The sequence below is a fragment of the Massilia varians genome (assembly GCF_027923905.1).
GTDB lineage: Bacteria > Pseudomonadota > Gammaproteobacteria > Burkholderiales > Burkholderiaceae_D > Telluria > Telluria varians_B.
On record NZ_AP026966.1, the window covers coordinates 4,257,299 to 4,370,585 of the forward strand.

Genomic DNA, 113,287 nt, shown 5'->3' on the forward strand with positions numbered 1-113,287 from the left:
GAACGCCCTTTTCAAGGACGATCTCGCCTCCTACGACGTGCTGATGGATGCGGTCGAGGCCGTGAGCGAATCGGCCAGCATGGTCGAGCAGCAGGATGGCGGCGACGTCACTTGGCAGGCCCTGCTGGTGGCCGCGCCGGTGCTTGCCTGGACCCGTTTCAACATCGCCTCGGGCAATATCCCGGGCGAGATGCTGAGCACGCTGCAGGCGCACTTCTCGGCCCACCTGCTGGCCGAAGGCACCCGCATCGCGATGGCGCCCACGCTGTACTCGATCGACCAGTTGCCGCGCACCCACGCCGAAACCTATGCGCTGACGCACAAGCTGGCCGCCGCGGCGCACAAGGGCGGCACCGTGAAGCCGGCCGCGCGCGTGGAAGAAACCGCGCCCTTCCTGGCCGACACCCGCTACCTGCTGGTGGCGATCGTCGCGCCCCAGGGTGCGCCGATGTTCCGCTGGCAGGAGCCGCAGCACCATATCGGTTTCGCCGAGGAGCGCAACCGCGCGCTGGAGCAATGGCGCGCCCAGGGCACGTCCAACATCGCGCGCCTGCTGCCGGGCTGCGGCGTAGAGCTGCTGCTGCCGGAAGCGTATTACGTGGCCTGCCGCGAAGCCGACAAGCTGATCCGCCCGATCTCGATCCGCGCCGCCGTGCACTACCTGACCCATACGCTGGGCGTGGAGCCGTCGGACCTGCGCGCCGTGATCGCCGGCTTCGGCGAGGAATCCAGCGACATCCAGATCGACGAATACCGCGTCTCCTTCACCATGCGCCAGGACAGCGACGTCATGTACGGCATCGTCTGGCCGCTGTACGGCCAGGAGGACGAGAACGGCACGCCGATGGAAGGCCCGTTCGCCACCGGCCCCGCTCCCCTGACCCCGATCAACGAGATCGTGGCCCACCTGAACGAGGCCGGCATCGCCCACATCAAGCGCATCAACGAGCGCTACGTCGCCGAGTACTGCGATGACTGCGGCGGCCCGCTGTTCGCCGACCCGACGGGCGAGCTGGTGCATGCCGAGATGCCGGAAGATACGCCGCCGGGGAGCGAGCACTTCCACTGAGCGTACGGAACTGTCGGGTGGGCGGGTCTTCCCGCCCACGCGGTGATAGTTAGCGGCAAGATCATCCGGCGCGAAAGCGGGGCCGACAACCATCACCGCCTGGGCGAGGAACTCGCCCACCCGAATAATCATGGCCTGAAGGACGATGCGGTGCCGGAACAGGAATCGGCGCGCATGGTGGAGGCGTGGGTCTATGCCTATGGCGAGGCCGGGCTGTTCGCGTGGTTCGCGCAGCAGCGCCGGCCGTGATGGCGGCAAGGCCGGCCGGCCTGCGGGCGCAGGCCGGCGGCAGGTTCAGCGCGGCAGGCTGGCGATGACCTTGCTGGCGAAGTCGGCAGGATTGCCGGCATGCCAGCGCCACACGATCACCAGGTCATGGTCGGGCGAGACGACGATGGTATTGCTGCCCGCGCCCAGCGCGGCGTAGGCATTGGCGGGCAGGCCCGGCAGGTTCTTGCCCTGGGTATTGAGCCACCACAGGTAGCCGTAGTCCGGACCATGCGCGCTCGGCGTAAGCGCTTCCTTGACGTAGGACGGCGGCAGCACCGGCTTGCCGTTCCACTGCCCGCCGCGCAGCCACAGGTAGCCGAAGCGCGCCATGTCCCAGGAATTGATCCACATGCCGCCGCCCCAGCGCGTGCCGCCGCTGACCGACGGGACCTGCTTGCCGTTCAGTTCCACATAGCTGTTATGGTAGGGAACCCACTTCCAGCTGTTCGAGGCGCCGATCGGATCCATCACCTGCTGCTTGAACACCTGCGGCACCGGCTGGCCGAACACGCGCAGCAGCGACAAGGCGAAGCGGTTGATGCGCACGTCGTTGTACTCGTAGAAGCTGCCCGGGGCCTGCAAGGCGCGCGGCTTACGCTCGCCGGCGCCGAAGGCGTCCTTGCCGATGAAGTCGGCGTTCTTGCCCCACAGGCTGCCCTCCCACTCGGTTTCCTGCTGCAGGTGCTGCTTCCAGGTGACCTGGGCGTTACGGCCCACGGCATAGCCGCCGTCGACCACACGCTTGCCCACGGGCTCGTCGAGCGCGATGCGGCCGTCGCGCACGGCCACGCCGGCAACCGTGGCCAGCATGCTCTTGGCCACCGAATAGGTGGGGTCGACAAACGCCGTGTCGCCGAATTCGGCCACCACATAACCTTTGTAGATCACCAGGCCATTGGTGCGGGCGCGCTCGGTCGGCATCGAGCCCAGGCGGGCCCCGAAAGTGGCTTCCTGGTCCGAGAAATCCAGCGCGCGGGCGGTCTCGCGCGACTGCGCGAACTGCACGGCGGCGGCCAGGGCCTTGGCGTCGATGCCGAGCTCGGCCGGCGACTTGCGGGCCCACTCGCCGGCCGGCGGGAAATAGCTGGTGCTTGCGGCGTTGGTGGGACTTGCGGCGCAGCCGGCGAGCGCGGGCAGCAGCGTGGCCAGGCCCAGCGCCAGCACGCCGCGGCGTGAAACATGCATCATGAATCGGTCCACTGAGAATAGGGGAAACGGATCAGGCTGGAGTTGTAGTAGCGCTTGTCGCCGCTGACCTCCTGGCCGATCCAGTCGGGCCTGGCGAACACGGTGTCTTCCGAGGGCAGTTCGATCTCGGCCACCACCAGGCCGGCGTTCTCGCCCAGGAATTCGTCGACTTCCCAGGTGAAGCCGGCGTGCGCGATGCGGCGCCGGTATTTTTCGACCAGCGGGCGCTCGCACAGGGTGTCGAGCAGCTCCTGCGCCTCCAGCAGGGGAATCGGATATTCCCACTCGCCGCGGCTAACACCCGTGCCCTTGCTCTTGATGGTCAGCCGGCCCTGGTCACCCTCGATGCGCACGCGCACCGTGCGCTCCGGGTCGGAGCACAGGTAGCCCTGGCGCAGCAGCACGGGCTGGCCGAGCTGGCGCCAGGCGTCGCCGTTGAGCAGGAACTTGCGCTCGATCTCGACGCCCATGGCCTGCCTTCAGCCCAGCGTCTGCAGGATCGGCGTCAGGATCGCCGCGCCCAGCGCCGCGCTGCGCGCACCGTTCCAGCCGGTGTGCGGGTCGGGCAGGTTGGCGTTGTCCTTGAACGGCATCTCCAGGGTCAGCGACAGGCACTTGAAGGTGTGGCCGATGTACTTCGAGGCCAGGGTCAGCAGTTCTTCGTTGTACTTGCTGGCCGCGTAACCGTACACGTTCTGGAAGTCCGGGCTGGCCGCCATGTAGCGCCCGATGAAGGCATTCTGCTCCTCCAGGCGCTCCGGGGTGAAGTCGGCCAGCATCTCGCTGCCCGCCACGAAGTTGTACGGCAGCGCCTCGTCGCCGTGGATGTCGAAGAACATGTCGACACCGGTCTCGTGGATCTTGTTCTTCACGCACAGCACTTCCGGGCTGCGCTCGGGCGAAGGCGTCATCCATTCGCGGTTGAGGTTGGCGCCGGCGGCATTGGTGCGCAGGTTGCCGCGCACCGAGCCGTCCGGGTTCATGTTCGGCACGATGTAGAACACGGCGCGCTGCAGAAGCTTGCGCGAGACCGGATTGGCGTTGTCCAGCAGCGCATCCATCATGCCTTCCACGAACCACTCGGCCATGGTCTCGCCCGGGTGCTGGCGCGCGATCACCCAGATCTTCTTTTCCGCCTGCGGATTGCCGATCACGACCAGGTTCATGTCGCGGCCGTCGATGGTGGTGCCGATGTCGTGCACGCGCGCGACCGGATTCTCGGCCACTTCGCCCAGCAGGCGCAGGTGGCGCTCCCAGGTGTAGGGCTCGAAGTAGGCGTAGTAGATGCTGTCGAGTTCGGGCGTGTGGTTGATCGTCATCACCTGGCCGTCGAAACTGGTGGGGACGCGGAACCAGTTCTCGGTGTCGTAGCTGGCGGCGACCTGGTAGTCCTCGAAGCCCTTCGGATAGGTAGCCTGGCCGGCGTTCAGGAAGCGGATCGTGCAGGCCTGGCCGCGCGCGCCCTGCAGGCGGAAGTGGAACCACTGGTGGATGTCGGCGTGCGAGTCCGCGCGCAGGTTCAGGTCGATTGCCCTGGGGCCATCGGCGCGCACGACGTCGATGGCGCCGGAATCGAAGGCCTGGCTGATTTTGATGGGCATGGCGAATCCTTCTTTGTCCGTTCACGAGAAGCGCATGATACTCCTGCAGAGATGCGCCGCGTAAGCAAGGCAGGCGCACTGCCCTGCCTGCTGGTTGCCGGTGGTCCGGCCCGCGCGATTACTGCGCGTCGAGGTCGATCAGATCCTTGCTGTACATCAGCATGATCTGGCGCATCAGTTCGACGTTGCTGCGGTCCAGCACCACGGTCAGGTCTTCCTTGGCATTCGACGCGAAATTCATGCGCAGGGCGCCGGGCAGCTCCTTGCACTGGACGAACTCGGCGCGCGGCGTGTAGGGATGGTCCCAATCCTGCTGGGTCACCGGCGCGCAGGGCGGCGGCGGCACCAGGTTCGGGTCACGATTGACCGGCAGGTGCTTGAGCAGCCAGAACACGATGGTTGCCGGCACATAGAGCTGGACGTCGGCCGCGCCCTTGCAGGCAAACTTGACCAGCAACAGGTTGCCGACGCGATCGCAGGACATGGCCATGCTCTTGACTTGACGAATTACCGCAGGTTTCACGACGATATTCCTAGGGAAAAGGTTGAAAAAGGCGCAGCGATTCTACCGCATCCATTCGTCGTGTCAAAAAACAAAACGGGGAGCTCGCGCTCCCCGTGTCCGTTCAGCCACTGGCTCCCGCCTGACGGGAGCCGTTACGACGCGCAAGAACCTTCGGTTCTTACTCTTTCGAGCCGCGACCGCCGCCCTGCGAGTTGCGGCCGCCTTTTGCGGAGGCCGCACGCGAGGGGCCGCCCGAGCCGGCGTTGGCCGACTGACGGTTGCCGTGGCTCATGCTGCCGGCACGGCGGGCTTCTTCCGAGGTGAACTCGTGGGCCGTACCCTTGGCGTGGGCGGCCTTGCCGCCCTGGCTGGCGATCTCGCGCTGGCGGGCCGGATCCATCGAAGCGAAACCGCGGTTGCGGGTGCCGCTGCTCTGGCTGTTGCCGCCCTGATTGCTGCCTTGCTTGTTACCTTGATTGCTTGAGGCCATGATGATCTTCTCCCTTGTACGCTTATGAACCGCCGCTTCCTGCGGCAGGCTGTTGCCGGGCAAACCCGAAGCCCGATGAGTGACCGGCGAAATCATCTTAGGTAGCACTGATGAATGCTGGTATAGGACGCTTTCAGATGACTTTGTAGGACTTCACGCGACAGAAAATGCACTAGCGAAAATGTACTTCCAGTCGTCAACAAACCCTTCAGTATCCGTCCTACACAGACCCCCTACCCCTTCCTATACTGTATTCAAATGAATGCGCGCATCATGGCCCTGCAAGACGGCGTGCGTGCGCCGCACCGACACAGCGAAAGGAGTCGATATGGACGCGAACCAGCGTAGCGAGGTCAACAACCAGACCAATAACGGCGCGAACGAAAAGTGGACGCCCGGCGCCAAGGGCAACACCGGCAGCGGCCCCCTGGACCATACCTATCCGCAGGGTCCCGGCCGGCAGGACATGATCCGCGGCGAGAACGAAATGCATCCCGACCGCGATCCGGCGCACATGGAGCGCCAGGAAGTGGCCGCCGAAGACGGTGGCCGCGCCGACTACGAGACCACCCTGCCCGGTGCCGTCCCCGACGACCTGCCGGGCGGCTCGCTGCAGAGCCAGCAGACCGGCGGCTCGGGCCCGCAACAGGGCATCACCGACAGCCACCAGCGCCAGATGGAACAGCGATCCGGCGCCTGGGGCCTGTTGGAGCAGCCGGTCGGCCACCGCGACAGCCATTCGGGCACCGACCTGCGCGCCCACCCGGCCAACCAGCAGGGCCACAGCCAGGACGTGCATGCGATGAATCCACACGATGCGGCCCAGCCTGAGCTGCAGGGCGGCTCGCTCGGACGCCACCATGGCGCCGCGCCGGGAACCTACCAGTCCCAGGGCACGAGCGCCGAGGTCGGCTACGGCAACCGGCAGAGCGCGGCCGGCACCGGCGAAGGCACCGGCATGGCGATCGGCCCGCATCCCGTGAACCAGCAGAGGAGCAAGGAATGAACCAGCAAAACGACCAGAACCGGCAATCGAGCACCGAGCGCAACGGTTCGCAGACCGGACCAGCCGGCAGCGAAGGCAAGGCCGAGCCGCACAAGTCGAACGACGTGACCGGCGGCCTGCCGCGCAGCCCCGGCAACAGCGGTCCGCGCAGCGAGGACGAGGGCTGGAAGCCGGGCCAGAGCGTGAAGGCGGAAAAGAACCCGGTGCACGAGTCGAACGACGTCGCCGGCGGGTTGCCGAAAAGCCCGGCCGGCGCCAACCGCCTGGCGGGCGACCGCAAGATGGACGACGACACCGGCTTTTCGCGCCAGTAATTTTCCGTCCGGGGCGGCCGCGCCGCCCCTTTCCCTCCGCCGGCCCATCCGGGCCGAACATTGACGCAGCTCCAAGCCGCAAGATCCTGACGGAACCCGTCCGTTTCCACGCGACTCCAACCGCACTCAACACGTCTCGTTGTCCGCCGAACCAGGCCGACGGCGGTGACGGTGCAGGTGCTGGAGAAAACGCGGAGACGAATCATGACGCAAGACGCAACCCTCGCGGTCTCGGTGGTGGTGCCCGCCTGTGGCCGCATGGACCTGCTCGACCGCTGCCTGGACGCGCTGATGCGCCAGCAGTTCGATCCGCGCCAGGTCGAGATCATCGTCGTCGACGATGAGCCCAATCACAACACCCTGCACCTGGTCGCAGGCTGGCGCACCCGCATGCTCGAGCGCGGCCCGCGCCTGTCCTACGTCGCCAACCCGGGGCCGGTCGGGCCGGCATCGAGCCGCAACCGCGGCTGGCGCGCCGCTCGCGCGCCCATCGTCGCCTTCACCAGCGACGACGCGGTCCCGGAACCGGGCTGGCTGGCCGAAGGTCTGGCCGCCTTGCGCGACGACGCCGACGTGGTCTGCGGACGCATCCAGACCCCGGTCCCGGCCCGTCCCACCGAATACCAGCGCAGTGCCCACGGACACGAGGCCGCCGACTTCAGCAGCGCCAGCTGCTTCTTCCGCAAGACCGCGCTGGAGCGGCTCGACGGCTTCGACGAGCGCTTCAGCGTGCCGCGCGGCAGCGATGCGGACATGTATTTCCGCCTGCTGGAGCACGGCGTGGGCATCGTGCGCGCGCCGCGCGCGCTGGTGGTCCACCCGATCCGCCCCATGCCCTGGGGCGCCAGCCTGCTGCAGATCCGCCACGCGGTGTTCGACGCCCTGCTCTACAAGAAGCATCCGGCGCTGTACCGCCAGAAGGTCGAGGCGCGCCCGCGCTGGGATCACTATGTGATCGTCGGCGTGCTGCTGCTGGCCCTGGCCGGGCTGCTGGCCGGCCTGCCGCTGCTGGCCGGCCTGGCCTTCGCGGGCTGGCTGCTGCTCACCGGCCGCCTGTGCGCGCACCGGCTGCGCGGCGTCGCGCACACGCCCGCGCACGTGGCCGACATCGTCATCACCTCGGCGCTGCTGCCGCCGCTGGCCGTATTCTGGCGCCTGGCCGGCGCCGTGCGCTACCGCGTCCGTTTCGCCTGAGGCCGCCATGCGCAGACTGAAGGTCCTCACCTGGCACACCCACGGCAGCTACCTGCACTACCTGTCGCATGCGCCGCACGACTTTTACGTCCTGTCCAAGCCGGGCAGCCCGCCCGGCTACGGCGGCCGTTGCGGCAGCATGCCCTGGCGCGACAACGTGCACGATCTCCCCGTCGAGCACGCGCGCCACCACGAATTCGACTGCATCCTGTTCCAGGACGATTACCAGTGGGAGAAAGACCAGTACGAATTCCTGACGCCGGCCCAGCGGGCGCTGCCGCGCATCTACCTCGAACACGATCCGCCGCTTGCCCACCCCACCAACACGCCCCATCCGGTCGACGATCCGGGCGTGCTGCTGGTGCACGTTACCCCGTTCAACGCCCTCATGTGGGACAACGGCCGCACGCCCGTGCGCGTGATCGAACACGGCGTGCCGGCGCCGCACGGGGTGGGGTACAGCGGCGAGCTGGCGCGCGGCCTGGTGGTCACCAACCACCTGGCGCGGCGCGGCCGGCGCATGGGGCCCGACCTGTTCCTGGAGGCGCGCCGGGCGCTGCCGCTCGACCTGGTCGGCATGGGCGCGGAAGAACTCGGCGGCCTCGGCGAAATCGAGCACACCCGGCTGCCCGCCTTGATGGCGCGCTACCGCTTCCTGTTCAGCCCGATCCGCTACTCGAGCCTGGGACTGGGCGTGATCGAGGCCATGATGGCCGGGCTCCCGGTGGTCACGTTCGCCACCGCCGAAATGGCCACCGTCATCCAGAACGGCGTGTCCGGCTACACCGCGACGGATCTGGCGCCGCTGCTCGCGCACATGCAGGCCCTGCTCGACGAGCCGCAACTGGCCCGCCACCTCGGCGAAGGCGCCCGCCGTACCGCACGCGACCGCTTTTCGATCGGCCGCTTCAGCAGCGACTGGGATGCCGCGCTGCGCCACGTCACCGGCCTGGGCACGGCCCGGCAGGAGCATGTATGAAACTCGATGAAGTCCAGGCCGCGGCGAACGTGGCGGCAGTGGCGGCGGCGCACGCAGCGGCGCAGGCCGAGGCGGCGCCGGCGCCGCCCCTCCTGGTTGCCGGGAGCGCCGGAAGCGCGGGAATTCGCCGCCGCATCGCCATCATCAGCGAGCACGCCTCGCCGCTGGCCGCCCCCGGCAGCGTCGACTGCGGCGGCCAGAACGTCTACGTGGCACAGTTGGCGCGCGAGCTGGCGCGCGCCGGGCACCGGGTCGACGTGTTCACGCGCCGCGACACCCCCAAACAGCGCCAGGTCGCGCACTGGCATGACGGCATCCGCGTCATCCACGTGCCGGCCGGGCCGCCGCGCCACGTGCCGAAAGAACAGCTGCTGCCGCACGTCGATGCGTTCGCGCGCTACGTCACCCGCTTCGCGCGGCGCCAGCCGGCCGCCTACGACATCGCGCATGCCAACTTCTTCATGTCGGGCATGGTCGCCCAGCACCTGAAGGCGGCGCTCGGACTGCCCTTCGTCATTACCTTCCATGCGCTGGGCCGGGTCCGGCGCCTGGCGCAGGGCACGGCCGACACCTTTCCGACCGAGCGCATGCGCATCGAAGCCGCGCTGATGCGCGCGGCCGACCGCGTCATCGCCGAATGTCCGCAAGACCGCTACGACATGGAACGGCTCTACGGCGCGCCGCTCTCGCGCATCGCCATCGCGCCCTGCGGCTTCGCGCCCGACGAACTGTGGCCGGTGCCGATGCTTGAAGCGCGCGCCCGCCTGGGCCTCGATGCGGGCCGCTTCATCGTGCTCCAGTTAGGACGCATGGTGCCGCGCAAGGGCGTCGACACCGTCATCCAGGGGGTGGCCATGCTGCGCCACCGCCACGGCGTCGACGCCCAGCTGCTGGTGGTGGGCGGCGACGTCAAGGGCCAGGCCGGCGCCGGCGGCGGCGACCGCCTCGAGCTGGCGCGCCTGCGCAGTGTCGCGGCCGACCTCGGCATCGCGGCGCACGTGCGCTTCACCGGCCAGCAGCCGCGCGCCGTCCTGCGCGACTACTACGGCGCCGCCAACGTCTTCGCCAGCACGCCCTGGTACGAACCCTTCGGCATCACGCCGGTCGAGGCGATGGCCTGCGCGCGTCCCGTGATCGGCGCCGAGGTGGGCGGCATCAAGAGCACGGTCAACGACGGCGTGACCGGTTTCCTGGTCCCCTCGCGCGACCCGCTAGCGCTGGCCGAGCGGCTGGCGCGCCTGCACCGCCATCCCGAGCTGGCGCGCGCCATGGGCGAAGCCGGGCGCCGCCGCGCCTGCGAGCACTACACCTGGCGCAACGTTGCCTCCCAGCTGGCCGCCATCTACGCCGACGTGCTGGACGCCACCCGGTCCACGGCCCAGGCCGCGGCCTATCCCAACGCAATCACCCTGAGGAGCCCATGAGTAACTCGACGCAGCATCCTTCCCTGCAAGGCAAGGTCGTACTGGTGACCGGCGCCGCCAGCGGCCTGGGCGCCGCACTGGCACGCCGCCTGGCCGCCTCCGGCGCCAGCATCTTCGGGGTCGACCGGCAGGCCGCGCGCCTGGCCGACCACATGGCGCAGCTGCGCGAACAGGGCGCGCAGGCGCATGCCCTGGGCGTCGACATCGCCGACCCGACCGTGGCGCCGCGCGTGGTGGAGCACGCGGTCGACGTGCTGGGCCGCCTCGACATCCTCGTCAACAACGCCGGCACCGACGTTACCCTGCCGATCGCCGAGCTCACCGACCAGGACTGGCTGCGCGTGGTGGGCACCAACCTGACGGCGCCCTTCCTGCTGTCCAAGTACGCGGCCGGCGCCATGCGCCGCCATGGCGCCGGCCACATCGTCAACATCGCCTCCACCGCCGCCAAGCGCGCCTGGCCCAACGCCAGCGCCTATCACGCCAGCAAATGGGGCCTGCTGGGGCTGTCGCACGCCCTGCACGCCGAACTGCGGCCGGAAAACATCCGCGTCACCGCCGTGATCGCCGGCGGCATGCGCACGCCCTTCCTGCTCGAGCGCTTCCCCGACCTCGACGCCGACAGCCTGCAAGACCCCGCCGACGTCGCCGACGCCATCCATTCCGTGCTGGTGCTGCCGCCCACCACGGTGGTCGCCGAACTGACCGTCCTGCCGCTGCGCGAAACCTCCTGGCCATGAAAGCGATCTTCCTCGACAAGGACGGCACCCTGGTCGACGACCTGCCCTACAACGTCGAGCCGCGCCGGATCCAGCTGGTCAGCGGCGCCGGCGCCGCCCTGCGGCTGCTGGCCCGGCTCGACTACCGCTTCTTCGTCGTGACCAACCAGTCCGGCATCGCGCACGGCTGCTTCGGCGAAGACGCCATGGGGCCGGTCGCCGACCGCCTGGCCGACCTGCTGTTCCGCGAAAGCCTGTCGCTGGACGGCTTCTATTACTGCCCGCACCACCCGCTGGGCACGGTCGGCAGCTATGCCATGATCTGCGCCTGCCGCAAGCCCTCGCCCGGCATGCTCATCAAGGCAGCGCACGAGCACGGCATCAACCTGCGCGAGTCCTGGATGATCGGCGACATCCTGCACGACGTCGAAGCCGGCAACCGCGCCGGTTGCCGCACGCTGCTGATCGACAACGGCAACGAGACCGAATGGCGGCTCGGTCCGCGCCGCGTGCCCACCCGCATGGCGCCCGACCTGTATGCGGCGGCCGTGCTGATCGCCGCGCACGAGGAGGCGCGGCTGTGAGGCTGGCTCACCACGAGGCGCCGGTGGGCGTCCGCACCTCCAGGCCCTGGCAGGCCGCGCGGCGCATCCTGTGCGTCCGGCTCGATTCGCTCGGCGACGTCCTCATGTGCACCCCGGCGATCCGGGGCCTGCGCCAATCGCTGCCGGGCTGTCACCTGACCCTGCTCAGCTCCCCATCGGGTGCGGCGGCGGTGCCCTACCTCCCCGAGCTGGACGCCGCGATCGGCTTTCGCGCCCCCTGGATGAAGCACGAGGAAGCGGCGAGCGCCGCAGCGCTGCAGGAATGCGCCGCGCAGCTCGCCGCATTGCGCTTCGACGCCGCCGTCACCTTTACTTCCTACTCACAAAGCCCCCTGCCGGCCGCGCTGCTGTGCCAGCTGGCGGGCATTCCCTTGCGGCTGGCCTCCTGCCGCGAGAATCCCTACCAGCTGCTCACCCACTGGGTGCCCGAGCGCGAGCGCGAACGCGCGACCCGCCACGAAGTGCAGCGCCAGCTCGACCTGGTGGCCGACGTCGGCTGCGCGACGTCGGACACCGCGCTTTCTTTTGCCGTTCCGGCCGAGGACGCCGCACGCGTCAGTACCATGCTGGAAGAAGCAGCGGTCGATCCGGCGGCGCCCTACCTGGTGCTGCATGCAGGCGCGAGCGCTGCCTCGCGCCGCTATCCCATCCGCCACTGGCTGGTATTGATCGGCATGTTGCGCAGGCGGTTCAGCCACAATCTCATCCTCACCGGCGACGGCGACGACGCCGAGACGCTGCGCCCACTGACCGACGGCTGGCGCAGCCCGGCGCGCTCCCTGATCGGCAAGCTCGGGCTGGGAGAACTGGGCGCGCTGATCCGCGGCGCGCGCCTGCTCATCACCGGCAACACCGGGCCTGCCCATATCGCGGCAGCGGTCGGCACGCCGCTGGTCGACCTGTACGCGCTGACCAATCCCCAGCACACGCCCTGGCGCGTGGCGCACCGCCTGCTGTTTCACGACGTCAGTTGCCGCAACTGCCTGCGCAGCACTTGTCCGGAAGGCCACCATGCCTGCCTCGATCTACTTGCGCCACGCACCGTGCTGGAAGCCGCCGCCGAGCTGCTGGCCGCCGCCCCGCACAGGCCGGCGCGCACCGACGACACGGCCCTTGCCTTCGCCTGAATCGGACCGTATTGACGTGGCTTGTGTGCGCAAGCGCAAAAAACTAAGCACAAACCTATTACAAAAACTCAAGTATTTGGACGAGCTCTGATATAATTTCAGAGTTCGTCGGGGCGTAGCGCAGCCTGGTAGCGTACCTGCATGGGGTGCAGGGGGTCGGAGGTTCGAATCCTCTCGCCCCGACCAACAAAATCAAACACTTACGGCGAAAGCTGTACAGATCTCCAGCACTGAATATTAGATGTTCATCTAATATTTCGCAGCATGAACGGCCCGCGAAAACCAAATTGAGCGCCTGCCCCAAGGGCACAGAGATCTTTTCCCAGTAGGATGCACTAGGCCAGATAAGGTCAAGAGCTGTGCTATGTACTGGGGGAAACTTTGACTCAAAAACCAACGCCTGATATCACTAGAGTTTGGTCTCGAAAAGGAACTGGGCACATGCCAGAAGACGCAGGCGATCATTTTTTTGTAAGCGAGATCGCAACGCAGTGTTTTTTGTAGAAGCATCTTTCGCACAGATGAAATTGGTTTTGCTGAGGCGCCAACTGCCATTGGACTTCAGGCTATTGCACATAGCCTCTTAGTCTTTGCGAGCAACGTTGCCAAGCTTCTTACGGAACCCAAGAAGGGGACTGAAAAAAGAAAAAGGAGAGCTCTTCGACTCCAACGTCTTCTTGGTTGTGAGGGGTACGACTTCACCGCTATTGTCAATGCTCGGAACTATTTAGAACATTTTGATGAGCGCATGGATCGCCATTTAGAAGCGGCCCATGACGGCATCCTGCTGCATCGTATGGTAAGCGACGACACAGCAGAGTTTTTTACACTCGAAGGGGCTTTGTTGCACAAATCGGCCCATCAGCGGCCGAGGCGCAGCACGGGTAAACTGACGGCATGATTGCTCCCGTAAAGCTGAAGTACCGAACGACCAACTGGAAAGACTACAACGCGGCATTGAAAGCCCGCGGCTCGCTGCTGATCTGGCTGGACAAGGACATGTGCTGGCACGGCAGTGCGAGCGGCAAGCGGGGCCGCAGTCCGAAGTACAGCGAGGCGGCGGTCCAGTTCTGCCTGACCGTTAAGGGCCTGTTCAATCTGCCCTTGCGCCAGGCCATGGGTATGACGCAGAGTCTGCTCGGGTTGGCCGGACTGGACTGGCAAGTGCCCGACTTCAGCACGGTCAGCCGGCGCCAGAAGCGTCTTTCGGTGACGATCGGAGCGCAGCCGACGACGACGGGATTGCACCTGCTGGTCGACAGTACAGGCATCAAGATGCTGGGCGAAGGCGAGTGGAAGACGAAGAAACATGGTGCCGACTACCGTCGCCAATGGCGCAAGATCCACCTTGGCATTGACGCGGCCACGCTGGAAATCCGGGCGATCGAGGTGACCGACAATGCCACCGGCGATGCCCCAATGCTGCCGTGCTTGCTCGACCAGATACCCACCGAGGAGGTTGTCGCGAGCGTCAGTGGCGACGGCGCCTACGACACGAAAGGCTGCCACGAAGCGATTGCACAACGCGGAGCGCAGGCACTCATTCCGACACGCAAGAACGCCAAGCCATGGAAGGACCAGCGTCCCGGTGCCAAAGCGCGCAATGCCATCCTGGCGGCCACCCGCCGGCTTGGCCGGAAGATCTGGAAAAAGTGGAGCGGGTATCACCGGCGCAGCCTTGTCGAGACCAAAATGCGTTGCTTCAAGCTGCTTGGTGAACGCGTCATGGCGCGCGACTTCGACCGTCAGGTCGCCGAGTTGCAGGTCCGTGCCGCCATCCTCAATCGCTTCACGCGCTTGGGCACGCCCACGACCGTAGCGGTGACCATGCCGTAAATCCGTCTGGGGTTTGGGGTACTACGCGCTCAATTGATTTATGCAACAAAGCCACTCGAAGGTGGCAATAAGTTCAAAGCTCGTTACCTTCAGCATCTCAACACCAAAACACTTGAGCTGACTATGGCAGGTGAAACAATCCGAATTGGCCCGGTAGTCGAGCAAGTTATGGATATCGGTGCAAAAGCAACCGTTCTGATAAATTCTCGAAGCTAGCTTTCTTCTCTTAAGCTTGGAAGTTGCTTGGAGAACCGCTCAACCATGCGGGGGTGGAGGTCTGCTCCACAAAATCTACTGCTAAGCTCGCCTAAAGCCCAGTATCCATGCGATCCCATTTTGAGCATTGCGGGTCAGGTTGACATTTGAACACGAACTCGAGCATTACTTCCTTGTATTGCTCAGCTCGTGTCTGAATGTCAGACCTGACACTGCTAACTGCTGATACTGCTGAAGCGATTGAAGATCGAGGCGCTCGGTATTCCTTACGATGAAGACAGTTCAGCTGCTGGCAAATACGACGCCCTGCTAATCCAGTAATCGCTAACTGCGCTTGCCCTCGATCTGGTGCCCGGTTGCTGCTGCATCCTGGCGCCGATGGAACTCCCTTGATGTCGCCCCGGCCTGCCGTTGACGGTTAACAAGTTGCTGTAAACCTAACTCTGCAACCATTGCCTCATCACACAAGGAGGCAATATGGCAGCGGATTTTTACCTACAGATCGACGGCGTCAAGGGCGAGTCCACCGACGACAAGCACAAGGACTGGATCGAGTGCACTTCCGTGCACTGGTCCGTCGCGCAGCCGCGCAGCGCCACAGCGTCGACGGGCGGCGGCCACACGGCGGAGCGATGCGAGATCAGCGAGATCAACATCAGCAAGCTGGTCGACATGGCGTCGCCCTTGCTTGCGCAGCTGTGCGCGTGCGGCAAGACGATCCCGAAAGCGAAGCTGGAGATGCAGCGCGCGGACGGCGATGGCAACCCGGTCAAGTATTTTGAGGTCGAGCTCGAGAACGTGCTGATCGGGCACGTGGCCCCCAGCTTTGGCGATGGCGACTTCCCGAGCGAGAGCCTGGGTCTCAAGTTTTCGAAGATCCGGTGGAAGTACGCCAAGCAGAAGATCGGCGGCGGCGGTGGCGGCAACACGGCCGGCGGCTGGGACTTATCCTCGAACCGGATCGCAGCATGAAGCGCGCCGCCCTGTTTCTCGCCCTGGTAGTGGCCTGTGGCGCGGCGGCCCGGCCGCTGGGCGTGTTCCCCTGGCACCTGTCCGGCAACGACTTTGTGGCGCAGGTATCTGGCCAGGCCCAGCGCCCGGACGCCGCCTACACGCAGCGCTATGCGGAGGGCTACCAGGCCGGCGTGGTCGATGCAACCCAGGGGAAGCTCTGGTGCGCACCATCTGGCATGAAGCCGTCGGAGGTCGATGACCGGATCTGGGCCGAACTGCGCAAGCGGGCGGGCTCGATGCCGGGCAGTGCCGCCGACGAGCTGGTGCGCCTGTACATCGGGCGCTTTCCTTGCCCCGCAGGGAGGTAGCTATGCTGCAAATCCCTTTCAGCGCCCTCATGAAGAACTACCCACGCAAGCACGCCGTGGACCGCGAAACCTTGTTCCGGCAGATCGGATGGGACGACTTGATCGAAATCCGGCCTACGAAAACACCTGCGCGATCCGAGTCAGCTTAGCACTGATTCGATCGAGCGTCACGATCCCAGGTGGCCGCATTCCGATCAGGGCAGACCCGCACAAGGGTAAGAAGATCGAGCCAGGGCAGGCGAAGCTGTCGCAAATCCTGGCGCTGCCGTCCATGCTCGGCAAGCCCGAGAAATACAAGGGGCCGGGATCGATAACGAGGATCGGGAACCGCAGCGGTATCGTGTCGTTCTTCCGCCTGACGCCTGGTCTCTACGATGGAGGGCACATCGATATCGTGGGACCTCTACTCGGCGGCGTGAGCGCGTGCGGGACGAGCTGCTACTGGTCGAGCGCAGAGACTTGGTTCTGGCCGCTGAAGTAGCCGGCCAGTTCGGGTTACGAAGTTACCGGCGGCGCGGCAGTGTAGCGAGAGCCGCCAACAGCCGAACGCCCAGCCACATCGGCGCGCGGCGCCAGGGCGGTACGCCGCACGCCTTTGAGGCCTCGGCGAATACCTCGTCGTCCAGCTTGCGCGAGCAGGCATCGGTGCTGTACAGGTAGCGGCGGCCAGCTAGCTGGCTGAACGGCGTCAGAATATCACGCGATCCCCGATCCGTCCCGAACTCGTCTGTTCAATGGGCCATGCTTTGCTTTAGATCGACATGCCGGCCCCTCAAGAGCATCGGCAAGACCTCATTTCTACTCAACCCTGCATCCGAGGAAAAGATATGAAAGACGTCAAAGTAGACGTTCGCGTCAACGTCACCGTCGATCCTGCAAGCGTTCTCCTTGTGCTTGCGACGGCAACCATGGGTTTGTTCTTCTATCGGCAGAACAAGCAGCAGAAGTCGATATCGAACGCATCCTGACGATGTGACGGCTGCCCGCGCCCGGCGCGGCAGCCTGCGCTTATTTCCAATCGCCCCTGAGCGCCAGCACCTGCTGCTGCAGGTACTCCGGCGACGCCGCCTCCGGCGCCACCGGCTGGCCCACCGCCAGCGCCAGTTTCGAGCGAATCCCGCGCGCGAACGAACGCTCGAACACGTTCGACCGGTCGCGCGTGAACACGCTGCCCCACAGTCCGCGTAGCGCCATCGGAATCACCGGCACCTTGCTGCGCTCGACGATCTTCGCGATCCCGCTGCGGAACGCGTTGATCTCGCCGGTATGGGTCAGTTTGCCTTCCGGGAAGATGCACACCAGCTCCCCCTGGTGCAGCGCTTCCGCGATGTCGACGAACGCGCGCTCCATCATGAACGGGTCTTCCTTGCCCGGTGCGATCGGGATCGCCTTGGCGGCGCGGAAGATCCAGCGCAGGAAAGGCGTCTTGAAGATGCGGTGGTCCATCACGAAGCGGATCGGGCGCGGGCTGGCGGCGCCGATGACGAGCGCGTCGACATAGCTCACGTGGTTGCAGACCAGCACCGCCGCGCCCTGCGCGGGGATGCGGTCGGCGTCGATGGTGCGTACCCGGTAGCCGGTATGAATCAGGAGCCAGGCCAGGAAGCGCATCAGGAATTCCGGCACCAGCGAGAAGATGTACACCGCCACGCAGGCGTTGAGCAGCGCCGTCACCAGGAACATCTCGGGAATCGTGAAGCCCTGCCCCAGCAGCACGATGGCCAGGCCGGCGGCCGCCACCATGAACAGCGCATTCAGGATGTTCATGCCGGCGATGGTGCGCGAGACGTGCTTCTGGTCGCAGCGGGTCTGGATCAGGGCGAACAGCGGTACGATGAACAGACCGCCGAATATGCCGATCAGGACCAGGTCGAGCATGATGCGCCACGCGCCCGGCAGGCCGAGCAGCGTCAGGGCGCCGACAGTCGCAGCGCCGTTGAGCTCGGCATAGGCCACGCTGGCGAAATACAGGTCGATGCCGAACACCGACAGGCCGATCGCGCCGAAGGGCACCAGGCCGATCTCCACCTTGCGGCCCGACAGCTTTTCGCACAGCAGCGAGCCGGCGCCGATCCCGAGCGAGAACACGGTCAGGAGCAGCATGATCACGCTGTGGTCGCCGTGCAGGTAATCCTTGGCGTACAGGGGGAACTGCGACAGCATCAGCGCGCCGTAGAACCAGAACCAGGAATTGCCCAGCATCGACAGGAACACGGTGCGGTTCTGGCTCGAGAACTTCAGGTTGCGGATCGATTCGGCGAAGGGGTTGCGGCTGATTGTCAGGTCCGGCACCGGCGCCGGCGACGGCGGAATGCGCCAGCTGGCGACCAGGCCCAGCACCGCGCACACGAGCGTCCCGCCGGCGACCAGCTCGATGCCCCAGGGCTTGACGCCGACCAGCAGCGTGCCCGCGACCTCGCCCAGCAGGATGCCGACGAAAGTGCCCATCTCGATCACGCCATTGCCGCCCACCAGCTCGTCGGATTTCAGGTGCTGCGGCAGGTAGGCATACTTGACCGGCCCGAACAGGGTCGAGTGCAGGCCCATGCCGACCACGGCCGCGACCAGGACCCACAAGGTATGGGTCAGCCAGCCGATGCCCGCCACCAGCATGATGGCGATTTCCAGCAGCTTGACGAACCTGGCCATGCGCGCCTTGTCGAACTTGTCGGCGATCTGGCCGGAGGTCGCCGAGAACAGCACGAAGGGCAGGATGAACAGGCCGGCGATCAGGTTGTTCAGCATGCCCGGATCCTGCGTGGTCCAGTTCGCCGTATCGAAGGTCAGCGCCACCAGCAACGCGGTCTTGAACAGGTTGTCGTTGAATGCACCAAAGAACTGGGTCCAGAAAAAGGGGCCGAAGCGGCGCTGGGTCAGCAGGGAAAACTGGCTCGGTTGGCTCATGCGGGTGGCTCGTGAACGGTGGAAGGCGTAATCTACAACAGCGCAGCGGCTGGTTTGCCCGGTTTTATTGTTGCGTCGCCGATACTAAACCCTAAAGTGTCGGCTGGCGATACCGCATGGGTAAAAAGCATAGACCGCCAAACGGTTCAAGCGGCGCGCCATGTCAACCGGAGGCATTGATAAACTTGATTGAAACGTCTCAAGCACCCGTGCATACAACACGATTGTGCAGCGCAGCGCAGGTAGAATCCGCGGATGACTTCTTCCGACTTCCTCCTCCGCTACGCCAGCGTGACAACCGCGCTGTTCGACCACATCGAACACGACATGCTGGCCCTGTCCTGTGCCTTCATCGACGATGAGGACACCGCGCCACCAGCCTGGCAGGATGCCCTGCCCCCGCATGCGATGCAGCAGCTCGGCCTGCCCCAGGCTTGATGCGCGTCCGGGCAAAAAAAATGATTCAATTTTGCGAACATGGCCGCAAAATTGAATCATGTCATGCCCGGCCCTCCGGCCCGGCGGCGCGTCCTCAGGCCAGGGTTTCCAGACGGATGCGGGTGACCTTGCCGATCACCGCCGGCAGCTTCTCGATCTTCTCGATCGCCGCGATGATGTTCTTCTCGCGGGTCTGGTGGGTCAGCAGGATGATGTCGAGGTTGACCTGGTCGCCCGGCTCCTTCTGCAGCACCGCGTCGATCGAGATGCCGGCGTCGGCCAGGATGCGGGTCAGGTCGGCCATCACGCCGAGCTGGTCCTTCACATAGACGCGCAGATAATAACTGGTGGTGATTTCGGCCATCGGCACGATCGCCACGTCGGTCATTTCGTTCGGCTGGAAGGCCAGGTGCGGCACGCGGCAGTACGGGTCGACGGTGGCCAGGCGGGTCACGTCGACCAGGTCGGCGATCACGGCGGAGGCGGTCGGCTCGGAGCCTGCGCCCTTGCCGTAGTACAGCGACGCGCCGACCGCATCGGCCTGCACCAGCACCGCGTTCATCGCGCCTTCCACGTTGGCGATCAGCCTTCCCGCCGGGATCAGGGTCGGGTGCACGCGCAGCTCGATGCCCTCGCCGCTCTCCGTATGGGTGCGGCGCGTGATGCCCAGCAGCTTGATGCGGTAGCCGAGCTGCTCGGCATACGAGATGTCGCGCGCCTGCAGCTGGCTGATGCCCTCGATGTAGGCCTTGTCGAACTGCACCGGGATGCCGAAGGCGATCGCCGACATGATGGTGAGCTTGTGCGCCGCGTCCACGCCCTCGATGTCGAAGGTCGGGTCGGCCTCGGCATAGCCCAGCTCCTGGGCTTGCTGGAGCGCGGTGGCGAAGTCCAGGCCCTTCTCGCGCATTTCCGAGAGGATGAAGTTGGTGGTGCCGTTGATGATGCCGGCCACGGATTCGATACGGTTGGCGGTCAGGCCTTCGCGCAGCGCCTTGATGATCGGCACCCCGCCGGCAACGGCCGCCTCGAAGGCCACCATCACGCCCTTTTCCTGGGCCGCGGCGAAGATCTCGTTGCCGTGCAGCGCCAGCAGGGCCTTGTTCGCGGTCACCACGTGCTTGCCGTTGGCAATCGCCTTGAGCACCAATGCGTGCGGCAACTCGTAGCCGCCGATCAATTCAACGACGATGTCGATGTCCGGATGATCCACCACCGCGAAGGGGTCGCCGACGACTTCCACGCCGGCGCCGACGATCCCGCGCGCCTTCTCCAGGTTGCGCGCCGCCACCATCGTAATCTCGATCCCGCGGCCGGCGCGGCGACGGATGTCCTCCTGGTTGCGTTGAAGAACGTTGAAGGTGCCGGCACCGACGGTGCCGATGCCCAGGAGGCCTACTTTGATGGGTTTCATGATCTCGTATCTCGTTAGTGACCGTCAGGTCCGTCAGCGCGCGTGGCGTCGTCGGTAGCCGTCGAGGAAGCGCGCAATGCGTCCGCAGGCATCCGTCAGGTCGTCGGAATTGGGCAGGAACACCAGCCGGAAATGGTCCGGGGCGATCCAGTTGAAGCCGGTGCCTTGCACCAGCAGCACTTTTTCCTCGGATAGCAGTTCACAGATGAACTGCTGGTCGTCCGCGATCGGGTACATCTTCGGGTCGAGGCGTGGGAACATGTACAGCGCCGCTTGTGGCTTGACGCAGGACACGCCCGGAATATCGGTGAGCAGCTTGTGCGCGAGGTCGCGCTGTTTCAGGAGGCGCCCGCCGGGGCCGACCAGGTCGGCGATGCTCTGGTAGCCCCCCAACGCGGTCTGGATCGCGAACTGGCCCGGCGCGTTGGCGCACAGGCGCATCGAGGCCAGCATGTTCAGGCCTTCGATGTAGCCCTTGGCGTGGCGCTTGTCTCCCGAGACCACCATCCAGCCGGCCCGGTAGCCGCAGGAGCGGTAGTTCTTCGACAGGCCGTTCAGGGTCAGGAACAGAACGTCGTCGGCCAGCGAGGCGATCGAGACGTGCTGCGCGCCGTCGTACAGGGTCTTGTCGTAGATCTCGTCGGCGTAGATGATCAGGCCGTGCTGGCGCGCCAGTTCGACGATCTCGAGCAGCACCTCGCGGTGGTACAGCGCGCCGGTCGGGTTGTTCGGATTGATGACCACGATCGCGCGCGTGTTCGGCGTGATCTTCCTGCGCATGTCCTCGATGTCCGGCAGCCAGCCGGCCCCCTCGTCGCACACGTAGTGCACCGGGTTGCCGCCGGCCAGGCTCACCGCCGCGGTCCACAGCGGATAATCGGGCGCCGGCACCAGCACTTCGTCGCCATTGTTCAGAAGGCCCTGCATGGCCATCACGATCAGCTCGGATGCGCCATTGCCCAGGTAGATGTCATCGATGCCCACGCCCTCGATGTTCTTGCTCTGGGTATAGTGCATGACCGCCTTGCGCGGCGCGAACATGCCCTTCGAGTCGGTGTAGCCGGCCGCGCCGTGCATGTTGCGGATCATGTCGTGCACGATCTCGTCGGGCGGATCGAAACCGAACACGGCCAGGTTGCCGATGTTGAGCTTGATGATCTTCTGGCCGTCGTCTTCCATCTCGCGGGCCTTTTCCATGGCCGGGCCGCGGATTTCGTAGCAAACGTCGTCCAGCTTGTTCGATTTCAGGATCGGTCGCAAAGTATCCCCTGTGAGCTTGGTCTCGCGCCTGCACATTTGTTGCAGTGCGAAAAATACCCATTCTGCCGAAAGCGCCCGATTTAAGGCCACCTCGAATAACCCGGCTTTTGGCATGATCGAGGCGATATGACGCGCGATCGAATGGCCCCGAGCTGTTGCGCGCGCCGGCAGCGTCATTTTGATAGCGAAGATCGCCCTCGAATCAGGCCAGTTTGGCAGCCGAAGGCTGCCAAACTGCTGGTTTAGAACGGTGCAACCCCGTGTTTCTTCAAGAAGACGAGACGCTTGAGGTTGTAACTGGCCGCTTTCAGGTGCAGGGCGAACGTCGTGCGCACGATCCCCAGGCAGCGCACCAATTTGCCGCCCATCTGCGCCAAGGCGCCAAACACATGCTCGACACGAGCGCGCGGCGTGGCGATCGCGCGATTGCGTCGCTTCTGCGTGTCGGAAATGCCTTTGGTTGCATGGCCGCGTCGCTGGATGTGCACGCGCCAGCCCGCCTGCTTCAATCTGGTTTCCCGTTCAAGGCTGGGGTAGCCCCGGTCGGCATACACATCGCGACTAGTATTGTTCAGGTCGAGCAACTCTTCAAAGACGTTGGTATCTGCCACCGCAGCGTGGGTGACGACGATCTTGCGGATCAGCTTGCAACGCTTGTCAACACTGGCATGCAACTTGTAGCCAAAGTGATTCTTGCCGTGCTTTTTGGTCCACTTGGCATCAACGTCTTTCTGTGCCCGCTTGTGCGGCTTCCAGCTCAGCGGCATCGTGCTTTCTTTGACCGTCTCGGCTTCTTCTCGCTTGTTGCGCTGAACCGGTGCCTGAACCAGCGAGGCGTCGACGATCTGGCCGCAGCGCGCCAGATAGCCTTGCGACAGCAATTGCTGCTGGACTTGTTCGAATACCTGATCGCCTACGCCCGCCTGCGCCAGACGGTCACGGAACAGCCAGATCGTTTTGGCGTCGGGGATACTGCTGCTTTCAGTCAGATCCAGAAAACGCAGGAAGCTGCGGCGGTCCAGCAACTGATACTCCAGCGCGTCATCGGCCAGGTTGTAGAGCTGTTGCAGCACCAGGATCTTGATCATCAGTACTGTCGGGTATGGCGGACGGCCGCCTTTGGCCCGCGACGGACGCGGCGCGACGGCATCGATACGTGCCGCCAGCGCCTCGAAATCCACATGCTCGGCCAGGCCCACCAACGGATCACCCAGTTTCGACCGCCGATCCTCACGCTCCTGCTCGGCAAATAGACTGATCCGGGGTTTCATCATCACGACACTCGCTGGCTTGGTTCGATGTCAGGATTTTACCCAGCTTGCGTCAGGTCAGCCGAGGTTTTTCGAGGTGCCCTTAAGCAACCTCACCCCCTGCCGGCCAAATAAAATCCTGCCGAATGGCCCGAAAATCAGCGCGGCTTGCCGGCCGGCGTGCCGGCGTGCGGGACGGCCCGCCTCTCCGGTTACAATGGCTGCTTCGATGTCACTGCCATCCGCTACGATGAAGCTCCATTCCGACAATACCCAGCAGTACCAGACCGTCACCGGCTATGACGCCAGCGGTGTCGAGATCAATGCCCAGCGTTTCAACTTCAGCCTGACCGTCATGCCGGAAGTGCCGCCGCGTCCCTGGAACGTGACCCGTTTCGAAGACCTGAGCGCGGCCCACTTCGAGGAAATCGCCAGGGATGCCCCGGATGTCGTGGTGCTCGGCACCGGCGAGCGCCAGCGTTTCGTCCACCCGAAACTGGTGGCCAGCCTGTCGAGCATGCACGTGGGCGTCGATTGCATGGACAACCAGGCCGCCTGCCGCACCTACAACGTGCTGATGGGCGAAGGCCGCAAGGTCACGCTGGCCCTGATCATCGGCAGCGGCGCCTGATTTTCCGCCCTGCCGCGTCCCGATCCGCGCTGCGCCCCGGCGCGGGCTCGTTTGCGCCCTTCCGAAGCTCCCGCCAAATAATCAATACAATGAACGCATCAGCTTTCGCCTTCATCATCACCGGCGTCATCCTGAACGCCGCCGCCCAGCTCCTGCTCAAGGCCGGCACCAACGCCCTCGGCGGCGCCATCCACCTCACCCGCGACAACTGGTTCATGACCGGCCTCAAGGTCGCCACCCAGTGGCCGATCGTGCTCGGCATGCTGTGCTACGGGGTGTCGCTGGTGGTCTGGATCCTGGGCCTGTCGCGCACCGACGTCACGGTCGCCTACCCGATGCTCTCGCTCGGCTACGTGATCGGCGCCGTGGGCGCCTGGATGTTCCTGGGCGAAGTGATCTCGCCCCAGCGCATGCTGGCGCTGGGCGTGATCGTGCTGGGCGTGGTCTTGCTGGCGCGTAGTTGACCCTACAATTATTTCCATTTCGCATCTTGAAGAAATGAAAACCCGCGCAATATTGCGGGGTGAAACCTGCATCGACGATGTCAATACGGACTAGCAAGCGGCGGCCACGCCGATTATCATTCCGGTATCCGCTGCCCTGCAGGGACCCGGCGCCAGTGCGCCATGACACCAGGAGAATCCCGTGGCCGAGAGCCAAACCGCCGCTACCATCGACAACTTCAGCGCCCCCATGACGGGAGGCCAGACCTTCGAACTGGCCGGCCGTCCGGCGAAGTACACCGTGCTGTACTTCTATCCCAAGGATAATACGCCGGGCTGCACCACCGAGAGCATCGCCTTCCGCGAAGCCTACCCGGCATTCCAGGCCGCGCAGGCCGAGATCTACGGCATCAGCCGCGACTCCCTGCGCTCGCACGAAAACTTCAAGGGCAAGCTGGGTCTGCCCTTCGAACTGATCTCCGATCCGGAAGAAGCGGTGTGCAGCCAGTTCGGTGTCATGAAGATGAAAAACATGTACGGCAAACAAGTGCGCGGCATTGAGCGCAGTACGTTTATCATTGACGCTCAAGGCCGATTGGTGAAAGAATGGCGTGGCGTGAAAGTCAACGACCACGTGGCCGAAGTGCTGGAATTTCTGAAGAGCCAGCCCTGAAAAACGGATGGCTCCAGCAACCCAGTGTCGATAACTTTGCTGGACGATTGCCACCTATTTTGAGTCAGCGCGTATTTCATCAGCATGTCCTCTTCCGCTGCTGCCGGACCGGCATCCTCCGGCCGCAGCCCTCAAGCTGGCATCGCCAGCCACCGCACCACCCCCAAGTAGCATCGTTTCCGTGCAGCGGCGCGCCCCGAGCTGCGCCCGCACGTCCCATTAAGTCCTTTTTCGAATCGAGAACCTGATGCCACTGCCAAAAATGCCAAGCAAGCCAGCGACCATGCTGCTGGCAAAAGATTATCCCAAAGCCGAACCGGGCAAGTCGCCCGTGCGCCCGGCCTCCGCGACCGCCGAGGCCGAACTTCAAGAACTGATCAGCGGCCAGGCCGTGCCGACGCCGAAGGCGACCCGCACACGCAAGGCCAAGGCCGCCGCGCCCGCTGCCAATGATGCGGCCACTGCCGGCAACGCCGCCGGCACGGTCGGCACCGCACCGGTCGATGTCGTCGGCGCCCCGAGCGCGGAAGCGCCTACCGGCACGGCGCCGCTGGCCAAGGGCCCGGCGCGCAAGTCGAAAGATGGCGCCGGCGCGCGCCTGCCGGTGGTCCGTACCCGCGAGCTCGATGTCGACCAGCCGCATCCGGCCAAGCACAAGCCGGTCGAGGTCACGGTCAAGTCCTCCACCAGCCGCAAGGCCGACAAGAGCGGCATCGCCAAGGTCTTCGTGCTCGATACCAACGTGTTGATGCACGACCCGACCTCGCTGTTCCGCTTCGAGGAACACGACGTCTACCTGCCGATGATGACGCTCGAGGAGCTCGACAACCACAAGAAGGGCATGTCGGAAGTCGCGCGCAACGCGCGCCAGGTGGCGCGCACCCTCGACGCCCTGATCGCCAACGTCGACGACGACGCCATCGAGGCCGGCATCCCGCTGGCCAAGCTCGGCAACAAGGATGCGCGCGGACGCCTGTATTTCCAGACCAACCTGGAATCGGCGCCGCTGCCGGAAGGCCTGCCCGAGGGCAAGGCCGACAACCAGATCCTGGGCGTCGTCCGTGCCCTCGAAGAGCGCATGTCCGGCCGCGCCATCGTGCTGGTGTCGAAAGACATCAACATGCGCATCAAGGCGCGCGCGCTGGGCTTGCCGGCTGAGGATTACTTCAACGACCATGTGCTGGAAGACACCGACCTGCTGTACTCGGGCATCGTCCAGTTGCCGGACGATTTCTGGAACAAGCACGGCAAGGACATGGAGTCCTGGCAGGAAAACAAGAACGGCAACGCGGCCACCTATTACCGCGTGACCGGGCCCTTGATCCCGACCTTGCTCGTGAATCAGTTTGTGTTCATCGAGCCGCGCGGCGGCGAAGCGCCCTTCTATGGCCAGGTAAAACAGATCAATGGCAAGACCGCGGTGTTCCAGACCCTGCGCGACTACAGCCACAACAAGAACAATGTGTGGGGCATCACGGCGCGCAACCGCGAGCAGAACTTCGCCCTGAACCTCCTGATGAATCCGGAGTGCGACTTCGTCACCCTGCTCGGCCAGGCCGGCACCGGTAAAACCCTGCTGGCGCTGGCCGCGGGCCTGGCGCAAGTGCTGGAGACCAAGCAGTACAACGAGATCATCGTCACCCGCGTCACCGTGCCGGTCGGCGAAGACATCGGCTTCCTGCCGGGCACCGAGGAAGAAAAGATGTCGCCGTGGATGGGCGCTTTCGACGACAACCTGGAAGTCCTGATGAAGTCGGACAGCGACGGCGGCGACTGGGGCCGCGCCGCGACCCAGGACCTGATCCGTTCGCGCATCAAGATCAAGTCGCTCAACTTCATGCGCGGCCGCACCTTCGTCAACAAGTTCCTCATCATCGACGAGGCGCAGAACCTGACGCCGAAGCAGATGAAGACCCTGGTCACGCGCGCCGGTCCCGGCACCAAGATCCTGTGCCTGGGTAACATCGCCCAGATCGACACGCCTTACCTCACCGAAGGCTCCAGCGGCCTGACCTACGTGGTCGACCGCTTCAAGGGCTGGAGCCACAGCGGCCACGTGACCCTGGCGCGCGGCGAACGCTCGCGCTTGGCGGACCACGCCAGCGAAGTGCTGTAAACGTTTCGTTTCCACGCCAAAAACGCTCGCCTGTCCAGGCGGGCGTTTTTCTTTTGTGCTTCTTATTCATCGCGCATGATCTTCCTGCTCAAACTGCTGCTCGTACCCGTCCTGATCGCCCTCGTCACCCTGGCCGGCCGCCGCTGGGGGCCGGGCGTGGCCGGCTGGCTGTCCGCCTTTCCCATCGTCTCCGGCCCGATCCTCCTGGTGATCTCGCTCGAACAGGGCGCCCAGTTCGCGGCCAGCGCCGCCGCCAATACCCTGCTGGCGGTGCTGGCCATCCTGGTCTTCAGCATCGCCTATGCGCGCTGCGCCCGGCTCGGCATGGCGCGCGCAATGTGCGCCGCCCTGCTGGCCTACGGCATGGCCGTGCTGGCGCTGCAGGCGCAGCCCGTCCTGCCGCCGCCGTGGGCCGGCTTCGCCATCGTCGTGGCCGCGCTCTTGGTGTCGCCCCGCCTGTTCGGTCCGGCCCCGGCGCCGGCTGCCACCGCCAAGCCGGCCGGGGACCTGCCATGGCGCATGCTGGCCGGCGCCCTGCTGACGCTGTGCGTGACCTATGCCGCCGCCGGTCTCGGGCCGCGCTTTGCCGGCCTGTTCGCGATGTTCCCGGTGATGAGCACGGTGCTGGTCGGCTTCTCGCACCGTGCGAACGGTCCGGGCTTCGCGGTGGCCCTGCTGCGCGGCATGGTTCAGGGCTATTACGCCTTCGCGGTGTTCTGCCTGGTGCTGTCGCTGCTGCTGCGCGCGCAGCCGATCGGCATGGCCTTCCTGCTGGCGACCGGCGCCGCACTCATGGTGCAGCTCGCGGTCAAATGGGGCATGCGGCGTTTTTACGCGCAGCAGCATGCCGGAGGAGAAAAGGCGGCATAGAATAGCCGCGTTCATCCACCGAGGAGAGTCCCATGCCGCACATGTTGTTGATCCATGAACCCGTCGGCCAGCGCGCCACCCGCACCGAGCTCGAAGGCCGCCATCTGTACGAGCGCATGCTGCGCTGGGGCGAGGACCTGCGCAGCCGCGGCCTGCTGCTGGCCGCGGAATCGCTAGCATCGACCGACCAGGCGGTGCGCGTCACGGCCGCGGCCGGAAAGGCGCGCATCGTCGACGGCCCGTTTGCCGAGGCCAAGGAAATGGTGGGCGGCTTCTTCCTGGTGAACGTCGGCACGCGCGAAGAAGCGGTCGCGCTGGCGCAGCAGTGCCCGGCGGCCGAATGGGCCACCGTCGAGGTGCGCGGCCTGGCGCCCTGTTTCGATCGCGAAAAATAAATGCGGCCGCATGTCGATTCGCGGCGCCGTCCTTCGTCGTAGGAGCGAGCGTCCCCCGGGCGCCGCCCCACGACAAGGAGAACAGCATGCGTTTCATGATCATCGTCAAGGCCACCCCCGACACGGAAGCCGGCATCATGCCCGCCCAATCCCTGTTCGACGCCATGTCCGCCTACAACCAGGAACTGGCCCGTGCCGGCGTCCTGCTCGACGCCAACGGTCTGCGCCCCAGCCGCGACGGCTGGCGCATCCGCTACGACGGGCAGCGCCGCAGCGTCACCGACGGTCCCTTCGCCGACACCAAGGAGCTGATCGCCGGCTACACCCTGATCCAGGTGCGCTCGCGCGAGGAAGCGATGGAGTGGTCGCGCCGTTTCCCCAATCCGCACGGCGAGTCCGCCAGTGCCGAGATCGAAGTCCGCCGCCTCTACGAGCCGGCCGACCTGCCTTTCTGACGCCCCTTCCGACAAGCCAAGAACCACAACCATCATGAAAGAACAGATCGCCATCACCCTTCCGGTGCAAGACCTCGAACGCAGCAAGCACTTCTTCAGCGCCCTCGGCTTCGACTTCGATGCCCGCTTCAGCAGCCAGAACGGCGCCGGGATGCGCGTCTCCGACGACATCTTCGTGATGCTGGCGCGCGAGGACTTCGCCCGGACCCTGTGCGCCAAGCCGCTGGCCGACCCGCGCACCAGCCGGATCGCGCTGCTGTGCCTGTTCTGCGACAGCCGCGCCGAGGTCGATGCCGTGGCCAGCAAGGCGCGGGAGCTGGGCGCCGCCCTGCCGGAACCGGCGGAAGAACACGGCTTCATGTACCAGCACGGCTTCGAAGACCTCGACGGCCACATGTGGGCGCTGACCTACATCGACAGCACGCCGGCGCAGGCAGAAGACGCGCAAGCCCAGATCTGATGGATGCCCAGGTCGAGCGCAGCATCGCCGCCGTCTGGCGCATCGAGTCGGCCAGGATCGTGGCGGTCGTGGCGCGCATGGTGCGCGACGTCGGCCTGGCCGAGGAGCTGGCCCAGGACGCTCTGGTGGTGGCCCTCGAGCACTGGCCGCGCCAGGGCATACCGGACAATCCCGGCGCTTGGCTCACCACCACGGCCAAGCATGCCGCGCTCGACCGCCTGCGCCGCGACCGCCTGCTGCGCCAGAAGCTGGAGCGCATCGGCCTCGACCTCGAAGCCCAGCAAGCCCTGGTCGTACCCGATTTCGTCGACAGCCTCGACGACGCCCGCCAGGACGTGATTGGCGACGACCTGCTGCGCCTGATGTTCACCGCCTGCCACCCGGTGCTCTCGCTCGACGCCCGCCTGGCGCTCACGCTCAAGCTGCTGGGCGGCCTGTCGACCCAGGAGATCGCCCGCGCCTTCCTGGTGCCGGAGGCCACCATGGCCCAGCGCATCGTGCGCGCCAAGCGCACCCTGGGCGAGGCGCGCGTGCCCTTCGAACTGCCGCCACCGAGCGAGCTGGGCGAACGCCTCGGCGCCGTGCTGGAAGCGGTCTACCTGATCTTCAACGAAGGCTATACCGCCACCGCCGGCGAGGACTGGATGCGCCCCGCCCTGCTCGAGGAAGCCTTGCGCCTGGGGCGCATGCTGGCCGAGCTGGCCCCGAGCGAGCCGGAGGCGCACGGCCTGGTCGCGCTGATGGAGCTGCAGGCCTCGCGCATGGGAGCGCGCCTCGACGCCGAAGGGCGCCCGGTGCTGCTGCTCGACCAGGACCGCGCGCGCTGGGACGGGGTGCTGGTGCGGCGCGGCCTGGCGGCGCTCGCGCGCGCCGCGCAGCTCGGCCAGGCGCGCGGCCCCTATGTGCTGCAGGCCGAGATCGCGGCCTGCCACGCCCGCGCCCGCGCTGCCGGCGACACCGACTGGCGGGCGATCGCGGCGCTGTACGCCGAGCTGGCGCAGGTCCAGCCTTCGCCGGTGGTCGAACTGAGCCGCGCGGTGGCAGTGGGCATGGCCGACGGTCCGGCCGCCGGCCTGCTGCTCGCCGATGCGCTGCTCCTGGACGGCAAGCTGGCCGGCTACCACTGGCTGCCGAGCGTGCGCGCCGACCTGCTCGCCAAGCTGGGACGCCTCGAGGAAGCGCGCCGCGAATTCGAACGCGCCGCCGCCATGACCGCCAACAGCCGCGAGCGCGAACTGCTGCTCGCACGCGCCCGCGCGCCGCACCCCTCTCCGTGAACCGGCGCAGATTGTCGGTGCTGTTGGAAGCAATGGCCTTATCATGCCCGGTATTCCAATAACATCACAATCCGGCTGGGAGTCCCGATGAAATTCCGCTTCTGGGGGGTGCGTGGTTCGATCCCGTCGCCAGGCCCACGCACGGCGCGCTACGGCGGCAACACCACCTGCATCGAAGTGCGCAGCGACGATGGCACCCTGATCATCCTCGACGCCGGCACCGGCCTGTTCCCGCTGGCCCAACGCCTGGTGGCGCAGCCGGCGCCGATCCAGGCCAACCTCTTCATCACCCACAGCCACTGGGACCACATCCATGGGCTGCCCTTCTTTACCCCGCTGTTCATCGAGGGCAGCCGGGTGCGCCTGCACGGCGCCCACGATCCGGCAAGCGGCCAGGGCATCGAGCACGTGATGGCGGTGCAGCTGCAGAACATCTACTTCCCGGTCAGCGAAACCCAGATGGATGCCACCATCGAGTACCGCACCCTCGACATCGGCACGCCGGTCGCGGTCGGCGATGCGGTGGTCGACAACGTCCTGATGAACCACCCGGTCACCAACCTCGGCTACCGGATCTCCTGCAATGGCCGCTCGCTGTTCTTCACTGGCGACCACGAACCCTGGCACAACCCCTATCCGCCGGGCGATTCGGCCTTCGACGCGTTCGAGGCGCACCTGGGCGAGCGCCAGCGCGCGATCGACGCCGCCATGGCGGGCGTGGACGCACTGGTCGTCGACTGCTCCTACACCCGCGAGGAATACCCGTCCAAGGCCGGCTGGGGCCACGGCACCTTCGATGCCGCCATCGAGATGGCGCTGCGCGTGGGCGCGCGCGCCCTGTACTGCACCCACCACGAGCCGACCCGCGGCGACGACGAGCTCGAGGCCGCATTCGCCGCCGTGATGGCGCGCTACCGCGAGCACCTGGGCGAGCTGCAGGTGCGGCTGGCCTTCGAAGGCCTGGAAATCACGCTGTGATGCATGCCGGCCAGGACCATCCTGCATCCTGGCCGTTTGCCGCTTACTCCTCGCCGCGGCTCGCTCCCTTCTCGACGAACACCGCCGCCGTGCGCGCCGGGATCGTGAAGCTGCCGTCGGCGTCGCCGTAGCCGGAGGTCTTCACCACCGGGTCAGTCGAGCTGACCTGCACCTGGTGCAGCTTGAACTTGCGCCCCTTGAGCTCCGGAATCGCGATCGTCTTCGCTTCCTTGTCCACGTTGAACAGCACCGCCACGCTGCGGTAGCGCGCGTCCGGGTAGCGGCCCGGCTGTTCCGCGTCGATGTGCATCACCACCAGGCCGGGCAGCTGGTCCGGCCCGGTATTGTAGAAGCGCAGGCGCTGTTCCACGTCCTTCGCGCTGCGCAGCCGGAACAGGCTGCTGTCGCTGCGGATCCGCAGCAGGTCTTCGAACGCCTCCCTGGCCGCCAGGATCGCCCTGGTGTCCGGCTTGATCAGCGGGTTTTCCAGCACTGGCCGCATCAGGTCCCAGTTGTCGCGGTTCTTGTCGGCGGAAGGCAAGCCCACGCCGAAGTTGTTCGACGCATAGCTGTAGTCGAGGCGGTTGAACCAGTCGCCCGCGTTGTAGCTGTCGCGGTCGAGCGACTTGGAACGCAGCAGCTCCTGGCCCGCATGAATGAAGGGAATGCCCTGCGAAAGCAGCACGATGGCCGCACCCAGGTTCTGCACCCGCACCCGGTCCGCCAGCGAGGTCGATTGCGGCAGGCGGAAGGCGTTGATGTCGAACAGGGTCTGGTTGTCGTGCTTCTCGACGTAGTTGATGGTCTCGACCGGGCTGGCGGTGTAGCCGGCGCGCTGGCCGAAGTAGTCGATGTCGGCATTGCTGCGCAGCGAACCGAAGCGGTCGACGAAGCGGTAGTCGCGCAGGGTGCCCGACAGGCCCACGCGCACCAGGTCGGCCAGGCGCAGCGCATCGTCGCGCGACTGCCTGGCCAGGTGGTTCGGGTCGACCCAGGCGCCGTTGATGAAGCCCTGCTGGCTAATCAGGTTCTCGCCGCCGTCGCAGCAGCCGCCGCCGCGCACCGTGTCGCGCAGGCGGTCGTTGAAGGAGCCGATGCCGGTGCCGAACAGGTTGGCCTGGCGCGCCGTCACGAAGCGCCGGTCATCGGCGACCGCGCCGAAGTTCCAGCCTTCGCCGTACAGGTAGATCTCGCGGCCGGCGGCCTGGTTCACGTGCGCCTGCAAGCCCTTCATCACGCTCAGCGGCGCGAAGCTCATGATGTCGAAGCGGAAGCTGTCGACCTTGTACGCGCTGGCCCACAGCGCCACCGAGTCGCGCATCAGCTTGGCCATCATGGTGTGCTCGGCGGCGGTGTCGGCGCAGCAGCTGTCGTTCAGGTTGGCGCCCTTCTCGTTCAGGCGGTAGTAATAGGCCGGCACGATCTTGTCTAGGGTCGACAGCGGTCCCTGCTGCGAGGCGCTGGTGTGGTTGTAGACCACGTCCATGGCGACCCGCAGGCCGGCCTCGTGCAGGCTCTGCACCATCTCGCGGAACTCGCGCACGCGCGCGGCGCCGTCGTTGGCGTTCGAAGCATAGCTGCCTTCCGGCGCGTTGTAGTGCACCGGATCGTAGCCCCAGTTGAAGCAGTCGGCATCGCGCACCGCCTCGATCGCGGCCTGCTGGGCGCTTGACGCCGGGCCGGCATCCGGGATCGCCGGCGACAGGCAGCCGGCTTCGTTGACGCTGGCGATGTCGAACACGGGCAGCAGGTGCACGTGGCTCAGGCCCGCCTTCTGCAGCGACTGCAGGTGGCGCATGCCGCGCGAGTTGCGTTCGGCGAAAGCCAGGTACTTGCCGCGCCGCGCGGCCGGCACCGAGTCGTCGTTGACCGAGAAGTCGCGCACGTGCAGCTCGTAGATGGAGATGTCGGCCGGGTGCGCGAGCGCCGGGATGCGATGCTTGTCCCAGTTGCGCGGCTTGAGCTCGGGGCTGTCGAGGTTGGCGAGAAAGCTGCGCGCGCTGTTGGCGTTCAGGCTCACCGAATAAGGGTCGGTGACGGTATTCGTCACCAGCGTGTTGTCGGCCCAGCGCGACAGCACCTTGACGGTATAGGTGTAGTAGGCGCGGTTGGTCCAGCCGGCGTTGGGCGCGGTGTAGCTCCATACCCCGGTGGCGCTATCCAGGCGCATCGGCAGCTGGCTGGCGGCGGGGGCGTTCGCGTCCGGATAGATGTCGAGCGCCACCGACTTGGCGGTCGGCGCCCACAGGCGGAAGGTCGGCACCCCGGCGCCGTTGAAGCTCACGCCGAGTTCGGTATTGACGGCGCGCGCGCCAAACACGTCGTCGAGCATGCCGGCGCTCTGCAGCGAGGTCACCTGCACCAGCTTGCCGGCCGCGTCGAACTGGGCGATCGCGAACTGGGCGCTAACCAGGGCCGCGACCCTGGCCGCATCAAACGCCGACAGGGCCAGGCCGGTGCTGCCCGCCAGGTGCGGGTAGTTCGCGCTGACCGCGTCCGGCAGCGGCGCCAGGCGCAGGTCCATGCTGCCGTCGGCACCGGTGACGCCAGCCGCGCCCGAGCCGAGGCCGCCGTTGACGGCGTAGTACAGCTTGTAGCTGCCGCTGGCAGGCGCGCCCGGCCAGGCCAGTGTCCCGGCGGCCAGCCAGTGGGCGCCGGCCTGGGCCAGGCTGCCGTAGCTGAGCGCGGGCGGCACGGTGTAGATGCTGCAGTCGCCCTCCAGCAGCCAGATCTCGTGGCCACGGCTACCCACGTCGGCGGGTAGCGGCGCGCCCTGGTCGGCGCCGCAGTTCTTGGTGCCGCTGCCGTCGGTGACGAGGAACCACAGGGCGGTCTTGTTTGCTGCCAGCGGGATGTCGACCCAGCCACCGAAATCGTCGCTCTGCGTGAACATGAAGCGGTCCGTGATCCAGGCCGAACTGGGCCTGGCCGGGCCGTCCCAGGAATACACGCCCCACTGGGCGGTGTCGTTCTGGACGCGGCGGAAATGGATGCGGATCGTGCCGGGCGCGACCGGCGCGGCGGCGCTTGCCGCCGGCTGCTGGGCGAAGGCACCGGCCGCGGGCAGGCCGATGCCGGCGACCGCCGCCAATAGTCCGCACACGGCCAAACCGTGCCGTAGCGGTGAAGTCAAACTACTTCTAGTGCGCATGGTGTCCCCTTTGTCATTGTTTTTACACGCCATTACCCGGGCAGCGAGGCCGCGAGCGGCAACGGTGGCGAGCGCCACCATGTAATATTACTACCAGCGTGCATACAAATGTAAAGGAACACGAAACAAATCCACGTGGTCGGGAGCCGTACGGTTGCGCTTCGCTCCCTTATGCACCATTGCCGGATCTGCAACTCAAATTCGATAAATTTCTTGCGCAAAGAATCACAAGACCGTAATATCCATTAGGAAATAAACGTTAATAATATTCAACATGGCGCTATCCGCCTTCCTACCCGGAGCTCTCTCATGATCGCTCGCACTACCATTGCGCTTGCCGCAGTCATGCTGTGTTACGCCAGCCAGGCAAACGCAGGACCGCTGTCCGCCAGCGAGATGCTTCAGCAGTTCAACGTTGTCGTCAGCGGCAACCTGAATTCGACCTCGCACGTCGACGGCCGCACCTATGTCGGCGGCAATGTGACTGGCGGAGACTATGTGCAGCACCCGGGCAGGACGGCGCCCTCGCGCTATGCCGGCCTGACCGTCGGCGGCAATACCGGCGGCAACGTGAAGGTGAATGGCCTGGGCGCTGTGGTCGGCGGCAACGCCAGCGGCCTGACCGTCAACGCCGGCGAAAGCCACATCGGCGGCGCGGCGTCGAACGCCAGCTTCAATGGCAATGTCTGGATCGGCGGCGCCGCTTCCAACGTGAATTTCGGCCAGAAGATCCACGCCGCCAGCTACAGCGGCGTCAACCTGAACGGCAAGGTGCTGGACGCGACCACGGCCACGATGGACGGCACGCTGGCGGCGTCGGCCTCTACCGATGTCGGATCGGTAATGGGCAGCCTGTCCTCCCAGTTGTCGGCGCTGCAGGCCACCGCCGGCACCTCAGTCCTGTTCAGCAACAACAACCAGCGGGTCACGTTTTTCGGCATCCCGGTCGACGGCTTGCTGGTGTTCGACCTGACCGCGCTCGACAGCAAGATCTTCTCGTCGACCACCACCGACCTGAGTTTCAGGCTGAACGGCGCCAGCACGGTCATCTTCAACACCGACGACAAGGTCCTGAATCTCAGCGCCAACTTCGACGAGGCGCGCAGCCTGGGCAGTTCGCTGATCTGGAATTTTGCAGGCGCCAACAGCGTGAGCGTCGGGCGCAGCTTCGGCGGCCAGGTGCTGGTGGCGGATGGCACGTTCAGCAATACCGGCGGCGCCAACGTCGAAGGCGGCGTGTATGCCAGGAGCCTAGACCAGTATGGCGAGATCCACCTGCAGGCCTTCACCGGATCGCTACCCGAATCCGTGGCGGTGCCGGAACCGGCGAGCCTGGGATTGCTGCTGACCGGCGTGGGGATGATGGGCTTCATGCGTTGGCGGCGCAAGGCCGCGCGGGTAAAAGGAGCCGGCGCGGCGGCATGAGCGCCAGCCGCTTCATGAATGCGGTTCAAGGCGGGCCCGGACCTGCGGCAGCCGGCACGCGTCCGGCGGCACCGGGCGCGAGAAGAAGTAGCCCTGCCCCTCGTCGCAGCCGAGGCTCTGCAGCAGCCACATCTGCTCCTGGCTCTCGATACCTTCGGCAACCACCCGCATGCCGAGCGCGTGCGCCATCGCGACCATCGAGGCGATCAGCGTGTCCCCTTCCGGTTCTGCGATCCGCAATATGAAGGCGCGGTCGATCTTGAGCACGTCGAAGCGCAGCTTCTGCAACTGCGACAGCGCCGAGTAGCCGGTGCCGAAGTCGTCGATGCACAGCTTGATGCCCAGTGCGCGCAGCTGGCTGAACACGGCCGACTGGCCGATCCCCTCCTGCATCATCGACGATTCGGTCACTTCGATTTCCAGCAGCGCCGGGTTGACGCCGTGGCGCGCAATCGCGCTGCGGAACTGGGCCATCACGTCGGACTGGCTGAACTGGCGCGGCGAGATGTTGACCGAGACCGGCACCAGGTCCGCCCCAGCGCGCGCCCAGCAGGCCAACTGGCGGCACACGCCGTCGATCACCTGCTCCCCCAGGCGCACGATTAGGCCGGTTTCTTCGAGCAGTCCGATGAAGCCGTCGGGACCGGTCAAGCCCTGGCCCGGGCGCTCCCAGCGCACCAGCGCCTCCATGGCGCAGACGGCGCCCGTGCGCAGGTCGACGCGCGGCTGGTAGTGAACGACGAACTGGCACCGGTCGAGCGCCTGACGTAGTTGCATTTCGGTCTCCAGCCTGCCCCGGATGGCTTCGAAGAAGCGCGGCTGGAAGAAGCAAAACCTGCCCTTCCCTTCGGTCTTGACGGCATACATCGCGATGTCCGCGTGCTTGAGCAGGGTCTGTGCATCACTGCCATGCTCGGGGAACAGGGCGATGCCGATCGACGCGCCGAGCACATGGGTGGCGTTCTGGAGCTGGAAGCCGTCCCGGAAAGCGGACAGCAGCTGCCGGGCTGCCTGTGCGACGTCGTCCGGCCCGGCGACCTGCTCCAGCACCACCACGAATTCGTCGCCGCCCAGGCGCACCACATGGTCACCCGGCCGCATCGCCATCTTCAGTCGCGTGCCGACGGTGCGCAGCAAGTCGTCGCCGGCCGCATGACCGAGGGCGTCGTTGACAGTCTTGAAGCCGTCCAGGTCGATGAACAGCACCGCCATCCCTTGCCCCGCGGCGCAGGCAGCGGCGATTGCCCGCGGCAGGTACTGCTGGATCCAGAAACGGTTGGGAAGCCCGGTCAGGGCGTCCGAATTACTGCGGCGCTCCAACTCGGTCAAGTAGGCCTTCGATTCGCTGATGTCGCGGATCGTCACCGCCAGGTCGGCCCCGTCGCGCACCGCCTTGTAGCGGATCCATCGTGCCTGCAGCGGCTGGTCCAGGCCCGGCGACACCGGCAGCTCACGCTCGTAGATGCCGCTGTCGAGTGCCTTGCACAGCCGTTCGCATGACTTCCGGAACAGCGCGCCCTGATAAAACTCGGACAGGCGATGCCCGATCAGCTCATCCGGACGCTTGCCGAACATGGCGGCCCCGTGCTGATTGCAGTCGACGACGCTGAAGTCGCGCACGACCCCATCCCGGTCGCGCACCGGACGGTTGATGAAGAAGCCGTCGCCCGCATTCTCCGTGGCGAGCCGGTAGGTGGCACGCAGCGACTCGATCTGATGGCGGCGCCAGCGCGCGTGGACATGCAGGCCGGCGCCGGCCAGCGCGGCCAGCAGGAGCACCGCGATACCGGCCCGGGTAACGCGCAACGTCGCTTCACGCACTTCCCGGAAGCGCGCCATCGCCGCGCTCTCGTCGAGCGCGACCACGGCGGCCAGAGCGGGGACATGAAAGCGCCGCCACGCCGCCACGCGGGTCCGTCCGTCGGCGAACCATGCGCGTCCGTCGAGCCACTCCGTCCCTTCCGGCGCATGGACAAGCGGCGAGGCCAGCAGGAAGGGTTTCTTGTAGGAATGGATGGTGGAACCGCTGCGGCTGGCGAGGATGGCGCCGTTTGCGTCCATCACGGCAACGAAACCATGGCTGCCCATGGTCGGCGCGGCATAGTGCTGGGTGAAGAACGCAGGCAGGACCGTGATCACGACCAAGCCATCGAAGCTGCCCCCCGACGTCAGCAGGGGACGCGAAAACGCCACCACTTCGCGCCCGGTCAACTCGCCGTCAAAAGGCGCGCTCAGCTGGAGCTGATCGGCACCGGACGCCCGCTGCGCGGTGAAAAACGCGAAGGCGCCGACATCCATGCCGACGGCTCGCGGGTGAGTGCTGGACGTGACCACGCCGTGGCGGTCGATGATGAGAATTGCGGAGATATATTCACGAGAGAATATCCCTGACTCAAGGGTGCCAGCCAGGCCGTTGCGCTGGCCGGGCCTGCCCCAGCCGTGGCGCACCAGCCGCAGCAGGCGGTCGCAGTCGGCAACCGAGCGCTGCGTGCGGATGACCAGATTCTGCATGAAGGCGTCGACCTGGCGCTCCAGCGCGGCTGCATGGTCGCGCTGCGCGTGCCGGATATCGCGCGCTGCATGGTCCCACCAGGCGGCAGCCAGTCCCAATGCACCTGCGGCCCACAAGAGCAGCAGCCACCGCTGACGGCGGAGAAAAACCAGCACTGGCGGGACTACGGCGGAAACGGACAAATGATCGGTCGGCAAGGTCTCTTCGCTGCACGCGTGAATATATGGACGGCATGGACGGGGCGTATCGCAGTATACCCCGTGAAACGATGCCGTCCATACATTCGGCCGCATGCGACCCCGCGCATGAAATCAAAGGCCCCCTTGCCCTGCAAGCTGGCGAGCCTGCGGGACAAGGGGGCCTCGATGATGCCCGAAACGCCGGGCAGCGCATGCCGCTTGGCCTGCTTACATGATGTGGGTGCCGATCCACCAGGCGATCGCCGCCATGAAGGCCGACGCCGGAATCGTGAAGATCCAGGCCCAGACGATGTTGCCCGCCACGCCCCAGCGCACCGCCGACATCTTCTGCGAGGCGCCCACGCCGACGATCGCGCCGGTGATGGTGTGGGTGGTCGAGACCGGGATGCCGAAATAGCTCGACATCAGGAGGGTCATGGCGCCGCCGGTTTCCGCGCAGAAGCCGCCGACCGGCTTGAGCTTGGTGATCTTCTGACCCATGGTCTTGACGATGCGCCAGCCGCCGAACAGCGTGCCGAAGGCGATCGCGGCATAGCAGGAGATGATGACCCAGGCCGGCGGATGGGTGTCGTTGACGCTGACGTAGCCGGCCGCGATCAGGAGCATCCAGATGATGCCCATGGTCTTCTGGGCGTCGTTGCCGCCATGGCCCAGCGAGTAGGCGGCGGCCGACGCCAGCTGCAGGCGGCGGAACCAGGTGTCGACCTTGCGCGGCGTCGATTTCACGAAGGTCCAGGACACGATCAGCATGATGATCGAGCCGAGCGCGAAGCCGAGCAAGGGCGCGACCACGATGAAGGCCACGGTCTTGATCAGGCCACCGGAGATCAGCGAGCCGGTGCCCGCCTTGGCCACCGCCGCGCCCACCAGACCGCCGATCAGCGCGTGCGAGGACGAGGACGGGATGCCGTAGTACCAGGTGATGATGTTCCAGGCGATCGCTCCCACCAGCGCGCCGAAGATGACGTAGTGGTCGACCACGTGCGGGTCGATGGTGCCCTTGCCGATGGTTTGCGCCACCTTCATGTTGACCACGAAGATCGCGATGAAGTTGAAGAAGGCGGCCATGGCCACCGCGTGCTGGGGCTTGAGCACGCCGGTCGACACCACGGTGGCGATCGAGTTCGCCGAGTCGTGGAAGCCGTTCATGAAGTCGAACACCAGTGCCAGCAGCACCAGGGAGCCCAGCACGTAAATGCTGATGTTAATAGTTTCCATGTTTGTTCTTGTTGTGCGCGTGGCGCGGTTGTCCGTTACGCGTTCTCGACGATGATGCCTTCGACGATGTTCGCCACGTCTTCGCAACGGTCGGTGACGGTTTCGAGGATCTCGTAGATGGCCTTCATCTTGATCAGGTTGCGCACGTCCGGCTCGTCGCGGAACAGCTTGGACATGGCGGCGCGCATCACGTGGTCGGCGTCGGATTCGAAACGGTCGATCTCTTCGCAGATGGCGACGATCTTCTGGGCGTTGCCCATGTCATGCAGCAGCGCGACGGCTTCCTGCACCTTCTTGCAGGCCGACAGGCACAGTTCGGCCAGGCGCGCGGCTTCCGGGGTCACGGCGTGCAGGTCGTACAGCGACACCGTCTGGGCCGCGTCTTCCATCATGTCGAGGATGTCGTCCATGCTGGTGATCAGCTTGTGGATGTCGTCGCGGTCGAGCGGGGTGATGAAGGTCTTGTGCAGCAGGTCGACGCATTCGTAGGTGATCTTGTCTGCTTGTTTTTCGATGCTTTCGACGGCGTGGGTGCGGTTTTCCAGGTCGTCGAAGTTGGTCATCAGGCCAACCATTTCCTGTGCCCCCTTCACGCACAGGGCGGCGTGTTGGTTGAACAGGTCAAAAAACTTGCCCTCCTGGGGCATCAGGCGTCCGAACATATTATTCTCCGTTGTGAATCTCTTGGGACTTCGAGACCGCTGCCACGGCTGGCAGCGGCGAGGTGGTAAATTCGCGGCTTGTTGCTGTTAATCGCCCTGATAGATGCTCAGGTTACCGCTGTAGTTGCCAAACTTGGTGTAGGAGCCGATCCAGGTAAGACGAATCGCCCCGATCGGGCCATTACGCTGCTTACCGATGATGATTTCGGCGGTTCCTTTATCCGGCGAGTCGGGGTTGTAGACCTCGTCGCGATACAGGAAGATGATAACGTCCGCATCCTGTTCGATAGCGCCCGATTCGCGCAGGTCGGACATGACGGGTCGTTTATTGGGTCGCTGTTCCAGGGAACGGTTCAGCTGGGACAGTGCGATGACGGGACAATGCAGCTCTTTCGCCAGGCCTTTCAGGCTTCGCGAAATCTCGGAAATCTCGGCGGCGCGGTTGTCGCCCGGCTGGCTGCCCTGCATCAGCTGCAGGTAGTCGACGATGATCAGGCCCAGTTTGCCGCACTGGCGCGCCAGGCGTCGTGCCCGCGCGCGCATTTCGATGGGATTGAGCGCCGGCGTCTCGTCGATATAGAGCTGGGCGTCATTCATCTTCTGAATCGCGTGCGTCAGGCGCGGCCAGTCTTCGTCGTTCAGGCGGCCGGTACGCAGGCGGTGCTGGTCGAGCTGGCCCACGGAACCGAGCATACGCATGGCCAGCTGGGCGCCGCCCATTTCCATGGAAAACACAGCCACCGGCAGGCCGGCCTCGATCGCCACGTTCTCGCCGATGTTGACCGAGAACGCGGTCTTGCCCATCGACGGGCGGCCGGCGACGATCACCAGGTCGCCCGGCTGCAGGCCGGAGGTCATGCGATCGAGGTCGATGAAGCCGGTCGGCACGCCGGTGATCTCGCCCTGGTTCTCGCGCGAGTACAGCTCGTCGATGCGCTCGACCACCTGGGTGAGCAGCGGCTGGATCGGGTTCCAGCCCTGCTGGCCCCGGGCACCGGTTTCGGCGATCGCGAAGATCTTCGATTCGGCTTCGTCCAGCATCTGCTTGACTTCCTTGCCCTGCGGGTTGAAGGCGTTGCCCGAGATTTCGTCGGCGACCGTGATCAGGTTGCGCAGGATGCCGCGGTCGCGCACGATCTCGGCGTAGCGCCGGATGTTAGCCGCCGAGGGCGTGTTCTGCGCCATCGCGTTCAGGTACTGCAGGCCGCCCACCTCCTCGGCCTTGCCCAGCATGTTGCAGGCTTCGTAGACCGTGATCACGTCGGCCGGCTTGCCGGCGTTGATCAGGCGGACCATCTGTTCGAAGATGATGCGATGGTCGTAGCGGTAGAAATCCTCGGCGTGCATGAAGTCGGCAATGCGGTCCCAGGCCGCGTTATCGCGCAGCAGGCCGCCGATGACGGACTGTTCTGCTTCGATGGAATGCGGCGGGATGCGCAGGGAATCGACTTGCGGATCGGATGGGGAATTCATGGCGGGCATTATACCGTTTCCGGTCACACGGCTGAAATAATTGGCGAGTTTCCGGGAATAAAAAAAGCCGGGCGAACCCGGCTTTTTTCAATTATACAACAGCAGCTTAAGCGGCTTCGCCGACGACGGCGATGGTGATCTCGGACACGACGTCGGTGTGCAGCGCGACGGAGACCGGGAATTCGCCGGTGGTCTTCAGCGGGCCGGTCGGCATGCGAACCTGCGACTTCTCGACCGGGAAACCTTGCTTGCTCAGGGCTTCGGCGATGTCGAAGTTGGTGACCGAACCGAACAGACGGCCGTCCACGCCCGCCTTCTGGGCGATGGTGACGGTCATGCCGCTCAGCTTGTCGCCTTGCGCCTGGGCAGCTGCCAGCTTCTCGGCTGCTGCTTTTTCCAGTTCGGCGCGCTTGACTTCGAACTCGGCCACGGCGGCCTGGGTAGCGCGGCGTGCCATCTTTTGCGGGATCAGGAAGTTACGTGCGTAACCGTCCTTGACTTTGACGACGTCGCCCAGGTTACCGACGTTGACGACTTTTTCGAGCAGGATAACTTGCATATTTATTCTCCAGGTATTCTGACTGACGTGCCGCTGATTAAGCGTTGTGCAGGTCGGTGTACGGCAGCAGCGCGAGGTAGCGTGCGCGCTTGATGGCGGTGTCGACCTGGCGCTGGTAGTGCGCCTTGGTGCCGGTCAGGCGTGCCGGCATGATCTTGCCGTTTTCCTGGACGAAGTCCTTCAGGGTGTCGACGTCTTTGTAATCCACTTGCTCAACGCCGGCGGCGGTGAAGCGGCAGAACTTCTTGCGCTTGAACAGCGGGTTCTGCTGTTTGCGCTTCATTTTTTCTTTGGCTTTGTTTTTGTCGAACTTTTTACCGAATGCCATTTCGAGGCTCCTGTATCTAATCTAAGTTGCGCCAACCTACAGTTAGGCGGCACTGAAATCAATGATGTGAAACACCAAGGCTTTGCTGTTGCGGTTTTTTCGTGCAAGGAATCCGTCGAAGCGGTAGGCGGCGCCGAGTTCGGCGCTTTCCAGCCTGCCTGAAATCTCGCCTGCGCCGAGCGCGGGGATTTCAAACGCGACCTGCCTTGCCACTCCGGCCTCGACCTGCTGCGAATCGTGCATCAGGATCGCGCCCACGATGGGGACGCCGGCCGGGGTGAAACGCAGGACGTCTCGCTCCGCGATGGTCGCGATGAGCTGGAACCGGTTCACTGCGCTCTACGAATTCCCGAGAAAAAACTTAGGCAGCAGCGGCCGGGGCAGCAGCAGCTGCTTCAGCGCGGTGGCTCTTGGCTGCGTCTTCGCGCTGGACCGACTTCATCATCGGCGACGGTGCGGTTTCGGCCTTCTTCATCTTGACGGTCAGGTGACGCAGGACGGCATCATTGAACTTGAATGCGGTTTCCAGCTCGACCAGGGTCTCGTTGTCGCACTCGATGTTCATGCAGATGTAGTGAGCCTTCGGCAGCTTCTGGATCTGGTAAGCCATCTGGCGACGGCCCCAGTCTTCCACGCGATGGATGTTACCGCCGCGGCTGGTGACCGTGGTCTTGTAACGCTCGATCATCGCCGGAACTTGCTCGCTCTGGTCCGGGTGGACGATAAAAACGATTTCATAATGACGCATGCAACACTCCTTGAGGACGTTTAAACAAATGCCCACCTCGGCGTCAAGACGAGTGTGGGAAGGGAAAGCCTTCGATTATAGCCTGAAAACTCGGCGGATGGAAACCCGGGCATGGTCCGGGCCGGCGACGGACCGCAAAAAGCGGGCAGGTGCGCCACGAATGCAGCAGTTGCGCACATTTTTTGCAGTTTTCCCGTGTTTGCCCTTGCGTATATCAGAATACTGTACAAAAATACAGTCTGCTCTTACAACTAATGCCGTATACCACCCATGCTCAAGCTCACTGCAAGGCAAGAACAGATCCTTAACCTGATCAAGGAAGCGATCGAAAACACCGGCTTCCCGCCGACCCGCGCCGAAATCGCGGCCGAGCTGGGTTTCAAGTCGGCCAATGCGGCCGAAGAACACCTGCAGGCCCTGGCGCGCAAGGGCGCGATCGAGATTTCGCCGGGCACCTCGCGCGGCATCCGCCTGGTCGGCGCCTCGGTCGAGCAGATCCCGATGCCGCCCCCGAACCTCATGATGTCGCTGCCGCTGGTTGGCCGCGTAGCCGCCGGTTCGCCGATCCTGGCCCAGGAACACGTCGAGGCCACCTACTCCGTGGACGCCGCCATGTTCTCGGCGCGCCCCGACTTCCTGCTGAAGGTCAAGGGCTGGTCGATGCGCGATGCCGGCATCTGCGACGGCGACTTCCTGGCCGTCAAGAAGATCGACAGCGCCAAGAACGGCCAGATCGTGGTGGCCCGCCTGGGCGAAGAAGTCACCGTCAAGCGCTACCGCAAGACCGGCAACCTGGTCGAACTGCTGCCGGAGAATCCGGACTTCAAGGTGATCCAGGTGAACCCGGAAGACGAGTTCGCGCTCGAGGGTCTCGCTGTCGGCCTGATGCGCAGCTGGCACTAAGAGCGCCCAACAATTCCCTTTTTGTTAGGCGCTCCAGTCGTGAAGCCGCCTCCCCGGCGGCTTACTGAATCTTCTTGTCCGCCCAGTGTGAATCCTTCTTGATGGAATTCACTACCTTGTTGTGCTCCGCCACGTAGGCCTCGGTCGCCGAGCGCCAGGCAGCATAGTCGGCCAGCACCAGCTTCGAACTCACCTTCGCTTCCTCGCTCAGGTTTTCCTGCAGCTGCGCCAGGTAGGCGTTCGATTGCTCGATCTCTTCCTTGTTCATCAGCTTCTGGACGTCGGCCGGAATCCGCTTGGACAGCGGCATCGCCGCGTTCAGGTTGGTGACGTACTTGTTGTAGCACTCCTGCCAGGTCTGCACGGCCGCACTGATGCGGTCGATGTCGGCATTGACCTTTGACATTGCCGGAATGCGCGGCGTGGTGCAGCGGAACTCGCCCGATTTCAGGTCTTCGCCGTCATAGCCCTTGATCCAGTAATCGATGTCCTTGCGGCGCTTGGCGCGCTGCTCGATCAGCTCGAGCGAAGCGATCGCGACCTTGTTGCCCTTGGCGGCGGCTTTCTTGAACAGGTCGAGCGCCCTGGCTTCATCGACCTCCCCTGCCTCGCCGTAGAAATACATCTGGCCCAGCGCCTGCTGGGCGGCCGGATTGCCGGCATTGGCCAGCTTGGTGTAGATCTTCAGCGCGCCCGCGTAGTCCTTCTTGTCGAACAGGGCATTGGCGTCTTCCAGCTCGCCGGCAAAGGCGGCGCCGCACAGCAGCAGGGATGCAAGGAACAGCTTGGTCTTCATGGGCAGGTGGATGAGGTAAATGGAAAGCCCATGATAGCGGCAATGTGCCGCCCTGCTCAACCGCTGAAACAAAATGATGGGCATAGGGGTGATCTGGTCCAGTGGACCGGATCACGCTCCGCCGACCGCGCGTTCAACACCAGTATGCATTGCGGCAGAGCATGCCGAAGTTGAACGCGCGGTCGGACAAGCCGACCACCCTACATATGCCTTATGCGTCGAGCGCCTGGCGGAAGTCCGCCAGCAGGTCCTCGGTGTCCTCGATGCCCACCGAGACCCGGATCAGGGACTCGGCGATGCCCATGCTGGCGCGCCGCTCTGCGCCCATCTCGAAGAAGATGGTGTGCGCCACCGGGATCACCAGGGTGCGGGTGTCGCCCAGGTTGCTGGCCGGGATGCCGAGCTTCAGGCGGTTCAGGTAGTCGAAGGGGTCGATGCTGTCGACCAGCTCGAAGCTCATCAGGGAACCGCCGGTACGGAACAGCGACGTGACGATGCCGTTCTGCGGATGCGAAGCCAGGCCCGGATAGTGGACCGCCGCCACGCGCTCATCCGCCTCCAGCATCCGCGCCAGCGCCAGCGCGTTGGCGCTGGTACGCTCCATGCGCAGCGCCAGCGTCTCGGCGCCCACCGCGATGTGGTGCGCCGCTTCCGGCCCGAGGGCCGCGCCGAAGTCGCGCAGGGCCTTGGCGCGCAGCTGGGCCAGGCCCTGGGCAGCTGGCGGCTGCTTGCGGAAGTTGGCCGCGATGTGCGGGTAGGCGCTCCAGTCGAACAGGCCGGTGTCGGTCAGGGCGCCGCCGAGCGCGATGCCGTGGCCGGCGATCGACTTGGTCAGCGAGTTGACCACCAGGCCCGCCCCCACCGCCTTCGGGCGGAACAGGTAAGGCGTGGTCATGGTGTTGTCGACCACGTACAGGATGCCGCGCTCGCGGCACAGCTGGCCGATGCGCGCCAGGTCCGCCACCTGGGTGCGCGGGTTGGCGATGGTCTCGACGAACACCATGCGGGTATCGGGACGCAGCGCCGCTGCCACGTTGGCGACGTCGGTCGCATCGACGAAGTCCACCGCCACGCCCTGGCTCGATACCGTCTGCCACAGGCTGTTGGTGTTACCGAACAGGAAGGACGACGAGACGATGTGGTCGCCCGCCCTCAGCAGGCCCTGGAACAGCGCGCCGATCGCGCCCATGCCGGTGGCGAAGCAGATGGTGCCGACCCCGTCTTCCATCTTGCTGATCTTGTCCTCGAGCGCGCTGACCGTCGGGTTGCCCTGGCGGCCGTAGCGGAAGCCCGGTTCCTTGCCCTGGAAGACCGAGGCCAGCTGGCGCGCGTCCTGGTAGCCGAAGGCCACCGAGGTATGCACCGGCTTGTGCAGCGAGCCCTGCTCGATCGCTTTGCGGCGGTCGTTGTGCAGGATGGTGGTGGTGAAACCGTACTTCTGCTCGCTCATGGTCTTACTCCGCCGTGGCCGGACGGTTGAGGTTGAGCTGATTGGTGGCCGCATCCTCGACGCCCTTGCTGCCGCCCTTGTGGCGCGCCGATTCCTGGCGGTCGAGGTATTCCGGGGTCACGTCGCCGGTCACGTAGACGCCGTCGAAGCAGGAGGCCTCGAAATTCTTCAGCGCCGGGTTGACGTCCGAGATCGCCTTCTTGAGCGCATCCACGTCCTGGTAGACCAGGCGGTCGGCGGTGATCTCCGCGCAGATTTCCTCATTGGTGCGGCCGTGGGCGATCAGCTCGTCGCGGGTCGGCATGTCGATGCCGTACACGTTCGGGTACAGCACCGGCGGCGCGGCCGAAGCGAAGAACACCTTGCGCGCGCCGGCGTCGCGCGCCATTTGCACGATCTCGCGGCTGGTGGTGCCGCGCACGATCGAGTCGTCGACCAGCAGCACGTTCTTGTCCTTGAATTCGGAGGCGATCGCGTTGAGCTTCTGGCGCACCGACTTCTTGCGCATGTTCTGGCCCGGCATGATGAAGGTGCGGCCGATGTAGCGGTTCTTGATGAAGCCTTCGCGGTACTCGACACCGAGCTTCAGCGCCAGCTGGATCGCGGCCGGACGCGAGGAATCGGGGATCGGCATCACGACGTCGATCTCGTCGACCGGGATCTCCTTGCGGATCTTGTCGGCCAGGTATTCGCCCATCCGCAGGCGGGTCGCGTAGACCGAGGCGCCATCGATCACCGAGTCCGGACGGGCCAGGTAGACGTACTCGAAGGCGCAAGGGTTCAGCGACGGGTTCTCGGCGCACTGGCGCTCGTGCAGCTGGCCGTCGTTGGTGATGAACACCGCTTCGCCCGGCGCGATGTCGCGCACGAAGCGGAAGCCCAGGCCTTCCAGCGCCACCGATTCGCTCGCCACCAGGTACTCAAGGCCATGCTCGCCCTCGTTCACGCCCAGGCACAGCGGACGGATGCCGAACGGGTCGCGGAAGGACAGCATGCCGTGGCCGGCGATCTGCGCCACCACGGCGTACGCCCCGCGCACGCGGCGATGCACCGCCGCCACCGCCTTGAAGATGGCGTCGGTGTCCAGCTTGTAGCCGTCGGCCGCTTCCTGGATCTCGTGGGCCAGCACGTTGAGCAGCACTTCCGAATCGGAATCGGTATTGATGTGGCGGCGGTCGTTCTTGAACAGCTCTTCCTTGAGCTGGGCCTGGTTGGTCAGGTTGCCGTTGTGGGCCAAGGTGATGCCGAAGGGCGCGTTCACGTAGAACGGCTGCGCCTCTTCCTCGCTCGAGGAGCCGGCGGTCGGATAGCGGCAGTGGCCGATACCGGTATTGCCCTGCAGCGTACGCATGTTGCGGGTACGGAACACGTCGCGCACGAGGCCGTTGGCCTTGTACATCGAGAACATGCTGCTGTGATTGGTTGCAATACCCGCCGCGTCCTGGCCGCGGTGCTGCAGCAGCAGCAATGCGTCATACAGAAGCTGGTTGACGGGATTGTTCGAGACGACGCCGACGATGCCACACATGGTGCGCTCCTAAAACTGGACTGCTTGATTACGAAAGGTGAATACCGAATTTAGAATCTGATGTGCTGCCCCAGGGCAGCAGGGAGAAAGGGTTTGACCGTACGCGCCCCGGTTTCCGCCATCGGCGAGAACAGCGCATTCCTCCAGAAATCCTGTTGCGGGATGGACGTCATCCCACACAATATGACGGCGGCCAGCACGATTACAATGCCGCGCGCCAATCCAAACAATCCACCCAGGCCGCGGTCCGCAAGGCTCAGGCCGGTTGCCGCGATCAGGGCCCCGATCGCCAGCGACAGCAGGCCCATCAGGATGCGCACGCCGAGGAACAGCAGCACGAAGGCCATGATCAGGCGCGCGGTCTCGCCGGGCAACAGTTCCGGCAACAGCGGCGCCAGTTGCGCGCCGTAGGCGTTCGCCACCACGAAGGCCACGATCCAGCCCAGCAGCGACAGGATCTCCTTGACCAGCCCGCGCAGGGTGGAAATGACGACCGACGATACCAGTACGAACAAGACCAGGTAATCGAAAATCGTCACGCTGCCAGCCCTTGCCTGCAATCCTGGATCAGAGCGGCACCATGGTGCCGGACAAGCCCATCGCGATGAGCTTGGAGCGGATCTTCTCGCCCTCTTCCTTGGTGTACGGACCGACGCGCACGCGAATCAGGTCGCCGGAACGTTCGGTGAAGGAGGACACGCCGGCGTCGCGCAGGCGGCCCTGCAGTTCGTCGACCTTCTGCTGGGTAGCCAGCGCGGCCACCTGCACCACGTATTTCTGCGACGGGCCGCTGGCCTTCACCACTGGCTTGCCCTCCAGGATGGCCATGGCGCGGGCGGCGTCGTTCTGCACTGGGACCGGGGCCGGATGGGCGGCAACCGGCTTGACCGGCGGCTTCTCGACCGGCTTTTCCAACTTCTTCAGCTCCAGCTCGGCGACCTTCGGATGCGCATCAAACTTCGGCTCGCGCTTGGGTTCGGGCTTGACCGGTTCCGCCTTGGGCTCGGCTTTTGCCACGGCGGGTTCGGCGCGGGCGGTGTCGAGGGTGCGGACCGGCGCCGGATCGGCCGGCGGCGTTGCCGTCCTGGCCGCGGGCGCGGGCGGCTGGGCCGAGGCGAGGGTCGGGTCGTCGGTGGGCTCGACGATTTCCTCGTCGCTGTCGACGCTGGCCGCGGCCGGCACCGGCAGCGCCGCCGCCTTGTCCTTCGACGGGATGTTGATCGCGATGTCGGCGCCGAGCGGCTTGGGCTCGGAATCGAGCAGCATCGGCAGGCCGACCGCCGCGGCGAGGGCCAGCGCGATCGCGCCTACCAGGCGGCGGCGCGCGCGCTTCTTCTCGGGCAGGATCGGATCGGCGCCGCCGCGGCCGCGGCCGCGGGTGGCGCCATCGCCGGCGTGGGACGCGCGCTTGGCGCGGGCCTGCTGCCCATAGGCGGCATCGTCGTCCTTGACGAAGTGGCCGCTGTCCCGGACAGTGTCTTGCTTGTTTTTGCTACCGAACGAGAACAAGCCCATGCGTATTAAGAATCAGTGTAGAGAGTGTTTGCGGGCCGCCATGACGCCGGCGACCGTGTAGAACGAGCCAAAGACCACAATTCTATCATTCTCCCCAGCGCGGCTCACGGCATTCGCATAGGCGTCCGCCGGCGTGGCGAAGGTGGTGACCGAAAAATCACCCTCTTTCGCGCCCGCGGGCTTGATTGCCGCCAGCTTTTCCGCCAGTTGCTGCGGCTGCGCCGAGCGCGGCGAGGGCAGCGCGGTCACGCACCAGTGGTCGACGATGCCCTTCAAGGGCGCAATCACGGCCTCGATGTCCTTGTCTTCCATGATGCCGAATACCGCGTAGGTGTAGCGGTGGAAGCCCATGTTGCCGAGGTTGTGCGCGAGGGCGGCGCTAGCATGCGGGTTGTGGGCCACGTCCAGCACCTGGGTCGGACGGCCCGGCAGCACCTGGAAGCGTCCCGGCAGCTCGACCATGGCCAGGCCCGCGCGCACTTCCTGCGCGCCGCACGGCAGCTGCATGCGCAGCACCTCGAGGGCGGCCAGCGCGGCCGAGGCGTTGAGCAGCTGGTTGGCGCCGCGCAGGGCCGGATAGGCCAGCGAATTGCGGCGCTGCCCGCGCCCGCCATAGCTCCACTGCTGCTGGTCGCCCTGGTAGTTGAAGTCGCGCCCCAGCAGCCACAGGTCGGCGCCGATGCTTTCGGCATGCCGGATCAGCGATTGCGGCGGCACCGGGTCGCTGCAGATCGCGGCCTTCCCCGGGCGGAAAATGCCGGCCTTTTCAAAACCGATCTTCTCGCGGGTGTCGCCGAGGTAGTCGGTGTGATCGATGTCGACGCTGGTGACGATCGCCACGTCGGCGTCGACCACGTTGACGGCGTCGAGGCGCCCGCCCAGGCCGACCTCGAGGATGGCGACGTCCACGTTTGCCTGGGAGATCAGGTGCATGATCGCCAGCGTGGTGAATTCGAAGTAGGTCAGCGACACCTCGCCGCGCGCGCTTTCGACTACGTCGAAGCTGGCCACCAGCGCTTCATCGGTGGCCATCTCGCCGTTGATGCGGGCGCGCTCGTTGAAGTCGAGGAAGTGCGGCTTGATGTACAGGCCCACGCGGTAGCCGGACTGCAGCAGGACGGCTTCGAGCATGGCGCAGGTCGAGCCCTTGCCGTTGGTGCCGGCCACCATGATCACGGGGCAGCTGAAGGCGAGCCCCATGCGCTCCTTGACGGCGCGGACACGGTCGAGGCCCATGTCGATGTGGGTTTCGGCATGGCGCGACTCGAGCAGCGCCAGCCAGTCGGGCAAGGTGGTCGGGAGAGTAGGCATGGGATGCGAATCGGTAGGCGTGCGGGGGAAGCACGGGTGCGGATGCCGGGACATCCGCACCTGGAACAGGGATCAGGCCAGCGCGTCGGCGGCCTGGTTTTGCAGCAGTGCCAGCAGGCGGGCGATTTCCTCGCGCATCTTGCGGCGGTCGACGATCATGTCGACGGCGCCCTTCTGCACCAGGAACTCGGCGCGCTGGAAGCCTTCCGGCAGCTTCTCGCGCACGGTGTTCTCGATCACGCGCGGGCCGGCGAAGCCGATCAGGGCTTTCGGCTCGGCGATGACGACGTCGCCCATGAAGGCGAACGAGGCCGAGACGCCGCCCATGGTCGGGTCGGTCAGCACGGAGATGAACGGCAGCTTTTTCTCGGACAGCTTGGTCAGCATGGCGGTGGTCTTGGCCATCTGCATCAGCGACAGCAGGCCTTCCTGCATGCGGGCGCCGCCGGTGGCGGTGATGCAGATGAAGGGCACCTTCTGCTCCAGCGCCACCTGGGCGCCGCGCACGAAGCGTTCGCCGACGACCGAACCCATCGAGCCGCCCATGAATTCGAATTCGAAGCAGGCCACGACGACCGGCAGGCTCATGATCGAACCGCCCTGCACGATCAGGGCATCGGTTTCGCCGGTGGCGTCCATGGCCTGCTTGAGGCGGTCCGGGTACTTCTTGCTGTCCTTGAATTTCAGGGTATCGACCGGCAGGGTTTCCTGGCCGATGTCATAGCGGCCACCCTCGTCGAGCAGCGCATCGAGGCGCTCGCGGGCGCGGATGCGCATGTGGTGATCGCATTTGGGGCAGACGTGCTGGTTCGATTCCAGGTCGGCGCGGTACAGGACCGATTCGCACGACGGGCACTTGACCCACAGCCCTTCGGGCATGGTCTTACTCTTGGCGGCATCGGAGCGCTGGATCCGTGGGGGCAGCAGTTTTTCTAGCCAACTCATCTTTTCTCCTTGCGGCAAGTCTTCGAAGTGGCGGTAGTGTAGCCGCAAGCGTGCCGCTTGTCGAATCATGTCGCCCTGCCAATTAGCATTCCGACATGATTGCTCCGCACTCCCTGGTACCCGTGTTACGCGTCGAAGCGCCTACTTGCCGTCCACTTCGCTGGTCGTGAATTCGAATCCGCCGACCTTGCCGGCAACGATGTTGTAGACCCAGGCGCCGACTGCGGTGAAGACGAAGCCGAGGAGGGTGTACAGGATCGGCATCAGGATCAGCATTGCCAGCGAAAAGCCTTGCCCGCTGGCAGTCGCGGGAATGGCCATGATCGCCACCATCGGCAGGGACATGACCAGATAAAGGACGGCCATGACCTTGGCCGACTGGAGGACGGAAACGTGGACGATCTGTTTTTTCATGGCCGCCTGCCCGGTTGGTTGATAAAAGGGAACACAGGCAATGTAACCCAAGCGCCAACAGAGGGGAATGCCCTCCGCGCATCCCATTCACCGTGCGTAAAAAAGGGACGCCAATCGGGCGTCCCTGCTTGCTACGCGTCAAGCCAAACGTCGTTCAGGCGTCCAGCGCGCTGCGGATCCCCGAAGTAAAGTTGCGCACCGCGTCCACGGCCTGCTCCTTCGGCACCGACTCCAGCTCCTGGATGATGCGGCTGCCGATCACCACCGCATCCGCCACTTCCGCCACCGCGCGCGCGGTGGCGCCGTCGCGGATGCCGAAGCCGACGCCGATCGGCAGTTTCACGTGCTCGCGGATCGCGTTCACGCGGCGCGCCACGTCCGCGGTGTCGATGCTGCCGGCCCCGGTCACGCCCTTGAGCGAGACGTAGTAGCTGAAGCCGCCGCCGTACTGGGCCACCTGCCGCACGCGCTCGGTGGTCGAGGTCGGCGCCAGCAGGAAGATCAGATCGAGGCCGTTGGCGCGCATGGCCTCGGCAAAAGCGGCGCACTCTTCCGGCGGATAGTCGACCACGATCGCGCCATCGGCGCCCGCTTCCTTCGCGCAGCGAATGAAGTTGTCCTGGCCGATGCGCTCGATCGGGTTGGCGTAGCCCATCAGGACCACCGGCGTCGTCGCATTCGTCTTGCGGAATTCGCGCACGAACCCGAACACGTCCTGCAGGCCGACGTTGAACTTGAGCGCGCGCTCGCAGGCGCGCTGGATCACCGGGCCCTCGGCCATCGGGTCGGAAAACGGAACGCCCAGTTCCAGGACGTCGGCGCCGCCCGCAACCAAAGCGTGCATCAGCGGCACGGTGAGCTCGGGGCCGGGATCGCCGGCGGTGATGAAGGTGACCAGGCCGGTCTTGTTCTGCGCCTTGAGGGCGGCAAAGGTCGATGCGATACGGGACATGCTGTTCTTTCTTTTAAAGGTTCACGATGTGCGGGAAGGCGGTCAGCTGAAATCCAGCCCCATCCTCTGCGCCACCGTGTGCATGTCCTTGTCGCCGCGGCCCGACAGGTTGACCAGGATCAGCTGGTCCTTCGGCAGCGTGGCCGCCAGCTTGACCGCATGGGCGATCGCATGCGAGGACTCCAGCGCCGGGATGATCCCCTCGATGCGGCAGCAATCGTGGAAGGCCTGCAAGGCTTCCTCGTCCGTGATGGTCACGTACTCGGCGCGCTTGATGTCCTTCAGCCAGGCGTGCTCCGGCCCCACGCCCGGATAGTCCAGGCCGGCCGAGACCGAATGCGTCTCGATGATCTGCCCGTTCGCGTCCTGCAGCAGGTAGGTGCGGTTGCCGTGCAACACGCCCGGGATGCCGGCACTCAGCGACGCCGCATGCCTGCCCGTCTCGATCCCCTCGCCCGCCGGCTCGACGCCCACCAGCTTCACGCCCGGCTCGTCGATGTACGGATAGAAAATGCCCATGGCGTTGGAGCCGCCGCCGACGCAGGCTACGACGACATCGGGCTGGCGGCCGGTCATGGCCGGCATCTGCACGCGGCACTCCTCGCCGATCACCGACTGGAAGTCGCGCACCATCATCGGATACGGGTGCGGCCCGGCCACGGTGCCGATGATGTAGAAGGTGTTTTCGATGTTGGTGACCCAGTCGCGCATCGCTTCGTTGAGCGCGTCCTTCAGGGTCTTGGAGCCCGATTCCACTGGCACCACGGTCGCGCCCAGCAGTTTCATGCGGTAGACGTTCTGCGCCTGGCGCTGGACGTCTTCGCTGCCCATGTAGACCACGCATTCCATGCCGAAGCGCGCGCAGATGGTGGCGGTGGCCACGCCGTGCTGGCCGGCGCCGGTCTCGGCGATGATGCGCTTCTTGCCCATGCGCCGGGCCAGCAGGGCCTGGCCGATCACGTTGTTGATCTTGTGCGCGCCGGTATGGTTCAGGTCTTCGCGCTTGAAGAAGATCTGGGCGCCTCCAATCTGCTCGGACCAGCGCTTGGCGTGGTAGACCGGGGACGGGCGGCCGACGAAGTGGGCCAGTTCGTAGCGGAATTCCTCGAGGAATTCGGGGTCGTTCGAATAGCGCGCGTAAGCGTCGTTCAGCTCGGCCAGCGCATGCGACAGGGTCTCGGCGACGAAGCTGCCGCCGTAGGGGCCGAAGTGCCCGGTCCGGTCGGGCAGTTGGTAATCGGGGGTCTGGAACAGCGGAGCGGTTCCGCTAGGACGATCTTTCATGATGGTTCTCACTCGATGGGATGGCGTCGGCGGCCCGCACTGCCTCGATGAAACCGGCAAGCTTGCGGGCGTCCTTGATGCCCTTCTGCGCCTCGACGCCACTGCTGACGTCGACCGCGAAAGGACGAACACGTGCCACCGCGTCAGTCGCGTTCTGTGCGTTCAACCCACCACTCAAAACGACCCGAGGCGCGAGCTCTTTTGGGACGAGAGACCAATCGAAGACCTTTCCTGCGCCGCCGTAGGCGTCCACCCAGGTATCCAGCAACAGGCCGGAGAACCAGGGGCTGGCGGCGCGGTATATACGTTCGTATTCTAGCAGTTCATCCGGGCTTGTGTCCGGCCTGACGCGGAAGGCTTTCACGAAGGGGCGCGCGACGTCCGCGGCCAGCGCCGCGCACTGCTCGACCGTCTCGTCGCCGTGGAACTGGATCAGCGACAGCGGCGCCCGTGCGGCGACCGCCCTCACCTCCTCCAGCGTCGGGTTGACGAACAGCGCCACCGCGGAAACGAAGGGCGGCAGCGCCCGGCACAACTCGGCCGCCTGCTCGGGCGTGACGTAGCGCGGGCTTTTGGGATAAAAAACGAAACCGAGCGCGTCGGCGCCGGCAGTGACGGCCGCGCGCAGGTCTTCCACGCGCGTGATGCCGCAAATTTTGATACGGGTGCGTTGCATGACGATCCTTGAAACTGTGCGAATTACAGCCAGGGCAGCGGGTGCGAAGGCTCCTGCGGCAATCCCCACTTGGGATCGTAATCGATTTTGGCCAGGTACAGGCCGTCCGGCATGAAAGTGGGCGCCGCCACGTCGCGCGAGCGGCTCTCCAGCACTTCCTTCATCCAGCCGGGTTCGTTGCGACCCGTGCCCACATAGATGAGCGAGCCGACGATGTTGCGCACCATGTGGTGGAGAAAAGCGCTGGCGCGCACCGTGAACACGAGCACGTCGCCGTAGCGCTGGATGCTGACCTCGTGCATCTGCTTGACCGGCGAATTGGCCTGGCAGCCCGAGGCGCGGAAGGCCGAGAAATCGTGTTCGCCGAGCAGGTACTGGCCGGCCTCGACCATGCGCTCGACGTCCAGCGGACGGAACACCCACCCGGCCCGCCCGGCCAGCAGTGCCGACGGGTTCGGGTTGTTGTAGAGCACGTAGTGATAGGTGCGCGAGCGCGCCGAGAAGCGCGCGTGGAACTCGTTGCCGTCCGCATCGGGCACGACCTCGTGCGCCCAGCGCACCACGATCGAGTCGGGCAGGAAGGCATTCACGCCGCGCACCCAGCTCTGCATGGCACGGTCGAGATCGGTATCGAAGTGGACCACCTGCTCGATGCCGTGCACGCCGGCGTCGGTGCGGCCGGCGCAGGTCGTGTTCAGGGGCGTGCAGGCGAACTTCTCGAGGGCGATTTCGAGCCGGTCCTGGACGGTATTGCGATCGGGCTGTTTCTGGTAGCCGCTCCAGCCCGTACCGACGTACTGGACACCCAGTGCGATGCGCCTCACGCGAGCAGGGAGCGCATCGCGCTGGCCTTGCTCACCTGTTCGCTGCTGCCACCCTTGATGACTTCATCGAGCAGCTCGCGCGCACCTTCCTTGTCGCCGATTTCCTGGTAGGCGATCGCGAGGTCGAGCTTGGTTTCCATTTCCATGTGTTCCGGCGAGAGCGCGGCCGGCTCCAGGGCAGGCTCGGACGACGGCGCCAGGAAGTCGGCATCGAAGGCTGCGGGCTGCTCGAAGGACGGCAGCTCGAGGTCGATGTCGGCCAGGTCGAAGCTCGGCTCGCTTGCTGCGGCGGCAGGCGTTGCGGCCGGCACGTCGTCCAGTGCGAACGGGTCTTCGTCGGCTGCCGGGCTGGCCGCCGCCGGCGGCGCGTCGAACTCGAAAGGCGCGAGCGCCGGCTGGGACAGGCTCGGCGCGGCGTTTGGTGCGGCCGGGCTGCCGAAGTCCATGGTGTCGAGGTCGAACAGCGGATCGTCCGTGCCGCTCGCGCCAGCCGTTGCGCCGAGGACGGCCGGCAGCTCTTCGTGGAACGGGGTCGCCTCGGCCACGGCGGCGGGCGCCGCCGCAGCGGGCGGCAGGCCGAAGTCCATGGTGTAGAGGTCGAACAGCCGATCCTCGTGCGCGGATTGCGCGGCAGGCGCCGGCGCCGCGTCTTCGTCGACCGCCGGCAGCGGCGGCAGCTCGAATTCGGCGGCCAGGCCGGCCATGTCGTGCTGCGCGACCGGGGCGTGCGCGGTTTCCGGCTGGACCGCGGCTTCCGGCTCGCCGAAGCTCATGTCGAAGGCGAGGTCGAAGGGCTCCTCGCTAGCGGGCGCGGGCGCGGCGGCGAGGTCGGGCGGCGGCGAGGTGACAGGGTCACCGAGCGGATCGAGCGCGAAGTCGAGGTCCGGCACGGCGGTGTCGTCCAGCGCATCGTCGCGGCCGGGGCCGGCCATGGCGATCGGCTCGGTGCTGGCGATCGGTTCGAAGCTCAGGCCGCCGAGGTCGAAATCGAGCGAGTTGTCGTCGCTGCGCTGCTCGGCCACGGGGCTGGCATCGGCCGGCAGCGTGGCATCGAAGTCCGGCAGTGCGGTGGCCTCCTGCTCCTGGTCGTGGTCCATCGCGGCGTAGGCCGCACCGGCCATGGCGCCGGCGCCGAGGGCGGCGACCGGGGCACCGCCGCGGAACGAGGCTTCGAGCTGTTGCGACAGCAGCGACTGCTGGTCACGCTCCTGCGGGCTGGGGGCCGGCGCCACCGGCGCGGCGCCGGCGGCAGCGGCATACAGCGGATTGGACGGGTCGATGCCCAGGCCGAGCGCGGCCGCCTGGGCCCACTCGTCGCCGGTGCCGCGCGTCAGGCTGTACAGCTCGCTGGCCTGGGTCTCGAAGGCGCGCAGGTCCTTGCGGGCGGCGTAGATCTCGAGCAGCTTCAGGCGCACCGCATGGCGTTCCGGATGGGTGCGCAGCGCCTCCTTCAGGATCTCCTCGGCCTGGGCGTCGCGGCCGTAGGCGATGTAGACGTCGGCTTCCGCGACCGGATCGACTTCGTTGGTGTCGAGCTGCGAGGCCGACGGTGCGAAGCTGGAATTGAACACGCTGTTGCTGGTGTCGACGCTCTGGCCGCCCGCTTCCGCGTACAGCGAGTGCGCTCCCTGGGTCGGCACGCCCAGCACCGAAGGTTCGGCAACGACGCCCTTGGCGCCATCGCCCTTCTTGCGGCGGCGCTGCGAGATGCCGAGCGCACCCAGCAGCAGGATGGCAGCGCCGCCGGCGACGACATTGATGTTGTCCATCAGCGTATCGGCAAGTCCCTTTTCCGCCGGCTTGGGTTCGGCCGGCGCGGCCGGCTTGGCCGGCTTGGCCGCCGCTGCGGGCTTGGCTGCCGGTGCGGCCGGCGTCGCGGCGCCGGCGACGGCGCCCGCCGCGGCGGCGTTCTGCACCTCGCTGCCGGAACGGCTCTTGACCGTCATCAGCTGTTCCAGCTCGTTGACGTTCTTCTCGAGTTCCTTGACGCGGGCCTGGGCCTGCTCCAGTTCGCGCTCGCGCGCGATGCTGTCTTCGGCGCTGGCGGTGGCCGCTCCCTGGGCGCCGGCGGCGGCCTGGGTGGCTTTCGACAGGCGCAACTGGTCCTGCGATTCGTTGGCCGCGGTCGGGCGTTCCTCGACCTTGGCGGTGATCTTGCCGGCCGCGCTCTGGCCTGCCTGCGGCGTACGCTGCGGGGCGGCGTTGGCCACCTGCCCGGCCAGCTTGTTGCGGTAGGCATTGAAGTCGGCCGCGTGCGCGACCACGATGCCGCGTGCCTCGGCTTCGCCGCTGCCTCGCAGCGCGCCGGAGTCCGGCACCGACAGGATCTGGCCCGACTTCAGGCGGTTCATGTTGTTGCCGATGAAGGCGTCCGGATTGGCGCGGTACAGCGCCACCAGCATCATGTCGAGCGAGATGTCGGCCGGCTTGAGCTTGGCGGCGATCTTGCCCAGGGTATCGCCCTGGCGCACGCGGTAGCGCGACGCGGCCGCGCTGGCGGGAGCCTCGGCCGGGGCGGCGGCGCGCGGCGCCTCGCGGCGCGGCTCCGGCTGCGCCTGCTGCGGCGCCTGGCTTGGCGGCGCGGCCGGCTGCGGGGCCGCCGCGCGCGGCTGGGCGGCCGGCTGCGGCGCTGCCGGACGGGCCTCGGCCGCCGCCTGGGCCGGCTGGGTGTTGCGCAGTTCGGCCGGGTCCAGCAGGAAGGTGTATTCGCGCACCAGGCGGCCGTTGTTCCAGGACAGCTCGATCAGCATGTCCACGAAGGGCTCGTTCAGCGGCTGGGTCGAGCTGACCCGGATGAACTGGCGGCCGGCGCGCTGCTCGACGTTGAAGCGCAGCGCCAGCAGGGCCGGGTTGAATTCGATATTGGCCGCGCGGAAGGCTTCCGGCGAGGCCAGTTTCACTGCCATGCTCGAGGCATCCTCGCCGGCGGTCGTCGTCAGTTCGATTTCGGCACGCAGCGGCTGGCCGAGTGCCGACAGCACCGTCAGCTTCCCGAGGCCCGCGGCCGAGGCGGCGGACGACAGGAGCACGGCACTTGCCACGGCCGCGGTGACTGATTTCAGCGCAAATGCCATGAGCGGAGGACGGTGAGGAAAATGCATAATCGGCAGTGTGAGAAAGTTGGCCAGAGGAAAGACGATTTCCTAGGAGTCTCAACATATCATCATGCTCTGGAGCATGCAAGCTCCCAGCGCACAAGCTCGTCGGAGGAAGCCGAGATATGTGGCCAGAATGACCGATGTGGGGCGTGTTTGATAGCGTTTGATTACAAGCGCTTGGCAATATGACAGCGAGTGTGGCAAGGGTGCCAACACCCGCAGGGGGCCGGAAGACCGGCCCCGGGGATGCTTACTTGTCCAGCACGATGCGCAGCATGCGGCGCAGCGGCTCAGCGGCGCCCCACAGCAGCTGGTCGCCGACGGTGAAGGCCGACAGGTAGTCGTTACCCATCGACATCTTGCGCAGGCGGCCGACCGGAATGCCCAGGCCGCCGGTGACGGCGGCCGGCGACAGCTCGCGCATCGAGGCGTCGCGGGTGTTCGGCACCACCTTCACCCACTGGTTGTGCGAGGCGATGATGTCGCTGATCTCATCCAGCGGCACATCCTTGGTGAGCTTGATGGTCAGCGCCTGCGAATGGCAGCGCATCGCGCCGATGCGCACGCACAGGCCGTCGACCGGAATCGCCTTGCTGCCAAAACCTTCGCCGCGGCCGAGGATCTTGTTGGTCTCGGCGCCGGCCTTCCACTCTTCCTTCGACTGGCCGTTGCCCAGGTCCTTGTCGATCCACGGGATCAGGTTGCCGGCCAGCGGCACGCCGAACTGCTTGGTTTCTTCCGCGGACAGGCCGTGCTGGGTGGCCAGCACGGTACGGTCGATCTCGAGGATGGCCGAGGCCGGATCGTCCAGCAGCGGCTTGACGGCGCCGTTGATGGTGCCGAACTGGGTCAGGAGCTCGCGCATGTGCTGGGCGCCGCCGCCCGAAGCCGCCTGGTAGGTCATGGACGTCATCCACTCGACCAGGCCCTGCTCGAACAGGCCGCCCAGGCCGATCAGCATGCAGGACACGGTGCAGTTACCGCCGATGAAGTTCTTCACGCCGCGCGACATGGCGTTCTTGATGACCTCCTTGTTGACCGGATCGAGCACGATGACGGCGTCGTCGTTCATGCGCAGGGTCGAGGCGGCGTCGATCCAGTAGCCGTTCCAGCCGGCCGCGCGCAGCTTCGGGAACACTTCGGTGGTGTAGTCGCCGCCCTGGCACGAGATGATGATCTCGCACTTCGAGAGTTCCGCGACATCAAGCGCGCTCTTGAGCGTGGTCTCGTTCTTCGCCATGGTCGGCGCGGCGCCGCCCGGGTTCGAGGTGGTGAAGAACACCGGCTCGATGTGGTCGAAATCGCCCTCTTCCTGCATGCGCTGCATCAGGACCGAGCCCACCATGCCGCGCCAGCCTACCAGGCCTACTAGTTTCATTGTTGTTTCCTTGGATATAAAAATTAGCTCAGGGCCGCGACGACCGCGTTGCCCATCTCTGCGGTACCGACCTTGCTGGTGCCCGCTTCGTAAATGTCGGGGGTGCGCAGGCCCTGGGCCAGCACGCGCTTGACCGCGTTCTCGATGCGGTCGGCCTGTTCGGTCAGGCCGAAGCTGAAGCGCAGCATCATCGCGGCCGACAGGATGGTCGCCAGCGGATTGGCCACGCCCTGGCCGGCGATGTCCGGCGCCGAGCCGTGCGAAGGTTCGTACAGGCCCTTGTTGTTGGCATCGAGCGAAGCCGAGGGCAGCATGCCGATCGAGCCGGTCAGCATGGCGGCGGCATCCGACAGGATGTCGCCGAACATGTTGCCGGTGACGATGACATCGAACTTCTTCGGCGCGCGCACCAGCTGCATGGCGGCGTTGTCGACGTACATGTGCTCGAGCTCGACGTCCTGGTAGTCCTGGTGCACCTCGGTGACGATGTCGCGCCAGAACTGGAAGGTTTCCAGCACGTTGGCCTTGTCGACGCTGGTCACGCGACGGCCGCGCTTGCGGGCGGCCTGGAAGGCCACGTGGGCGATGCGGCGGATCTCGCCTTCGGCGTAGCGCATGGTGTCGAAGCCCTCGCGCTGGCCCGCGAACGGGCCGTCGGGGCATTCGCGCACGCCGCGCGGCTTGCCGAAATAGATGTCGCCGGTGAGCTCGCGGATGATCAGGATGTCCAGGCCGGACACCACTTCCGGCTTGAGCGTCGAGGCGCCCGCCAGTTCCGGATACAGGATGGCCGGACGCAGGTTGGCGAACAGGCCGAGTTCGCGGCGCAGGCCGAGGATAGCCTGCTCCGGGCGCAGCGCGCGCTCGAGCGTGTCGTACTTGTAGTCGCCGACGGCGCCGAACAGCACCGCGTCGGCCTGCTTGGCCAGCTTCAGGGTGCCTTCCGGCAGCGGATGGCCGTGGGCGGCGTAGCCGGCGCCGCCGACCTGGGCGGTTTCCAGCTCAAACGATTCGCCCAGCGCGTTCAGGACCTTGACCGCCTGGTCCATGATCTCCGGGCCGATGCCGTCACCCGGCAGGATTGCGATTTTCATGCGGTCTCTCTTATCAGATCGTGTTGGCCAGCCACGGCTGGGCCGCCAGGTGGCGCGCCTCGAACGCGCGGATGTCGTCGGCGTGGCGCAGGGTCAGGCCGATGTCGTCCAGGCCGTTGAGCAGGCAATACTTGCGGAAGTCGTCGATGGCGAAACCGTAGGAGATGCTGCCGTCGCTCGTGCCGATGCGCTGCTGTTCCAGGTCCACGGTCAGCCTGAAGCCCGGATTGCTTTCTACCGCCTTGAACAGGCCGTCCACCGCTTCTTCGTCCAGGACGATCGGCAGCAGGCCGCTCTTGTAGCAGTTGTTGAAGAAGATGTCGGCGAAACTGGGCGCCACGATGGCGCGGAAACCGTACTGCTGCAGGGCCCAGGGCGCATGCTCGCGCGAGGAGCCGCAGCCGAAGTTCTTGCGCGCCAGCAGGATCGAGGCGCCCGCATAGCGCGGCTGGTTCAGCACGAAATCCGGGTTGACCGGGCGGGTGCTGCAGTCCTGGCCCGGCTCGCCGTGGTCCAGGTAGCGCCACTCGTCGAATAGATTCGGGCCGAAGCCGGTGCGGCGGATCGATTTCAGGAACTGCTTCGGAATGATGGCGTCGGTGTCGACGTTGGCACGGTCGAGCGGCGCTACCACTCCCTCATGTACGGTGAATTTATCCATGTTCGCTCCGGCTCCTGTTGATTGATTACTTGCCGCCGGCGCTGGTGACGACCTGGCCGACCTTCTGCACGTCCTTGCCGATGCCCGAGATGGTGTTGCAGCCGGTGAGGGCGATGGCGCTCAGGGTGACGCTCAGGGCGAGTGCAATTACTTTCTTCATGATGTTCCTGTAGTACGGTTAAAGCGGTGTTAACGCATCAAAGTGCGCGTACGTCGACAAAGTGGCCGGCGATGCCCGCCGCGGCGGCCATGGCGGGCGAAACCAGGTGGGTGCGGCCGCCCTGCCCCTGGCGTCCCTCGAAGTTGCGGTTCGAGGTCGAGGCGCAGCGCTCGCCCGGCTGCAGGCGGTCGGCGTTCATGGCCAGGCACATCGAGCAGCCCGGCTCGCGCCACTCGAAGCCGGCTTCCCTGAAGACGCGGTCGAGGCCCTCGCGCTCGGCCTGTTCCTTCACCAGGCCCGAACCCGGCACCACCATCGCCAGCTTGACGTTGGCGGCGCGCTGGCGCCCGCGCACTACATCGGCGGCGGCGCGCAGGTCTTCGATGCGCGAGTTGGTGCAGGAGCCGATGAAGACCTTGTCGATCGCGATGCTCTCGATCGGGGTATTCGGCGCCAGGTCCATGTAGGCCAGCGCCTTCTCGATGGCGCCACGGCGCACGGCGTCAGTTTCCTCGCGCGGATCCGGCACGCGGCCGTCCACCGAGGTGACCATCTCCGGCGACGTGCCCCAGGTGACCTGCGGGCGGATGTCACGCGCGTCGAGCGTAACGACGGTATCGAAGGCGGCGCCTTCGTCCGAATGCAGGGTGCGCCAGTAGGCGACGGCTTGGCTCCATTGTTCGCCCTTGGGCGAGAACGGACGGCCTTCTACGTACTCGATGGTGGTGTCGTCCACCGCGACCATGCCGGCGCGCGCGCCCGCTTCGATCGCCATGTTACAGACCGTCATGCGGCCTTCCATCGACAGGGCGCGGATGGTCGAGCCGCCGAATTCGATGGCGTAGCCGGTGCCGCCGGCGGTGCCGATTTTGCCGATCACGGCCAGCACGATGTCCTTGGCGGTCACGCCCGGCGGGAGCTCGCCGTCGACCTGCACCAGCATCGATTTCGATTTCTTGGCCAGCAGGGTCTGGGTGGCCAGCACGTGCTCGACTTCCGAGGTACCGATGCCGTGCGCCAGGCAGCCGAAGGCGCCGTGGGTGCTGGTGTGCGAGTCGCCGCAGACCACCGTCATGCCGGGCAGCGTGGCGCCCTGCTCCGGGCCGATCACGTGGACGATGCCCTGGCGCTTGTCGTTCATGTCGAAGTAGGTCAGGCCGAAGCTCCTGGCGTTGGCGTCCAGGGTCTCGACCTGCAGGCGCGAGGTCGGGTCCGCGATGCCATGGGCGCGGTCGGTGGTCGGCACGTTGTGGTCGGCCACGGCCAGGTTGGCCGACGTCCTCCATAGTCCGCGGCCGGCCTCGCGCAGGCCCTCGAAGGCTTGCGGACTGGTGACTTCGTGCACCAGGTGGCGGTCGATGTAGAGGACTGTGGTGCCATCGGCGTCGGCACGCACGACATGGGAATCCCAGAGTTTGTCGTAGAGCGTTTTTTGCATGGTCTATCCGGTGAACGCGGTAGCCCCTTGTGCGGGGACGGTTTTTGATTATGCCATAATTGTGCACTGCCGCACCAAGCCGGGGCAACGCATTTTTCTGCCAAGCTCCGATGATCTATGCAAATAATATTTGCATATACAAGTAAAAATGCAAATAAAAAAAGCCTGAGCGGGGAAGCTCAGGCTTTTGTATGCGATTTTGTCACAGAGCGGCGCACTGCCGGCTTTGCGCACTGCGGTAACCACTTACGCGACTGCCGTTGTAGGGCGGACGGCTTCGCCGTCCGCGCGTTCAACCAGCTCATGACCAGCCACACGCTTGTTCAGACCTTGTCTGAACGCGCGGTCGGCAGAGCCGACCACCCTACGAAACCAGGAACCGTCAGGCGGCCAGGCGCACGTTCGAACGGCAGCCATCCATCAGGAAGGACAGGCCGACCACCAGCACCAGTTCGCCCTCGGCCGAGCGCGCGGTGCCGGTGATGCCCTCGACCGACAGCGCGGTCATCGGCTTGATCACCAGGTCGGCCGTGCCGTCCACCGCTTCCACCGCCAGGATGTAGGGCTGCGGGGCGTTGATGACGATGCCGACCCGTTCCGAGCAGGCTTCGTAGCCCAGCGCCAGGGCCAGCGAACGCACCGGCAGCGGGCGTCCCTGGTCCTTCAGCACCGGGGCGCCGCCCACGCACTGGAACTCTTCCGGCAGCTCGACCACGCGCTCGACGACGGCCATCGGCAGCGCCAGCGAGGCGCTCGAGGTCGACACCAGCATGGTCGGGACGATCGACAGCTCGATCGGCAGGCGGATCGCGAAGCGCGTGCCGCGGCCCAGCGTCGACTCGATGCGGATCGCGCCGCGGTTCTTCTCGACCGCCGTCTTGACCACGTCCATGCCCACGCCGCGGCCCGACACCGAGGAAGCTACTTCCTTGGTCGAGAAGCCCGGCAGGAACACCAGCTGGTAGGCATCGTCGTCGTTCGGAGCGCCGTTCTCGCCGATCAGGCCCTTGTCGATCGCCTTGCGGCGCAGCTTGACCGGGTCCATGCCCTTGCCGTCGTCCTGCAGCACGATCATGACGCTGTTGGCTTCCTGCCATGCCTTGAGCAGGATGAAGGCCTTGGCCGGCTTGCCGGCGGCGACACGGTCTTCCGGCGACTCGACGCCGTGGTCGAGCGCGTTGCGCAGCATGTGCACCAGCGGATCGTACAGGCTGTCCACCACCACACGGTCGACTTCGGTCTCGGCGCCTTCGATGGTCAGTTCGACGTCCTTGCCGAGGTCCTTGGCCAGCTCGCGCACCAGGCGCGGGAACTTCTGGAACAGGCGGCCCACCGGCTGCATGCGGGTCGCCAGCGTGGCGCGCTGCAGTTCGGCCGAGTAGCGCGAGGCGCGTTCCAGGGTCTCGGTCAGCGTCGCCATCAGGGCGGCGGCCGGACCTTCGAACTTGAACTGCTGCAGGCGCTCGAGCAGCACGGAGGCCTGGTTGGCGGCCTGCACCGACTCGCCCGCCACTTCCAGCAGCGCGTCGAGCTTGACTGCATCGATGCGGATGCTTTCGTCCTTGGCCGGTGCCGCGGCGGCGCGCGCATCGGCGACCTTGTCGTTCTGGCGGCGGTCGACGCCGTCCCAACCGCCTTGCTTGGCGGCCGGCGCGGCATCCGCGGCAGCGGCAACCGGCGCGGCAGCGGCAACCGGCGCGGCAGCGACTGCGGCAGGCGCCGATCCCGCCGCGATCGCGGCGCCGGCCGGCACCACGGCGTTGTACATCCCGACCCAGTCCAGGCCATCGTCGCCGGCAGCGCCTGGCGCGGCGACCAGGGCGGCAGCCGCCGGCGCGGCGGCAACCGGCTCCGGCGCTGCGGCCACGGCCACCGGCGCGGCAGGCGCTGCGCTCGATGCGCCCTTGCCCTCGATCGCGTCCTTCAGGATGCGTTCGAGGTCTTCCGGCATCGACGCCAGTCCTTCCGGCGGGGTGCCGTTGTTCAGGTCATTGAGCTGGTCCGCCACGAAGCCCGAGGCCTCGAGTGCGGCTTCGATCGCCAGCGGCGTCACCGGCGCGGCGCCGGTACGCAGGGCGTCGAACAGGTTTTCGGTCAGGTGGCAGGCCGCGACCAGCGCGGGCAGGCCCATGAAGCCGGCGCCGCCCTTGATCGTGTGGAAGGAGCGGAACACCGCATTCAGTGTTTCCTTGTTGTCCGGATCGCGTTCGAGGCGCAGCAAATGTTCTTCAACATTCACCGCAAGGTCCATCGCCTCGACGACGAAGTCCTTGAGCATATCGTCCATTAGAACCCCAGATCGGCCAGAAGATCGTCAACGCTGTCCTGGTTCAGTGCCGTATCCGGCACCGACGGGCCCTGCATCAGCGGCGCGGGCACGGGCGGCACCTCTTTCTTCGCCAGCTTTTCCTTCAGGTCGGCCGGCGCGTGGTCGCGCAGCAGCTGCGCCAGCTCGTGCTCGACGGTCTGGGTGATCTTGACCACCTTCTTGATCAGCTGGCCGGTGATGTCCTGGAAATCCTGGGCCATCATGATCTCGAGCAGGCGCGCCTTCTCGGCTTCGGTGGCTTCGTTCACGGCGGTGGCGAACTGGCGCGAATCGCCGGCCAGGGCCTTGAATTCGTCCAGGCTCAGCTTGCCCGAGAACAGGTCGGCCCAGCGGGTTTCCATGTCCTTGGCCTGCTTCGACAACAGATCCTGGGCCGGCATGCCGTCGTCCAGGGTGTTCAGCACCTTGTTGGCGGCCTGTTCGGTCAGGGTGGCGACGTATTCCAGGCGGTCCTGGGCGTCGACGATGGCCGAGGAGGCCTCGGTCAGCGCCTTGTCGTAGCCGAGCTGGCGCAGCGAATCGTGCAGCAGGCGCACGATGCCGCCCAGGCGTTCGAACATGGCGTGTTCGCCGTCGCTGGCCGCGGCCGGCACGGCGGCCGCTGCAACTGCCGGAGCGGCGGCGGCGATCGCCGGCGCGCTTGCCGCCGATACCTGGTCGAACAAGGATTCGAGGTCGTCTTCGTCCGCGCCGGCGGCACCGGCAGCCGGTGCCGGCTCGGCAGCGGGAGCGCTGGCGCGCTGCGCCGCCACTTCCTCGAATAGTGCGTCGAAATCGTCAGCGGCGTCGGTCATAATCCCTGCTTCTCCATGGTGTATAAGTTCGCAATCAAGCGGTGCATTCGGTCATTACTGCATCCATCGGGCGGGCGTAAACGGCGGCGCGGAATGGATCGAAATCTGCATGCGAGTGTAGCAGCGTAGTTGCCACAGGTAAATCTTGGCGACAGAGACGCAACAAAATGGACAGCGAAACTTAATTCCGCGACAATTAAAATGCAGAGTTCCTGCATGTTTACGGGAGCGAGGTGTTGTTTTTCGTAACTCGACGGTTCTTCTTACCATGCTGTTGCAGTTGCTGACAGATAAGAACCCGAAGTTTGATCAAGCTCAACAGTTTGCGTTCTTGCAATCGCCGCCGCGCCCGCTACGCCCCAGAATGACGTGGCCATAGGAGGAGTCATCATGTACCGCAAAATCCTGATCACCACCGACGGCTCGGCCGTGTCGCAGCATACGGCTTGCGCCGGCGTCAAATTCGCGCAACAGATGGGCGCCGAGGTGCTGGCCCTGTTCGTCGCGCCCGATTACCAGTATCCGGTGTACGTGGAAATCATTCCGCCCTCCTATCCGAGCGAAGAAGACTACATGGCGCAGATGCGCCGCATGGGCGAGGAGTACATGGGCAGGATCATGCGCTCCTGCGCCGGGGCGGGCCTGAAGCACAGCTGCATGACCGCGTTTTCCGACACCGCGGCCCTCAAGATCGTCGACGTCGCCGAGCAGGAAGGCTGCGACCTGATCTTCATGGGTTCGCACGGCCGCAGCGGCTGGGGCCAGCTCCTGCTCGGCAGCGTCACCAATAAAGTGTTGTCGCACACGACCAAGCCGGTACTGGTGCACCGCCTGATCAGCGAGCCCGCACCTGCTTGAGAACGCGGCCGGCGTGAAGAAATGCGACAAATGCCGCCGCCGTCCTGTGTTAGTGTGATCCGGTCATCGCTGCTTTCACCGAGAAGGATGGTTTTATGATTCGCATCGTCATTGCCGACGACCATACGATCATGCGCGAAGGCCTCAAACGCATCCTCGATGGCGCGCCGGATATCGAGATCGCCGGAGAGGCGACCAACGGCTTCGAAGTGCTGGCCCAGGTACGGCAGGGCGGTTTCGATCTGCTGCTGCTCGACCTGTCGATGCCGGGCCGCAGCGGCGTCGACCTGATCCGCCAGGTACGCAGCGAGGCGCCCAAGCTGGCCATCCTGATTCTCACCATGCACGAGGAAGAGCAGTACGCGGTGCGGGCGATCCGCGCCGGCGCCCAGGGTTATCTCACCAAGGAAAGCGCGGGCACCCAGCTGGTGGGCGCGATCCGCAAGGTGGCCTCGGGACGTCCTTATATCAGTACCGAAGTGGCCGAGCAGCTGGCGCTCAATATCATGGCGCCCAATGAGCAGTTGTTGCATAAACAGCTCTCGGACCGCGAATTCGAGGTATTTTCGCACCTCGTCGGTGGCAAATCGATCACCGAGATCGCCAACAGCCTGCACCTGTCGGTCAAGACCGTCAGCACCCACAAAACCCGCATCATGCAGAAGATGGGCATGAGCTCCCTGTCAGAAATGGTCCAGTATGCGGTGGTCCACCGGCTGCTGTCCCCGATGAAAGCCTAGGCTTAAGAAGTTTTAGACAAGCCAGCGGCGGTTTTGTGCCGCCGCCTGCCCTCTTCCGGGGGACGTCCGCCCGGCCCCCGCACTGCCGCTCCCTCAGCCCCGCCATGCCATCACTCCCCTCTGTGACCGCAGACTATGGGTCGGAATATTCCTACAAGCCTACCAGTCTTCCTACCTACATATTCAGCCATCGCTGATATCCGTGCCGGACTCGTGTTGGCATACTGAATTCAGCGTTTCGACTTGCTTGCGATCCAAGTCCCAGCGTGAGCCCCATGCTCCGCCCTGTGGTCGCCGAAACCCTGAGTCTTTCACCTGGAGATGAGCATGCAGTCCCAGCCAACGTCAGAACAACGCAACGTCACCCAGCCGACCCTGCATTCACCCATGGAGGCCGGCCGCCAGCGCCAGGGACGCCTTTGGTCCAACCTCAAGGAAGTCTGCGACCTGCTCCGCATCCCGGCCAGCGTCTCGGTGAGCTCCGAAGAATTACTGTTCCAGCACGTCCAGTTCAAGACCGGACAGCGCGTCCACACCATCGGGCAGGCCTTCGACACCCTGTACATCGTCAACTCGGGCTTCCTGAAAACCGTACTCATCGACGAGTTCGGCAACGAGCAGGTGCTGAGCTTCCCGATGAAGGGCGACATGCTGGGCGTGGACGGCATCCACACCCGCCACTACGCCTCGGAAGCGGTGGCCCTGTCCGACTGCGACCTGATCCTGCTGCCCTTCAAGAAACTCACCGCCCTCGGCCGCGTCCATGCCGAGCTCGAGAACATGATGTACGGCGTCATGAGCCGCGAACTGGTGCGCGAGCAGACCATGATCGGCATGCTCGGCGCCCTCTCGGCCGAGGCGCGGGTCGCCCGCTTCCTGGTCTCGCTGGCCGACCGCTTCGCCGCGATGGGCTACTCGAGCAAGCTGTTCAACCTGCGCATGACCCGCCACGAGATCGGCAGCTACCTCGGCCTGACGCTCGAAACCGTCAGCCGCACCCTGTCGGCCTTCAACGAGATCGGCCTGATCACCGTCGACCAGCGCACCATCGGCATCAAGGATGCCGAAGCGCTCAAGACCCTGCGCCGCCTGCCGCCCTCGCGCTCGCGCACCAAGGGTGGCGCCAAGCAGAAGGCCGAGAGCGAGCAGCCGGGCGACGACCAGGTGCTGGCCACTGCCTGAACAGCTAGCTAAAAAACAACAAGGCCGGCGTCCGCGAGGATGCGGGCCTTGCCTTTTTCAGGGTTGCGCTGTGTTCCAGTGTTACTGATCCCGCGACAACACACCATTGTTCACCCGCACCCGGTCCCCCTGGCGGAATCCCGGATCGTTCTCGAACTGCAGAGTCTGGGTCGCGCCGCTGGTGGCATAGCGCACCACCACTTCGTAACGCTGGTCGCGGTTCATGTTGCGCTGCACGTTGCGCCCGGCCAGGCCGCCCGCCACCGCGCCGGCCACCGTGGCGGCGGTCCGGCCGCTGCCGCTGCCGACCTGGCTGCCGAGCAGGCCGCCAATGACGGCGCCGCCCGCCGTGCCCAGGTAGTTGCCGTTACCCGACACTTCGATCACGTTCACCGCCTCGACGGTCGCGCAGTTGGTGCAGTAGCGCGCCTGGCGCGGCTCGCTGACGCGTGCGCCCGCCAGCAGCGGGCGGCCCAGCACCGCGGTGGCGTTATGGCCGTTGGCGCGGATGGTGGCCGTCACGCGGCTGTTCGGGGCGATGCGGTCGGCGTTGCGGATCGTATACACGGCCTCGTACTCGCCCGGCCGCACTTCCGGCAGGAAGAACACGCCGCGTGCGCCGGCGATCGCCACCTCGACGCGGCCGCCCGGGGTGCCGGACACCGTGAAGCGCAGCTCGTTGCCCGGGCTCAGGTCCGGGCTGCCCAGCACGTTGAAGCGCTCGATCGCCGGGCTGCTTGCCAGCTGGCCGCGCCGTTCGCGCGGCGCGTTCGGCTGCAGCAGCGATTCGCTCAGCAGGCTGGTGGCGACCTGGTTGCCCAGGCGCAGGTTGGCAGTGACGCCGCTTTCCGGGCGGATGCGGTCGTGGGTGCCGATGGTATAGGTGCCGGTGTACTGGCCCGGCTCGACTTCGGTCAGGTTCAGGTTGCGGGTGGCGCCGTCGATGCGCAGGGTGGCGGTGCCGCCGGGGCTGCCGTACAGGTCGAAATGCAGCTCGACGCCGGGCGTCAGGCGGCGCACTTCCTCCACGTTGAATCCGTTGATGACCGGCCCGTAGGCGCGGTTGGTCTGGTATGGCTGGGCGTGGGCAGCGATGCCACCCGTCACGACTGGTCCGAGTCCGATTACAGCGGCGAACGCGGCTTGCAGCAGCTTGCGGAAAACCATGGCTTTTCCCCCTTGTCGATGTCGATACCCGGATCAATCTCTAGCTACCAAGAATTGTCGCCCCGGCACGACAGAGGGTCGGTACGCTATCGTACGCAGTGGACGGCCTCGCCCGAGCTGACGTAGATGCTGTCGCCCGATTCCGGGCGGATCGCATGGCCGCCGGTGAAGGCGCCGAAGGATGGCAGGATCATGCGCTCGGGCCCCACCACGAAGCACGGCAGGCGCAGCGCGTCGAAGCGGGTGGCCAGCACGTACACCGGGTGGATGTGGCCGGCCAGGGCGTAGCCCGGGGTTGCGAGGTCGGGATGGTGGCAGAAGGCGAAGGGGCCGAGCGCATGCGGCTCGTCCACCAGGTCGATGGCCAGCTGCGCGGACGGGTCGCCCGCATGGCGGTCGTGGTTGCCGCGCACCAGCGTGAGCTGCAGGTCGCGACGCCGCTCGCGCCAGGCCAGCATGGCCTGCTGGGTGGCGCTGGCATGGGCTGCGCGCGCGTGCAGGAAGTCGCCCAGGAACACGATGTGGCGCGCGCCGTGCGCCTCGACCAGGGCGTCGAGCCCTTGCAGGTTCTCGGTGGTGGTCCCGCGCGGCACCGGCACGCCGAGGGCGCGGAAGGCCGCCGCCTTGCCGAAATGGATGTCGGCGACGACCAGCATCTTTTCAGCCGGCCAGTACAGCGCCTTCTCCGGCAGCAGCAGCACGGTCTCGCCGGCGACACGGACGGCGACGCTGCTCATGCCGCGGCCGCCTTCTCCAGCTCGCGCACCATGCGCGCCACCCGGTCGGACAGCTTCTCGGTGCTGACCTTTTCGCGGAAGCGCTCGACCATCAGGGCGAAGCCGAAGGGCGTGGCGCGCTTGACTTCGCGGTAGGCGACGCGGCGTCCGTGCAGCTCGACCAGCGTCTCGCGCAGGCGCGTCAGTTCCAGCTCCTGCTCCAGCACCTCGCGCTGGGCCTGGGTGAGCAGCAGGTTGCCGGAGTCGTGCTTGCGGAAGACTTCGAAGAACAGCGAGGACGAGGCCTGCAGCTGGCGGTTCGACTTCGGCTGGCCGGGATAGCCCTGGAACACCAGGCCGGCGATGCGCGCCACCTCGCGGAAGCGCTGCTGCGACAGCTGGGTCGCGTTCAGGCTGCCCAGCACGTCTTCCAGCAGGCAGTCGGTCGTGAACAAGTCCACACCGATGCCCGTCTCGGCGGCGAAGATGCGGGTCCAGTCCACCGGCTCGGGCGTGAGCAGTTCGAACCCGTAATCGTTGATCGCGATCGAGAAGGTCGAGGGCTGCACGCGCCCGATCCGGTAGGCGAACAGCGAGGCCAGCCCCATGTGCACCGAACGCCCGGCGAAGGGATAGACGAACAGGTGCCAGCCTTCGCGGCTCTTCATGCTCTCCAGGACCAGGGTCTCATTGGTCGGGAGCGCCGACCAGCGGCACTGGATCTCGATGAGCGGCCGGATCGCCTCCATCTCCGGACTGTCGTAGACGCCGGCCGACGCCAGGCGCAGCTCTTCCAGCGCCGCATGGGCCAGCTCCGAGGACATCGGCATCTTGGCTCCGCCCCAGCGCGCGATCGCCCCGCGGTTGCTGGTGGCGCGCTTGACGAAGGCCGTCATCTCGTGGACCCGCACGAATTCCAGGATGCGCCCGCCGAACAGGAAGTGGTCGCCCGGCTTCATGCGCGAGATGAAGGATTCCTCGACGCTGCCGATGCGTCCCCCGCTCATGTACTTCACCGAGATGGTCGAGTCGGACACGATGGTGCCGATGCCCATGCGGTGGCGCCGCCCGATCGCCGTATCCGGCACCCGGTACACGCCCTCCTCGTCCGGCAGCACGCGCCGGTATTCCGGATAGGCGAGCAGGCTCTGGCCGCCGCGCGCGACGAAGTCGAGCGCCCACTGCCATTCCTCTTCGTCCAGGTTGCGGTAGGACCAGGCGCGCCTGACCTCCTCGTACAAGGCGCTGGAGGTGAAACCGCCGCCCAGCGCCACCGTCACCAGGTGCTGCACCAGCACGTCGAAGGGTTTATTCGGCACGTAGCGCCCTTCGATGCGGCGCGCCGCCACCGCCTTCTTGGCGCCGGCCGCCTCCAGCAGTTCCAGGCTGTTGGTCGGCACCAGGGTCACGCGCGACACCCGCCCCGGCGCGTGGCCGCTGCGCCCGGCGCGCTGCAGCAGGCGCGCGATGCCCTTGGCGCTGCCCACCTGCAGCACGCGCTCGACCGGCAGGAAGTCCACGCCCAGGTCCAGGCTGGCGGTGCAGATCACGGCCTTCAGCTCGCCCTTCTTCAAGCCCATCTCGACCCACTCGCGCACTTCGCGGTCGAGCGAACCGTGGTGCAGCGCGACCAGGCCGGCCCAGTCGGGGCGCTCGTCGATGATGTTCTGGTACCAGATCTCGGACTGGGCGCGGGTATTGGTAAACACCAGGGTCGCCTCGTGCTGCTCGATCTCGCGGATCACGGCCCCCAGCATCTGCAGGCCCATGTGGCCGCCCCAGGGAAAGCGCGCCACGTTCTCGGGGATCAGGCAGTCCACCACGATCTGCTTGCGCAGGTCGCCCTCGACCAGCACGCCCTCGTCGCCGCCGAGCAGCACCTGGCGCGCCAGGTCCAGGTTGCCCATGGTGGCGGACACGCCCCAGATCAGCAGTTCCGGGCGCCAGTGGCGCAGCCGCGCCAGCGCCAGCTGGACCTGCACGCCGCGCTTGCTGCCCATCAGTTCGTGCCACTCGTCGATGACGATCATGTCCAGGTGCCTGAACTGCTCGGCGGCCGCGGCGTGGCTGAGCATCAGCGACAGGCTCTCGGGCGTGGTGACCAGCGCCGCCGGCATCTTGCGCGCCTGGCGCGCCCGCTCGGCCGAGCCGGTGTCGCCTGTGCGGGCGCCGACTTGCCACTCGGGCATCAGCTCGGCCGCCGTCGCTTCGAGGGCACGCATGGTGTCGGCGGCCAGGGCGCGCATCGGGGTGATCCACAACACCCGCAGGCCGGCGGTATGGCGGCCGGTCTTGAGGCCGGCGCGCTGCAGGGCGGCGAACCAGACCGCGAAGGTCTTGCCGGCGCCGGTGTTCGCATGCAGCAGGCCGGACTGCCCTTTGAGCGCCGCCTTCCATACATTGCGCTGGAACGGGAACACTGTCCAGCCACGTGCGGCGAACCAGGCGTCGATGCGTTCGGTGACGGGGTTTTTGCTCATGCCTTGCTCATGCACCAGCCGCGGCCAGCAGGCCTTTCAGCGTATCGAGGGTATCGGCCTCCTCGACCGGTTTGTCGAGACGGCGCCGCAGAATGCGCGGGAAGCGCACCGCGATACCGGCCTTGTGGCGGGTCGACAGGGCGATGCCCTCGAAGCCGATCTCGAACACCATGCTCGGCTTCACCGAGCGCACCGGCCCGAATTTCTCGATGGTGGTCTTGCGCACCGCATTGTCGACCTGCCGGATCTCGGCGTCCGTGAGCCCGGAATAGGCCTTGGCGAACGGCACCAGCCGCCGTTCCTCGCCCTCGCCGTCCCATACGGCGAAGGTGTAGTCGGTGTAGAGCGAGGCGCGGCGCCCGCTGCCGGCCTGGGCGTAGATCAGCACCGCATCCACCGTATAGGGATCGATCTTCCACTTCCACCAGGTGCCGACGTCCTTGGTGCGGCCCACGCCGTACTGGGCGTTCCTCGCCTTGAGCATCATGCCCTCGACGCCGCGCTCGCGCGATTCGGCGCGCAGGCTGGCCAACGCGTCCCAGTGATCCGCCCTGATGACCGGCGACAGGCGCAGTTGCGGCAGGCCGATCGCCGCCACCTCGGTTTCCATCAGTGCGCGCCGCTCGTGCTGGGGCAGCGCGCGCAGGTCGACGCCGCCGAATTCGAGCAGGTCGTAGCAGCACAGCACCGCCGGCAGTTCGTTCAAGAGCTTGGCGCTCAGGGTCTTGCGGCCGATGCGCTTCTGCAGGTCGGCGAACGGCGCCGGCGCCTCGACGCCGGGCTGCCAGATCAGGACTTCGCCATCGAGCACCGTGCCCTCCGGGATGGGCACGCCGGCCAGCTCGGGAAAGCGCTCGGTGATCAGGTCTTCGCCGCGCGACCAGAGGAAATTCTGGCCGCCGCGGCGCACCAGCTGGGCGCGGATGCCGTCGTACTTCCACTCCACCTGCCAGTCGTCGATGTCGCCCAGCGCGGCGGGTTCGCCCTGCAGCTGGTGCGCCAGGAAGAAGGGATAGGGCTGGCCGCCGCGCTGCTTGTGCTCGTCGTCCGACTGCGCGGCGATCAGCTGGAGGAAACTGGTGGCGGTGGGCCGCATCGAGTTGTCGGTCCAGCCCATCAGGCGCTGGGCGATCAGCTTGCTGTCGACGGCGGCAATCGCGGCCAGCGCACGCGTGACCAGGAGGCGCGACACGCCCACCCGGAACCCGCCGCCGATGAGCTTGACGAACAGGAAGCGCTCGCGCCAGTCGAGTTCATCCCAGGCGGCGTACAGGGCTTGCCTGATCGTGCCCGGATCGGCGCCGCGCAGCGGACCGATCCTGTGCTCCATCCATTCGGCCAGGCCGACGTCGCTGCGCCGGGTCGGCGGCGGCAGGATGTGGGCAATGGTCTCGGCCATGTCGCCCACCGCGTGGTAGGACTCGTCGAACAGCCACTCGTCCAGGCCCGCGTAGTCGATCGCGTACTGGCGCAGCAATTTGGTCGGCACCGCTTGCCGGGGCTTGCCGCCGGCCAGGAAGTACACCGCCCAGGCCGCGTTTTCGGGCGCGGCGTGCGAGAAGTAGGACTGCAGGGCGTCGAGCTTGCGGGTAGTGGAGGTGGTGTCGTCGAGTTCGGCGTAGAGGCGGGCGAATTCACGCATCGGGCGCCCCCTCTTCCGCTTCCTTTGGCGCCTCGTTCGGCGCCTCGTTCGGCGCCTTGTGTGCCGCCGCGCCGGCCGGTGGCAGCGCCTCGTCCTCTTCCTCGTCGCCGTATTCGGTATCGAAGCCCTTGGCGTCCAGCCCGTTCTGGCACAGCCAGCGCACCATGGTCGGGATCGAGCCGTGGGTGACGATGATTTGCTGCGCCTCGGTGGCCTTGATGGCGCTCATCAGGCCGGGCCAGTCGGCATGGTCGGACAGCACGAAGCCGCGGTCGACGCCGCGCCGCCGCCGCGCCCCGCGCAGCAGCATCCAGCCGCTGGCGAAGGAATCGCTGTAGTCGCCGAAGCGCTTCATCCAGGGCGAGCCGCTGGCGGACGGCGGTGCGATCACGATCGCGCGCCGTAGTAGCGCCTTGTCGATCTCGCTGACCATGACGGTGTCGGGCAGTTCGACCCCGCCGGCGCGATACACCCGGTTGAGCGGCTCCACCGCGCCATGGCAGACGATCGGTCCGATCGACGGATCCAGGCGCGACAGGATGCGCTGGGCCTTCCCGAAGGCGTAGGCGAACACCACGCTGCAGCGCCCTTCCTCGGCATTGCGGCGCCACCAGGCGTTCATCTCGTCGATGACCTGCTGCTCGGGGTCCCAGCGGTAGATCGGCAGGCCGAAGGTGGATTCGGTAATGAAGGTGTCGCAGCGCACCGGCTCGAAGGGGGCGCAGGTCTTGTCGGGTTCGACCTTGTAGTCGCCCGAGGCCACCCAGACCTCGCCGCCGCACTCCATGCGGATTTGCGCCGATCCGAGCACGTGGCCGGCCGGGTGCAGCGAGATGGCGACGCCGTTATGGGTAATGCTGTCGCCGTACTCCAGGCCCTGCACGTGGATGTCGCCCAGGCGCGACTTGAGCACGCCCACGCCGGGCGCCGCCGCCAGGTAATGGCCGTGGCCGTAGCGCGCATGGTCGCCATGGGCATGCGTGATCACGGCCCGGTCGACCGGGCGCCAGGGGTCGATGTAGAACCCTCCAGGTACGCAATACAAGCCTTCCTTGCGGACGACGACCATGTCCCCCATGCGGTCCCTTTACAGAAAAAGCGCAGGCTTAAGCCGGCGCGAGAAACTCGGCCAGGAAGGTGCGCGGCTCTTCCTGGTCGGGAAATTCCAGTGTCACCTGGTTTCCGGCGACGGCGACGACCACGCCCTCGCCATACTTCGGCGCTGTGGCACGCGCACCGACGTCGAACTTCGGGCCGGACGGTTCAAGCGCCGGTTCGCGCTCGAACTCGTCGTCGCGGATCTCGATCTCCTCGAGCGCCAGCGCCGGCGGGTTGCGGCAGTTGTCGCACTTGCAGCACTTCTCGAAGCCCGCGACTTCGTCGTCGAAATAATCCAGCAACAGCTTCCAGCGACAGAAGCCGCTTACCGCATAGCCTACCATCTGATCGAGCGCTTCACGGTCCCGTTCAGCCTTCTGGACATACACCTCGGCCAATTGCCCGAACACTTGCGGGTCAGGCTCGCCCTTGGCCGGCAGGTACTCGAGCTTGCGGTTCTGGCGCAGCAGCTTGCCGTCCTTCAAGAGTTTGATGCACACCTTGAGCTTGGCCTCGCCCGCTTCCGCCAATGCCTCTTCCAGCCGCGCGGTGGTGACGGGCGCCTCTTGCGCCAGCTCGCGCACGACGGTGTAGACCGTCTGCAACTCGGCCGCCGCCGGATAGTGCTTGACCAGGAAGAATTGCTGGATGCGCTTGTCGTCCTGCAGGAACAGCAGCGTGCAGGTGGCGTCCAGGCCGTCGCGTCCGGCGCGGCCCGACTCCTGGTAATACGATTCGAGGTTGGCGGGAATCTGCAGGTGGATCACGAAGCGGGTATCGCTCTTGTCGATGCCCATGCCGAAGGCATTGGTGGCCACCATCACGCGCCGCTCGCCATCCATGAACAGGTCCTGGTTCTGCTTGCGCTCGGCGCTGGACAGCTTGCCGTGGTAGATGGTGACCGACTCGCCGGCCTCCTCCAGCACCGCCAGCATCTCTTCGGCCATCTTGACGGTGGCGGCGTAGACGATGCCGGTTCCTTCCGTTTCCTGCACCAGCTTGCGTGCCTGGGTCAGCTTTTCCTGGTGATTGGTCACCTGGACCACGCTGTAATGCAGATTCGGCCGGTAGATGCCGGTGTTGATGACGTTCAGCTTGCGGCCCAGCTGCTTGCCGATGTCGGCCACGACCTCCTCGGTCGCGGTCGCCGTCAGCGCCAGCACCGGCGGCTTGCCGAGGGCGTCGAGGGCGGCGGACAGGCCGATGTAGGCGGGGCGGAAATCATGGCCCCATTGCGAGATGCAATGGGCTTCGTCGACCACGACGATGTCGAGCGTGACCTGCTGGAGCACGGCGATGAATTCGGGCGAGACCAGGCGTTCCGGGGTGCAGAACACGATCTCGCAGGCCTCGGTGGCGATCGCCTCGATCGCGGCCGCTTCTTCCTCGGCGTTCAGGCTGCTGTTGACCTGGACCGAGCGGATGCCCAGCTCTTCCAGTTTCTCGAGCTGGTCCTTCATCAGGGAAATCAGGGGCGAGACGACAATGGTGATTCCCTCGAGCATCTTTGCGGGGATCTGGTAGCACAGCGACTTGCCGCCGCCGGTGGGCATGATCGCCAGCGTGTCCTTGCCGTCGAGGACGCTGTCGATGACGCGTTGCTGGCCGTCGCGCAACTGCTCGATTCCAAAGGTGGAACGCAGCAGGCGGCGGATGGTGTTGCGGCGCACGGCGAGCAGGCCGCGGTGCAGGAGTGTGGGTTCGTGTCGGGTCATGATGAACGCTACTCTAGGCCCGCCGCAGCGCCGCACCTATAGGACGCAGCCTACCTGACCCGTAGGAACTCAACTTTTGACATGACCAAAATTCATCGTGACAATGTCACAAGGTTTACTCCTACAAACCCACGGAGGTTTTGCCGATGGTTACGGCCGGAACGGGTGACTAAGATGACACCATCCTCACTACGCTTTCAACCATCAGGGAGTCTCATCATGGCACGCCAACATCCAATGACCTGGACCGCAGTCCACCTGGCACTGGCCAGTGCGGCCACCTGGCTGCTGCTGGAGACCGAAGCGCTGACCGGCGCCCTGCTGGTGGCTTTCCACTGAGCGGTTTTCTTGCCGATTAGTTAAGACTGATGCGGAGCACGGTGCCGCCTGTTGCAAACTGTCCCCCGGGGATGGGACCCGGCACGACGCCGTTGTTCGTCACATAGGCCGCGCCGTCCTCTCCGATGACCAGTCCGCCGGGGTAGAACAGCTGGTCGTAAATGACCGTCCGGCTCCCATCCGGATTCACCCTGATCAGACGGCCAGGCGGCTTCAGCGGCGGAGAGCCGAAGGACGCGCCTCTCCCGATTTCCAGCACGTACATGCGCTGCCAGCAGTCGAAGGCAAGCGCGACAATATTGGTGAAGCCGCTCGCGTAGGTTTGTACCAGACTGCCGTCCGGCGACATCCGATACACGTTGGCGCCGCCGACCGGGAAGGGAAAGCCGGTCAATTCGCCGACGTAGAGCCAGCCATCTTTGCCATCGACGATCGTGGTCGGTACCGACTGCATTGGAATCATCGCGCCGGGAGGCAGCGACAGCGAGGGCGGAGCGGGTACCATCCTTGCCGGGAAGGCGGCCAGTGTGGTGATCGTATGATTGGGCGCAATGCTGAAAATCGCGTTGGCGCCGGCATCGGCAACCAGGGTCTGACGGGGGAGCACGGCCAGGCCGTTCGGATTACTGTCGGCGCCGCCGGGTACCGGATTGTGGGTAAACTCGTAGGTGGCGATGTCCGCCTCTGCTCGGAGCCTGCCGCCCATGTTTAGTTGCAGCACTTTCCCAAGCATCCACGCTTTCCGTCCAACAGCATTTCGTGCCGGTGCTTCGGCGCCGAATCCCATCACGATCCTGGCCTGTCCGCCGGAGAATGCGATGTTTTGCGGACCCGTCCCGCCAAAACCATCCGGCTGCGCGGCGACCGACGGGAGCCCGGTAATGACGCGCCTGGGCCGCACGATCCCGCGCGGGTCGACCCGGGTGACCGCCCCTGTCTCGCCATAACATGCGGTCCTCTGGTCGCCCAGTACCAGGCAGCGTCCGTTTCCACCACTGCCGGCCTCGGTGACATACAGTTGACCATGCGGTCCAAATGCCAGTCCGCGTGGGTTATTCAGTCCTGTGGCGATGACCTCGACCCGCGGCGCAGCTTGTAATGCGGATGCGGCCACCAGCGTGGCCAGCATGAAAGGAAGGCGTAGCATGAGAGACTCCAGAGGAGATGAGGGCGCAGATCAGCATACTTTTTCAGGTCGCAGAAAAATATGATGGATGGGTATCGTTTGATACCGATCAATGATCCTTGTCGCGCACTGTCACGTCGCGGCGCCGCCAGCTAGCGCGATCTCAACCATGCTTGTAGAAGAACGTCGTCGCGCAGAATGTGCCATCGGGCATGAGCGCGTACTTCGGCACCACGCCGGCGCGCTGCCACCCGGCCCGCCCGTACAGGCGCTCGGCGTCGCCGCCGGTCACCGTATCGAGCACCAGCACGGATTTCCCCTCCTCCTTTGCCACCGCGTCGAGCGCCGCCAACAGCCGCTGGCCGATCCCGGCGCGGCGCGCGCGCCGGTGCACCAGCATCTTGGCGACGTCGGCCCGGTGCGGCTGGTTGTCCGGCATCGCCATGACGAGCTGCACGGTGCCGACGATGCGCCCGGCGCCGTCTTCGGCAACCAGCAGGGCGCGCTCGCCGCGCGCGACGCCGTCGGCCACGCCGCGCCAGAAGGCCAGCGCCTTGTCGCGGCCCAGGGGCAGCATGAAGCTGACGGACGCGCCGCCTTCGACGCAATCGACCAGCACGTCGGCCAGCGCCTCGATGGACCTTGCGGCTTCCCCGGCGCCAAGGCGCCGTACGGTGATGCTGTCGCTCATGCGTTTCTCCTGTTGGAAGTGACCAGCGCTACCAGGTAGCGCGCAGCCTTGCTGCCGGGGTTGTGGAAGCTGGTCGGCCGGTCCACGCGCATCGCCAGGCAGTCACCCGCCGCCAGGCGCCAGCGGGCGTCGCCGAGCGTGATGTCCATTTCTCCGTCGATCACCCACACCTGCTGCTGGAGGTCGACGTCGCGGACCGCGGTATCGAAGGCCACGCGCTGGCCGGCCGGGAACACGACCTCGACCAGCTGGATCGGCGACGGCGCCGCCGGAGAGAGGTGGCGGCGCTGGTAGCCGCTGACCGGATCGGTCCACACCGGCTGCTCGGCGGCGCGGGAGACCGGTGACGGCGGGTTGTCGCCCTCGCCGCCCTGCTCGAACAGCGCCGCCAGCGCGACGCCGAGGGCGGTGGCCAGCTTGTCGAGCACGGTGGCGGTGGCGCTGCTTTCGCCGCGTTCGATCAGGGAAATGGTCGAGCGGCCTACCCCGCTCAGCTCGGCGAGAGTGGCCAGGGAAAAGCCCCGTTCCTCGCGCAGGGTGCGCACGCGGCGCGAGATCAGTGTGTTGATGTCCATGAATCCATTATACTGGATTTGCATATCCAGTAAACTGGATACTGCGGACGTAAAAAAACGCCACCCCCATGACGGGAATGGCGTTCTGGTTTTGCTTAGGCCGCCTTGGCTTCCTCGGCCATGCTGTCATCTTCCACCGGCAGGCGCATCAGGTAGTCAAAAGCCGCCAGCGAGGCCTTGGCGCCCTCGCCCACCGCGATCACGATCTGCTTGAACGGCACCGTGGTGACGTCGCCGGCCGCATACACGCCCGGGATCGAGGTCTGGCCCTTGGCGTCGACTTCGATCTCGCCGTGCGCCGACAGGTCCAGCGTGCCCTTGAGCCATTCGGCGTTCGGCACCAGGCCGATCTGCACGAAGACGCCTTCCAGGTCGACGCGTTTCAGTTCGCCGCTGTTGCGGTCCTTGTACGACAGGCCATTGACGATCTTGCCGTCGCCGTGGATCTCGGTGGTCTGGGCCGACTTGATCACGGTGACGTTCTTCAGCGAGTAGAGCTTGCGCTGCAGGACCGCATCGGCACGCAGTTCGGCGCCGAACTCGATCAGGGTCACTTCCTTGACGATGCCCGCCAGGTCGATCGCCGCTTCGACGCCCGAGTTGCCGCCGCCGATCACGGCCACGCGCTTGCCCTTGAACAGCGGGCCGTCGCAGTGCGGGCAGTAGGCCACGCCCTTGTTGCGGTACTCGCGCTCGCCCGGCACGTTGATCTCGCGCCAGCGCGCGCCGGTGGCGATGATCACCGACTTCGACTTCAGCACGGCGCCGGTCTCGGTGTGCACCTCGATCATCTTGCCTTCGACCAGCTTGTTGGCACGCTGAGTGTTCATGATGTCGACCTCGTAGTGCTTGACGTGCTCTTCCAGGGCGACGGCGAACTTCGGACCGTCGGTTTCCTTCATCGAGACGAAGTTCTCGATGGCGAGCGTGTCCAGCACCTGGCCGCCGAAACGGTCGGCCAGCACGCCGGTGCGGATGCCCTTGCGGGCGGCGTAGATCGCCGCGGCCGCGCCGGCAGGACCGCCGCCGACGATCAGGACGTCGAACGGGTCTTTCTTGTTCAGCTCGGCTGCCTTGCGGGCGCCGGCGCCGGTGTCGATCTTGGACAGGATCTCTTCCACGCTGGTACGGCCCTGGCCGAAGTGCTGGCCGTTCAGGAACATCATCGGTACCGCCATGATCTGGCGCGCTTCGACTTCGCTCTTGAACACGCCGCCGTCGATGGCGACGACCTTGATGCGCGGGTTAATCACCGACATCGCGTTGAGGGCCTGCACCACTTCCGGGCAGTTGTGGCAGGAGAGCGAGATGAAGGTTTCGAAGACGTAGTCGCCGTCCAGGTCCTTGATTTGATCGATGACCGCCTGGTCCAGCTTGATCGGGTGGCCGCCCACCTGCAGCAGCGCCAGCACCAGCGAGCTGAATTCGTGGCCGAGCGGGATGCCGGCGAAATCCACGGCGATATCGGTGCCCACGCGCTTGATCGAGAACGAAGGCTTGCGGGCATTGGCACCGTCGGTGCGCACGGTGATCTTGTCGCTCAACGCGGCGATTTCGCGGAGCAGTTCATCCATTTCGCGCGCTTTCGGCGAATCATCCAGCGATGCAACGAGCTCAATCGGCTGCACCACTTTTTCCAGATAGGCCTGCAACTGCTTCTTGAGGGTTGCGTCCAGCATGATGTTTTCCTCGACTATGACGTTATTGTTCAATGTATTGCGGTGCCCGGGGCCGGAAACGGGCCCCAGAAATGCACCGGGCCGCCAGGGCGGCCCGGGACAGTACTACCTTGCTACCAGCTTAGATCTTGCCGACCAGGTCCAGCGACGGGGTCAGGGTTTCTGCGCCTTCGGTCCACTTGGCCGGGCACACTTCACCCGGGTGCGAAGCGACGTACTGGGCAGCCTTGACTTTGCGCATCAGTTCCGACGCGTCGCGGCCGATGCCGTTGTCGTGCACTTCCATGACCTTGATCTGGCCTTCCGGGTTCATCACGAAGGTGCCGCGCAGTGCCATGCCTTCTTCTTCGATCATGACTTCGAAGTTGCGAGCCAGGGTGCCGGTCGGGTCGCCGATCAGCGGGTAGTTCACTTTCTTGATGGCGTCCGAGGTGTCGTGCCATGCCTTGTGTGCGAAGTGGCTGTCGGTCGACACGCCGTAGACGTTCACGCCCATCTTCTCGAATTCAGGCTGGAAAGCAGCCAGGTCTTCCAGTTCGGTCGGGCAGACGAAGGTGAAGTCGGCCGGGTAGAACATCAGGATCGACCAGGTGCCCTTGAAGTTCTCTTCCGTCAGATCGATGAACTTGCCGTTGTGGTAAGCGGTGGCCTTGAACGGCTTGATCTGGGTGTTGATGAGGGACATGTAATCTCCTGTTTTCGGGTGGTTAAAAGATTTGATAGACGTCAGTGTACCGACCTGAGCGTCTTTTGTGAAATTGATTGATGCGATACTGCCGATTGATTTTAACTATCGAGCAAGTATTGCTCTCCCTTGAAGGGACTTATCGAGCCGGCAAACCGGCCCAATCCGTGAGTGTGGACGAAACGACAGCGTGATGCAACCCACGCTTCGATTGGGGAGATGTCGATTCTCGTAGGGTGGGCGGCTTTGCCGCCCACGCGTTCAATCAGCTGGTGATCAGCTGAACCACTATTCATATGAGATTTGAACGCGTGGGCAGGAAACCTGCCCACCCTACGGTATGGAAGAGATCAGGCCGTGGTGGCCGTATCGACCGTCTGCTCGCAGGTCGGCAGGATCAGCGAGAAGGTCGAGCCCTCCCCCGGCTTGCTGGTCACGCGCAGCTCGCCGCCGTGCGAGATCGCCAGCTGGCGCGAGATGTACAGGCCCAGCCCCAGGCCCTTGGGCTCGCCGTTGCGCGCGCCGCGCTCGTAGGGCTCGAAGATGCGTTCCAGGTCGCTCTGGGCGATGCCCTTGCCCTCGTCGCGCACGTCGATGCGCACCGTATCGTCGGCGTACTGCACGCTGACCTCGACCGGCTGCCCGCCGCCGTAGCGCAGCGCATTGGTCAGGAGGTTGACCACCACCTGTTCGATGCGGAACTCGTCCCAGCAGCCCTGCACCGGCGGATGCGGCTGCAGGGACAGCTTGCAGCCGGTGGCCGCGGCCTGCAGCGACAGGTCGCTGACGACGCGCTCGAGCAGGTCCATCAGCTGGACCTGGCCGGGACGGATCGACAGCTGGCCGCTGCGCATGCGCGAGACGTCGAGCATGTCGTCGATCAGGCGGATCATGGCCTTGATCTGGCGCTCGTCGCGCTTGATCATGGCCTCGAACTGGTCGGGCTTGATGGTGGCCAGGGTGCCGCGCTTGAGCTGCAGGCTGCGCATCTGGGCTTCCAGGAACAGGGTGTTGAGCGGCGTGCGCAGCTCGTGCGCCACCAGCGACATGAACTCGTCGCGCATGCGCAGCGAGCGCTGCAGCTCTTCCTGGGTCTGGTTCAGTTCGCGCAGCAGGGTTTCCTGTTCCTGCCGGCTGCGCTCGATCGCGGCCATCTGGCGCTGCATCTGGCGGCGCTGCTGGTCGAGCGTGACGAACACGTTGACCTTGCTGCGCACCGCGTCCGAGTCGAGCGGCTTGTAGAGGAAATCGACGGCGCCGGTCTCGTAGCCCTTGAAGGCGTAGTTCAGCTCGCGGCCGGCGGCCGACACGAACACGATCGGGATGGCGCGGGTGCGTTCGGTACCGCGCATCAGCTCGGCCAGTTCAAAGCCGTCCATGCCCGGCATCTGGACGTCGAGGATGGCCAGCGCGAAGTCGTGCTCGAGCATCAGCGCCAGCGCTTCCTCGCCCGAGGAGGCCTGGTAGACGAGGCGTCCTTCGCCGCGGATCAGGGCGTCGAGCGCGCGCAGGTTTTCCGGCAGGTCGTCGACGATCAAAAGTTTGCTAGGGTCTTGCGAGCTCATAAGTTCCTCAGCATGGGAAGCAGTGTCCGGATGCCAAGCAGCGGCAGCACGAGGTGCGGCGCGCAACGCCGGATCGCCTCGTTCGGCATGGCGCTGGCCTGGGCCTCGCCCGGGTCCTGCACGACGGTCAGGCCGCCGCGCTCGCGGATGCGGCACATGCCCTCGGCACCGTCATGGTTAGCACCGGTCAACAGGATACCGGCCAACGCCGGTCCATAGGCGTCGGCGGCGGACTCCATCAGCACGTCGATCGCCGGGCGCGCGAACTGCACCGGCGGCTCGCAGCTGAGCGAGAAGCAGCGCTCGCGCTCGACTGAGAGATGATAGCCCGAACCGGCGAAATAGATCACGCCGGGTTGCAGCGGCTCCTTGTCGCGCGCCTCGCGCACCGGCAGCGCACTACGCATCTCGAACAGCTCGGCCAGGCGGCTGTCGCGGTCGGGCGGCACGTGCAGGATGCAGGCCACGCTGGGCCGGAAGCCGGCCGGGATGGCGGGCAGCAGCTGGAACAGCGCGTCGACGCCGCCGGCCGAGCCGCCGATGACGACCAGCTCGACGCGGCGGCCGCGCAGGGCCGCGCCGATCTCCGCCAGGACGCTGGCCGGCATGCTCACGGCGCACCCTTGCGGAAGATGCGCTCGCGCCGGGCCAGCACGTCGAAGCGATCGGCATGGCTGGAGAACTCGATGCTCTCCTTGCTGCCCAGGCCCAGGAAGCCGCGGTGGCACAGCGATTCGTGGAACAGGCCGAGCGCACGGTCCTGCAGCTTGCGGTTGAAATAGATCAGCACATTGCGGCAGCTGACGAAATGGGTCTCCGAGAACACGGTATCGGTGGCCAGGCTGTGGTCGGCGAAGGTGACGTTCTCGACCAGGGCGCGGTCGAACAGCGCCCCGCTGTAGGCCGCCGTGTAGTAATCGGAAAAGGCGCGCTTGCCGCCGGCCTTCTGGTAGTTCTCGGTGTACAGGCGCATGCGTTCGAGATTGAACACCCCGCGCCGCGCCGCTTCCAGCGATTCCGGATTGATGTCGGTGGCGTAGATGATGGCGCGCTCGAGCAGGCCTTCTTCCTGCAGCAGGATGGCCAGCGAATACACCTCTTCGCCGGTGCTGCAGCCGGCCACCCATACCTTCAGCGAGGGATAGGTCTTCAGGAAAGGCACCACGTGCTCGCGCAGCGCCAGCCAGTATTCCGGGTCGCGGAACATCTCGGTCACCGGAATCGTCAGGTACTGCAGCAGCTGGGCGAAGCCGTCCGGCTCGTGCATCACCTTGGCCTGCAGGCTCGACACCGTGTCGCAGTCCATCTCGCGCATGGCCACCAGGATGCGGCGTTTCTGCGACGCACCCGTGTAGTCCCTGAAGTCGTAGTTGTACTTCAGGTAGACGGCTTCCACCAGCATCTTCAGCTCGATGTCGAAGTCGTCCGGCGGGGTCGGGTCGATCGGGCTCATTGGCGTGCTCAAATGCGTTCCAGTGTCGGCATCCACACCCGCAGCAGCGAATACAGGCGGGAGAGGTCGATCGGCTTGGCCAGGTAGTCGTTGGCGCCGGCGGCCAGGCACTGCTCCTGGTCGTCCTTCATCGCCTTGGCCGTGATGGCGATGATCGGCAGGCGGTCGAAGCGGCCGTCGGCGCGGATGCGGCGGGTCGCTTCCAGGCCGTCCATGCCCGGCATCATGACGTCCATCAGCACCAGGTCGATACCCGGCACCTGGTCGAGCTTGTCGATGGCTTCAAATCCATTTCGGCCCACCTCGACCCGGGCGCCGCGCGATTCGAGCGCGCTGGTCAGCGCGAACACGTTGCGCACGTCGTCGTCCACCAGCAGGATGGTACGCCCTTCGAACACGCGGTCGCGCCCGCGCACAGCCTTGAGCATGGTCTGGCGCTCGGACGAAAGCTCGCTTTCCACCTTGTGCAGGAACAGGGTCACCTCGTCCAGCAGGCGCTCGGGCGAACGGGCGCCCTTGATGATGATCGAACGCGAATACTTGAGCAGCTCGGCCTCTTCGTCGCGGGTCAGGTTGCGGCCGGTGTAGACGATCACCGGCGGGAACGAGCAGACTTCCTCGCTGGCCATGCGCTCGAGCAGCTCGCCGCCCTGCATGTCGGGGAGTTTCAGATCGATGATCATGCAGTCGAAGATCTGTTCCTTCAGCAGGGCCAGGGCGTCGCCGCCCATGCCGACAGCCCGGATCTCGACGTCGGTGTCGGCGATCAGCTGCACCACGCTCTCGCGCTGGCGCTCGTCGTCCTCGACCAGCAGCACGCGCTTGATCTTCTGGCTCGATTTTTCCTGCAGCTTGCGGAACACCTCTTCCAGCTGCTCGCGGCTGGTGGGTTTCAGGGCGTAGCCGATCGCGCCCAGGTGCAGGGCCTCGCCGCCGTTTTCCATGCTCGAGACGATGTGCACCGGGATGTGGCGGGTGGACGGGTTGTCCTTCAACTGCTGCAGCACCGACAGGCCGGAGCTGTCCGGCAGGCGGATGTCGAGCAGCACCGCGTCCGGCTTCTGGCTGGCGGCCAGCGCCAGTCCTTCGCCGGCGCTGAGCGCCACCAGGCAGCGGTAGTCGAGTTCGTGCGCCAGGTCGAACAGGATGCGTGCGAACTCGGGTTCGTCCTCGATCACCAGGACGGTGCGCGTGCCTGCCGCGGGCAGGTCGCGGTCGTCCGCAAAGCTGGCGGCCGGCTCCACTGGCGCCGGCGCGGCGGTAGGTGCCGGGGGCGCCGCCAGCGCAGGCTGCGCGGGATGCAGGGCCGGTGCTGCCGGCGGGGTGGCCGCGACCGCGCCGCTGCGCGGCAGGCTCAGGGTGAACAGGCTGCCCTCGCCCGGCTGGCTCGACACGTCCAGGCTGCCGCCCAGCAGGTTGGTGAGGTCGCGCGAGATCGACAGGCCCAGGCCGGTGCCGCCGAAGCGGCGGCTGGTGGTGCCGTCGGCCTGGTGGAAGGCATCGAAGATCTTGTCCTGCTGGTCCTGGGCGATGCCGATGCCGGAATCGCGCACGCCGAACTGCACCCAGCCCTCGGGCGTCACGCCCACCGTCATGCGGACCGCGCCGCGCTCGGTGAACTTCACCGCGTTGGACAGCAGGTTCTTCAGGATCTGCTCGACGCGCTGGCGGTCGGTGGTAATCGCTGCCGGCACGTTCGGGTCGATCGTCATGCTGAACTCGAGCGCCTTCTGGCGCGCGAGCGGCTCGAAGGTGCGCGCCAGGCCCTCGACCATGCGGCGCAGCGGCACCTCTTCCGGCACCAGTTCGAGCTTGCCCGCCTCGACCTTCGAGATGTCGAGGATGTCGTTGATCAGGTGCAGCAGGTCGTTGCCGGCCGAGTAGATGGTCTGGGCGAAGCGCACCTGCTCGTCGTTGAGGTTGCCGGCAGCGTTATCGGCCAGCAGCTTGGCCAGGATCAGCGAGCTGTTGAGCGGCGTGCGCAGCTCGTGCGACATATTCGCCAGGAACTCGGACTTGTAGCGGCTGGCGCGTTCCAGTTCCAGCGCGCGCTGGCGCAGCTGCTCCTGGGCGCCGGTGAGGGCCGCGTTCTTCATGTCGAGATTGAGCGCCTGCTCGGCCAGCTGGTCGTTGGTGGCGCGCAGCTCGGACTGCTGGTTCTCCAGCGCGGTCTGCGACTCTTCCAGCGCGCGCGACTGTTCTTCCAGCTCCTCGTTGGCGGTGCGCAGCTCTTCCTGCTGGACCTGCAGTTCCTCGTTCAGGGTCTGGGTCTCTTCCAGCGCATGCTGCAGGCGCAGGCGGTACAGCACCGCCGCCATCGAGGCGCCGACCGCCGGCGCGATCAGTTCCATGAACTCGCGGTCGCGCGCGCTCACGGGGTGCAGGAAGCCGATCTCGATCACGCCCTTGATCTTGCCGTGGTTGTGCACCGGGGCGATCAGGAGTTCGCGCGGCGGCGTCTCGCCCAGGCTCGAGGCCACCTTGATGTAACCGTCCGGCAGGTCGTGCAGCACCAGCAGGCGCTTCTCGAGCGCCGCGCGGCTGGCCAGCGAATGGCCCGGCATGATCACCTGGGCGTCGTCGGCCTTGTCGAAGGCGAAGCCGTAGGCGCCGATGCGGCGCAGGACGCCGTCCTCGCCATGCACGTACATGGCGGCCACTACGCCGTCAAGGTAGCGCGTCACGTAGGTGAGCACGGCGTCGGCCAGCGGTTCCAGCGAATGGATGCCGGCGCTCAGCGCGGCCAGCTCGGTCTGGCCGGAACGCAGCCAGTCCTGGTGGCGCAGCTGGGCGTTGTGCTCGGCCTCGTGCTCCAGCGTCTCCTGGTAGGAATTCGACAGCATGACCAGCTGGCGGCGCCCGAACATGGCCAGGCCGCCGCCGACCAGCAGGCTGAGAAGCAGGAAGGAGATCACCGACCAGGTCGTGACGCGGCGCGCCTCGTCGTTGCGATCGCGCAGCAGGCGGCGCTCGACGTCGAGGAAGTCGTCGAAGGAACGGCGGATCTCGTCCATCAGGATCTTGCCGCGGCCGCTACGCACCGCGTCGAGGTAGGTCGGATCGTTGCGGCGGCGCCGTTCGATCATCTCGGCGGCGAAGGCCTTCCATTGCATCTGCGAGGCCTGGATGCGCTTGATCCGGTCAATCTGGGCCGGATTGTCCGCGACCATCTCGCTCATCGATCCGAGTCCGCTCTGTACGCGCTGCAGGGCGAGCAGATAAGGCGAAAGGAAAGCCTCGTCGCCGGCAAGCAGGTAGCCGCGCATCCCGGCTTCCATGTCGGCCGCAAGCTTGCTGACCTCTTGCGCATTGCCGATGACGCGCTCGGAGTGCTCGACCCGGTTCAGTGCATTGATCAGGTAAGCGATCAGAGCGACGAATACGATTGCACTGACGACGCTCAATCCCAGCGGCAAGGCGACGTTGCGGCTCAAGATGCGGCGAAATTGTGAATTATCGATGGAAGGGCCGGCCATGCGTGACGAAAAGTTAGGAGAAAAATATCCCAAGTGTAACGTATGACACCTATTTTTCGTCACACAATTGAATGAATGATCGACATCTCAATTGTTAATAGGGAAATTAGATTCCGACGAATCCTTTATGCAAGATGGGACGCAAGATATGGCGCCGTGCGGCTGGCCTTGCAGCGCGCCACCTCTTCCGGCGGCCCGGCGCAGATCAGCTTGCCCCCCTCGTCACCCGCGCCCGGACCGACGTCGATCACCCAGTCGCAACCCGCCACCACGCGCATGGTGTGCTCGACCACGATCACCGTGTTGCCGGCGTCGACCAGGCGGTTCAGCTGCGCCACCAGGCGGTCGGCATCGCGCGGGTGCAGGCCGGTGGTGGGCTCGTCCAGCACGTACAGGGTGTTGCCGCGTCCGGCGCGCTGCAGCTCGGCCGCCAGCTTGATGCGCTGCGCCTCCCCGCCCGACAGTTCGGTGGCCGGCTGGCCCAGGCGCAGGTAGTCCAGGCCCACTTCGGCCAGCACCTCGAGCGCGCGCTCGACCAGCGCCTCGCCCTCGAAGAAAGTGATGGCCTCGCCCACCGTCATGCCCAGCACCTCGGCGATGTTCTTGCCGCGGTAGCGCACCTCGAGGGTCCTGGCGTTGTAGCGCGCGCCTTCGCAGGTCGGGCACGGCGCATACACGCTGGGCAGGAACAGCAGCTCGACCATGACGAAGCCCTCGCCGGCGCAGTGCTCGCAGCGCCCCTTGGCCACGTTGAAGGAGAAGCGGCCGGCGTCATAGCGGCGCTTCTTCGCGTCCGGCGTGGCGGCGAACAGCTTGCGCACCTGGTCGAACAGGCCGGTATAGGTGGCCAGGTTGGAACGCGGGGTGCGGCCGATCGGCTTCTGGTCGACCCGCACCATGCGCCGTATTCCCTCCATCCCGGCGACGATGCGGCCTTCGAGCGGCGAGGCGGGTTCCTGTTCCAAGCCCGGTTCTTCAACCTCCGGGGTATCCGCTTCCTGCGCGCCCTGGCCGAGGGCCCTGCTTACCAGCTCCACCAGCACCTGGCTGACCAGGCTCGATTTGCCGGAACCGGACACGCCGGTGACGGCCGTCAGCACGCCGAGCGGGAATTCGGCGCTGATGCCGTCGAGGTTGTTGCGCCGCACGCCCTCCAGGCGCAGCCAGCCGACCGGTTGGCGCGGCGCGCGTTTTTCCAACGGCGCTTCGTTGAACAGGTAGCGCCGCGTCTGCGAATCGGCGACCCTCTTCAATCCGTCGGGCTCGCCGCTGTACAGCACCTGCCCGCCCTTCTCGCCCGCTTGCGGGCCGACGTCGACGATCCAGTCGGCCTGCCGGATCACGTCGAGCGCGTGCTCGACCACGAACAGCGAATTGCCCGCCGCTTTCAACTGGTCCAGCGCATCGAGCAGGGCTTCGGTATCGGCCGGATGCAGGCCGGCCGACGGCTCGTCCAGCACGTAGACCACGCCGAACAGGTTGGAGCGCACCTGGGTCGCCAGGCGCAGGCGCTGCAGCTCGCCCGGCGACAGGGTCGGCGTACTGCGCTCCAGCGCCAGGTAGCCCAGCCCCAGGTCGAGCAGCACGCGCAGGCGCGCGCACAGGTCCTGGGCGATGCGCTGGGTGACGATCATCTGCTCCGGATGTTCCTTTGCGCGGGTCCTGTCCCTGGCCGCTTCGCCGACCGCGTAAGGCTTCAGGAGTTCCGCCAGCCGGGCCAGCGGCATGCGCGACAGTTCCATGATGTCGATGCCGGCGAAGGTCACCGACAGCGCTTCCCGGCGCAGGCGCTTGCCGCGGCACAGCGGGCATTCCGTGCTCACCATGTAGCGCGCCACGCGCTTTTTCATCGAGGCGCTTTCGGTGTTGGCGAAGGTCTGCAGCACGTAGCGGCGCGCGCCGGTGAAGGTGCCCTGGTAGCTGGGCGTGTCCTTGCGCTTGAGCGCGGCCTTGGTTTCCTTCGGCGTGAGGCCGGCGTAGACCGGCACGGTCGGGGTCTCGTCGGTGAACAGGATCCAGTCGCGGTCCTTCTTCGGCAGCTCGCGCCAGGGCGTATCGACGTCGTAGCCCATCGTGACCAGGATGTCGCGCAGGTTCTGGCCGTGCCAGGCCGGCGGCCAGGCCGCCACCGCGCGCTCGCGGATGGTGAGCGTATCGTCCGGCACCATCGACTGTTCCGTCACTTCGTAGACCCGGCCCAGGCCCGAGCACTGCGGACAGGCGCCTTCCGGCGTGTTCGGCGAAAACGATTCCGCGTACAGCAGCTCCTGGCCGGGCGGATAGTCGCCGACGCGCGAATACAGCATGCGCAGGGAATTCGACAGCGTGCTGACGCTGCCCACCGAGGAACGCGCGGTGGGCGAGCCGCGCTGCTGCTGCAGGGCCACCGCCGGCGGCAGGCCGTCGATCTCGTCGACTTCCGGCACCGGCATCTGGTGGAACAGGCGGCGCGCATAGGGCGACACCGATTCCAGGTAGCGCCGCTGGGCTTCCGCGTACAGGGTGCCGAAGGCCAGCGAGGACTTGCCCGATCCGGACACGCCGGTGAACACCACCAGGCTGCCCCGCGGAATGTCGACGTCGACGTTCTTCAGGTTGTGTTCGCGGGCGCCGCGCACCCGGACATAGCCCGCGCGGCTTTCGCCGGCGCTGGAAGGCTGCTCGTGCTTGTGAGGCGTCGGCTTGTGGCGCATGGATTCCCCGGCGTCGATATGGTCGATGCCGTATTTCATCGCAAGGACAGAACATTGTCGGTGCGCTTGCCAACAGTTCAGCGCGCGAGCGATGCCAGCCGTTCGCACAGGGGCCCGAGCTCGGCGGGACCGCAGCGGGCGGACAGCGCGCGGCAGGCCGCTTCCACGGCTTTATTACCGACAACTTCCGCCAGGCGCTGCGCGAGCCGCGGCGCTGTCAGGCGCGCCGCCCGCAGGCTGGCGCCGGCGCCCAGCCTGCCCACCCGCGCCGCGTTGTCGAACTGGTCGTGCGCCAGCGGCACCACCAGTTGCGGCGTGCCGGCGCGCAGGGCTTCGGCCGTGGTGCCGATGCCGCCGTGGTGCACCAGCGCGGCCACGTGCGGCAACAGGGCGCGCAGCGGCACATAGTCCTGCCATAGCACCGGCGTCGGCAGATGCGCCGGCAGCTGCTCGCGGTGCGGCGTCAAGAGGATGGCGCGCAGGCCGCGCCGGGCGCAGGCGTCGAGCGCGCAGAGGAAATAATGCGCCGCCTGGCGGTTGCCGGTGCCGGGCGTGAACACCACCGGCGCAGGCCCCTCCTCCAGGAAGCGCGCCACCTGCGCCGACAATACGGCCTGGGGCGAGGGATCGTACAGCGGGAAACCGGTGCGCGCCAGAGGCTGCGGCCAGTCCGGCTGGGTCGGCGCGAACCATTCCGGGAACAGGGTCACCGACAGGTCGGGCAGCTTCACGATGAAGTCTACCAGGTCGGTCACCGGCGCCAGGCCCTGCTGCGCACGTGCCGCGTTCACGTCGGGCAAGGCCACCGGGTTGATCAGGGCCTCGCCCAGCCGGCGCCACAGCCAGCGGCGCGCACCCGGCGGCACCCAGCGCGGCACCGGCCAGGGTCCCAGCATCAGCGGGTCGTGCACGGTCGGCAGGTTCGAGGGCGCCAGGTAGAGCGCCGCCACCTTCAGCCCGCGGCGGCGCGCGCGGCACAGGTCGGCTTCCGGCAGGGCCAGCGGGTGCGCCAGCAGCACGATGCGCTCGCTATCGGGCAGCGCGGCCACGAAGGCGGGAACCTGCGCCATCGCCGGTCGCGTGGCGCGCCACACCACGGCCAGGCCGCGGGTCGGATGCCACAGGTCGGGATGGTCGAGCACCGCCGCGTCGGCCGGCAGGCCATGGAACGCAAGACCGCTCGGCTCCACGAAGGGCGCGTGCTGCACCGGGCCGAGCATGCTGACCCGGTGCCCGGCCTCGCGCAGCGCGAGGGCCACGCGCATGAAGGGGAACAGGTCGCCGGCCGAACCGATGGTGACGACCACGAAGTGCGGCTGCGGCATCGTGCGGCGCCGTCAGAAGCTGAGCCTGCCCTCGATCGAATCGTCGAGCGTCTTGCCGAGCACCGCGCCGACCACCACCTTGGCGCCGGCCACCGCGTCGCCGTGCTTGTTGTCCCAGTAGTAGCCCTGGCGCGGGATCACGCGGATGGCGGTGATGCGCGGGTCGTCCTCGCCTTCGGTGAACCAGGTCTTGAGCATGAAGTTCCACAGTTCCTTGATGCGCTGGCGGTCGGTGATCACTTCCGCATAGCCGTCGAGCTCGAGAAAGCCGGAATGCGCGCCCTGCTGGAAATACAGTTTCACGGCCGGGTGTGCCGCGATTTCTGCGTTCTTGTGGCTGTCGCTGGCGCTCAGGAACCAGAGTTGCCCGGCGTCGTCCACCTCGCGCACGCTCATCGGACGCACGCCCCGGCTCGGGCCGATGCCGCCCTGGGTGACGAAGAAGCAGCTGTCGGCGTCGTCGGCCATGTCCTTGAGGCGCTGCACGGCCCCCTGGCCGCTGAGGTCGAGGCGGTTCTGTTCCGGCTGGTTGCGGTTGATCGAATCCATGAAGTCTCCCGGTAGGCGTAAGCGGATAGGAGGACTCTACCCGCGATGTGCTTGCGGGTATGTGAACGGACGTACACTGACGGTCGAAACGCCCGGTCAATCCTGTGACGCGCCCGGCTCCAGCGCCGCCGCCTGGGCCAGCCAGCGCGCTACGGTCTGCAGTTCTTCCGGCGTGAAGCCTTCGCTCAGGCGCGCATTCAGCTCGACCAGCACTTCCCCGGCGCGGGTGCTGGCTTCCTGGCCGCTGCCGGTCATCCGCAGGCGCGTCAAGCGCGCGTCGCGCGCATCGGCCACACGCTCGACCATACCCGCCGCCTGCATGCGCTTGGACAGGTTGGTCACGGCGGCCGGCGCCACGCCCAGTTCCGTGGCGATCTCCCCCACCGCGGCGTCGCCGCGCGCCCGCAGCACGAACAGCAGGCCGACCTGGGCCGCGCTGATCCCTTCCCAGGATTCCGGCCGCGCCTCGATCCAGCGCTGCAGGGCGCGCTGGGCGCGGTTCAGCAGCTGGACGAAACGGGGTTTAGCCGATGTCATGCGCGACCTCCCTCGCCTGCGTGGCCCGGGCGTGCAGCCAGTCGGCCACCTGCGGCCACAGCGCCGCTTCGCAGCGGCGCCGGAAGAAGCCCATGTGTCCCACCGCCGGCACGCCGGCCGCACGCGGGTCGATGTTGCGGCGCTCCAGCTGCGCCTTGCTCAGGTGTGACACCAGCATGTCGACCGCCACCGGGTTGGCCCAGGGATCGTCGTCGAAGCCCAGCACCAGCAGCGGGATGTCGACCCGGGCCATGCGGCGCGCGGCGTCGAGCGCCGGGTCATCGAAGAAGTAGCGCGGCAGCGCGGTCCACCTGGCCCATTGCAGCATGACGCCGCGCGGCAGGTCTTCGCCCAGGCCGATGCGGCGTCCCGGCATGTAGCCGAACAGCGCGCACAGGAGCGGCGCCAGCACGCGCAGCACGAAGCGCACGCGCAGGCGCTCGCCAAAGCCACGCACGGTGCGGCTGGCGCCCGCATGGGACGCCACCAGCACCGCGGCGCGCAGGCGCGCGGTCTCGGGCGACAGGCCGATCGCATGGCCGCCCACGCTGTGCCCCACCGCCAGCAGCGGCAAGCCGGGGAAGCGCTCCTCGGTCCAGCGCGTGACGGCGGCGACGTCCTTGTCGATCCAGTCCGTCATGCTCGCCTTGAAGCCGCGCAGGCTGTGCGGGCGCGAGCGCCCGGTGCCGCGGTAGTCGTAGGTCACGACATTGAATCCGCGCCCCGCCAGCCAGGCCGCGAAAGGCGCGTAATAGGCCTGCGTGACCGCCGTGGCCGGGTGCAGGATGACGGTGGCGGCGGCGCCGGGCGCCGTCCAGCAGGTGGCCTCGACCGGGATCCTGCCGGCAGGAATGGAAAGATGTTCGGCTTGCATGGCAGCGATATCGCCTATTTCGTTAACGTGTTAACAAATTTAGCACCAGCCGGTCGGCGCTGCAAGCGGCTGGGTCGAACTCAGGGAATCAGGCGTGCCGCGCGCAGTTGCCCGAACAGGTCGAAGAAGGAGTCGTCGGTGGCCTGGTAAGCCGTGAAGCCGAGCTTGCGGCTGCGCGCCATGTCGGTCATCACCTCGATCGGGCGGCCGAGGTCGAGGTCGGTATGCCAGGGCGACGCCAGGCGATCGAGGTCGGCTTCCGCCAATCCGTGGCGCGCGGCGATGTCGCGCCACAGCGCATGGTCGTTCGCCATCGCGCTTTCCAGCGGCTGCACCGTGCCGTCGAAGCCCGCGGCCTGCACGCCAAAATAGTCGGCGATGCGGCCCCACAGCCAGCTCCAGCGGAACAGGTCGCCATTGACGATGTTGAAGGCTTCGTTGCGCGCCGCGTCGGCATTGGCCGCCCAGACCAGTTGCCTGGCCAGCATGCGCGCATCGGTGACGTCGGACAGGCCGTTCCACTGCGCGCCGGAGCCGGGGAACTGGAAGGGACGTCCGGTCTCCTTGCAGATGGTGGCGTACACGGCCAGCGTGGTGCCGAGGTTCATGGCATTGCCGACCGCCATGCCGATGACCGTGTGCGGACGGTGGACGGTCCAGGTAAAGCGGTCGCGCTCGGCGGCCGCGTAAACCTCGTCTTCCTGGGCATAGTAGAAATTCTCGACGGGCAGGCGCGGCTGGCTTTCGCGCAGCGGCGTGTCCGGCAGCGTGCCGGAAGCGGCATAGGCTTCGAAGGGGCCGAGGTAATGCTTCAGGCCGGTGACCAGGGCCACGTGGCGCAGCGACTTCTTGCTCGACAAGGTGGAGAGCAGGTTGCGCACCATGGCCGCGTTGACGCGGATGTTCTCGCTTTCCGTCGCCTGGCGCATCCAGGTGGTGATGAAGACATGGGTGGGCGCAACATCCGCCAGCGCGGCGGCCAGCCCCCTTTCGTCGAGCAGGTCGGCCGTGACCGGGATCACGCCCGGAACATCATTGCCGGGACGGCGCGCCAGTCCGTAGACCTGCCAGCCGTCCGCCACCAGCGCGCGCGCCGTGTAATTCCCGCCGATGCCGCTAGCGCCCACTACCAGTGCAGTTCGTTGCATTGCCGTTCCTTCCATATCAAAGGAAAAACGGTAGCACGGATGGACGAATCGGGCCGTCTTACAGGAAGCGGTCCAGGATCTTGCGGCTGTGCTTGTCGATGCGGAACATGTCGCGCACCAGGAAGTTGATGCCGTGGTTGTCCGCAATGAGCAGCGAGGCTTCGCCGATGCGGCGGATGTCCTCGTCGACCTTCAGCACGAATTCGGTGTCGCCGCGGTCGGTTTTCACATACCAGGTGCAGGGGGTGGCAAAGCTCGACACATCCTTGATCGTCAGGATCTCGGGAATGAATTCGCGGCCTGCGATTTCTTCCTGGATCAGCGCGCGCACCTGTTCCGGCATCCCGGCCAGGTCGTCGATCCAGGCCACTTCCTTGCCGCCCTCGCGCACCAGCGAAATGCCGCGCGTCGGCGCCTGGATCGGGAAGGCGCGCACCGGAATGACGCCGACGTGTTCTTCACCTTCGGCGGTGGTGAGCACCAGCTTGCCGAAGCTGTCGCGCCGTAGTTGGAAAGTACTGCTCATTTAGTCATCCCGCATTCAATGTTCATCGTCCGGTTCCCCGTCCACGTTGCGCGCCTGCGCTTCGTAGAGACGGTGGTAAGCGCCTTCGCGCGCCATCAGCTCGTCGTGGCTGCCCTCTTCCACCACCACGCCGCGGTCCAGCACCACCAGGCGGTCGGCCCGGTGCAGCGTGGACAGGCGGTGCGCGATGGCGATCGTGGTGCGGCCCTGCACGAGGTTGTCGAGCGCCTTCTGGATTTCCTTTTCGGTTTCCGAGTCCACCGAGGAGGTGGCTTCGTCCAGGATCAAGATCGGCGGGTCGATCAGCAGCGCGCGCGCGATCGAGATGCGCTGGCGCTCGCCGCCCGACAGGCCCTGGCCGCGTTCGCCCACCATCGAGTCGTAGCCCTGCGGCAGGCGCAGGATGAACTCGTGGGCATGCGCCGCGCGCGCCGCCGCGATGATTTCCTCGCGGGTGGCACCCGGCTTGCCGTAGGCGATGTTCTCGGCGATGGTGCCGAAGAACAGGAAAGGCTCCTGCAGCACCAGGCCGATGTGGCGGCGGTAGTCCGCCACCGCGAACGAGCGGATGTCGGTGCCGTCGAGCAGGATCGCCCCTTCGGCCACGTCGTAGAAACGGCAGATCAGGTTGACCAGGGTGCTCTTGCCCGAACCCGAATGGCCGACCAGGCCGACCATTTCGCCGGCCTTGATGTTCAGCGAGATGCCGCGGTTGACCGCGCGGTTGCCGTAACGGAAACCGACTTCGCGCAGCTCGATGTTGCCCGCGACCTTGTCCACTTTGACCGGACTGACCGGGTCCGGCACGCTCGATACGTGGTCGAGGATGTCGAAGATGCGCTTGGCCGCCGAGGCCGATTTCTGGGTCACCGAGACGATACGGCTCATGGAATCGAGCTTCACGTAGAAACGGCCGCTGTAGGCGATGAAGGCGGTCAAGGTGCCCACCGTGATGTCGCCGCGCGAGACCTGCCAGATGCCGAAGCACCAGATCACCAGGAGGCCGATCTCGGTCAGCAACGAGACCGTCGGCGAGAACAGCGACCAGACCTTGTTCAATTTATCGTTGACGGCCAGGTTGTGCTTGTTCGCTTCGCGGAAGCGCGCCGCTTCGCGCTTTTCCTGGGCGAAGGCCTTCACCACCCGGATACCCGGAATGGTATCGGCCAGCACGTTGGTCACCTCGCCCCACACGCGGTCGATCTTCTCGAAGCCGGTGCGCAGCCTGTCGCGCACCACGTGGATCATCCAGGCGATGAACGGCAGCGGCACCAGGGTCACCAGCGCCAGCCAGGGATTCATGCTGAACAGGATCACGCCCGTCATGATGATCAGGAGGACGTCCGACAGGAAGTCGAGCAGGTGCAGCGACAGGAACACGCTGATCCGGTCCGAGCCGCTGCCGATGCGCGACATCAGGTCGCCGGTGCGCTTGCCGCCGAAGTATTCCAGCGACAGGCGCAGCAGGTGTTCATAGGTGGTCGAGCGCAGGTCGGCGCTGATGCGCTCGGAGGCCAGCGCCAGCACGTAGGTCTTGCCCCAGCCTAGCGCCCAGGCCAGCAGCGCCGCCCCGAACAGGCCGCCCATATATAAATAGACGAGTGAGGTATCGATACGCTCGCCGTTCTGGTACGGGATCAGGACGTTGTCCATCAGCGGCTTGGTGAGATACGGCGGAATCATGTGCGCGCCGGTCGAACCCACCATCAGCAGGAAGCCCAGCAGCAGCTGGCCTTTATAGGGCCGGGCGAAGCGCCACAGACGGAACAGGGTCCAGGTCGATGGCGGCGTGTGCAGCACCTTGGCGCACACCGCGCACTCGGCGTCGTCGGCCTCGAGCGGGGCCTTGCAGCTCGGGCAGGTGTGCTGCTCGGGCGGCGTCACCGGCACGCCGGAAATGACGCTTTTCAGCTGTTCGTTGAAATGGTCGACCACCCGGATCGCGCCCAGGTTCTGGCCCAGGGTGAAGCGCCAGGCGCCCAGCAAGCCTTCCGGATCGACCAGTTCAAGATGTCCGACGCCGGCATGGTCGTGGTGGCGCAATTGCAGGCCCGGGCGGTAGGTCCAGTCGCGCCAGGCATCGTCGCCCGGCGCTTTCGCCAGCAGGCGGCGGCTGGTGACCACGACCAGGCCCTTCCGGAAATGTAATTTCGCATCGAGGTCAACCTCGACGCCCGTTAAAACGTTTTCCCCTGGTGCAAGCTGTTTCGCAAGGTCATTTTGCCAGTGTTCCGGCAAAACATCGGCAGCCGTCGCTCTGGCGGCGACCGCCAACGGAATAGCAGGTTGTTGAGTTGTCATGTGTTGCGCCCGTGATCAGGCATTTGGTTCTGGTGGGGTACAAACAGCGGCAGGGCTTGGCAAGGCACAGGACTGCCGGGATGCCCGCTTGCGTGAAGCGTTCCACAAACAGGCTTAACGTTTCTGCGTATCCTTTGGATGACAAAACGTGGCGTTCTGGCAGAAAAAGCTAGCACCCGGGAAACTTCGGGCCGGCAAGTATACATGAAGTGCGCTGCGGGAAACCGGCTTTGGGTACCGTGGCAGCAGGCAGGTAATTAACAGGCAAAGCCGGCGTTGCGCGTAACAGCCGCTGCAGGCAAAGACATTTTTTCATGAACAAGAAGAACGACATCAAGTTCCTCCGCGTGACCCACCTGCGCGGCCCGAACATCTGGACCTACCGACCGGTGATCGAGGCCTGGCTCGACATTGGGGAACTCGAAGACTTCCCCTCGAACAAGCTGCCCGGCTTTACCGACCGCCTGACCGCCTGGCTGCCGGGCCTGGTCGAACACCGCTGCGGCGTCGGCAGCCGCGGCGGCTTCCTGGAACGCCTGCGCGACGGCACCTGGGCCGGCCACATCCTCGAGCACATCGTGCTCGAGTTGCAGAACATGGCCGGCATGAAGACCGGCTTCGGCAAGACCCGCTCGACCGGCCAGCCCGGCGTCTACAAGATGGCCTTCCGCACCCGCGACGAGATCGTCGGCCGCGCCGCCCTCGACGCCGGCCACCGCCTGATCATGGCGGCCATCAACGACACGCCCTTCGACATGGCCGCCACGGTGCAGGCCCTGACCGAGCTGGTCGACCGCTACTGCCTGGGGCCGTCGACCGCCCACATCGTCGACGCCGCCACCGACCGCCGCATTCCCTCGATCCGCCTCACCGACGGCAACCTGGTGCAGCTCGGCCATGGCGCCGCGCAGCGCCGCATCTGGACCGCCGAGACCGACCGCACCAGCGCGATCGGCGAAGGCATCGCCAGCGACAAGGACCTGACCAAGACCCTGCTCGCCTCCTGCGGCGTGCCGGTGCCGGAAGGCGCCCTGGTCAGGAGCGCCGAAGAAGCATGGGAAGAAGCCCAGGACATCGGCCTGCCGGTCGTGGTCAAGCCGGTCGACGGCAACCATGGGCGCGGCGTGACGCTGAACCTGATGCTCGAGTCGGAAGTGCGGGCCGCCTATGCGATCGCCGCCGAAGCCGGCGACAGCACGGCGGTGCTGGTCGAGCGTTTCATCCCCGGCAACGAGCACCGCCTGCTGGTGGTCGGCCGCGAGGTGGTCGCCGCCGCCAGGGGCGAATCGCTGTGGGTGACGGGCGATGGCAGCTCGAGCGTGCTGCAGCTGTGCGACAGCCAGATCAACACCGACCCGCGCCGCGGCGACAGCGAAGAGCATCCGCTCGGCCGCGTCAATCCGCACGACAGCGAAATCATGCTGGACCTGCAGCGCCAGGGCCTCACGCCGGAATCGGTACCGCAGCCGGGGCAGAAGGTGCTGATCCAGGTGAACGGCAACGTCGCCGACGACGTCACCGACCTGGTTCATCCTTCGGTCGCCCATGCCGCCGCGCTGGCGGCGCGCATCGTCGGCCTGGACATCGCCGGCATCGACCTGGTGTGCGAGGACATCGCGCGTCCGCTCGAAGAACAGCGCGGCGCCATCATCGAGGTCAATTCGAGCCCGGGCCTGCTGGCCCACATCAAGCCGGCCAGCGGCCAGCCGCGCGAGGTGGGCAAGGCCATCGTCGCGCACCTGTTCGCGGACGGCGAGACCGGGCGCATCCCGGTGGTGGGCGTCACCGGCACCCTGGGCACCAGCCTGATCGCGCGCCTGGTGGGCTGCCTGGTCCACATCACCGGCAAGCACGTCGGCGTGGCCAACGGCGAAGGCCTGTACCTGGACGCGCGCCAGGTGTCGAACCGCGATTCGACCGGCTTCGAGGCCGGCCAGCGCCTCCTGATCAACCGCACCGTGCAGACCGCCGTGTTCGAATCGAACGCACGCTCGATCCTGCTCGAGGGCCTGCCCTACGACCGCTGCCAGGTCGGCATCGTCACCGACATGGAAGGCCTGGCCGACGTGCGTGACCTCCACATCGACGACCAGGATGCGCTGCGCAACGTGATCCGCAGCCAGGTCGACGTGGTCCTGTCGGAAGGCACCGCGGTGCTCAATGCCGACAACGAACAGGTGGCGGCGCTGGCGGAACTGTCGGACGGCCGCGTGATCTTCTACGCGCTCGACGAAAACAACCCGGTGGTCGCGAACCATCGCGCGCAAGGCGAACGCGTGGTGTTCGTGCGCGACCGGCGCATCGTACTGGCCGAAGGCTTCGACACGGAAGACGTGCTGCTCGACCTGGCGAAGATTCCGCCGGCGACGGTGAAGCACCCGGACAGCGTGCTGGCGGCCGTGGCTGCGGCCTGGGCGCTGGGCGTGCCCTCCGACCTGATTTGCGGGGGGCTGCGCGCTTTCGATGCCACCCCGAAGAAAACGACCCACTAAATAGAAGACTGAAGGTTTATGGAAGTATCTCGTGTACGGGCCCTGCGCGGCCCAAATCTGTGGAGCCATCACACCTCGGTGGAAGCGATCGTCTCCTGCACGCCCGGCGAAGAATCGATCCGCGAGCTGGCCGGCTTCGAGACGCGCCTGCGCGCGCGCTTTCCGCAGGTAGGCGAACTGCAGCCCTACGGCCACGACGGCACCGTGCCGCTGGCCCAGGTGCTCGAGCGCGTGGCCCTGGCCCTGCAGGCCGAAGCCGGCTGCCCGGTCACCTTCAGCCGCACCACCGCCACCGTCGAGCGCGGCATCTACCAGGTCGTGGTCGAGTACAGCGAGGAAGACGTCGGCCGCCTGGCCCTCGAACTGGCCCAGCAGCTGGTCGAGGCCGCCCGCCATGACGCCGCCTTCGACCTGCCGGGCGCCTTGGCGAAGCTGCGCGAAGTCGACGAGGACGTGCGCCTCGGCCCGTCCACGGGGTCGATCGTGCAGGCGGCAATCGCCCGCAACATCCCGTTCCGCCGCCTGACCGAGGGCAGCCTGGTGCAGTTCGGCTGGGGCAGCCGCCAGCGCCGCATCCAGGCCGCCGAGATCGACGCCACCGGCGCGATCGCCGAGACCATCGCCCAGGACAAGGAACTGACCAAGAAGCTGCTCGACGCCGCCGGCGTGCCGGTGCCGATGGGCCGCAGCGTGAGCGACCCGGACGACGCCTGGGCCGCCGCCCTGGAAATCGGCCTGCCGGTGGTGATCAAGCCGAAGGACGGCAACCAGGGCAAGGGCGTGACCGTCAACGTCACGACCAAAGAGCAGCTGACCGCGGGCTTCCACACCGCGTCCGAGTTCCGCGACGACATCCTGGTCGAGCGCTACCTGCCGGGCCACGACTACCGCGTGCTGGTCATCGGCGACAAGATGGTGGCGTGCGCCCGCCGCGATCCGCCGCAGGTGGTGGGCGACGGCGTGCACAGCGTGCGCGAACTGGTCGAGCAGGTCAACAAGGACCCGCGCCGCGGCGACGGCCACGCCACCTCGCTGACCAAGATCCGCTTCGACGACATCGCCCTGGCCACGCTGGCCAAGCACGGCATGAACGCCGACTCCGTGCCCAGCAACGGCCAGCGCGTGGTGCTGCGCAATAACGCCAACCTGTCCACCGGCGGCACCGCCACCGACGTGACCGACGACGTCCATCCGGACGTGGCAGAGCGCTGCATCGCCGCCGCCCACATGGTGGGCCTGGACATCTGCGGCGTCGACCTGGTGTGCGACAGCGTCCTCAAGCCCATCGAGGAACAGCACGGCGGCATCGTCGAAGTCAACGCCGCCCCGGGCCTGCGCATGCACCTGTCGCCCTCGTTCGGCAAGCCGCGCGCGATCGGCGAAGCGATCATGGACACCCTGTTCGCGCCGGGCGACGACGGCCGCATCCCGGTGGTGGCCGTGACCGGCACCAACGGCAAGACCACCACCGTGCGCCTGATCGCCCACCTGCTCGGCGCGTCCGGCCTGCGCACCGGCATGACCAATACCGACGGCGTGTACATCGAAGGGCGCCGCATCGACAGCGGCGACTGCTCGGGTCCGCGCAGCGCCCGCAACGTGCTGCTGCACCCCGACGTCGACGCGGCCGTGTTCGAGACCGCGCGCGGCGGCCTGCTGCGCGAAGGCCTGGCTTTCGATCGCTGCCAGGTGGCGGTGGTGACCAACATCGGCGCCGGCGACCACCTCGGCCTGAACTACATCACCACCCTGGAAGACCTGGCGGTACTCAAGCGCGTGATCGTCCAGAACGTCGCGCTTGGGGGCATGGCCGTGCTGAACGCGGCCGACCCGGCGGTGGCCGCCATGGCCGAAGTGACCCGCGGCGACGTGACCTTCTTCGCGCTCGACGTCGGCCACCCGATCATGGCCATGCACCGCGCCCAGGGCCGCCGCGTCGTCTTCATGGAGGACGGCCAGTTGGTCGCCGCCCAGGGCGACGTCGAACACCGCGTCCCACTGGCGGAAGTCCCGATCACGCGGGGCGGCACGGTCGGCTTCCAGGTCGAAAACGTGCTGGCCTCGGTGGCCGCGGCCTGGGCCGTGGGCATCGCCTGGGACAAGGTCCGCCTGGGCCTGAAGACCTTCGTCGGCGAGAGCGACAACGCGCCGGGCCGCTTCAACGTGTTCGACTACCGCGGCGCTACCGTGATCGCCGACTACGGCCACAACCCGGACGCGATCGCCGCGCTGGTCAATGCCGTCGAAGGCATGCCGGGCGAGCGCCGTTCGGTGGTGATCAGCGGCGCCGGCGACCGCCGTGACCAGGACATCACCCAGCAGACCGAGATCCTCGGCAAGGCCTTCGACGAGGTGCTGCTGTACCAGGACCAGTGCCAGCGCGGCCGCGCCGACGGCGAAGTCGTCGCCTTGCTGCGCAAGGGCTTGCATGGCGCTACCCGCACCAGCCATGTGGAGGAAATCAATGGCGAGTTCGTGGCGATCGACCGCGCCCTGTCGCGCCTGCGGGCCGGCGACCTGTGCCTGATCCTGATCGACCAGGTGGACGCGGCGCTGGCGCACATCAAGCAACGCGTCGCCGAAGCTTGAAACCTGCTTCTCCGACCACCCATGTGCCGGCGCTGCCGGCCGTGGGACCCGCCACGCTGCTGCGGGCGCTGTTCAAGCGCCCGCAGCGCCCCCTTCCCGCCACGATGCCGGAACTGGTCACCGAGTACCGCCTCGACAGCCTGCCGCCGGACGATATCGCGCGCTACCGCCAGGCCTTCGGATTCGCCGGTGTGCACGTCCCGCTCACCTGGTGGTATTTGCCGGCCCAGCGCGCGCACCTGGCGACGATGCTCGACCCACGCTTCCCTTTCCGGATCGCTGGACTGGTCCACATGGAAAACGTGCTCGAAGCGCAGGGCGAGGCCTTGCCGCGCCAGGCGCTGGTGCTGCGCACCGTGCCGCGGATGCTGCCCGCCTCCTCCAGCGGCGCACTGCGCTGCGTGGTGGAGACCACCGGCACTGCGGACGGGGCGCCGGTCTTTTCCTGCGCCAGCACCTACCTGGTCCGGCGCGGGCAGGCGGGCGGCCCGAAGCGGCCCGAGACCCAGCCTGTTCCCTCCGGCCCTGTGCTTGGGCATTGGACGCTCGACGCGGCAGCCGGCCGCCGCTACGCGCGGCTCTCCGGCGACTGGAACCCGATCCATTTGTCCGGCTGGAGCGCGCGCCTGATGGGCATGCGCAGGCCGATCATCCACGGCATGCACACGCTGGCGACGAGCTGCGCGCTGCTCGAGAACGCGGGCGGACGCCGCGCCGTCCGCATCGCCTGCCGTTTCCGCGCGCCTGTGCCCCTGGGAAGCCGGGTCGCGCTGCATACCCTGCCCGGCACCGGCGAATTCATGGTGGAAGCGGACGGAAAGCCCGCGGTCAGCGGAGACTGCGGGCTGGCATGAACAGCGTCAGGGTTTGCGTGCCGGCTCGACAGCGACCTTGATCGACTTGTAGAACACGGTGCTGCGCGCCTCGAAACCGGAATCGATCCCGAAGAAGACCCAGATCTCGCCGTTCGCATTGCTGCTGACCGCCAGTGGGGCCGTGCTTCTCAGCACCTTGGTCTGGTAGACCTGGGGGCCGCAGTCCGGCACGCCATTGGCGACGTTGCCGAGCACCTGGGACGCGGGGCCCGGCGTGGCCTGGTTGCCGCGCTCGAGGTTGACCCTCCACTCGCCATTGACCTGGACGGTTTTCGGTTCCGTCGGCGCCGCGCCCGCGACCACGTAGACGCTTTCGCCCGGCGCGCCGCCGACGCCGACGCAGCCGGACGACTGGTTGCTGGCGATCTCGATCTCGAAGCGCAACAGGTAGGAGGTGGACGGCGCATAGCCGCCGAACTTCTTCCTGCTATAGATGAACAGGTCGTCGCTGCGGTTGGTCCCGCCCGTGTAGTAGGCCTGGCCTGACAAGGGCGCCGGCAAGGGACGCAGCCCCCACACGACCTCGGTCGGCGCCGTCGCGTCCTCGTAATCGGCGAACTCGCCCACCCAGCCGTCGAGCGAGGCGGCGAAGCTGGTGCTGATCTGGGGCGGTGTGTCGTCGAGCGTCTCGCCGCCACATGCGGCAAGCAGGCAGGCAGAACCGATCATGCCCAGGGCGAGTGTTTTTTTGATGAACATCGGCGTTCCTCCAGGAGTTTGGAAGTGACCGAGGATAAGCGTCCGGCATGTCTCGAACTAGCCGGTTTTTTGTCCGAGAATTGTAGGCTTTTGACAACTTTCGATACTACCTGTACATATGCGGCAGGGCCGCGCCGCAGGAGACGGCCCGCAGCATCGCGCTGCCACGATGTCCGTTTTACAGCGCCGGCTTGACCGATCGGGGTAAAATGACGAGTCCGGGCAACAACCGCCTTGCCGTACCGAATCACGACCACATGAACGCTCCCAACGAAATCAATGCCGCCGCCCTCAAGACCGGCACGACGGAAAAAGTCACTCCCATGATGCAGCAATACCTGCGCATCAAGGCCGATTACCCCACCATGCTGGTGTTCTACCGCATGGGCGATTTCTACGAGTTGTTCCACGACGACGCGGAAAAAGCGGCGCGCCTGCTGGGCATCACGCTGACCGCGCGCGGCAGCTCGAACGGCCAGCCGATCAAGATGTGCGGCGTGCCCTTCCACTCGCTCGACGGCTACCTGGCCAAGCTGGTGAAGATCGGCGAATCCTGCGCCATCTGCGAGCAGATCGGCGATCCGGCCCTGTCCAAGGGCCCGGTCGAGCGCAAGGTGGTGCGCGTGGTCACCCCCGGCACCCTGACCGACAGCGACCTGCTGCCGGAAAAGGCCGATCGTCCGTTGCTGGCCCTGTGCATCCTCGCGCAGCGCAAGAACGTCACCGTCGGCCTGTCCTGGCTGTCGCTGGCCAGCGGCGTGCTGCGCCTGATGGAATTCTCGGGCGACCAGCGCACGGTCGAGGCGCGCCTGGCGCATGAACTCGAGCGCATCGCGCCGGCCGAGATCCTGCGCGCAGACTGCGCCGACCTGTTCGAATCGGAGCCGGTGGCGCACACCAACCGGGTGCCGGAATGGCATTTCGACGTGCTCAAGGGCCATGGCGCCCTGCTCGAGCAGCTGGGCGTGGCTACCCTCACCGGCTTCGGCGCGGACGGCATGGGCGCGGCCTTTGGCGCGGCCGGCGCGCTGCTGCGCTATGCGCAATCCACGCAAGGGCGCGGCCTGCAGCACGTGAAAAGCCTGGCCTGCGAGCTTGAAAACGAATACATCGGCCTGGATGCCGCGACGCGCCGCAACCTGGAGCTGACCGAGACCATCCGCGGCCAGGAAGCGCCGACCCTGTTCTCGCTGCTGGACGGCTGCCGCACCGCGATGGGTTCGCGCATGCTGCGCCACTGGCTGCACCATGCGCGCCGCAACCAGCGCGTGGCGCGCGCGCGCCACGAGGCGATCGCCGCGCTGGCCCAGTTTGACGCAACCCACGGCCTGTCGGCCCTGCTGTCGAACGTGCCCGACATCGAACGCATCACCACCCGCATCGCCCTGCTGTCGGCGCGTCCGCGCGACCTGTCCTGCCTGCGCGACGGCCTCAAGCAGCTGCCGGCCCTGCGCGAAGGGGTGGCGCGCTGCTTCGTCCCGGGCGACACCAGCCTGCTGCGCGAGATTCACGACCTGCTGGCGCCGCCCGAGTCCTGCCTCGACCTGCTCAGCCGCGCCATCATGGAAGAGCCGAGCGTGATGGTGCGCGACGGCGGCGTGTTCGCGCGCGGCTTCGACGCCGAGCTCGACGAACTGCGCGCGCTGTCCGAGAACGCCGGCCAGTTCCTGGTCGACCTGGAGGCGCGCGAGCGCGCCCGCACCGGCATCGCCAACCTGCGCGTCGAGTACAACCGGGTGCACGGCTTCTATATCGAAGTCACCAACGGCCAGGCCGACAAGGTGCCGGAAGACTACCGCCGCCGCCAGACCCTGAAGAACTGCGAACGCTACATCACGCCGGAACTGAAAGCCTTCGAGGACAAGGCCTTGTCGGCCCAGGACCGCGCCCTGGCGCGCGAGAAGATGCTGTACGACGCCCTGCTGGGCGACCTGGCGCCCTTCATCGGCTGCCTGCAGTCGATCGCCGGCGGCCTGGCCCAGCTCGACACCCTGGTGGCCCTCGCCAGCCATGCGGTGCGCAACAACTGGTGCGCGCCGCAATTGGTGGACGAACCCTGCCTGAACATCGTCGAAGGCCGCCACCCGGTGGTGGAAAACCAGATCGAGCGCTTCATCGCCAACGACTGCCGCCTGGCAAACGAACGCCGCATGCTCCTGATCACCGGCCCGAACATGGGCGGTAAGTCGACCTTCATGCGCCAGGTGGCCTTGATCACGCTGCTGGCCTACGTGGGCAGCTACGTGCCCGCTACCCGGGCCACGATCGGCCCGATCGACCGCATCTTTACCCGCATCGGCGCCAGCGACGACCTGGCCAACGGACGCTCCACCTTCATGGTCGAGATGACCGAATCGGCGGCCATCCTCAACGGCGCCACCGAGCACTCCCTGGTGCTGATGGACGAAGTGGGCCGCGGCACCTCTACGTTTGATGGCCTGGCGCTGGCCTGGGCGATCGCGCGCCACCTGATCGAGACCAGCCGCAGCTTCACGCTGTTCGCGACCCACTACTTCGAGCTCACCCAGCTGCCGGAAACGCATCCGAGCGCGGTGAACGTGCACCTGTCGGCGGTGGAGCACAAGGACAGCATCGTGTTCCTGCACGCGGTACAGGACGGCCCCGCGTCGCAGAGCTACGGCCTGCAGGTGGCGCAACTGGCAGGCGTGCCGCCCGCCGTGATCCGGGCCGCGCGCAAGCACCTGGCGCGCCTGGAATCGCAGGCGCTGGACACGACGCCGCAGCTCGACCTGTTCGCCGCTCCCGCCGAGGAAGCGGAGCAATCCCTGGCGGCCAGTCCGGCCCCGGAGAGCCGCGCGAGCGACGAACTGCAGCAGGCCCTCGCCGCCATTGACCCGGACGCCCTGAGCCCGCGCGAAGCACTGGAACGGCTCTACGAGCTGAAGCGCCTCCTCGCCTGATGCCGGCGCGCCGCTCCCTTCTCCTCGCGGGCCTGCTCGCCGCTGCCGTGGCCGCGGCGCCGGCCCTCGGCCGCGACAGGAAGAAGGCGGCCGAGGTGCTCAAGGATCCCGATTCCCACCACTTCACGGTGGTGGGCCAGCGCGCTGCCGCGGGTGGAGAGGCGGCCTTGAGGGAGGTCCTGCTCGAGGCCAAGGACCCGGAGCTGGCCTTCCTGGTCGTCACCGGCATCAAGGGCGCTGGCGAGTCCTGCGGCGACCGCCTCTACCAGAAGCGGCGCGCGCTGTTCGACAAGGCCAGGCGTCCGGTGATCCTGTCCCTGAGCGACGACGACTGGACCGGCTGCCGCAATTCGGCGGGCCGCACCAATGCGATCGAACGCCTGAACCGGCTGCGCGAACTGTTCTACAGCGAGCCGGAGTCGCTCGGCAGGGCCAAGCTGCCCGTGACCCGCCTGTCGAGCAGCCCGCGCTTTCGCAGCTATGCCGAGAACGCCCACTGGCAGGTCGGCAAGGTGCTGTACGCCACCATCAACCTGCCCGAGGCCAACAACCACTACCTGGCGGCGGCGGGACGCAACAGCGAGTACGAGGACCGGACCGTGGCCAACCGCTTCTGGCTCAACCGCCTGTTCGCGATCGCCAAGCAGGACAAGGTCGATGCGCTGGTGCTGTTCGCGGAAGGGAATATGCAGCCCCTGCTGCAGCCGGCCAACGGACTGCGCGCGCTGCTGCAGCGTACGCCGGAAGGCCGGGAAGGGTTCGCCGAGACGCGCCGCCAGTTGCAGCAGCGGGCGGCCGGTTTCAAGGGGCGGGTACTGGTGATTGACAGCGCGGGACTGCCGGAGGAAGCGCGCCCGGCGATCGAGTGGCGCGGCAACCTGGGACACTTGTCCGTCGGGGCCCACACGGTGGAAGTGCGGGTGATGGCCAAGGGGGAGAACGTGTTTTCGCTGGGCGAGGCCCGGCGCTAGCGGCGGCGCGAGGCACAGCGGGCTCCCGCCTGCGCGGGAACCCGGGTTGCCGGCACGCCGGGATTACAGCGGCTTGCTGCGGAAGTGGTCGCCCTCTTCGCTGTCTTCCATCTCGTCGTGGTGGTGGCCATGCGCACCGTGCACGTGGCCGTGCGCGACCTCTTCCGGGGTGGCTTCGCGCACGTCGATCACCGACAGGTCGAAGCGCAGCGCCATGCCGGCCAGCGGATGGTTGCCATCCAGGACCACCTTGTCGTCCGCGATGTCGGTGACGGTGAAGATGGTCGGCTCGTCGTCCACGCCTTCGGCCACGCCTTCGAACTGCATGCCGACTTCGAGCGGCTCCGGCAGGCGCTTGCGGTCTTCCACCTTCACCAACTCCGGATCGTAGTCGCCGAAGGCATCTTCCGGCTCGACCTGGATCGTCGACGAATAGCCGGTTTCCTTGCCGTCGAGTTCTTCTTCGATCTTCGGCAGGGTGTTTTCGTAGCCGCCGTGCAGGTACACCATCGGCTGGGAGCCCTCCTCGATCAGGTTGTTCTGGGCGTCCGACAGCTTGTAGTTGACCGACACGACCGTATTCTTGGCAATCTTCATCGCAGATCCTTTCGTTGTAAGCCCCGGATTATACCCTTACCGAAACGAGGCACTTGCCAGTTTGGCTCATTTGGCTGGTTATAATGGCGCATGAAAAAATTACAGCTTCTCGGGAATATTACTCCCGCCCAGTTCCTGCGCGATTACTGGCACAAGAAACCGCTCTTGATCCGCCAGGCCATCCCGGGTTTCAAACCCCTGCTCAGCTTCGCGAAACTGGCCGAACTGGCGCGCCAGAACTACGTCGAATCGCGCCTGGTCACCCTGCGCGGCGGCCAGTGGGACATGCAGCACGGTCCGCTGACCGAACTGCCGCAGCGCAGCGAACGCGAGTGGACCATGCTGGTCCAGGGCGTCAACCTGCACGACCAGCGCGCCGACGAGCTGCTGCGCCAGTTCCGCTTCGTGCCGGATGCCCGCCTGGACGACCTGATGGTGAGCTACGCCAGCGACGGCGGCGGCGTCGGCCCGCACTTCGATTCCTATGACGTGTTCCTGCTGCAGGCGCAGGGCAAGCGCCGCTGGCGCATCAGCGCCCAGCAGAACCTGGACCTGGTCGAAGGCCTGCCGCTCAAGATCCTGGCCGACTTCGAAGCCGAGGAAGAGTTCGTGCTGGAACCGGGCGACATGCTCTACCTGCCGCCGCATTACGCCCACGACGGCGTGGCCGAGGGAGAATGCATGACCTACTCGATCGGTTTCCGCTCGCCTTCCTTCCAGGAACTGGGCGAAGCCTTCCTGCAGTTCATGGCCGACTCGATCGACCTGCCGGGCCGCTATGCCGACCCGGACCTGACGCTGGCGAAGAACCCGGCCGAGATCCCGCGCGACATGCTCGCGACCGTGACCGAGGAACTGAACAAGGTGCGCTGGGACGAAGAGGACGTCACCATCTTCCTGGGCGAATACCTGTCCGAGCCGAAGCACAACGTGTTCTTCACCGGCCCGGCCAAGCCGCTCACGGTCGGCCGCTTCATGGAAACCGCGGCGAAGAAGGGCTTGAAGCTGTCGAGCAAGACCCTGATGCTCTACCGCGGCAAGAGCGTCTTCATCAACGGCGAATCCTTCGCCGTCGGCCGCGCCGACAAGGTGGTGCTGGACGTGCTGGCCAACGAGCGCCGCATCGACGGCGAACTCCTGGGCAGCGCCACCGACGACGTGCTGGAAGCCCTGTACACCTGGTACCAGGACGGCTGGGTGGAACTGGGCTGAGCGGGAGGCGCCATGCAGGAAGCGGCAAGCGGCAACACGGTTCGCTTCGACACCCGGGCGGAATGCGAAACGCAGTGGCGCGCCTGCCTGGCCGCCGCCCGCACCCGCCTCGACCTGTTCGACCCCGACTTCGCGGTATTCCCTTTGGGAAGCAGCGAAGTCGATGCGCTTCTGCGGGAATTTTTCAAACGCGGCGGCGTGCTGCGCCTGGCGCTGCACTCGCCCGCCCACATCGAACGCCACTACCCGCGCTTCCTGCGCATGCTGCGCGACTATGGCCACCTGCTCGCTTGCCGCAACACGCCGCAAGGCCTGCGCCAGCTGAGCGATTCTTTCTGCATCGCCGACGATTTGCACATCGTGCGCCGCTTCCACAGTGCGCACATGCGCGGCGAAGCCAGCTTCGCCGCCCCGCAAGCGGTCGAACTGGCGCGCCAGCGCTTCGATGCGATCTGGGATGAATCTTTTCCTGTCCTTCAGTCAACCATCAGCGGCTTGTGAACGTTATAAGCGTGTTGTTACCAGTTGGCGGCGAT

Annotated in this window: 102 protein-coding genes and 1 tRNA gene (1 of these 103 only partly in view); 39 read left to right on the plus strand and 64 right to left on the minus strand. The window is 66.2% G+C overall.

All coding sequences use genetic code 11. The features are described from left to right. Both MasN3_RS19235 and MasN3_RS19240 read left to right on the plus strand, forming a co-directional pair. Window positions 1-1,069 carry the 3' portion of a DUF2863 family protein gene (locus MasN3_RS19235; RefSeq protein WP_281909372.1) on the plus strand. Its footprint begins 185 nt before the window's first position, so the window shows 1,069 of its 1,254 coding nt (coding positions 186-1,254); its start codon lies off the left edge, out of view; it ends in the stop codon at window positions 1,067-1,069. Window positions 1,070-1,111: 42 nt separating this feature from the next. After that, a complete protein-coding gene (locus MasN3_RS19240) occupies window positions 1,112-1,318 on the plus strand; it encodes a hypothetical protein (protein WP_281909374.1) in 207 nt (68 codons plus the stop codon). Between the two features lie 45 nt (window positions 1,319-1,363). Here the strand turns inward: MasN3_RS19240 and MasN3_RS19245 are convergent, their stop codons facing one another. From MasN3_RS19245 to MasN3_RS19265, 5 genes are all read right to left on the minus strand, one after another. Further along, the gene (locus MasN3_RS19245) at window positions 1,364-2,527 is read right to left on the minus strand and encodes a serine hydrolase domain-containing protein (RefSeq protein ID WP_281909376.1); all 1,164 of its coding nucleotides are present in this window, start codon (window positions 2,525-2,527) and stop codon (window positions 1,364-1,366) included. Next, complete coding sequence (locus MasN3_RS19250; RefSeq protein ID WP_281909378.1) at window positions 2,524-2,997, minus strand: CYTH domain-containing protein; 474 nt, start codon at window positions 2,995-2,997, stop codon at window positions 2,524-2,526. Before MasN3_RS19250 ends, MasN3_RS19245 begins: the two co-directional genes overlap by 4 nt. 9 nt (window positions 2,998-3,006) lie before the next feature. Next, the gene (locus MasN3_RS19255) at window positions 3,007-4,128 is read right to left on the minus strand and encodes a M14 family metallopeptidase (RefSeq protein ID WP_281909380.1); all 1,122 of its coding nucleotides are present in this window, start codon (window positions 4,126-4,128) and stop codon (window positions 3,007-3,009) included. Window positions 4,129-4,246: 118 nt separating this feature from the next. Next, entirely contained in the window at window positions 4,247-4,612 is a 366-nt protein-coding gene (locus MasN3_RS19260; RefSeq protein WP_281909381.1) for a hypothetical protein, read from the minus strand. Between the two features lie 199 nt (window positions 4,613-4,811). Further along, a complete protein-coding gene (locus MasN3_RS19265) occupies window positions 4,812-5,123 on the minus strand; it encodes a KGG domain-containing protein (RefSeq protein ID WP_036206582.1) in 312 nt (103 codons plus the stop codon). A gap of 328 nt (window positions 5,124-5,451) precedes the next feature. Between MasN3_RS19265 and MasN3_RS19270 the strand changes: the two genes are divergently transcribed. The 13 genes from MasN3_RS19270 to MasN3_RS19330 all read left to right on the plus strand — a co-directional run bounded on the left by MasN3_RS19270 (window position 5,452) and on the right by MasN3_RS19330 (window position 16,346). Further along, entirely contained in the window at window positions 5,452-6,129 is a 678-nt protein-coding gene (locus tag MasN3_RS19270; protein ID WP_281909385.1) for a hypothetical protein, read from the plus strand. Further along, complete coding sequence (locus MasN3_RS19275) at window positions 6,126-6,443, plus strand: hypothetical protein (RefSeq protein WP_281909387.1); 318 nt, start codon at window positions 6,126-6,128, stop codon at window positions 6,441-6,443. Before MasN3_RS19270 ends, MasN3_RS19275 begins: the two co-directional genes overlap by 4 nt. A 204-nt stretch (window positions 6,444-6,647) precedes the next feature. Then, window positions 6,648-7,637 carry a glycosyltransferase family 2 protein gene (locus MasN3_RS19280; RefSeq protein ID WP_281909389.1) on the plus strand — a complete coding sequence of 330 codons (990 nt, stop codon included), beginning with the start codon at window positions 6,648-6,650 and terminating at the stop codon, window positions 7,635-7,637. 7 nt (window positions 7,638-7,644) lie between these two features. After that, on the plus strand, window positions 7,645-8,616 hold the full coding sequence (locus tag MasN3_RS19285; protein WP_281909392.1) for a glycosyltransferase family 4 protein: 972 nt from the start codon (window positions 7,645-7,647) through the stop codon (window positions 8,614-8,616). Continuing rightward, window positions 8,613-10,040: a glycosyltransferase gene (locus tag MasN3_RS19290; RefSeq protein ID WP_281909393.1), complete on the plus strand. Its 1,428-nt coding sequence runs from the start codon at window positions 8,613-8,615 to the stop codon at window positions 10,038-10,040. The genes MasN3_RS19285 and MasN3_RS19290 overlap by 4 nt, the downstream gene beginning before the upstream one ends. Next, window positions 10,037-10,780, plus strand: a complete 744-nt coding sequence (locus MasN3_RS19295) for an SDR family oxidoreductase (protein WP_281909394.1) — start codon at window positions 10,037-10,039, stop codon at window positions 10,778-10,780. Before MasN3_RS19290 ends, MasN3_RS19295 begins: the two co-directional genes overlap by 4 nt. Next, window positions 10,777-11,343 carry a D-glycero-alpha-D-manno-heptose-1,7-bisphosphate 7-phosphatase gene (locus MasN3_RS19300; RefSeq protein WP_281909396.1) on the plus strand — a complete coding sequence of 189 codons (567 nt, stop codon included), beginning with the start codon at window positions 10,777-10,779 and terminating at the stop codon, window positions 11,341-11,343. Before MasN3_RS19295 ends, MasN3_RS19300 begins: the two co-directional genes overlap by 4 nt. Continuing rightward, window positions 11,340-12,491, plus strand: a complete 1,152-nt coding sequence (locus tag MasN3_RS19305) for a glycosyltransferase family 9 protein (protein ID WP_281909398.1) — start codon at window positions 11,340-11,342, stop codon at window positions 12,489-12,491. The genes MasN3_RS19300 and MasN3_RS19305 overlap by 4 nt, the downstream gene beginning before the upstream one ends. 109 nt (window positions 12,492-12,600) lie before the next feature. Then, window positions 12,601-12,677, plus strand: a tRNA-Pro gene (locus MasN3_RS19310). A 711-nt stretch (window positions 12,678-13,388) separates the two neighbouring features. Then, the gene (locus tag MasN3_RS19315; RefSeq protein WP_045911956.1) at window positions 13,389-14,327 is read left to right on the plus strand and encodes an IS5-like element ISEcl7 family transposase; all 939 of its coding nucleotides are present in this window, start codon (window positions 13,389-13,391) and stop codon (window positions 14,325-14,327) included. A 693-nt stretch (window positions 14,328-15,020) separates the two neighbouring features. Beyond that, on the plus strand, window positions 15,021-15,515 hold the full coding sequence (locus MasN3_RS19320; protein WP_281909399.1) for an Hcp family type VI secretion system effector: 495 nt from the start codon (window positions 15,021-15,023) through the stop codon (window positions 15,513-15,515). After that, window positions 15,512-15,865: a Rap1a/Tai family immunity protein gene (locus MasN3_RS19325; RefSeq protein WP_281909402.1), complete on the plus strand. Its 354-nt coding sequence runs from the start codon at window positions 15,512-15,514 to the stop codon at window positions 15,863-15,865. The genes MasN3_RS19320 and MasN3_RS19325 overlap by 4 nt, the downstream gene beginning before the upstream one ends. Before the next feature lie 88 nt (window positions 15,866-15,953). Beyond that, entirely contained in the window at window positions 15,954-16,346 is a 393-nt protein-coding gene (locus MasN3_RS19330; RefSeq protein WP_281909404.1) for a T6SS effector amidase Tae4 family protein, read from the plus strand. A gap of 22 nt (window positions 16,347-16,368) precedes the next feature. Here MasN3_RS19330 and MasN3_RS25325 read toward each other — a convergent pair whose 3' ends face one another. Further along, window positions 16,369-16,560 carry a DUF1353 domain-containing protein gene (locus tag MasN3_RS25325; protein ID WP_370662372.1) on the minus strand — a complete coding sequence of 64 codons (192 nt, stop codon included), beginning with the start codon at window positions 16,558-16,560 and terminating at the stop codon, window positions 16,369-16,371. A 132-nt stretch (window positions 16,561-16,692) separates the two neighbouring features. On the opposite strand from MasN3_RS25325, the gene MasN3_RS19335 reads away from it, so the two are divergent. After that, entirely contained in the window at window positions 16,693-16,833 is a 141-nt protein-coding gene (locus MasN3_RS19335) for a hypothetical protein (RefSeq protein ID WP_281909407.1), read from the plus strand. Between the two features lie 40 nt (window positions 16,834-16,873). Here MasN3_RS19335 and MasN3_RS19340 read toward each other — a convergent pair whose 3' ends face one another. Continuing rightward, window positions 16,874-18,769: an MFS transporter gene (locus MasN3_RS19340; RefSeq protein ID WP_281909408.1), complete on the minus strand. Its 1,896-nt coding sequence runs from the start codon at window positions 18,767-18,769 to the stop codon at window positions 16,874-16,876. 255 nt (window positions 18,770-19,024) lie between these two features. Between MasN3_RS19340 and MasN3_RS19345 the strand changes: the two genes are divergently transcribed. Next, window positions 19,025-19,207 (plus strand): hypothetical protein, encoded by a 183-nt coding sequence (locus tag MasN3_RS19345; RefSeq protein ID WP_281909410.1) that lies wholly within the window; start codon window positions 19,025-19,027, stop codon window positions 19,205-19,207. A 94-nt stretch (window positions 19,208-19,301) separates the two neighbouring features. Here the strand turns inward: MasN3_RS19345 and MasN3_RS19350 are convergent, their stop codons facing one another. The 3 genes from MasN3_RS19350 to MasN3_RS19360 form a co-directional block, all read right to left on the minus strand. Further along, complete coding sequence (locus MasN3_RS19350; protein WP_281909411.1) at window positions 19,302-20,621, minus strand: homoserine dehydrogenase; 1,320 nt, start codon at window positions 20,619-20,621, stop codon at window positions 19,302-19,304. A gap of 33 nt (window positions 20,622-20,654) precedes the next feature. Beyond that, a complete protein-coding gene (locus MasN3_RS19355; RefSeq protein ID WP_281909412.1) occupies window positions 20,655-21,881 on the minus strand; it encodes a pyridoxal phosphate-dependent aminotransferase in 1,227 nt (408 codons plus the stop codon). Between the two features lie 242 nt (window positions 21,882-22,123). Beyond that, window positions 22,124-23,152, minus strand: a complete 1,029-nt coding sequence (locus MasN3_RS19360) for an IS5 family transposase (protein WP_281914461.1) — start codon at window positions 23,150-23,152, stop codon at window positions 22,124-22,126. A 229-nt stretch (window positions 23,153-23,381) separates the two neighbouring features. Here MasN3_RS19360 and MasN3_RS19365 point away from each other — a divergent pair, with 229 nt between their 5' ends. From MasN3_RS19365 to MasN3_RS19410, 10 genes are all read left to right on the plus strand, one after another. Then, window positions 23,382-23,762, plus strand: a complete 381-nt coding sequence (locus tag MasN3_RS19365) for an Mth938-like domain-containing protein (RefSeq protein ID WP_281909414.1) — start codon at window positions 23,382-23,384, stop codon at window positions 23,760-23,762. Window positions 23,763-23,851: 89 nt separating this feature from the next. Beyond that, complete coding sequence (locus MasN3_RS19370; RefSeq protein ID WP_281909416.1) at window positions 23,852-24,226, plus strand: SMR family transporter; 375 nt, start codon at window positions 23,852-23,854, stop codon at window positions 24,224-24,226. Between the two features lie 181 nt (window positions 24,227-24,407). Then, window positions 24,408-24,878, plus strand: a complete 471-nt coding sequence (locus MasN3_RS19375; protein WP_281909418.1) for a peroxiredoxin — start codon at window positions 24,408-24,410, stop codon at window positions 24,876-24,878. A 247-nt stretch (window positions 24,879-25,125) separates the two neighbouring features. Continuing rightward, a complete protein-coding gene (locus MasN3_RS19380) occupies window positions 25,126-26,994 on the plus strand; it encodes a PhoH family protein (protein ID WP_281909419.1) in 1,869 nt (622 codons plus the stop codon). 75 nt (window positions 26,995-27,069) lie between these two features. Further along, a complete protein-coding gene (locus MasN3_RS19385) occupies window positions 27,070-27,864 on the plus strand; it encodes a hypothetical protein (RefSeq protein ID WP_281909421.1) in 795 nt (264 codons plus the stop codon). 32 nt (window positions 27,865-27,896) lie between these two features. Next, entirely contained in the window at window positions 27,897-28,259 is a 363-nt protein-coding gene (locus MasN3_RS19390) for a YciI family protein (RefSeq protein ID WP_281909423.1), read from the plus strand. A gap of 86 nt (window positions 28,260-28,345) precedes the next feature. Then, complete coding sequence (locus MasN3_RS19395) at window positions 28,346-28,714, plus strand: YciI family protein (protein WP_281909425.1); 369 nt, start codon at window positions 28,346-28,348, stop codon at window positions 28,712-28,714. A gap of 34 nt (window positions 28,715-28,748) precedes the next feature. Next, window positions 28,749-29,174 carry a VOC family protein gene (locus MasN3_RS19400; protein WP_281909426.1) on the plus strand — a complete coding sequence of 142 codons (426 nt, stop codon included), beginning with the start codon at window positions 28,749-28,751 and terminating at the stop codon, window positions 29,172-29,174. Further along, complete coding sequence (locus MasN3_RS19405) at window positions 29,171-30,451, plus strand: RNA polymerase sigma factor (protein WP_281914551.1); 1,281 nt, start codon at window positions 29,171-29,173, stop codon at window positions 30,449-30,451. The genes MasN3_RS19400 and MasN3_RS19405 overlap by 4 nt, the downstream gene beginning before the upstream one ends. 87 nt (window positions 30,452-30,538) lie before the next feature. Continuing rightward, window positions 30,539-31,429 (plus strand): MBL fold metallo-hydrolase, encoded by an 891-nt coding sequence (locus MasN3_RS19410; RefSeq protein ID WP_281909428.1) that lies wholly within the window; start codon window positions 30,539-30,541, stop codon window positions 31,427-31,429. Window positions 31,430-31,472: 43 nt separating this feature from the next. On the opposite strand, the gene pulA is transcribed toward MasN3_RS19410, so the two are convergent. Then, window positions 31,473-34,532, minus strand: a complete 3,060-nt coding sequence (pulA, locus tag MasN3_RS19415; protein ID WP_281909431.1) for a pullulanase-type alpha-1,6-glucosidase — start codon at window positions 34,530-34,532, stop codon at window positions 31,473-31,475. A 357-nt stretch (window positions 34,533-34,889) separates the two neighbouring features. Here pulA and MasN3_RS19420 point away from each other — a divergent pair, with 357 nt between their 5' ends. After that, the gene (locus MasN3_RS19420) at window positions 34,890-36,005 is read left to right on the plus strand and encodes a collagen-binding domain-containing protein (RefSeq protein ID WP_281909432.1); all 1,116 of its coding nucleotides are present in this window, start codon (window positions 34,890-34,892) and stop codon (window positions 36,003-36,005) included. A 12-nt stretch (window positions 36,006-36,017) separates the two neighbouring features. Here the strand turns inward: MasN3_RS19420 and MasN3_RS19425 are convergent, their stop codons facing one another. The 8 genes from MasN3_RS19425 to rpsF all read right to left on the minus strand — a co-directional run bounded on the left by MasN3_RS19425 (window position 36,018) and on the right by rpsF (window position 43,705). Beyond that, on the minus strand, window positions 36,018-38,714 hold the full coding sequence (locus MasN3_RS19425) for a bifunctional diguanylate cyclase/phosphodiesterase (RefSeq protein ID WP_281909433.1): 2,697 nt from the start codon (window positions 38,712-38,714) through the stop codon (window positions 36,018-36,020). A gap of 210 nt (window positions 38,715-38,924) precedes the next feature. Further along, entirely contained in the window at window positions 38,925-39,935 is a 1,011-nt protein-coding gene (locus MasN3_RS19430; protein WP_281909434.1) for an inorganic phosphate transporter, read from the minus strand. A 35-nt stretch (window positions 39,936-39,970) separates the two neighbouring features. Beyond that, window positions 39,971-40,597, minus strand: a complete 627-nt coding sequence (locus MasN3_RS19435) for a DUF47 domain-containing protein (RefSeq protein WP_281909435.1) — start codon at window positions 40,595-40,597, stop codon at window positions 39,971-39,973. A gap of 87 nt (window positions 40,598-40,684) precedes the next feature. Next, window positions 40,685-42,070 (minus strand): replicative DNA helicase, encoded by a 1,386-nt coding sequence (locus tag MasN3_RS19440; RefSeq protein WP_281909437.1) that lies wholly within the window; start codon window positions 42,068-42,070, stop codon window positions 40,685-40,687. Between the two features lie 106 nt (window positions 42,071-42,176). Continuing rightward, a complete protein-coding gene (gene rplI / locus MasN3_RS19445) occupies window positions 42,177-42,629 on the minus strand; it encodes a 50S ribosomal protein L9 (protein WP_281909439.1) in 453 nt (150 codons plus the stop codon). Between the two features lie 37 nt (window positions 42,630-42,666). Beyond that, window positions 42,667-42,957: a 30S ribosomal protein S18 gene (rpsR, locus tag MasN3_RS19450; RefSeq protein ID WP_027866749.1), complete on the minus strand. Its 291-nt coding sequence runs from the start codon at window positions 42,955-42,957 to the stop codon at window positions 42,667-42,669. A 42-nt stretch (window positions 42,958-42,999) separates the two neighbouring features. Beyond that, window positions 43,000-43,290, minus strand: coding sequence for a primosomal replication protein N (gene priB / locus MasN3_RS19455; protein WP_281909440.1), 291 nt, complete (start codon window positions 43,288-43,290; stop codon window positions 43,000-43,002). Between the two features lie 28 nt (window positions 43,291-43,318). After that, window positions 43,319-43,705: a 30S ribosomal protein S6 gene (rpsF, locus tag MasN3_RS19460; protein WP_020656856.1), complete on the minus strand. Its 387-nt coding sequence runs from the start codon at window positions 43,703-43,705 to the stop codon at window positions 43,319-43,321. A gap of 270 nt (window positions 43,706-43,975) precedes the next feature. Between rpsF and lexA the strand changes: the two genes are divergently transcribed. Beyond that, window positions 43,976-44,608, plus strand: a complete 633-nt coding sequence (gene lexA / locus MasN3_RS19465; RefSeq protein ID WP_281909445.1) for a transcriptional repressor LexA — start codon at window positions 43,976-43,978, stop codon at window positions 44,606-44,608. A 61-nt stretch (window positions 44,609-44,669) separates the two neighbouring features. On the opposite strand, the gene MasN3_RS19470 is transcribed toward lexA, so the two are convergent. From MasN3_RS19470 to MasN3_RS19565, 20 genes are all read right to left on the minus strand, one after another. Then, the gene (locus MasN3_RS19470; protein WP_281909447.1) at window positions 44,670-45,404 is read right to left on the minus strand and encodes a tetratricopeptide repeat protein; all 735 of its coding nucleotides are present in this window, start codon (window positions 45,402-45,404) and stop codon (window positions 44,670-44,672) included. Between the two features lie 211 nt (window positions 45,405-45,615). Next, complete coding sequence (locus MasN3_RS19475) at window positions 45,616-46,854, minus strand: cystathionine gamma-synthase family protein (protein ID WP_281909449.1); 1,239 nt, start codon at window positions 46,852-46,854, stop codon at window positions 45,616-45,618. 4 nt (window positions 46,855-46,858) lie between these two features. After that, on the minus strand, window positions 46,859-48,382 hold the full coding sequence (purF, locus tag MasN3_RS19480) for an amidophosphoribosyltransferase (protein ID WP_281909452.1): 1,524 nt from the start codon (window positions 48,380-48,382) through the stop codon (window positions 46,859-46,861). A gap of 50 nt (window positions 48,383-48,432) precedes the next feature. After that, window positions 48,433-48,921 (minus strand): CvpA family protein, encoded by a 489-nt coding sequence (locus MasN3_RS19485; protein ID WP_281909454.1) that lies wholly within the window; start codon window positions 48,919-48,921, stop codon window positions 48,433-48,435. A gap of 28 nt (window positions 48,922-48,949) precedes the next feature. Next, complete coding sequence (locus tag MasN3_RS19490) at window positions 48,950-49,897, minus strand: SPOR domain-containing protein (protein WP_281909456.1); 948 nt, start codon at window positions 49,895-49,897, stop codon at window positions 48,950-48,952. Window positions 49,898-49,909: 12 nt separating this feature from the next. Next, window positions 49,910-51,208 (minus strand): bifunctional tetrahydrofolate synthase/dihydrofolate synthase, encoded by a 1,299-nt coding sequence (gene folC, locus MasN3_RS19495; protein WP_281909458.1) that lies wholly within the window; start codon window positions 51,206-51,208, stop codon window positions 49,910-49,912. Window positions 51,209-51,280: 72 nt separating this feature from the next. After that, window positions 51,281-52,153, minus strand: coding sequence for an acetyl-CoA carboxylase, carboxyltransferase subunit beta (accD, locus tag MasN3_RS19500; protein ID WP_027866740.1), 873 nt, complete (start codon window positions 52,151-52,153; stop codon window positions 51,281-51,283). 141 nt (window positions 52,154-52,294) lie between these two features. Continuing rightward, the gene (locus tag MasN3_RS19505) at window positions 52,295-52,567 is read right to left on the minus strand and encodes a hypothetical protein (protein WP_281909460.1); all 273 of its coding nucleotides are present in this window, start codon (window positions 52,565-52,567) and stop codon (window positions 52,295-52,297) included. Window positions 52,568-52,721: 154 nt separating this feature from the next. Beyond that, window positions 52,722-53,519 (minus strand): tryptophan synthase subunit alpha, encoded by a 798-nt coding sequence (trpA, locus tag MasN3_RS19510; protein WP_281909461.1) that lies wholly within the window; start codon window positions 53,517-53,519, stop codon window positions 52,722-52,724. A gap of 42 nt (window positions 53,520-53,561) precedes the next feature. Next, window positions 53,562-54,803 carry a tryptophan synthase subunit beta gene (gene trpB / locus MasN3_RS19515; protein WP_281909463.1) on the minus strand — a complete coding sequence of 414 codons (1,242 nt, stop codon included), beginning with the start codon at window positions 54,801-54,803 and terminating at the stop codon, window positions 53,562-53,564. Further along, entirely contained in the window at window positions 54,787-55,503 is a 717-nt protein-coding gene (locus MasN3_RS19520) for a phosphoribosylanthranilate isomerase (protein ID WP_281914552.1), read from the minus strand. Before MasN3_RS19520 ends, trpB begins: the two co-directional genes overlap by 17 nt. After that, window positions 55,503-56,303, minus strand: a complete 801-nt coding sequence (truA, locus tag MasN3_RS19525) for a tRNA pseudouridine(38-40) synthase TruA (RefSeq protein WP_281909464.1) — start codon at window positions 56,301-56,303, stop codon at window positions 55,503-55,505. The genes MasN3_RS19520 and truA overlap by 1 nt, the downstream gene beginning before the upstream one ends. Then, window positions 56,300-59,332, minus strand: coding sequence for a FimV/HubP family polar landmark protein (locus MasN3_RS19530; protein WP_281909465.1), 3,033 nt, complete (start codon window positions 59,330-59,332; stop codon window positions 56,300-56,302). The genes truA and MasN3_RS19530 overlap by 4 nt, the downstream gene beginning before the upstream one ends. Window positions 59,333-59,651: 319 nt before the next feature. After that, window positions 59,652-60,779: an aspartate-semialdehyde dehydrogenase gene (gene asd, locus MasN3_RS19535; RefSeq protein ID WP_281909467.1), complete on the minus strand. Its 1,128-nt coding sequence runs from the start codon at window positions 60,777-60,779 to the stop codon at window positions 59,652-59,654. A 23-nt stretch (window positions 60,780-60,802) separates the two neighbouring features. Next, window positions 60,803-61,873, minus strand: coding sequence for a 3-isopropylmalate dehydrogenase (gene leuB / locus MasN3_RS19540; RefSeq protein WP_281909468.1), 1,071 nt, complete (start codon window positions 61,871-61,873; stop codon window positions 60,803-60,805). Between the two features lie 13 nt (window positions 61,874-61,886). Then, window positions 61,887-62,534: a 3-isopropylmalate dehydratase small subunit gene (gene leuD, locus MasN3_RS19545; protein ID WP_281909470.1), complete on the minus strand. Its 648-nt coding sequence runs from the start codon at window positions 62,532-62,534 to the stop codon at window positions 61,887-61,889. Between the two features lie 25 nt (window positions 62,535-62,559). Beyond that, entirely contained in the window at window positions 62,560-62,694 is a 135-nt protein-coding gene (locus MasN3_RS19550; protein ID WP_281909472.1) for an entericidin A/B family lipoprotein, read from the minus strand. Between the two features lie 37 nt (window positions 62,695-62,731). Further along, window positions 62,732-64,132: a 3-isopropylmalate dehydratase large subunit gene (gene leuC / locus MasN3_RS19555; RefSeq protein WP_281909473.1), complete on the minus strand. Its 1,401-nt coding sequence runs from the start codon at window positions 64,130-64,132 to the stop codon at window positions 62,732-62,734. Window positions 64,133-64,514: 382 nt separating this feature from the next. After that, the gene (locus MasN3_RS19560; RefSeq protein WP_281909475.1) at window positions 64,515-66,419 is read right to left on the minus strand and encodes a chemotaxis protein CheA; all 1,905 of its coding nucleotides are present in this window, start codon (window positions 66,417-66,419) and stop codon (window positions 64,515-64,517) included. Beyond that, window positions 66,419-67,255, minus strand: a complete 837-nt coding sequence (locus tag MasN3_RS19565) for a protein phosphatase CheZ (RefSeq protein ID WP_281909476.1) — start codon at window positions 67,253-67,255, stop codon at window positions 66,419-66,421. The genes MasN3_RS19560 and MasN3_RS19565 overlap by 1 nt, the downstream gene beginning before the upstream one ends. 390 nt (window positions 67,256-67,645) lie before the next feature. On the opposite strand from MasN3_RS19565, the gene MasN3_RS19570 reads away from it, so the two are divergent. The 3 genes from MasN3_RS19570 to MasN3_RS19580 all read left to right on the plus strand — a co-directional run bounded on the left by MasN3_RS19570 (window position 67,646) and on the right by MasN3_RS19580 (window position 70,035). Further along, on the plus strand, window positions 67,646-68,113 hold the full coding sequence (locus MasN3_RS19570; RefSeq protein ID WP_281909478.1) for a universal stress protein: 468 nt from the start codon (window positions 67,646-67,648) through the stop codon (window positions 68,111-68,113). A 95-nt stretch (window positions 68,114-68,208) separates the two neighbouring features. Beyond that, window positions 68,209-68,853 carry a response regulator gene (locus MasN3_RS19575; RefSeq protein WP_281909479.1) on the plus strand — a complete coding sequence of 215 codons (645 nt, stop codon included), beginning with the start codon at window positions 68,209-68,211 and terminating at the stop codon, window positions 68,851-68,853. A gap of 387 nt (window positions 68,854-69,240) precedes the next feature. Then, the gene (locus MasN3_RS19580) at window positions 69,241-70,035 is read left to right on the plus strand and encodes a Crp/Fnr family transcriptional regulator (protein WP_281914553.1); all 795 of its coding nucleotides are present in this window, start codon (window positions 69,241-69,243) and stop codon (window positions 70,033-70,035) included. 81 nt (window positions 70,036-70,116) lie between these two features. Here MasN3_RS19580 and MasN3_RS19585 read toward each other — a convergent pair whose 3' ends face one another. From MasN3_RS19585 to MasN3_RS19695, 23 genes are all read right to left on the minus strand, one after another. Continuing rightward, window positions 70,117-71,202, minus strand: a complete 1,086-nt coding sequence (locus tag MasN3_RS19585) for a glycine zipper 2TM domain-containing protein (RefSeq protein ID WP_281909481.1) — start codon at window positions 71,200-71,202, stop codon at window positions 70,117-70,119. An 86-nt stretch (window positions 71,203-71,288) separates the two neighbouring features. After that, entirely contained in the window at window positions 71,289-71,939 is a 651-nt protein-coding gene (gene pdeM / locus MasN3_RS19590) for a ligase-associated DNA damage response endonuclease PdeM (protein WP_281909483.1), read from the minus strand. Further along, window positions 71,936-74,398 (minus strand): ligase-associated DNA damage response DEXH box helicase, encoded by a 2,463-nt coding sequence (locus tag MasN3_RS19595; protein ID WP_281909484.1) that lies wholly within the window; start codon window positions 74,396-74,398, stop codon window positions 71,936-71,938. The genes pdeM and MasN3_RS19595 overlap by 4 nt, the downstream gene beginning before the upstream one ends. Window positions 74,399-74,405: 7 nt before the next feature. Further along, window positions 74,406-76,040 carry an ATP-dependent DNA ligase gene (locus MasN3_RS19600; protein WP_281909486.1) on the minus strand — a complete coding sequence of 545 codons (1,635 nt, stop codon included), beginning with the start codon at window positions 76,038-76,040 and terminating at the stop codon, window positions 74,406-74,408. Then, window positions 76,033-77,118: a ligase-associated DNA damage response exonuclease gene (locus MasN3_RS19605; protein ID WP_281909488.1), complete on the minus strand. Its 1,086-nt coding sequence runs from the start codon at window positions 77,116-77,118 to the stop codon at window positions 76,033-76,035. Before MasN3_RS19605 ends, MasN3_RS19600 begins: the two co-directional genes overlap by 8 nt. Before the next feature lie 28 nt (window positions 77,119-77,146). Continuing rightward, a complete protein-coding gene (locus MasN3_RS19610) occupies window positions 77,147-78,853 on the minus strand; it encodes a RecQ family ATP-dependent DNA helicase (RefSeq protein ID WP_281909490.1) in 1,707 nt (568 codons plus the stop codon). 355 nt (window positions 78,854-79,208) lie between these two features. Then, window positions 79,209-80,339 (minus strand): ScyD/ScyE family protein, encoded by a 1,131-nt coding sequence (locus MasN3_RS19615; RefSeq protein ID WP_281909491.1) that lies wholly within the window; start codon window positions 80,337-80,339, stop codon window positions 79,209-79,211. Window positions 80,340-80,481: 142 nt separating this feature from the next. Further along, complete coding sequence (locus tag MasN3_RS19620) at window positions 80,482-81,009, minus strand: GNAT family N-acetyltransferase (RefSeq protein WP_281909492.1); 528 nt, start codon at window positions 81,007-81,009, stop codon at window positions 80,482-80,484. Continuing rightward, entirely contained in the window at window positions 81,006-81,584 is a 579-nt protein-coding gene (locus tag MasN3_RS19625; RefSeq protein ID WP_281909494.1) for a helix-turn-helix domain-containing protein, read from the minus strand. Before MasN3_RS19625 ends, MasN3_RS19620 begins: the two co-directional genes overlap by 4 nt. A gap of 95 nt (window positions 81,585-81,679) precedes the next feature. Then, entirely contained in the window at window positions 81,680-83,263 is a 1,584-nt protein-coding gene (gene ahpF / locus MasN3_RS19630) for an alkyl hydroperoxide reductase subunit F (protein ID WP_281909495.1), read from the minus strand. A 121-nt stretch (window positions 83,264-83,384) separates the two neighbouring features. Further along, complete coding sequence (gene ahpC / locus MasN3_RS19635; RefSeq protein ID WP_224942955.1) at window positions 83,385-83,948, minus strand: alkyl hydroperoxide reductase subunit C; 564 nt, start codon at window positions 83,946-83,948, stop codon at window positions 83,385-83,387. Window positions 83,949-84,298: 350 nt separating this feature from the next. Further along, a complete protein-coding gene (locus MasN3_RS19640; RefSeq protein ID WP_281909497.1) occupies window positions 84,299-85,513 on the minus strand; it encodes a hybrid sensor histidine kinase/response regulator in 1,215 nt (404 codons plus the stop codon). Beyond that, on the minus strand, window positions 85,510-86,121 hold the full coding sequence (locus MasN3_RS19645) for a chemotaxis protein CheB (RefSeq protein WP_281914554.1): 612 nt from the start codon (window positions 86,119-86,121) through the stop codon (window positions 85,510-85,512). The genes MasN3_RS19640 and MasN3_RS19645 overlap by 4 nt, the downstream gene beginning before the upstream one ends. A 2-nt stretch (window positions 86,122-86,123) precedes the next feature. Beyond that, a complete protein-coding gene (locus MasN3_RS19650) occupies window positions 86,124-86,966 on the minus strand; it encodes a CheR family methyltransferase (RefSeq protein ID WP_281914556.1) in 843 nt (280 codons plus the stop codon). Window positions 86,967-86,974: 8 nt separating this feature from the next. After that, window positions 86,975-90,442, minus strand: coding sequence for a response regulator (locus tag MasN3_RS19655; protein ID WP_281909498.1), 3,468 nt, complete (start codon window positions 90,440-90,442; stop codon window positions 86,975-86,977). Window positions 90,443-90,567: 125 nt separating this feature from the next. Continuing rightward, entirely contained in the window at window positions 90,568-93,135 is a 2,568-nt protein-coding gene (gene uvrA, locus MasN3_RS19660) for an excinuclease ABC subunit UvrA (RefSeq protein ID WP_441905983.1), read from the minus strand. A gap of 77 nt (window positions 93,136-93,212) precedes the next feature. Next, the gene (locus MasN3_RS19665) at window positions 93,213-94,460 is read right to left on the minus strand and encodes a glycosyltransferase (RefSeq protein ID WP_281909500.1); all 1,248 of its coding nucleotides are present in this window, start codon (window positions 94,458-94,460) and stop codon (window positions 93,213-93,215) included. Between the two features lie 12 nt (window positions 94,461-94,472). Next, window positions 94,473-95,009 (minus strand): pyridoxamine 5'-phosphate oxidase family protein, encoded by a 537-nt coding sequence (locus tag MasN3_RS19670; protein WP_281909501.1) that lies wholly within the window; start codon window positions 95,007-95,009, stop codon window positions 94,473-94,475. A 96-nt stretch (window positions 95,010-95,105) separates the two neighbouring features. Next, the gene (locus MasN3_RS19675) at window positions 95,106-95,546 is read right to left on the minus strand and encodes a MarR family winged helix-turn-helix transcriptional regulator (RefSeq protein ID WP_281909503.1); all 441 of its coding nucleotides are present in this window, start codon (window positions 95,544-95,546) and stop codon (window positions 95,106-95,108) included. Beyond that, a complete protein-coding gene (locus MasN3_RS19680; protein ID WP_281909505.1) occupies window positions 95,533-96,420 on the minus strand; it encodes an alpha/beta hydrolase family protein in 888 nt (295 codons plus the stop codon). Before MasN3_RS19680 ends, MasN3_RS19675 begins: the two co-directional genes overlap by 14 nt. Window positions 96,421-96,500: 80 nt before the next feature. Next, entirely contained in the window at window positions 96,501-97,568 is a 1,068-nt protein-coding gene (locus MasN3_RS19685; RefSeq protein WP_281909506.1) for an SDR family oxidoreductase, read from the minus strand. Window positions 97,569-97,626: 58 nt separating this feature from the next. Further along, window positions 97,627-98,094: a cyanophycin metabolism-associated DUF1854 family protein gene (locus tag MasN3_RS19690; RefSeq protein ID WP_281909508.1), complete on the minus strand. Its 468-nt coding sequence runs from the start codon at window positions 98,092-98,094 to the stop codon at window positions 97,627-97,629. Between the two features lie 15 nt (window positions 98,095-98,109). Further along, complete coding sequence (locus MasN3_RS19695) at window positions 98,110-100,395, minus strand: cyanophycin metabolism-associated ABC transporter (RefSeq protein WP_281909509.1); 2,286 nt, start codon at window positions 100,393-100,395, stop codon at window positions 98,110-98,112. A gap of 314 nt (window positions 100,396-100,709) precedes the next feature. On the opposite strand from MasN3_RS19695, the gene MasN3_RS19700 reads away from it, so the two are divergent. Genes MasN3_RS19700 through MasN3_RS19710 form a run of 3 tightly spaced genes read left to right on the plus strand, consistent with a single transcriptional unit; the run spans window position 100,710 to window position 106,330 of the window. Beyond that, window positions 100,710-102,887 carry a cyanophycin synthetase gene (locus tag MasN3_RS19700; RefSeq protein ID WP_281909512.1) on the plus strand — a complete coding sequence of 726 codons (2,178 nt, stop codon included), beginning with the start codon at window positions 100,710-100,712 and terminating at the stop codon, window positions 102,885-102,887. Between the two features lie 18 nt (window positions 102,888-102,905). After that, on the plus strand, window positions 102,906-105,476 hold the full coding sequence (cphA, locus tag MasN3_RS19705; protein ID WP_281909513.1) for a cyanophycin synthetase: 2,571 nt from the start codon (window positions 102,906-102,908) through the stop codon (window positions 105,474-105,476). Further along, entirely contained in the window at window positions 105,473-106,330 is an 858-nt protein-coding gene (locus MasN3_RS19710; RefSeq protein WP_281909514.1) for a MaoC/PaaZ C-terminal domain-containing protein, read from the plus strand. The genes cphA and MasN3_RS19710 overlap by 4 nt, the downstream gene beginning before the upstream one ends. A 6-nt stretch (window positions 106,331-106,336) precedes the next feature. Here the strand turns inward: MasN3_RS19710 and MasN3_RS19715 are convergent, their stop codons facing one another. Next, window positions 106,337-107,050 carry a hypothetical protein gene (locus MasN3_RS19715; protein WP_281909516.1) on the minus strand — a complete coding sequence of 238 codons (714 nt, stop codon included), beginning with the start codon at window positions 107,048-107,050 and terminating at the stop codon, window positions 106,337-106,339. 257 nt (window positions 107,051-107,307) lie between these two features. Between MasN3_RS19715 and mutS the strand changes: the two genes are divergently transcribed. Next, complete coding sequence (gene mutS / locus MasN3_RS19720; protein ID WP_281909517.1) at window positions 107,308-109,971, plus strand: DNA mismatch repair protein MutS; 2,664 nt, start codon at window positions 107,308-107,310, stop codon at window positions 109,969-109,971. Next, window positions 109,971-110,942 (plus strand): hypothetical protein, encoded by a 972-nt coding sequence (locus tag MasN3_RS19725; RefSeq protein ID WP_281909519.1) that lies wholly within the window; start codon window positions 109,971-109,973, stop codon window positions 110,940-110,942. Before mutS ends, MasN3_RS19725 begins: the two co-directional genes overlap by 1 nt. Before the next feature lie 63 nt (window positions 110,943-111,005). On the opposite strand, the gene MasN3_RS19730 is transcribed toward MasN3_RS19725, so the two are convergent. Then, window positions 111,006-111,539 (minus strand): FKBP-type peptidyl-prolyl cis-trans isomerase, encoded by a 534-nt coding sequence (locus MasN3_RS19730; protein WP_281909522.1) that lies wholly within the window; start codon window positions 111,537-111,539, stop codon window positions 111,006-111,008. A gap of 90 nt (window positions 111,540-111,629) precedes the next feature. On the opposite strand from MasN3_RS19730, the gene MasN3_RS19735 reads away from it, so the two are divergent. Beyond that, window positions 111,630-112,751: a cupin domain-containing protein gene (locus tag MasN3_RS19735; protein ID WP_281909524.1), complete on the plus strand. Its 1,122-nt coding sequence runs from the start codon at window positions 111,630-111,632 to the stop codon at window positions 112,749-112,751. Between the two features lie 12 nt (window positions 112,752-112,763). Next, window positions 112,764-113,252 (plus strand): DUF7931 domain-containing protein, encoded by a 489-nt coding sequence (locus MasN3_RS19740; RefSeq protein WP_281909525.1) that lies wholly within the window; start codon window positions 112,764-112,766, stop codon window positions 113,250-113,252. Window positions 113,253-113,287 lie beyond the last annotated feature (35 nt).

What these genes read in the sequence shown, in the direction of transcription:
- MasN3_RS19245 (WP_281909376.1), bottom strand. Translation starts at nt 2,527, where the DNA reads ATGATGCATGTTTCACGCCGCGGCGTGCTGGCGCTGGGCCTGGCCACG.
- MasN3_RS19250 (WP_281909378.1), bottom strand. Translation starts at nt 2,997, where the DNA reads ATGGGCGTCGAGATCGAGCGCAAGTTCCTGCTCAACGGCGACGCCTGG.
- MasN3_RS19255 (WP_281909380.1), bottom strand. Translation starts at nt 4,128, where the DNA reads ATGCCCATCAAAATCAGCCAGGCCTTCGATTCCGGCGCCATCGACGTC.
- MasN3_RS19260 (WP_281909381.1), bottom strand. Translation starts at nt 4,612, where the DNA reads ATGTCCTGCGATCGCGTCGGCAACCTGTTGCTGGTCAAGTTTGCCTGC.
- MasN3_RS19265 (WP_036206582.1), bottom strand. Translation starts at nt 5,123, where the DNA reads ATGGCCTCAAGCAATCAAGGTAACAAGCAAGGCAGCAATCAGGGCGGC.
- MasN3_RS19270 (WP_281909385.1), top strand. Translation starts at nt 5,452, where the DNA reads ATGGACGCGAACCAGCGTAGCGAGGTCAACAACCAGACCAATAACGGC.
- MasN3_RS19275 (WP_281909387.1), top strand. Translation starts at nt 6,126, where the DNA reads ATGAACCAGCAAAACGACCAGAACCGGCAATCGAGCACCGAGCGCAAC.
- MasN3_RS19280 (WP_281909389.1), top strand. Translation starts at nt 6,648, where the DNA reads ATGACGCAAGACGCAACCCTCGCGGTCTCGGTGGTGGTGCCCGCCTGT.
- MasN3_RS19285 (WP_281909392.1), top strand. Translation starts at nt 7,645, where the DNA reads ATGCGCAGACTGAAGGTCCTCACCTGGCACACCCACGGCAGCTACCTG.
- MasN3_RS19290 (WP_281909393.1), top strand. Translation starts at nt 8,613, where the DNA reads ATGAAACTCGATGAAGTCCAGGCCGCGGCGAACGTGGCGGCAGTGGCG.
- MasN3_RS19295 (WP_281909394.1), top strand. Translation starts at nt 10,037, where the DNA reads ATGAGTAACTCGACGCAGCATCCTTCCCTGCAAGGCAAGGTCGTACTG.
- MasN3_RS19300 (WP_281909396.1), top strand. Translation starts at nt 10,777, where the DNA reads ATGAAAGCGATCTTCCTCGACAAGGACGGCACCCTGGTCGACGACCTG.
- MasN3_RS19315 (WP_045911956.1), top strand. Translation starts at nt 13,389, where the DNA reads ATGATTGCTCCCGTAAAGCTGAAGTACCGAACGACCAACTGGAAAGAC.
- MasN3_RS19320 (WP_281909399.1), top strand. Translation starts at nt 15,021, where the DNA reads ATGGCAGCGGATTTTTACCTACAGATCGACGGCGTCAAGGGCGAGTCC.
- MasN3_RS19325 (WP_281909402.1), top strand. Translation starts at nt 15,512, where the DNA reads ATGAAGCGCGCCGCCCTGTTTCTCGCCCTGGTAGTGGCCTGTGGCGCG.
- MasN3_RS19330 (WP_281909404.1), top strand. Translation starts at nt 15,954, where the DNA reads ATGGGACGACTTGATCGAAATCCGGCCTACGAAAACACCTGCGCGATC.
- MasN3_RS19335 (WP_281909407.1), top strand. Translation starts at nt 16,693, where the DNA reads ATGAAAGACGTCAAAGTAGACGTTCGCGTCAACGTCACCGTCGATCCT.
- MasN3_RS19340 (WP_281909408.1), bottom strand. Translation starts at nt 18,769, where the DNA reads ATGAGCCAACCGAGCCAGTTTTCCCTGCTGACCCAGCGCCGCTTCGGC.
- MasN3_RS19345 (WP_281909410.1), top strand. Translation starts at nt 19,025, where the DNA reads ATGACTTCTTCCGACTTCCTCCTCCGCTACGCCAGCGTGACAACCGCG.
- MasN3_RS19350 (WP_281909411.1), bottom strand. Translation starts at nt 20,621, where the DNA reads ATGAAACCCATCAAAGTAGGCCTCCTGGGCATCGGCACCGTCGGTGCC.
- MasN3_RS19360 (WP_281914461.1), bottom strand. Translation starts at nt 23,152, where the DNA reads ATGAAACCCCGGATCAGTCTATTTGCCGAGCAGGAGCGTGAGGATCGG.
- MasN3_RS19365 (WP_281909414.1), top strand. Translation starts at nt 23,382, where the DNA reads ATGAAGCTCCATTCCGACAATACCCAGCAGTACCAGACCGTCACCGGC.
- MasN3_RS19370 (WP_281909416.1), top strand. Translation starts at nt 23,852, where the DNA reads ATGAACGCATCAGCTTTCGCCTTCATCATCACCGGCGTCATCCTGAAC.
- MasN3_RS19380 (WP_281909419.1), top strand. Translation starts at nt 25,126, where the DNA reads ATGCCACTGCCAAAAATGCCAAGCAAGCCAGCGACCATGCTGCTGGCA.
- MasN3_RS19385 (WP_281909421.1), top strand. Translation starts at nt 27,070, where the DNA reads ATGATCTTCCTGCTCAAACTGCTGCTCGTACCCGTCCTGATCGCCCTC.
- MasN3_RS19390 (WP_281909423.1), top strand. Translation starts at nt 27,897, where the DNA reads ATGCCGCACATGTTGTTGATCCATGAACCCGTCGGCCAGCGCGCCACC.
- MasN3_RS19395 (WP_281909425.1), top strand. Translation starts at nt 28,346, where the DNA reads ATGCGTTTCATGATCATCGTCAAGGCCACCCCCGACACGGAAGCCGGC.
- MasN3_RS19400 (WP_281909426.1), top strand. Translation starts at nt 28,749, where the DNA reads ATGAAAGAACAGATCGCCATCACCCTTCCGGTGCAAGACCTCGAACGC.
- MasN3_RS19410 (WP_281909428.1), top strand. Translation starts at nt 30,539, where the DNA reads ATGAAATTCCGCTTCTGGGGGGTGCGTGGTTCGATCCCGTCGCCAGGC.
- MasN3_RS19420 (WP_281909432.1), top strand. Translation starts at nt 34,890, where the DNA reads ATGATCGCTCGCACTACCATTGCGCTTGCCGCAGTCATGCTGTGTTAC.
- MasN3_RS19430 (WP_281909434.1), bottom strand. Translation starts at nt 39,935, where the DNA reads ATGGAAACTATTAACATCAGCATTTACGTGCTGGGCTCCCTGGTGCTG.
- MasN3_RS19435 (WP_281909435.1), bottom strand. Translation starts at nt 40,597, where the DNA reads ATGTTCGGACGCCTGATGCCCCAGGAGGGCAAGTTTTTTGACCTGTTC.
- MasN3_RS19440 (WP_281909437.1), bottom strand. Translation starts at nt 42,070, where the DNA reads ATGAATTCCCCATCCGATCCGCAAGTCGATTCCCTGCGCATCCCGCCG.
- rplI (WP_281909439.1), bottom strand. Translation starts at nt 42,629, where the DNA reads ATGCAAGTTATCCTGCTCGAAAAAGTCGTCAACGTCGGTAACCTGGGC.
- rpsR (WP_027866749.1), bottom strand. Translation starts at nt 42,957, where the DNA reads ATGGCATTCGGTAAAAAGTTCGACAAAAACAAAGCCAAAGAAAAAATG.
- rpsF (WP_020656856.1), bottom strand. Translation starts at nt 43,705, where the DNA reads ATGCGTCATTATGAAATCGTTTTTATCGTCCACCCGGACCAGAGCGAG.
- lexA (WP_281909445.1), top strand. Translation starts at nt 43,976, where the DNA reads ATGCTCAAGCTCACTGCAAGGCAAGAACAGATCCTTAACCTGATCAAG.
- MasN3_RS19470 (WP_281909447.1), bottom strand. Translation starts at nt 45,404, where the DNA reads ATGAAGACCAAGCTGTTCCTTGCATCCCTGCTGCTGTGCGGCGCCGCC.
- MasN3_RS19475 (WP_281909449.1), bottom strand. Translation starts at nt 46,854, where the DNA reads ATGAGCGAGCAGAAGTACGGTTTCACCACCACCATCCTGCACAACGAC.
- purF (WP_281909452.1), bottom strand. Translation starts at nt 48,382, where the DNA reads ATGTGTGGCATCGTCGGCGTCGTCTCGAACAATCCCGTCAACCAGCTT.
- MasN3_RS19490 (WP_281909456.1), bottom strand. Translation starts at nt 49,897, where the DNA reads ATGGGCTTGTTCTCGTTCGGTAGCAAAAACAAGCAAGACACTGTCCGG.
- folC (WP_281909458.1), bottom strand. Translation starts at nt 51,208, where the DNA reads ATGCCTACTCTCCCGACCACCTTGCCCGACTGGCTGGCGCTGCTCGAG.
- accD (WP_027866740.1), bottom strand. Translation starts at nt 52,153, where the DNA reads ATGAGTTGGCTAGAAAAACTGCTGCCCCCACGGATCCAGCGCTCCGAT.
- MasN3_RS19505 (WP_281909460.1), bottom strand. Translation starts at nt 52,567, where the DNA reads ATGAAAAAACAGATCGTCCACGTTTCCGTCCTCCAGTCGGCCAAGGTC.
- trpA (WP_281909461.1), bottom strand. Translation starts at nt 53,519, where the DNA reads ATGTCCCGTATCGCATCGACCTTTGCCGCCCTCAAGGCGCAGAACAAG.
- trpB (WP_281909463.1), bottom strand. Translation starts at nt 54,803, where the DNA reads ATGAAAGATCGTCCTAGCGGAACCGCTCCGCTGTTCCAGACCCCCGAT.
- asd (WP_281909467.1), bottom strand. Translation starts at nt 60,779, where the DNA reads ATGAAACTAGTAGGCCTGGTAGGCTGGCGCGGCATGGTGGGCTCGGTC.
- leuB (WP_281909468.1), bottom strand. Translation starts at nt 61,873, where the DNA reads ATGAAAATCGCAATCCTGCCGGGTGACGGCATCGGCCCGGAGATCATG.
- leuD (WP_281909470.1), bottom strand. Translation starts at nt 62,534, where the DNA reads ATGGATAAATTCACCGTACATGAGGGAGTGGTAGCGCCGCTCGACCGT.
- MasN3_RS19550 (WP_281909472.1), bottom strand. Translation starts at nt 62,694, where the DNA reads ATGAAGAAAGTAATTGCACTCGCCCTGAGCGTCACCCTGAGCGCCATC.
- leuC (WP_281909473.1), bottom strand. Translation starts at nt 64,132, where the DNA reads ATGCAAAAAACGCTCTACGACAAACTCTGGGATTCCCATGTCGTGCGT.
- MasN3_RS19560 (WP_281909475.1), bottom strand. Translation starts at nt 66,419, where the DNA reads ATGGACGATATGCTCAAGGACTTCGTCGTCGAGGCGATGGACCTTGCG.
- MasN3_RS19565 (WP_281909476.1), bottom strand. Translation starts at nt 67,255, where the DNA reads ATGACCGACGCCGCTGACGATTTCGACGCACTATTCGAGGAAGTGGCG.
- MasN3_RS19570 (WP_281909478.1), top strand. Translation starts at nt 67,646, where the DNA reads ATGTACCGCAAAATCCTGATCACCACCGACGGCTCGGCCGTGTCGCAG.
- MasN3_RS19575 (WP_281909479.1), top strand. Translation starts at nt 68,209, where the DNA reads ATGATTCGCATCGTCATTGCCGACGACCATACGATCATGCGCGAAGGC.
- MasN3_RS19580 (WP_281914553.1), top strand. Translation starts at nt 69,241, where the DNA reads ATGGAGGCCGGCCGCCAGCGCCAGGGACGCCTTTGGTCCAACCTCAAG.
- MasN3_RS19585 (WP_281909481.1), bottom strand. Translation starts at nt 71,202, where the DNA reads ATGGTTTTCCGCAAGCTGCTGCAAGCCGCGTTCGCCGCTGTAATCGGA.
- pdeM (WP_281909483.1), bottom strand. Translation starts at nt 71,939, where the DNA reads ATGAGCAGCGTCGCCGTCCGTGTCGCCGGCGAGACCGTGCTGCTGCTG.
- MasN3_RS19595 (WP_281909484.1), bottom strand. Translation starts at nt 74,398, where the DNA reads ATGAGCAAAAACCCCGTCACCGAACGCATCGACGCCTGGTTCGCCGCA.
- MasN3_RS19600 (WP_281909486.1), bottom strand. Translation starts at nt 76,040, where the DNA reads ATGCGTGAATTCGCCCGCCTCTACGCCGAACTCGACGACACCACCTCC.
- MasN3_RS19605 (WP_281909488.1), bottom strand. Translation starts at nt 77,118, where the DNA reads ATGGGGGACATGGTCGTCGTCCGCAAGGAAGGCTTGTATTGCGTACCT.
- MasN3_RS19610 (WP_281909490.1), bottom strand. Translation starts at nt 78,853, where the DNA reads ATGACCCGACACGAACCCACACTCCTGCACCGCGGCCTGCTCGCCGTG.
- MasN3_RS19615 (WP_281909491.1), bottom strand. Translation starts at nt 80,339, where the DNA reads ATGCTACGCCTTCCTTTCATGCTGGCCACGCTGGTGGCCGCATCCGCA.
- MasN3_RS19620 (WP_281909492.1), bottom strand. Translation starts at nt 81,009, where the DNA reads ATGAGCGACAGCATCACCGTACGGCGCCTTGGCGCCGGGGAAGCCGCA.
- MasN3_RS19625 (WP_281909494.1), bottom strand. Translation starts at nt 81,584, where the DNA reads ATGGACATCAACACACTGATCTCGCGCCGCGTGCGCACCCTGCGCGAG.
- ahpF (WP_281909495.1), bottom strand. Translation starts at nt 83,263, where the DNA reads ATGCTGGACGCAACCCTCAAGAAGCAGTTGCAGGCCTATCTGGAAAAA.
- ahpC (WP_224942955.1), bottom strand. Translation starts at nt 83,948, where the DNA reads ATGTCCCTCATCAACACCCAGATCAAGCCGTTCAAGGCCACCGCTTAC.
- MasN3_RS19640 (WP_281909497.1), bottom strand. Translation starts at nt 85,513, where the DNA reads ATGAGCTCGCAAGACCCTAGCAAACTTTTGATCGTCGACGACCTGCCG.
- MasN3_RS19645 (WP_281914554.1), bottom strand. Translation starts at nt 86,121, where the DNA reads ATGCCGGCCAGCGTCCTGGCGGAGATCGGCGCGGCCCTGCGCGGCCGC.
- MasN3_RS19650 (WP_281914556.1), bottom strand. Translation starts at nt 86,966, where the DNA reads ATGAGCCCGATCGACCCGACCCCGCCGGACGACTTCGACATCGAGCTG.
- MasN3_RS19655 (WP_281909498.1), bottom strand. Translation starts at nt 90,442, where the DNA reads ATGGCCGGCCCTTCCATCGATAATTCACAATTTCGCCGCATCTTGAGC.
- uvrA (WP_441905983.1), bottom strand. Translation starts at nt 93,135, where the DNA reads ATGCGCCACAAGCCGACGCCTCACAAGCACGAGCAGCCTTCCAGCGCC.
- MasN3_RS19665 (WP_281909500.1), bottom strand. Translation starts at nt 94,460, where the DNA reads ATGCCGCAGCCGCACTTCGTGGTCGTCACCATCGGTTCGGCCGGCGAC.
- MasN3_RS19670 (WP_281909501.1), bottom strand. Translation starts at nt 95,009, where the DNA reads ATGGATTCGATCAACCGCAACCAGCCGGAACAGAACCGCCTCGACCTC.
- MasN3_RS19675 (WP_281909503.1), bottom strand. Translation starts at nt 95,546, where the DNA reads ATGACATCGGCTAAACCCCGTTTCGTCCAGCTGCTGAACCGCGCCCAG.
- MasN3_RS19680 (WP_281909505.1), bottom strand. Translation starts at nt 96,420, where the DNA reads ATGCAAGCCGAACATCTTTCCATTCCTGCCGGCAGGATCCCGGTCGAG.
- MasN3_RS19685 (WP_281909506.1), bottom strand. Translation starts at nt 97,568, where the DNA reads ATGCAACGAACTGCACTGGTAGTGGGCGCTAGCGGCATCGGCGGGAAT.
- MasN3_RS19690 (WP_281909508.1), bottom strand. Translation starts at nt 98,094, where the DNA reads ATGAGCAGTACTTTCCAACTACGGCGCGACAGCTTCGGCAAGCTGGTG.
- MasN3_RS19695 (WP_281909509.1), bottom strand. Translation starts at nt 100,395, where the DNA reads ATGACAACTCAACAACCTGCTATTCCGTTGGCGGTCGCCGCCAGAGCG.
- MasN3_RS19700 (WP_281909512.1), top strand. Translation starts at nt 100,710, where the DNA reads ATGAACAAGAAGAACGACATCAAGTTCCTCCGCGTGACCCACCTGCGC.
- cphA (WP_281909513.1), top strand. Translation starts at nt 102,906, where the DNA reads ATGGAAGTATCTCGTGTACGGGCCCTGCGCGGCCCAAATCTGTGGAGC.
- MasN3_RS19715 (WP_281909516.1), bottom strand. Translation starts at nt 107,050, where the DNA reads ATGTTCATCAAAAAAACACTCGCCCTGGGCATGATCGGTTCTGCCTGC.
- mutS (WP_281909517.1), top strand. Translation starts at nt 107,308, where the DNA reads ATGAACGCTCCCAACGAAATCAATGCCGCCGCCCTCAAGACCGGCACG.
- MasN3_RS19725 (WP_281909519.1), top strand. Translation starts at nt 109,971, where the DNA reads ATGCCGGCGCGCCGCTCCCTTCTCCTCGCGGGCCTGCTCGCCGCTGCC.
- MasN3_RS19730 (WP_281909522.1), bottom strand. Translation starts at nt 111,539, where the DNA reads ATGAAGATTGCCAAGAATACGGTCGTGTCGGTCAACTACAAGCTGTCG.
- MasN3_RS19735 (WP_281909524.1), top strand. Translation starts at nt 111,630, where the DNA reads ATGAAAAAATTACAGCTTCTCGGGAATATTACTCCCGCCCAGTTCCTG.
- MasN3_RS19740 (WP_281909525.1), top strand. Translation starts at nt 112,764, where the DNA reads ATGCAGGAAGCGGCAAGCGGCAACACGGTTCGCTTCGACACCCGGGCG.